The organism is Microbacterium sp. CCNWLW134, assembly GCF_037083565.1.
GTDB lineage: Bacteria > Actinomycetota > Actinomycetes > Actinomycetales > Microbacteriaceae > Microbacterium.
This window is the reverse complement of the sequence record NZ_JBAOJU010000002.1, coordinates 1015220-1129035: the sequence shown is the minus strand read 5'-3', so window position 1 is coordinate 1129035 and position 113816 is coordinate 1015220. Positions and strand designations below refer to the sequence as shown.

The following is a 113816-nucleotide window of genomic DNA, read 5'->3' as shown; positions in this document are numbered from 1 at the left end:
CTCCTCGAAGACGTCGAGGATCGGATGCCACCGCGCCGCGAAGTCGGCATACCCGGCGTCGACCATCGCCTCCGACGCCGGCGGGAACATCGCCACGTACTTCCAGATCGACGAACCACTGAATCCGTTGACCGTGGTCACGCCGAGCTTCGCCGCCATCCGCGCGGTGTCCTTGAGGTCCTCCGCAGCCCGCTGCCGCACACCCTCGGGGTCACCGTCGCCCCACACCCGGTCGGAAAGGATGTCGCGGTGCCGCTGATCGATCGGGTCATCGCACACCGCCTGACCGGTCAAGTGATTCGAGATCGCCCACACCGTCAGCCCGTTGCGCTCGAGGATGTCCTTCCGCGACTGCACGTACTCCGCGTCATCCCACCGCGAGACATCCAGATGATCGCCCCAGCACGCGATCTCGAGACCGTCGTACCCCCACTCGCCCGCCAGGCGCGCCACCTCCTCGAAGGGGAGATCCGCCCACTGGCCGGTGAACAACGTGATCGGTCGCGCCATGCTGTCGTCCTCTCTAGAAGGTGCCGGAGACGTGCGTCACCCGGGCTCGGAATGGTCAGCGGGTCGTCTGCCAGGACCCGTCGGCCTCAGACGAGCGTTCGACGGCGTCGAGAACCCGCTGGATGTGGAGTCCGTCCGCGAAGGACGGCGCGGGGTCGGTGCCCTCGGCGATCGCGGTGACGAGGTCGACCACCTGGTGGCTGAAGCCGTGCTCGTACCCGAGCATGTGACCCGTGGGCCACCAGCGATCGGCATACGGGTGCGAGGGCTCGGTGACGAGGATGCGCCGGAAGCCCTGCTCGGAATCGGGGAGGGTGGCGTCGTAGAACTCGAGCTCGTTCATGCGCTCGAGGTCGAACGCGAGCGCACCGCGCGACCCCGAGATCTCGATGCGGAGCGCGTTCTTCCGACCGGTGCGGAAGCGGGTGGCCTCGAACGACGCGAGCGCGCCGCCGGAGAGCCGGCCGGTGAACAGCGCCAGGTCGTCGACGGTGACGGGGCCGCGCTCTGAGCCCGCGGTCCCTGACAGCCCGACTCCCTCGGCCATGACCGGGCGCTCGGCGACGAGCGTCTCGAGGATGCCCGAGACCCGGTCCACGGTCTGGCCGGTGATGTATTCGGCGAGGTCGACCGCGTGCGCCCCGATGTCACCGAGCGACCCGGAGCCCGCGATGTCCTTGTTCAGGCGCCACGTCAGGGGTGCGTTCTCATCGGCGAGCCAGTCCTGCAGATACTCGGCACGCACCTGACGGATGTCACCGAGGCGGCCTTCGGTCACGAGCTGACGCGCGAAGGTCGTCGCCGGCACGCGGCGGTAGGTGAAACCGACCATCGACCGCACGCCCGACCGTGCCGCCTCTTCTGCGGCGGCCGTCATCGCCTCGGCCTCGACGACCGTGTTGGCGAGAGGTTTCTCGCAGAGCACATGCTTTCCCACCCGAAGAGCCGCGATCGCGATCTCGGCATGGGTGTCGCCGGGGGTGACGATGTCGACGAGGTCGATGTCATCGCGTCGGATGACCTCGCGCCAGTCCGTCGCCGCTTCGTGCCATCCCCATGTGGCCGCCGCCTCAGCGGTGCGCTCGGCATCCCGGCCGACGACGACCTGCATCACCGGGTCGCGGGGAAGATCGAAGAACCGCGGGGCCACCCGCCATCCCTGCGAGTGCGCGGCTCCCATGAAGCCGTGCCCGATCATGGCGACGCGCAGCGGTGCTCCCACGCGATTCTCCTTTCGAAGGACGGGGCGCCCGAGGGTTCTCGGGCGCCCCGCGATGGTTGTGTCAGGACTCGAACGACAGGTCGATGAACTCCTCGACGTTGTCCTTCGTGACCACGGGTGCGTCCAGCACGACCCGGTTCGGCACGCTGGGCGTGATGAGGTCGCCCACGGTCTTCTGCTGGGCGATCAAGCGGGCCAAAGCGATGCCGTCGGCCGCCTGCGTCGACGGGTAGATGACCGTGGCCTTCAGCACCGAGTCATCGGCCTGGATGGCCTCCATGGCGTTGCGCGACCCGGCGCCGCCCATCATGATGAACTCGTCGCGGCCTGCGGCCTCGACGGCGGCCAGAACGCCGATCCCCTGGTCGTCGTCATGGTTCCAGATGGCATCGATCTGCGGGTTCGCGGCGAGCAGCTGCGATGCTGCCGCCTCCCCTCCGGCGACGGTGAAGTCCGCCGCGACACGGGCTGAGACGTCGAGGCCGCAGTCCGACAGGGCGTCTTCGAAGCCCTGCGATCGATCCTGGGTGAGAGGCAGCGAGTCGATGCCCGCGATCTCGGCCACGACAGCGTCGGGGTTGTCCCCGATCTGCTCGCAGATGTAGGTGCCCGCGCTGACGCCCATACCGTAATTGTCGCCGAGGATCGTCGTGCGTGCGGCGAACGGGCTCGAGAACTCCCGGTCGACGTTGATGACGGGGATCCCCGCCTGCATGGCCTCGATCGCCACCTCGGTCAGTGCCGCACCGTCGGTGGGCAGCAGGACGATGGCGTCCACACCGTCGTTGATGAACGTCTCGACCGCGGCGATCTGGGCGTTGGCGTCGTTGGTGCCCTCTGCGACGCGAAGCTCGACGTCGTCGAAGCTGTCGGCGGCGGCCTGGGCCCCCGAGTTGATGGCTCCGAGCCAGCCGTGGTCGGCGGCGGGCCCGGAGAAGCCGATGACGACGGTGTCGCCGCTCTCGGCGTTCTCCTCGACACTGGTCCCCTGGTCGACGACATCGTCTTCCTCGGCGCCGGTGCCGGTACATCCGGCCAGCAGTCCGATGGAAGCCACGATCGCGGTTCCGGCGATCACGAACCGCCCCCGCCCCCTCGCGAGTGTGCGCATTCTTGTTCCTCCTAGAGATGTGATGCAGCGACGCCAGCGAGCACCTCGCGCCCCGAGCATCCCGAGGAGTCCACGCTGACGGTGGGACTGTACGTCAGTGTGACGACGTTTGTCCACCTTTTGTTCGTGCACCCGGCAAAAGTGGGGATGTTGCTTGCTTTCGTCGCGTGTTAGGTTCGCCCCGTGATCAAAGACGACCATGATCCGGCGTTACTCGATGTGCGCGGGGTGACGAAGAGCTTCGCCGGGGTCCGGGCGCTGCGCGGGGTGGATCTGCACGTCCGCGCCGGTGAGGTCCACTGCATCCTTGGGCAGAACGGCGCGGGGAAGTCCACGCTCATCAAGACCCTGGCGGGCGTCCACCGCCCCGACGACGGGACCATCGTCTGGCGTGGCGAGGCGGTCGACATCCCCACGCCGGAGGCCGCGATCGAACTGGGCATCGCCACGATGTATCAGGAACTCGACGTCGTCGACGGTCTCACCATCGCCGAGAACATCTTCCTCGGCCACGAGATCGCCCGCGGAGGCTTCACGAGGCGATCGGCGGCGGCGGAGAAGACCCGGGAGCTGCTCGCCCGGCTCGGCCACGCCCGCCTGTCGCCGCACACGGAGGTGGGTGAGCTCAGTGCGGCGAACAAGCAGATCGTGTCGATGGCCCGTGCCCTCTCGCACGACATCAAGCTCATCATCATGGACGAGCCCTCGGCGGTCCTCGACACCGAGGAGGTGCGCAACCTCTTCGGCGTCGTGCGCGAGCTCACCGCCGCCGGCATCGCCGTGGTCTACATCACCCACCGCCTGGAGGAGATCCGACAGATCGGCGATCGCCTGACCGTGCTGAAAGACGGGCGGACGATGGCGACGGGTCTCTCCGTCGCCGAGACCCCCACCGCCGAGCTCATCCGGCTGATGACCGGACGCGATGTCGAGAACGTCTTCCCACCCGCGTCGCCCGTCCCGGCCGATGCACCCGTGATGCTGGAGGTGCGCGACCTCGCCCTGGCCGGCGTCTTCGAAGGAGTGTCCTTCGACGTGCGAGCCGGCGAGATCGTCGGGCTCGCGGGCCTCGTCGGCTCGGGCCGCTCCGAGATCCTCGAGACGGTCTACGGCGCACGCAGGCCCTCATCGGGCACCGTGCGCGTCGGCGGCACGGCCCTTCGCCGCGGCTCGGTGACCGCCGCGGTGTCTGCGGGGGTGGGGCTCTCGCCCGAGGAGCGGAAGAGTCAGGGGCTGGTGCTCGACGAGTCGATCGCGATGAACGTGACGCTTTCGAGCATGCGGCGGTTCTCTCGCGGCGGATTCCTCGACTTCCGACGCGAGAAGACCGTGGCCCAGGAGCAGATCGCGGCGCTGGAACTGCGACCGGCCGACCCCGATCGCCCGGCGGCGACCCTCTCGGGCGGCAATCAGCAGAAGATCCTCCTCGCCCGGTGGTTGGTGCATGGAACACGGGTGCTGCTTCTGGATGAACCCACCCGCGGCGTCGACGTCGGCGCGCGATCGGAGATCTACGGCCTCATCCGGCGGCTGGCGGCGGCCGGAAACGCGATCGTCATCGTCTCCAGCGAGATCGAAGAGGTGCTCGGTCTCGCCGACACCGTCCTGGTCGTGGCCGACGGGCGCGTCCTGACCACCCTCCCCGCCTCCGAGATCGATGAGCACGGCGTGCTCGATCTCGTCATGAAAGGACAAGCCGCGTGAGCGACCAGCGAATCGTGACCGACCGGCCGGGCGCCGGCAGCGCTGCTCCGGCACCGGAAACGGGCACCACCCAGACCCCGCCACCTCCGTGGCGACGACTCCTGTCGGGCTCGGTCGGCCGCAATCTCGGGCTCGTCCTGGCCCTTCTGCTGCTGGTGGTCGTGGGTGCCGTCACGGCGCCCGACACCTTCACCAGCCTCGACAACATGCTCACGATCCTCCGGCAGGCCTCCATCATCGGGGTCGTCAGCATCGGGATGACTTTCGTCATCATCTCCGGGGGAATCGACCTCTCCGTCGGATCGGTGGTCGGACTCGCATCAGTCGTGGCAACACTCGCCGCCATCCAGGATCTTGCCGATCAACTCCACTGGGTCGTGATGATCGTCATGGCCCTCGCCGTCGGGGCGGGCGCGGGCCTTATCAATGGCATCGTCATCGCCTATGGCAAGGTAGCGGCGTTCATGGCGACGCTCGCGATGCTGGTTGCTGCTCGTGGCCTCGCGGAGATCCTCGCTGAGCGACGAACACTCGTTGTGGAAGAGCGTGGCTTCGTGACATTCATGAACACCGACATCCTCGGCGTCGACATGCTCATCTGGATCTTCGCCGTGGTGGCCGGCCTCGGATGGGTTCTCCTCAATCTCACGACCTTCGGGCGGCGGACGATCGCGATCGGCGGCAACCGCGAGGCGGCTCGTCTGGCGGGCATCAACGTCCGCCGCCATACCGTATGGCTCTATGTCATCTCCGGCTTCACCGCGGGTATCGGAGCCCTGATGTACCTCGGCCGCACGACAGCGGGGACGTCAACGCACGGCACACTGCTCGAGCTCGACGCGATCGCCGCAGTGGTCGTGGGCGGCACTCTGCTCATCGGTGGCCGGGGCACGATCACCGGAACGGTGTTCGGTGTGCTGATCTTCGCGACGCTCACCAACGTCTTCGTCCAGAACAACCTCAACTCCTCCGTGCAGGCGGTCGTCAAGGGGGTCATCATCGTGGTGGCCGTCCTGCTCCAGCAGCGGTTCGCCCGCCCCTCCGGCCGCGCGACGTGACCGACGTGCGCACCCGGATGCGCGACACTGGGAACGTGCCCAGAGAGACCCGCGACTCCCCCGTCTCATCAGGAGTGGGTGAGGTGTTCCAGCTGCTGCGCGACGGCGTGCCGCGCACCCGCGCCGATCTCGCCAAGACGACCGGGCTGGCCCGTTCCACCGTGGCAGCGCGCGTGGACGCGCTCGTGCGCCTGGGCCTGGTGTCGCCGGTCGGAGACGCGCTGTCCACCGGTGGCCGCCCGCCCTCGCAATTCGCGCTCAACCCGCAGGCCCGGGTGGTCCTGGCCGCCGACCTCGGCGCATCGCATGCCCGCGTCGCGCTGACCGATCTCAGCGGTCTGACCCTCGCCGAGCGCACCGAGGGCATCGCCATCTCGCTCGGCCCCGAAGAGGTTCTCACCTGGGTGGTCCAGGCAGCCGAGCTCCTTCTGCACGAGGCGGGCCGCGATCGCGGCGATCTCGCCGCGATCGGCATGGGAGTCCCCGGCCCTGTCGAGCACGAGAGCGGTCAGCCCGTGAACCCGCCGATCATGCCCGGGTGGGACCGCTTCGACATCCCCGCCTGGATCGGCCGCCACCTGCAGGTGCCCGTCCTCGTCGACAACGATGTGAACATCATGGCGCTCGGCGAGCGTTCCGCTGCGTGGCCGACCGTGGATCACCTCATCTTCGTGAAGGTCGCCACCGGCATCGGCGCTGGCCTCATCTCGGGCGGCGCGCTGCAGCGCGGCGCCCAGGGCGTCGCGGGTGACATCGGCCACGTCCGCGTGCCGGGCGGCGCCGACATCCCCTGCCATTGCGGCAATCGCGGATGCCTGGAGGCGCTGGCCTCGGGTCCGGCGATGGCACGGACGCTGCGGTCGCAGGGGATCGAGGCGCACGACGGCGGTGATGTCGTCGCCCTGGTGAAGCAGGGCAACGTCGAGGCCGTCCAGACGGTCCGCCAGGCCGGCCGCGACATCGGCGAGGTGCTCACGACCTGCGTGAGCCTGATCAACCCCTCCGTGATCGCGATCGGCGGATCGATGGCCCGTGTCGGCGAGCACCTCCTCGCCGGCGTCCGCGAGGTGGTCTACACCCGGTCGATGCCTCTGGCGACCGAGCACCTCACCATCGCCCAGTCCGTCACGGCCGAACGGGCCGCCGTCCTCGGCGCGAGCATGCTGGCCGTCGAGCACGCCCTCTCCCCCGAATCACTGAGCCGCCAGTTCGAGGCACGCTGAGACGAGGGACGCCGACGCCGTTCTTTAGCACCGGCGTAACACGGGCGAGACAAAGGCCGGGTGTACTGAGTCTCACCGACCCATCTGCCTGCGTCCCCGACGAGGGGCGGCGCGAGAAAGGAGCGACCGATGCGATTCCGGCCGCTGCGATCCCCCTCTCCCCCGCAGGCCCCGGCGGCGCAGCCCGACGCGCCGCCCGAGACGATGCGCGCCGTCACCCTCGCCGGCGCCGGCGGACCCGACGTGCTCCGATGGGGCGAGACACCGACACCGAGCCCCGTGCTCAGCGAACTCCTCGTGCGGGTTGTGGCGGCGGGAGTCAACCCGATCGACGCCAAGACCCGGGCCGGACGGGGCGTGTCGGCCGCGCTCGGCGACACCCCGGTCGTTCCGGGCTTCGACTTCAGCGGCGTCGTCGTCTCGTCTCCCTTCGAAGCGCATCCGCTGACGCCGGGGACCGAGGTGTTCGGCATGGTGCCCTTCCCGCGAACCGGCGGCACGTACGCCGAGTACGTGGTGGTCCCCTCCCAGTCGGTGACGCGCAAGCCCGCCTCCCTCTCGCACGTCGAGGCGGCCGGTGTGCCGCTCGCCGCTCTCACGGCCTGGGGTCTGGTCGTCGAGATCGCACACGCCCATGAGGGACAGCGGATGCTGATCCACGCCGGCAGCGGTGGCGTGGGGCATTTCGCCGTGCAGTTCGCCGCCTACTTCGGCGCCCATGTCACGGTCACCGCGTCCGGGCGCAACGTCGCCTGGCTGCGCGAACTCGGCGCCGCCGTGGTCGTGGACTACACCTCCACTCGTTTCGAGGAGGTCGTCGGCGAGATGGACGTCGTCATCGACCTCGTCGGCAACGTGTCGGACCGCACCGCCAGCAGATCCCTGCAGGTGCTCCGACCGGGAGGTCTGTACGTGCTGGTACCCACCGGCTCGTGGCCCGATTACGCACAGGCCGCCGAAGAGGCGGGGGTTCGCGCCACGTCGTACAAGGTGATCCCCGACGGTGGCACGCTGGCGACGATCGCCCGCCTGCTGGACTCGGGTGCCGTGCAGGTCTACATCGATCGGGTCTTCGACCTGCCCGACGCCGCGACCGCGCACACCGAGCTGGAGCAGGGCCACACCCGCGGGAAGATCGTGCTGCGCGTCAGCGACGACTGACCGATCCGGCGGTCGCGGGCGCGACCAGCACGCGCCTGCCCTCGGCGACGATCTCCTCGGCGACGGCGTCGAGGAGCGGCGATCGCAGGTTCCACTGCTGCCAGGAGAGGGGGACGTCCACCGACGGTCCCCCGAGCGCGACGAGCTCTCCCGACGCCAGCCCCTCGGCGGACTGCGAGGTGGGAAGGAGCGCCCATCCCAGACCCAGGCGGGTCGCGGTGGCGAAGTCGTGCGAGGCGGGGACGTAATGGCGGGGCGGCGCGGTCGCCTCCACGCCATGCACCCGCAGCCAGCGCCGCTGCAGGTCGTCGCGACGATCGAAGTCGATCACGGGGGCGGCCGTCAGCGCCTCGACGGTCACGCCGTCCGCGAACCACCGATCGTGGAACGCGGGGGTGGCGACGGCCTGATATCTCATGAGGCCGAGAGCGATCGCGCGGCACCCGGCCACGGGCTCCTCGCGCGAGGTGACCGCGCCCATCACCGTTCCGGACTCGAGCAGTCCCGCGGTGAAATCCTGATCGTCGCGGTGCAGATCGAAGACGATCGGATGCCGCGCGGCCAAGGTCGCGAGCGGCGTCAGGAACCACGTGGCGAGCGAATCGGCGTTCACCGCCAGCGGCACCGACACCCGGGTCCCCGCCGCGTCGTCGCCGGTGAGGCCCGCGATCGCATCGTGCTCGAGGAGGGCGAGCTGCCGGGCCAGACGGACGACGGCGATGCCGGCTGCGGTCGGGCGCACGGGTCGGGATCGGACGAGGAGCACCTGCCCGAGCAACGATTCGAGGGACTTCACCCGCTGGCTCACCGCGCTCGGCGTGATCCGCAGCCGCCGGGCCGCGGCATCCATCGTGCCCTCGTCCGCCACCGCGGCGAGGGTCTCGGCGAGATCGAAGGGGATGCGCATCTGAAGTGATGCTAATGCACCTGAAGAACTCTGAACTGGTGCTTGTTCTGACCCGGTCGTAACGTGCAAGGGTGACTCTCCCCCTTCTCGCCGGACTCGGCCTGGGCTTCTCCCTCATCATCGCCATCGGTGCCCAGAATCTCTTCGTCCTCCGCCAGGGACTTCGGCGTGAGCACGTGATCGTCGTCGCGGCGCTCTGCGCCGTGTCGGACGCCGTCCTCATCGGCATCGGCGTGTCGGGGATCGGTCTGCTGCTTCAGGCTGTGCCGTGGTTGGTGACCGCCGTCCGATGGACGGGAGCGGCCTTCCTCATCGGCTACGGTGTGATCGCCGCCCACCGCGCCTGGCGCCCGAGCGGGCAGGCGCTCACGGTGCGGGACCAGGACGCGTCGGCGGGGGATGCCACGGGCGGGGGCGCGGGCGCCGTGGGCGTGGCGACCACCACACGGACACGGCTTCTCCCCGTCATCCTCACGACGCTCGCCCTGACGTGGCTGAACCCCCATGTCTACCTCGACACCGTCTTCCTGCTGGGCTCAGTCGCCAACACCCACGGCGACGCCCGCTGGCTCTTCGCCTTCGGGGCCATGTCCGCCAGCGTCATCTGGTTCTTCGGCCTCGCCATCGGGGCTCGCTATCTCGGACGGTGGCTCTCGACACCGACCTCGTGGCGGATCCTCGACGGCGGCGTCGCGGTCGTCATGATCGCGCTCGGGGTGTCACTGGTCCTGCCTCACTGAGCCGAGGCCGTGCCGAGGCCGCAGCCCGGGGAACGACGAAGGGGCCCCGCCTGACGGCGGAGCCCCTTGTGCGCGACGGCGATCAGGCCAGCGAGTTGACGTCCAGCGGGATGCCGGGGCCGAACGTGGTCGACACGGCACCCTTCTGGATGTATCGGCCCTTCGAGCTCGACGGCTTCAGACGGATGATCTCCTCGAGGGCGACCTTGAGGTTCTCGTCCAGCTGCTCGGCGCTGAAAGACGCCTTGCCGACGACGAAGTGCACATTGGCGTGCTTGTCGACGCGGAACTCGATCTTTCCGCCCTTGATGTCCTCGACCGCCTTGGCCGGGTTCGGGGTCACCGTTCCGGTCTTGGGGTTGGGCATGAGGCCGCGGGGACCCAGCACCTTGCCGAGGCGCCCGACCTGGCCCATGAGCTCAGGGGTGGCGACGGCGGCGTCGAAGGCGGTGTAGCCGCCCGCGACCTTCTCGATGAGCTCGGCGCCGCCGACCTCGTCCGCACCGGCCGCGATGGCGGCCTCGGCCGCGGGGCCGGTGGCGAAGACGATGACGCGGGCGGTCTTACCGGTGCCGTGAGGCAGGATGACGGTGCCGCGCACCATCTGGTCTGCCTTGCGGGGGTCGACCGAGAGCTTCAGCGCGACCTCGACGGTCGAGTCGAACTTCGCAGAGCCCGTCTCCTTGGCGAGGGCGACGGCCTCGGTCGGCGAGTAGAACGTGTCGGCCGCGATCTTCGCGGCGGCGGCCTGATAGGCCTTGGACTTCTGTGCCATGGTTATTCTCCCCCTCAGTCCTCGACCGTGATGCCCATGGAACGGGCGGTGCCGGCGATGATCAGCGAGGCGGCCTCGATGTCGTTCGCGTTCAGGTCGGGCATCTTCGTCTCGGCGATCTGGCGCACCTGGTCCTTGGTGAGCTTGCCCACCTTGGCCGTGTGCGGCGTCTGCGAACCCTTCTGCACGCCCGCAGCCTTCTTGATCAGCTCGGCGGCCGGCGGGGTCTTCAGGACGAAGGTGAAGCTGCGGTCCTCGTAGACGGTGATCTCGACGGGGATGACGTTGCCGCGCTGCGACTCGGTCGCGGCGTTGTACGCCTTGCAGAACTCCATGATGTTCACACCGTGCTGACCGAGCGCGGGGCCGATCGGCGGTGCCGGGTTGGCGGCGCCGGCGTTGATCTGGAGCTTGATCAGGCCGGTCACCTTCTTCTTCGGTGCCATTGTCGTTTCCTTTCTTCGAACCGGATGCCGCGGCATCCGCTTCTCCCGCGGTTCCGGCCGTTCCGGAGCGCGGTGCCTATGGGGTCAGAGCTTCGTGACCTGGTCGAACGACAGCTCGACGGGGGTCTCGCGCTCGAACAGCGAGACGAGGACCGTGAGCTTGCCGCTCTCGGGCTTGATCTCGCTGATGGTGCCGGGAAGGCCCGCGAACGAACCCTCCTTGATCGTGATGGTCTCGCCGACCTCGAAGTCGACCTCGGCGGGGATGCTGCGCGCGGTCGTGGGAGAACCCTTGGCCGTGCCCTTGGCGGGGGCCACCTCCTTGACCTCGACGAGGCTCTTCAGCATGGTGAAGGCCTCCTCGAAACGGAGGGGAGTGGGGTTGTGCGCGTTGCCGACGAACCCGGTGACACCGGGCGTGTGACGCACGACCGACCAGGTGTCCTCGTTCAGGTCCATGCGCACCAGCACGTAGCCCGGGATACGGACGCGGGTGACCATCTTGCGCTGGCCGTTCTTGATCTCCACGACGTCTTCCATCGGGACCTCGACCTGGTAGATCTCGTCCTCGACCTCGAGCGTGGACTTGCGCTGCTCGATGTTCGCCTTCACCTTGCGCTCGAACCCGGCGTAGGAGTGGATGACGTACCACTTGCCCGGCAGCGATCGCAGCTCGGCGCGGAAGGCCTCGAACGGGTCGAGCTCCTCGTCGTCGGCGGCGTCTTCACGGTCGTCCTCGCCGTTGACGTCGGGCCCGTCGTAGGGGGTGACCTCGTCGGCGGCCTCGGCCTCGAGCTCCGCGATCTCCTCGGCCACGGAGTCGGTGAGGACCTCCGCCGCGGCCTCGGCCTCGGCGGTCTCGTCGATGTTCAGGGCATCGTTCACGATGGCGTCTGCCTCCGGATCCTGGATCTCGATGTCGTCGAGCTCTTCGGTGTCGTCCTCGACGTCGTCCTCGTCGTCGACGATGTGGATGGCGCTGTGCTCGGCGGGGGTGTTCGCGCGCTCCTCGTACTCGAGGATGTTGCCCTCCTGGGCCTCGTCCTCCTCGGAGGACTGCTCCGCCGCGGGCGCCCAGTCGGCGTCGTCGACATATCTTTCAGACACTTGTGTTCTCTTCCTCTGTCGTGGCCGGGGGTCCGGCTCGACGCGTCGCGCGCCGCCACCGGACGAACCCGTGGGCGCGTTGTCGGCTCAGGCGCCCGGGATCCCGAAGACGTACTGCGCGATCCAGACGAACAGCACGTCGAGTCCGTACACGATCGCCATCATCACCAGAACGAAACCGAGCACCACGGCGGTGAACTTCACCAGTTCCTGCCGCGTCGGCGTGACGACCTTGCGGAGCTCGGCGAAGACCTGTCGGATGAACAGGACGATGCGCGCGAAGAAGTTGGGCTTCTTCTCTCGGGGCGCGTCGCTGCGTGCGACCACCTCGTTCTTCGGCTCGTCCTGGAGCATGCCACCCACCTGATTGTTTCCTCGTGCCAGCAGACGCTGACGCGCAGGGCGGACAGGAATCGAACCTGCAACCTGCGGTTTTGGAGACCGCTGCTCTGCCAATTGAGCTACCGCCCTAAGGGTCTGCGACCCCGGGATGCCTGCAGACTTCTGCCCCTGCCTGGAAGGAAGGAGGTCCCGACCGGCGGGCACGGCGAAAGAATGCAGACTTCAACTGCATCTCCCAGTCTACGCCATGCCCGAGGACCCCGCGAATCACTCAGTCCGACGCGACGCCGTATCGGTCCGGTTCGGGGCCGCGCAGGAAGGCGCGGCCGGAGATGGCGTGCGGCACGATCCGCACGTACACGTACTTCAGCGTGGGGATCCAGGGGGTGAGCCCCAGACCATCCGCGCGTTCCACCTCGGCGGAGGTGTCCAGGCGCTGGGCGCGTCCGCGCACGACCACACTCCAGGCGTCGTCTGCGGTGACGTCGTCGACTTCGAAGAGGACCTCGTCGTTGACGGTGAGTTCGAACAGCTTGCTGCCCTCGGCCGTGCGGAACAGGACCGTCCGGTCATCCTCGACGAAGTTGACCGGGAAGATGTCCAGCACGTCGCCGACACGGGTGACCAGGCGCCCCAGCTGGTGGCCGCGCACCCGCTCCCAGCACTGGTCGTCGTCGAGGGCGGTCACGGCGTCGTGGTGGTCGGACATGTTCCCATCATGGCGCGCGGCCGTGCACGACGACACCTTTCTCGCCCGCGCGGGCGGTCACGCCGAGACGGGCGGTCCCGGGATCACCTGGTGGACGTAGCGGGCCTCGGTGATCACCTCGCGCCGCGTGAACAGCCACCGGTCCCCGATGCGGGCGTACTCGTCCTCGTACCGGATCAGGAAGGCGTGCGTGAGGTCGAACGGGAAGCGCCCGTGCTGATGGGTGTCGCGATACAGGTGGTGCGCGATGCAGTAGACCGTGCCCGTGGCCCGGTCGCCGTCGCGCGCGATGACCTGCGTCGTCACGGCGTGAAGTGTCCGCTCGTAGCGCGCCAGCTGGTCGCCGGGGATGGTGAGGACGTCGTCTCGTCCGCGGACGGTGTCGCCGCTTGCGAAGGCGATGTCGTCGGCGAAGAGCGCCGCCCACGCGTCGGCGTCGCCGCGGTCGAGCGCGACGGCGTAGCGGTGGGACAGATCCCGGATCTCCCGCTCGTCCTCATCCTCCTCGGCGGATGTCACGAGCCGACCGTCTGGCGCGCGGCGGTCTTGCGCCGATAGGCGGCCCAGGTGACCGCCCACGTGTCGGGGTCGTCGAGACCGGAACCGTCGATCTGGGCGACGACCTGGTTGTGCGGCGCGGTGCGCACGAGCTCCGGGTCACGCCGGCCCTCCTCGAGGACGTGGGCGAGCACGGCGATCCACTCGTCCAGATCCTCCTTGGACCACATCTCCCCCGCCTCGGGGGTGAAGGGCTCGGGGATGAAGGCCGGCTCGTGAGATGTCCAGAACGCGTCGATGCCGAAGTCCGTCATCCGGTTCTGCACGTCATGGCCGGTCACCCCGGTCTCGGCGGTGTACTCCTCCAGCGAGTAGCGCGTCATCTCCAGGCGCGGCAGAGCCTTTCCGGGGAAGGCCATCGTCACCCCCGGGATGGCCATCAGCTGCTTCTCCATGTAGTTGTTCGCCAGCACCGACAGGTCGGCGGCCTCGCGCAGCCCATCGGTGCCCATCGCGCGGGTCCAGGAGTAGGCCTTCACCAGCTGCTGGACGTTGCCGAGGAACTCGCGGACGCGGCCGACGCTGTTCTCGGGCTCGATGAGGTCGTAGGTCTCGCCGTTCTTGACCACGCGGGGTCCCGGGAGGAAGCGGGCGAGCTCCTCGGAGCAGCCGTACGCACCGACCGAGGGGCCGTTGCCGCCCTTGGGCACACCGAAGGTCTTGTGGAGCATGTACATGCAGGCGTCGAACCCGAGGTCGCGGGCGCGCAGCCGCGTCATCACCCCGTTGAAGTTCGCGCTGTCGTAGAACGCCAGCCCGCCGACCTCGTGCACGGCGTCGATGAACTCGGTGATGTGCGGGTTGTAGATCCCTATGTCATCCGGGTTGTTCAGCATCAGTGCGGCCGTGTGAGGTCCGACCACGGCCCGCAGCGCCTCGACGCTGGGGTATCCGTCCTCCTCGATCGGGAGGGTGATGACCTCGAAGCCCGCCGCCTTCGCCGTCGCCGGGTTGCAGGGGTGCGCTTGGGCGGTCGTGATGATCTGCCGCCGCTGGGCGAGCTCGCCCTTCGAGGCGAAGTAGGCCCGGGTGATCACGGTGTGGAGGTACGCCGCGTCGGCGCCGCCTCCGGGCTGGAAGCTGAAGGCCGACATCCCCGAGAGGTTTCGCAGCTCGTCCTCCAGCGAGTGCACGATCCCGAGCAGCCCCTGGTAGGTCGATGGATCCTGCCGCGGGTGCACGGCGGCGACCTCGGGACGGGCTGTGATCTGCTCGTTCACGGTCGGGTTGTGCTTCATCGTGCACGTGCCGAAGAGGCTGATGCCCATCATCCCCATCGTCTGCTGAGACAGGTGGGTGTAGTGACGGCGGACCTCGTACTCGGCCAGCTCGGGCAGGTCGGGGTCGGCCGCGCGGCGCAGGTCCGCCGGGATCAGGTCATCGGCTGCCGGCGCCCAGGACGACGGCGGGACGACGCCGCGGCGCCCGGGGGCGCCCAGCTCGTAGATGACGGGCTCATCCCACGACGCGGCGTGGTAGCGACGGATGGTGCTCATGAGGCGACGACCTCCTCCAGTGCGGTGATCAAGCGACGGACGTCCGATTCGGAGGTGACCTCCGTGACGCAGTACAGAGCGCAGCCCTCGAGGCCCTCACCCGTGCCGGACAGGTCGTGGCCCCCGAGGATTCCGCGGGCGAACAGCGCGGCGTTGATCCGGGCGACCGAGAGGCCGGTGTTCGAGAAGTCGACGATGAATTCCTTGAAGATGCCGTCGGCGTATCTCACCGACACCCCGGGCACCTCGGCGATCAGGGCGGCTGCCCGCCGAGCGTTGCCGACCACCGTGGTGGCCAGCTCCCGCATCCCCTGCGGTCCGAGGAGCGCGAGGTAGATCGCCGCGCGCACGGCCCACAGGTAGACCGAGTTGCCGGTCCAGTCGTTGCCGAGTTCGCGGGCGCCGTAGGAGCTCTGGCCGAACAGCGTCATCCCGAACGCCCGCTCGCCCTCGCGGATCGTCGGGGCGATGCTGACCTGCAGCGTGGGGAATTGCCGGGCGTAGCGCTCCTCGTCGCGGCTGGCGATGAAGCCGCCGACACCACCGCCGGCGTTCAGCGGAATCCCGAGGGGCTGCAGCGAACCCACGACGATGTCGGCCCCGAAGCTCGCCGGCGACGCCATGACCCCGAGCGAGATCGGGTCGACCCCGACGATGGCCTCCGCCCCGACCGCGTGGGCGGCGTCGATGATGCGCGCGATGTCGGCCTCGATGACCCCCCACGAGTTGGGCGTCTCGACGTAGACGGCGGCCACGGCGTCATCCAGCACGTCGGCCAGGGCGGCGAGCGAGACCGTGCCGGTGGCGGGGTCCAGCGCCACCTCGCGGATGCTGAGCGAGCCGTCCAACTCGCGGTAGCCGCAGTAGGTCTCGATCACGAGGCGGCGCTCACGGTCGAGCCCCGCGGGGATGACCACGACCGAGCGCCCGGTGAGGCGGGCCGCCATGCGCAGCGCGTGACCGGCGGCGCACCCCCAGCTGTAGACCGGCAGGCCGACGAACTCGAGGTCGACGAGCGCGCCCACCTGGGAGGTGAACTCGAACCACGCCTGGTTGCGCCCGTGATCGGAGCTCGGCGTGCCCCACACCGACGTCGAGATCTCGGGCCGAGCCGCGATCTCGTCGCACAGTGCCGGGATGTGGTGTTTCCAGTACCCGCCGCCGAGGAACGACACGTGCGAGTCGGTCGAGGCGACACCGCGGAGCCGGTCTTCGAGCATGCGGCGCAGCTCGAACTCCGAGCGGATGCCGGCGGACGGCACGATCGCGTCATCCGAGCGGTGGTCCGCCGGGATCTGCCGGAACAGTTCGTCCGGGTCGCTCACGCCGACCGCCTCGAGGAGGGCGTTCCTGCTCCCCTCCGCCGAGTTGGCCATATAGGGATGGGACGGGCTCATCTGCAGTGCTCCTTCGCGGGCGATGACGGAAAGGGGTGGGGATTCTCAGGCTGCGGCGTCGACGACCCTGAGGACCCGGATGTCGCGGGCCCCGGTGCGCACGCGCCGATAACCGAGGAGGGGATGGGGGGACGAAGAGCCGGCGGCGAGGCCGGGCGAGGGGTCGGCGTCGACGAAGAGGACCGGCGGATGCAGGGCGCCGACCTTGTCCTCGGTCGCGACGATCTCGATGTTGTCGGCGCCGACGGCGGCGACGACGCGGGGGCTGATCTCCTGATTGCCACGTCCGAGGAGGAATCCCTGCCCTCCGACGACGCCGAGCACGAGTCGGGGGTGGCGGGCCTTGCCCACGAGGTCGAACAGGCGCGGTTCGGTGACGTCGTGCTCGAGCACGCCGCCCGGCAGGCGCACGTCCACGCCCCGCAGGGTGGCGGTGAACCCCAGCACCTCCGCCAGCGCGGCCGTGGTGGTCCCGGGGCCGAGGATCCACGTGGTGTCGGGGTGGGCTGCGGCCACGAGCGCCTCGGCGATCCGGCGGCGATCGCCCTCGCCCGTGCCGGGCGGCGCGACGGCCTTCGCCCCCTGCAGCGGGTCGGTGGAAACCGGTGCGATGACGGTGTGCAGCCGGCGCGGGCATCCGGACTCGCCCGGGACGACGTCGAGGATCTCGACCCGGCGGCGCGAGGCCCGCCCGGCGACGAGGTCGCGGAGCAGACGACCGGCGCTCTCGGGCGATCGGGCGAACACCTCCGAGTGCATCTTCACCCCCGCAGGGACGCCGATGACCGGTACCGCATCGCCGAGCACCTCGGCGATGTCGGTCGCGGTGCCGTCACCGCCGGCGAACACCAGGCAGTCCGCCCCCGCCGCCAGAAGCGCGCGGACGGCGGCCTGCGTGTCGGCCGACGACGTGCGGTGCGGCGTCGCGGCGGCCGAGACCACGTCGAACGCGACACCGGCCTCGGCGAGCGCGTCAGCGCCCAGCATGCCGTCGGCGGTGAGGAAGACCGCGGCCTCCCGCTCCGCTTCGGCGCGCCGCAGCATCCGCACGAGCCGGTCGCGGGCACGCCCGGCGCTCACCGCCGCGTCGAACTGCTCGGGCGACAGGTCGTCGGTGCCGTGCATCGCACGCGTGCCGCCGTACCCCGCAACGGGGTTCAGCACCACGCCCACGCGCACGGGAACCTCAGCTGCGGCGGAGGTCGGCGACGGCGCGATCGAGTCCGGTGCGCACACCGGCGACCATGCGCTCGAGCTCATCGGGGGTGGTGACGAACGGCGGCGAGAACGACACCGTGTCGGCAGCCGGGAGGGCGCGGGTGATGACGCCCGCGGCGAGGGAGGCCTTGGTGACCGCGGCGGCGAACGAGCCCTGCGCGGCGAAGGGGCGCAGCGGATCGCGAGACTCCACGAACTCCACCGCCGCCATGAGGCCCCGCCCGCGCACCTCGGCGACGTGGGGGTGATCGGCGAACGCGTCGCGCAGCATCTCGTGCAGCAGCTCGCCGTTGCGCGCCACGGTGGCGATCAGGTCCTCGCGTTCGATGATGTCGAGGTTCGCCATCGCCGCCGCCGCCGCCAGCGGGTGGGCGGAGTAGGTGTAGCCGTGGCCGAAGCTGCCGTACTTCGTCGATCCGTCCAGCAGCACCTTCCAGACCTTCTCGCTGACGAGGATGGCCGACAGGGGAACGTAGGCGGAGGTGATGCCCTTGGCGAGCGTCATCAGGTCGGGCTTCATCCCGACCGACTGGCTGCCGAAAGGAACCCCCAGGCGTCCGAAGCCGTTGACGACCTCGTCGGCGATGAGGAGCACGTCGTGCCGGTCCAGCACCTCCTGGATCTTCGGGAAGTAGGTGTCGGGGGGAACGATCACCCCACCGGCGGCCATGACCGGCTCGGCGATCATCGCGGCGACCGTCTCGGGGCCCTCCTCGATGATGAAGCGGTCGAGTTCAGCCGCGAGCGCGGTGGCGAATTCGTCGTCGGTCTGCCCGGGTGCCCGCTCCCAGAGGCGGTGAGGCGGGCGGACGTGACGGATCATCGGCAGGGGCAGGTCGAACCCGTCATGGAGGTTCTGCAGGCCCGTCAGTCCGCCGGACAGCACCGTCACGCCGTGGTACCCGCGACGGCGGGCGATGATCTTCTTCTTCTCGGGACGGCCGAGGACGTTGTTGTAGTACCAGACGAGCTTGGCCTGGGTGTCATTGGCGTCCGAGCCCGAGTTGCCGTAGAAGACCGTGCTCATCGGCACCGGGGCCATCCGGATGAGGCGCTCGGACAGGCGCGCGGGGAGGTCGGTGCCCATCGACGAGAAGGCGTGGAAGTAGGGCAGCTTCAACGCCTGGGCGCGCAGCGCCTCGGCCATGTCGGGGTGGGAGTAGCCCACGTTGACGCACCACAGCCCCGCCATGGCGTCGAGATATCGATTGCCGGCACGATCGATGATCGTCGCGCCGTGACCCTCGACCACGGTCATGTGAGGGCCGTTCTGCGCGTGGGCAGCAAGGTTGGTCATCGGGTGGAACAGGTAGTTCCGGTCCAACTCCTCGACGTTCGTCATGGGCTTCATCCGTTCGCATTACGCACTTATGGTCGCTTCTCGCACACTACCTCTATGCTGGGTGAGGATCAAACACCACCTTCTGTTCGGTCCGGAAAGGACGAGGGCGCCCATGTCCACACCAGCGACGCTGATCGCCGACGATCTGCTACGTACCCAGCTTCACATCGCCGGCGGGTGGCGGGACGGTTCCGCCGGAGAGTCCTCCCCGGTCATCGATCCGGCCACCGGCGAGACCGTCGCCGAGGTGGCCGTCGCGACCCCCGATGACATGGTGGCGGCGATCGACGCGGCGCAGGAGGCCTTCGCCGGCTGGTCGCGCACGCCGGCTCCGCAGCGCTCGCGCATTCTGCGCCGCTGGTACGAGCTCATCGTCGAGCGCGCGGACGACCTCGCACAGCTGCTGACCGCCGAGCAGGGCAAGCCACTGGCCGAAGCGCGCGGCGAGATCCTCTACGGCGCCGGCTTCATCGAGTGGTTCGCCGAGGAGGCCAAGCGTCTCTACGGCGAGGTCATCCCGACCAACAACCCCGACCGCCGCATGATGACCATCCGCAGCGCCGTCGGCGTGACCGCGGCGATCACACCGTGGAACTTCCCGTGCGCGATGATCCTGCGCAAGGCCGCGCCCGCCCTCGCGGCCGGCTGCTCGATGATCATCAAGCCCGCCGAAGAGACGCCGCTGTCGGCCCTCGCCCTGGCCGCCCTCGCCCAGGAGGCGGGGATCCCCGCCGGCGTGCTGAGCGTCGTCACCGGGTCCGGCCCCCGCCTGGGCGAGGTGCTGACCCGTGACGAGCGCGTGCGCACCATCAGCTTCACCGGCTCCACCGAGGTCGGGCGGATCCTCATGGCCCAGTCGGCGGGCACCCTCAAGCGCCTGGCTCTCGAGCTCGGCGGGAACGCCCCCCTCATCGTCTTCGACGACGCCGACCTCGACAACGCCGTCAAGGGCGCGATGGACTCGAAGTTCCGCAACGCCGGGCAGACCTGTGTGTGCGCCAACCGCATCTTCGTCCAGGACGGCATCCACGACGCGTTCGTCGAGGCGCTCGGCCGCGAGATGGCGAAGCTTCGGGTCGGCGACGGCCGCGAGCCCGGGACGACCCAGGGGCCCCTCATCTCCCCCGCCGCCGTCGACAAGGTCCGCCGCCACATCGACGACGCCCGAGACAAGGGCGCCCGCGTGGTGCAGGGCGGCGATCTCACCGAGCGAGGACGCACGTTCTTCACCCCCACCCTCATCGTCGACGCGAGCCCCGACATGCTGCTCGCGCGCGAGGAGACCTTCGGACCGCTCGCCCCCGTCATCCGCTTCTCCACCGAGGAGGAGGCCATCCGGATGGCCAACGACACCGAGTTCGGCCTCGCCGGCTATTTCTTCAGCCGCGACATCGGACGCATCACGCGGGTGTCCGAAGCCCTCGAGGTCGGAGTGGTCGGTGTCAACACGGGCCTCATCTCCTATGAGGGCGCGCCCTTCGGCGGGGTGAAGCAGTCGGGCATCGGCCGCGAGGGCTCGCGGCACGGGATCGAGGAGTACACCGACCTGAAATACATCTGCATCGAGGGCGTCGCGTGACCCGGATGCCGCGGGGCGGCCGGTCCGCGGCGGAGGCGGATTGATATGGTGATCCCACTTTCCGCCGACGTCACAGAGGAACGTAGCGCGATGACCGACACCGAGACCGACCGCAAGTCGGGCGAGTTCATCCAGTCCCTGGATCGCGGGCTCGCCGTCATCCGCGCCTTCTCCAACGAACGCGACCTGCTGTCCCTGGCCGACGTCGCCAAGATCACCCACCTCAGCCGCGCATCGGTGCGTCGGGCGCTGTTGACCCTCGAGACCCTGGGGTACGTCGGCAGCCGTCAGAACCGGTTCTACCTGCGCCCTCGGGTGCTCGACCTCGGCTACGCGTTCCTGTCGTCCTCGAGCCGGATCGACATCATCCAGGACCACCTGCGGCGACTGTCGGCGCAGATCGGCGAGTCGGTGTCGGCGTGCGAGTACGACGACGGCGATGTGGTCTATGTCGCCCGCGCCGCGACCGAGACGATCATGCCCATCCGCCTGGGAATCGGCCGGCGGCTGCCCGCCTTCTGCACCTCGACCGGACGGGTGCTGCTCTCGGAGTTCGATGACGCCGCGCTCGATGAGTACTTCCGCACCTATCCGCGCGAGAAGCTCTCCCCCGCGACGATCGTCGACGAGCAGGAGTTGCGCGAACGCATCGCCGAGGTCCGCCAGCAGGGCTGGGCGCTGAACAACCAGGAGGTCGACCTCGGCGCGCGTTCCGTCGCGGCCCCCGTCATCGGCGCCGACGGTCGTTACGTCAGCGCGGTGAACCTCTCGGTGTCGACCTCTCGGGTCTCGGTCGAGCAGCTCGTCACCGACTACCTCCCGCAGCTGCTCGACGCCACCCGCGCCATGAGCGCGGACCTCGCGCTGCTGGACCGGCGCAAGACCTACGAGTGATCCCCTCGTAGATCGCATCACTTTCTCGCTCTTTCTCGCTCTTTCTCGAAGGACCCCTGTGCCTCGTCTGTCTCCGCGCCTGTTCGACCCCATCACCGTCGGCGGCCTGACCGTTCCCCATCGTCTCTGGGTCGCTCCCATGTGCCAGTACTCCTCGGTCGACGGCATGCCCGGCGAATGGCATCTGGTCCACCTCGGCTCGTTCGCCATCGGGCGCGCCGGCCTCATCATGACCGAGGCCGCGGCGGTCTCGCCCATCGGACGCATCACGCCCGACGACGCGGGCATCTGGAACGACGACCACACCGCCGGATGGCGGCGTGTGGTCGATTTCGTCCACGGCATGGACGGCCTGATCGGCATCCAGCTGTCCCACGCCGGGCGGAAGGCCTCGACCTATCCCCCGACGCGAGGGCGCGGATCGGTGCCGGCGTCCGAGGGCGGGTGGACCACGGTCGGGCCGTCAGCGGTCGCGTGGGGACCGTTCACGCCGCCGGTCGAACTCGACCGCGAGGGGATCGCGCGCATCGTCGCGGAGTTCGGCGATGCCGCTGCGCGATCGGTGGAGGCCGGCTTCGACCTCGTCGAGATCCATGCGGCGCACGGATACCTGCTGGGCCAGTTCCTGTCCCCCACCTCCAACCTCCGCACCGATGAGTACGGCGGCGACGTCGCGGGGCGCTCGCGCATCGTGCGCGAGGTCGTCGAGGCCGTGCGTGCGCGCGTTCCGTCCGAGATGCCCGTGGTGCTGCGCGTGTCGGCGTCGGAGTGGGTGCCGGGCGGGGTCACCGTCGACGACACCATCGCTGCGCTCCACCTGATCGAGGGTGTCGACCTCGTGAGCGTGTCCTCCGGGGGGAACAATCCCGACCAGGCCATCCCCTCCGGGCCCGGTTACCAGCAGCCGCTCTCGCGCGCCGTACGCGCCGCGATCGACGCTCCGGTCGGTGTGGCGGGACTGATCACCACACCCGAGCAGGCCGAGGCGGCGCTCGGGGCGGAAGACACCGACGTCGTCTACGTCGCCCGGCAGTTCCTGCGCGAGCCGACGTTCGCCCTGCGCGCGGCGGCGGCGCTCGGCGGTGAGCTGGCGTGGCCGTGGCAGTACAACCGCGCGAAGTACGTCGAGAGCATCCCCTGAGCCGCGACCCTTCGCGCCTCGCGCCGACCGCGGAGGGTCAGTGGGCGATGTCGGGCTCCGGCTCGCCGGCACCGGCTCCCACCTGGTGCTCGACGGTCATCCCCTCGCGCACCCACGTCATGCAGGTGCGGGTCTGCGGCACTCCGTCGACCACCATCGTGCAGTCGAAGCACACCCCCATGCCGCAGAAGTATCCGCGCGGGGCGCCGCCCTCGGTCAGGCGCAGGGCCAGCGTCTCGGCGGCCATGACGGCGGCGGCGACGCTCTCACCCTCGTAAGCGGTCACCGCGACGCCGTCCACGACGATGTCGACCGGGCGGCCGCGCTCCAGCCCGTGGCCGGGCAGCCGGCGGCCGCTCACGCGGTCACCCGATCCGGTGCGAGCAGCCCCTCCTCCTGGAGGATCGATCGCATCGTGCGAAGGTCGTCGGCGTCGGTGATGGGCAGCCGCGGTCGGCGCACGTGGCCCGCCGGCTGATCCAGCATGTGCATCAGGGCCTTCAGCTGCGCCTGGTACGAGCCGAACTGCCCCGCCCAGCCCCCGGGAAGCCACAGCTTCGGGAACAGACGGTCCGATCGTTCGGCGTGCGCGCGCATTCGATCGACGTCGCCCGCCCAGTGGTCTTCCCAGAACTGCGGATCCGGTCGGCCGTAGAGCGAACCGCCCCCGACGGTGCCGTCGCCGCCCTCGCTGCGGAGCACGTCGACCCCTCGCGCCGACATGTACGGACCGAAGACCCGTACCCGATCGCGCACGCGCCGCGACGTCTCGAAGAACTGATCGGCGTCCGGCGTGGAGTCCTTGATCGCCACGACGGCATCGACGTCGGCCAGGCGGTCGGCCAGCTCCGTGCCGATGTCAATGCCGGTCCCGTGCGGCCAGTTGTAGACCACCACGGGCGCTCGGAGCGACGCGCCGATCTCCTCGTACCAGGCGACGACCTCGTTCGGGAAGAGCTTGATGTACGGCGGCGGCGAGACGAGCACGCCGTCGACGCCGGCATCGATCGCATGACGGCCGAGGGCCTGGACATTGGCGGCGGTGTTCGACGTGCATCCCACCAGAACGCGGAGCCGGCCACGCGCGGCGGCGACCGCGGTCTCGGCAACCTGCCGTCGCTCGTCCTCGCTCTGCGAGAACCACTCGCCGCAGGTGCCGTTCACGACCACACCGTGCATGCCGCGGTCGGCGTACTGATCGATCAGCGCGTGGAGGGTGGGCAGGTCGAGTTCGCCGGTCTCGGTGAAGGGGGTGACGACGGCGGGGTAATAGCCGGCCCAGTCGACATCGTCGCGGTTCATCAGGCAGTGCTCCTCAGGGTTGTTGTCATCGCGTCGGTGCCGAGGCGATGGTGCGGTCCAGCGAGAACCGGGTCGGGAATCGGGAGGCGGTGCGCGCGGGATCGACGATGGACTCGGCGACCTGGCGGGCGTAGATCGGGGAGAAGGTGAAGCCGGTCGAGGCGACACAGGCGTGATAGCCGGGAACCCGCTCGGACTCTCCGACGATCGGCGAGTAGTCGTCGGTGAAGGCGATGACCCCCGACCACGTGCGCACGACACGGACGTCCTCGAGCTGCGGGACGACGTCGAGGGCCACTCGCAGATTGCCTGCGGCGCTGCGCCAGGTGGTCGGATAGCGGCGCGGGTAGCCCGTCGCCGGGCTCGGCCACCCGCCGCCGATGATGAACGATCCGTGATGGGTCTGCTTGAGGGTGAGCCGGCGACCGATGTGCTGGATCATCGAGGGCAGGAGAGGCCTGCGCGCCTCGGTGACGTTGACGTGCAGACCCTCGCGCCTGATGGGGAAGTCCAGTCCCACCATCGCGCCGATCTCGCCCGCCCAGCCGCCTGCGCAGTTGACGATGTGGCGCGCACGGATGACACCGGCACTCGTCGTCACTCGGAAGCGGAACGAGGAGTCGGACTCGTCGACCTCGATGGCGAACACCTCGGTGTCCACGCGGAACCGCGCGCCGTGCTCTCGCGCCCTCCGGGCGTACAGCGGCGCGACGATGAGCGGATTGGCATGACCTTCGAGGTCGCAGTAGGTCGCCCCGAGCACGCGGTCGGAGAAGTACGGGGCACGGGCGCGCAGCGCCGCACCTTCGAGCACCTCGGTGTGGATGCCCGCTTCCTCCTCGAGAAGGTGCTTCTCGTGAAGGAGGGCGAGCTGCTCCGGCGTCTCGGCGACCATCCAGCCGCCGGTCTGATGGAGCCCGACATCGGCGCCGAGCTCCTGGGAGAGAGACGTCCACAGCGCATAGGCCTCGACGCTCGCCCGCGCGTCGCTGAGAAGCCGCGACCGATCGGCCTCGGTGCCCTTCCCGGAGAGCTGATGGATGGCGAGTTGGAAGTGGAAGCTGCCGGCGTTGGTCCCGGATGCTTCGCGGTTGAGCTGGCCGCGATCGAGCAGTTCCACCTCGACACCTTCGCGGGCGAGGTAGTAGGCGACGGCCGCACCGGCGATGCCGCCGCCGATGACGAGGACGTCGGTGTCGGTCAGCGGGTCGCGTGGCCGGCTCGCGAGGTCGCCCGGGGCGAGGTCGGTGCGCTCGGGTTCGACGGGATCGTCTTCCCCCGCCTGGAACAGGCCCGGATCGGCCACGTCGGCATCGGCGATCGCGCCGATCGGCACGGGCCGCGCAGGCATTCGCGGGGTGGCCGGCATCACCGTCGCCGGGGCCACGCCCTTCTCCCCCGCAATCAGGGCGGCGATGTGCCGGCCGCACATCCGGCCCTGGCACGGACCCATGCCCGCACGGGTGAGCGCCTTGACGGCGCTGACGTCGGGTGCTTCGGCGACCGCGGCACGGATCTCGCCTTCGCGGACGCCCTCGCAACGGCAGACGACGGTGTCGTCCTCGGCGAGGTCGAAGATCCCCTCGCCCACGTGGTACATCCGGGTGGTCGCGCGGGTGAGCGCCCGGCGCCGGCTGATCCGGCGACGCAGGCCCTCGATCGCCGGGCTGTCGACGGATGTGCCGATGTCCTGCGTCACGGCGAGCGCCGCGAGGCGCCCCTCGTCGGCGGCCACGGCGGATCCTTCGACGCCCGCGCCGTCACCGGCGACATAGATGCCGGCGACATCGGTGCGGCCGAGGGCGTCGCGGTGCACGACGGGGCCGCCGAGATCCTCGTTGATGTCGAAACGGCAGCCGACGAGCCGCAAGAGCTCGGCACTGGGGGTGAACCCGTAGCCGATGCAGAGGATGTCGGCCTCGATGCTCTCCTCGGTACCGGGAAGCACGCGCCACCGCTCGTCCACGCGCGCGTGGACGACGCGTTCGACGCGCCCTTCACCCTCGGCGCGCACGACGATGCGCCGATACTTCAGTGGGATCCCGCGACGCAGCAGGGTCGCCTGGTACCGCGCGGCGTCGCCGAGCAGGCCGACGTTGCCCGGGGCGGCGGCGGCGATCCGGGCGAGGTCGGTGACGGATGGTGCGGGCCCGGCCTCGAGCGCGGTGACGATGTTGGCGCCGTATCCGGCCAGCTGCGCGGGGAAGGCGAGGGCGACCGGACCGGAGCCTGCGAACACCACCCGGTCTCCCGGGACGAAGGACTGCGTCTTGGCCAGGGTCTGCAGACCGCCGGCGGTGATGACACCGGGGAGATCCCAGCCGGGGAAGACGACCGGACGGTCGTGCGCTCCCGTCGCGAGGATGACCGCTCGCGCACGGAGCGGAACGACGGCGCCGTCTTCGGGGTGGACCATGGCCGTCCACCCCGTCTCGGACGGCTCGAGATCCACCACGCTGGAGCGAAGCCGCACCGTCGCCCCCGAGGCCTCGACCTCGTCGATGAGACTCCGACCCTGGCGGTACTGCTTCCCCATCTCGCGGGCGTTCACCACCTGCATCCCGGGACCCGGCTGCTTGTACACCTGCCCACCGAGGGTCGGACGCTCGTCGATGAGCACCGCATCCAGTCCGCGCGTCGCCGCGGTCGCGGCGGCGGCCATGCCGGCCGGACCGCCCCCGATGATCAGGACGTCGTGCACGTGCTCATCGACGGTCATCGATCAGCAGCCTCCGGGCATCTCGGGCATGGTCGGGGCCATCCACTTCGTGTACAGCTCCTCGAGAGTGCCGTCCTCCTGAGCCTGGCACAGGAATGCATCGAGCTGGTCGACCAGAGCGCCGTTGTCCTTCTGCACGCCCCACGCGCCGTAGTAGAGGCTGAGGGGCTCGTCCAGGTCGAGCGCGGTGAGCTGGTCGGGGTTGGACCGATCGAACTCGGCGAGGATGTAGTCCTCCACGACCACCGCGTCCGCGCGGCCGGTGGCGACTTCGAGAAGCGCCGCGTTCTGGTCGGGGAAGCCGGCAACGGTCGCATTGGGGAAGGTGTCGCGCACGAGCTGCTCGCCGGTCGAGCCCTGGAGCGCGGTGATGACGACACCTTCCTGGTTGTAGTCCTCGAGCGTCGACCCGAGCTCCTCGCCGGGCTGAACGCCCAGGATGGTGGCGTAGGGGACATAGCCGCGGCTGAAGTCGATGACCTCTTTGCGCTCGTCGGTGGCGCCGAGGCCCACCGACACCATGTCGAACTGCCGGGACTGCAGACCCGGGATCAGACCGTTGAAGTCGAGGTTCTGGATGTCCAGTTCCACACCGAGCTCGTCGGCGAGCGCGTTGAGGAGATCGACGTCGTAGCCCGAGGGGGTATCGCCCTCGAGGAACATCTGCGGCTTGTACTGGAGGTTCATTCCGACCACCAGGGTTCCCGGGGTCATGAGGCCGATGTCGTCCGCCGGAGCCTCACCGCCGGAATCCGCGTCGGCGCCCGCGTTGCCTCCGCCGCAGGCGGAGAGCACCAGTGCTGCCGCCGCCAGAGCGGTGATGACGGGAAGGCGCAGCGCCTTCCGGCTGAATCGTGTGTTCACAACGGTTTCCAATCGTTCGGATGGGTGGGAGTGCTCGAAGGGTCGAGAGGGATCATTTGGGGGTGGCGATGACCCCGGTGCCGGGCGTGACGGCCTTCACCCGTGCCGCCAGCGCCTCGATACGTCGCCGCTGGCGGGCTCGCAGGGCACGGCCGAGGACCCCGAGGGGCGGGCGGACGTACGTGCTCTCGATGAGGCGGAACACCAGATCGATGGCGAAAGCGGCGAGGACGTAGATCACGGCAGCGGCGGTGTACAGCACGAACGGCTGGAAACTCGTCGCGACGAGGTTCTGGGTCACCCGCACGACCTCGAGCAACCCGATGACGGTGAAGGTCGAGGTGTCCTTGACCATGCCGATGAACATGCTGCCGATGTTCGGCAGGGCGATCTTCACCGCCTGCGGGAGCGTGACGGAGAAGAAGATCTGGATCGACCGCATTCCCAGCGCCCAACCGGCCTCGGTGTGGCCGCTCGGCACCGCCTGGAGAGCGGAACGGAAGATCTCGGCGAAGAAGGCGCTGTAGAGCAGCGAGAGGGCGATCACTCCGGCCTCGAAGACCGAGAATCGCACTCCGAGCAGCAGGGCCAGTCCGAAGTACACCCAGATCACGCTCACGAGCGCCGGTACGCCGCGGAAGATGTTGATGTAGGCCAGGGCGATCCAGGAGAACGGCTTCGGCGCGGAGCGGAGCACCGCGAGCAGGAGACCGAAGACGAGCGAGATGGCCAGGCCCACGATCGCCACGGCGAATGCGGTCCACAGGCCGGCGAGGAGCGCCTCGCGGTTCTCCCAGATGAGGCTCCAGTCGTAGTCGGTGATCGACATCACATCACCGCCCGAAGGAACTCGCGGGCGCGCTCGCTGCGGCAGTTGTCGTAGAACCCGCGCGGTCCGGTCTCCACGATCCGCCCATCCTCCATGAAGACGTTGAGATCCCCGATCTCGCGGGCGAATCCGAGCTCGTGGGTGACGACGACCATCGTCATCCCGGTCTCGGCGACTTCTCTCATCGTCTTCAGCACCTCACCCACCAGTTCCGGGTCGAGGGCCGACGTGGGTTCGTCGAACAGCATGACCTCCGGGTCCAGGGCGAGCGCGCGAGCGATGGCGACGCGCTGCTGCTGTCCGCCGCTGAGCTCAGCCGGGTAGTTCGCCGCGCGGTCGATCAGGCCCACCCGGCGCAGCGTCACGGCCGCCTTCTCGCGCGCCGCCGACCGACTCATCCCCCGCACCTTCCGCAGTGGCAGGGCCACGTTGTCGAGGGCGCACAGGTGAGGGAACAGATTGAACTGCTGGAAGACCATTCCCACCCGGCGGCGCAGCGCCAAGCGGCCGCCGCGCGGTGCCCGGTCACCGGCGAGCCCAGGGCCGAACTCGACCCCGTCGACCTTGAGAGAACCCGAATCGGGGTCGGCGAGCAGGTTGATGCTGCGCAGGACCGTCGACTTGCCCGACCCGGACGGGCCGAACAGCACGACGTGCTGACCCCGCTCGATCGTGAGGTCGATGTCGAACAGCACCTGCGTCTTGCCGAAGGATTTGTTGATCTTCTGGAGTTGGATGATCGGGACAGCGTGCGACGTGACCTCGTCCACCGTGGCTGTGCGCGTGCTCACGCCCGCACCTCCGTGACCGACACGTAGAGGTCGTCGGGGTCGCGGAAGTAGGCGTAGCGCCACGAGCGACGGTCATCGAGGGCGATCTCCGCGGGTTCGCCGACGAGCTCGACGCCGATCGATCCGAGATGGTCGACGGCGAGGTCGAGGTTGCGCGCACCGATCGCGAATTCGAAGGTGCCGAGGTGCCCCCACTCGCCCCGCATGTCCGGACCGGCGGGGGTCTGCTCGACGGGCTCGAGCGAGCCGCCGTGCGGGCTCATCAGCATCATCATCCGCTGGCTGGGCGGCTGGCGGCCGACGTCGAGGAACCACTGATTCATCGGCTCGTTGATGCCGGCCATGTCGAAGAGCTTCGCGGTGAAGCCGAGCTTGCGGTAGAACTCCTCGGTCCGATCGGCGCTGCCGACGCCGAAGGCGACGTGATTGACCCCCTGGGGGCCGTCGGGGTAGGGCCAGCCCGCTTCGAGGGATCGCCACTCGATGAACTCGAGTTTGGCCCCGTCGGGGTCTTCGACGTACGACAGGCCGCAGTGGGTGTCGTAGGGCTCGAGGACCTGGTCGTTCGGCTCCATCAGGACGCGGTGCCCCGCGGCCACGAGCTTGTCGTGGAACTCCTCGTAGGACTGCACGTGGATGCAGACCTCGCAGATGCCCGGCTCGCCATACGCGAATCCATCCGGAAGCGGGGGCTGGGGGCGGTCGAGGATCTGGACCAGCTTGATCCCCGACCGACCCAGCACGGTCGGCTGGCTCGAGCGCAGATAGACCACGCGCGCGCGTGTGCTCGCGTGCCCGGTGAGAGGAGACATCCCGGGGAGTTCGCCGGTGTAGTCGAAGGCCACGTCGATGAAGCCGAGCTGGGCGTAGAAGGCCAGCGACGCCGCCATGTCGGAGACTCCGACCCCGATGTGGTCGACCCCCAGCAGCGTTCCGAATCGGAAATCTGTCCCGTGCATCTCTTCTTCCCCGGACTGTCGTTGTGGAGTGATGTTTGCACAACGAACACTTGTCCGCAATACGCACAGAACTGTTCGGATTGCGATACTTCGTTCGCATAACGTACGTTACTGACAACGAAACAAAGGCAGACAGGTGGCACAGGACGATCTCTCCTCCGGCGCATCGCCCGCAGCGGCGATGGCGCCGACCTTGCTTTCCGGCCGCCGATTCCTCGTGACGGGCGGAGCGCGTGGCCTGGGCGCCGCCGTGGTCGAGGCGTTGGCGGCGGCAGGCGCCACCGGTGCGGTGGTCGATCTGCTCCCCCCTGAACCCGGCGTCGCCTCCACATGGCCCTCGGCGCAGGCCGACCTGACCGACGAGCGCGGGGCGCGCGAGGCGATCCGGGCCCTCGCCGAGGAAAGCGGACCCTTCGACGGTCTCGTCGCCGCCGCGGGGATCGTTCCGTCCTGGCACGCTCCCGACCAGGTGGATCTGGAGGACTTCGACCGCGTGATGGCCGTCAACGTCACAGGCGTCGTCACCACGATCGCCGCGGTCTCGCCCGCCATGCCGCCGGGATCGACGATCGTCGCGATCGGATCCCTCAACTCCTGGCGCGGTGATCCCCACCTGCTGTCCTATGTCGCCAGCAAGCACGCGGTGCTGGGCGTCGTGCGGTCGGCGGCGATGGCGCTCGGCCCGCGCGGCATCCGCGTGAATGCGATCGCGCCCGGTCCCGTCGCCACCGCTGCCCTCCTCTCCCGCGTCGACGGCCGTACCGCAACCACGGGCCTCTCCCGCACCGAGGCGTTGGCCAAGGCGGCGGAACTCACCGCGCTCGGCCGGCTGGCAGAGGAGCAGGATGTCGCGGATGCGGCCGTGTTCCTCTCTTCCCCGCTCTCGCGGGCCATCACGGGGCACCTCCTCCCCGTCGACGGCGGGATGCTCTGAGAACGCCATGACGACGCTTGCGGAACGCACCGCCCTCATCACCGGAGTATCCGGGGCTCTCGGAGCCGCCGCCGCCGCAACGTTCGGCCGGGAGGGCGCCCGGGTCATCGGCACCTTCCGCAGCCGACCCGCCGAAGCCGAAGGCGCCCTCGCCGGCATCCCCGAGTCGCGACGCGCTCTGATCCACGCCGATCTCGACACCGCCGAGGCTGCCCGCACCCTCTGGCACCGCGCATGCGAGATGTCGACCATCGACACCGTCGTCGTCAATGCCGCCGCCCTCACGCCCACGCCTCTGGACGGCGCGGACGAGATCTGGGACCCAGGCTGGCAGCTGTCGCTCCAGGTCAACGTCGTGGCCGCGGCCACGCTCATGCGGGAAGCGGCGGCGACGATGTCGGCCCGCGGTTCGGGAACCATCATCGCGATCTCCAGCTGGGCGGCACTGCAGGGCAGCCGCATCCCCGATCTCGGCGCCTACGCCGCCTCGAAGGCGGCCCTGCGCAACTTCGCCCAGACACTCGCTCGCGCCCATGCACGGTCGGGTGTGCGGGTCTACACGATCGCGCCCGGCGTCGTGGGTGCCGGGATGGGCACCGCCGACCTGGATCCCGCGCAGATCGACGCCGTCGCCGACGGCCTGGCGATGGGTGACCACGTCCACCCCTCGGAGGTCGCCGAACTGGCCGCTTTCCTCGCCTCGGATCGATGCCCGAGCCTCACCGGTTCGACGATCGACCTCAACGGAGCCTCGTACATCCGGTGACCGTCTTCGATCACCGCCTAGAACGCCACCTCGGATCGGATGCCGATATGACCTCACCCCCGCCCGCTCGACCCGACGCCGCGGCGTCCGTCGCCGATACCGTGGCGGTCATCGGCGCCGGCAGCATCGGCATCGCCTGGACGATCGTCTTCGCCTCCGCAGGGATCCGCGTGCGCATCTTCGAGGCCGCGCCGGGGGTGCGCAGAGCCGCGATGGACGAGGTGGCCCACATGCTCGGCGAGCTGTCCGGAGCGGGGCTCCTGGATGAGCCGGTCGCCACGGTGCTGAAGCGGGTGCAGGTGCTCGAGAGCCTCGAGGCGGCGGTGAGCGGGGCCGATTTCGTGCAGGAGTGCGTGATCGAAGACCTCGGCGTCAAGCAGGGTCTCTTCGCCCAGCTCGATGCACTGACCGATCCCCGAGTGGTGCTGGCCAGCTCCACCTCGACGATCACGGCCTCGGCCTTCGCCGAGGGTCTCGCCGGACGTGAGCGGTGTCTCGTCGTCCACCCCGCCAATCCCCCGTACTTCCTCCGCGTCGCCGAGGTCGTTCCCGCGCCGTTCACCGCCGCGAGCACCGTCGCCACCGCCCAGGCGCTCCTCCTGCGCGCGCGGCTGACCCCGATCGTGCTCGGCCGCGAGATCGAGGGATTCGCCTTCAACCGCCTGCAGGCCGCGATGCTCCGCGAGGCCTACTGCCTCGTCCGTGACGGCGTGGTGTCGGCCGAGGACATCGACACCCTCGTGCGGGAGGGCCTGGGCCTGCGCTGGTCGGTGATCGGCCCCTTCACCACGAGTGAGCTCAACACGCGGGGTGGGCTGCGCCGCCACGCCGAGGTCCTCGGGCCGGTGTACGCCCGCATCGCGCTCGAGCGCGGCGGCGACAACCCCTGGAACCCCGACACCATCGAACACGTGGCCACGACCATCGAGCAGCGCCTGCCGCATCCGGCATGGGAGGACAACGTGCGCGAGCGCGACCGCGCGATGATGCGTCTGGCCTCTCTGCTGCAGCACTTCGACAACCCCCTCGCCGACGTCCGCCCCCGCCGGGAGGATCTGGCCGGTGTGACGCCGATGGCGGCGCCTCAGTAGAGTCGGCCCGTGACCTCCTCCCCCTCCCCGGTGCGCCTCGCCGCCTGGTCGATGCTCGGCGTCCCCGCCGCGGCATCCCTCCTCGCCGGGATCGGCGCCGATCTGCTCGTGCTCGACGGGCAGCACGGCCTCTACGACGACGCCGCCCTGATCGCGGCCATCCCCGGCGCCGCACGAGTCCCGGTGCACGTGCGCGTGCCGCACAACTCCCCCGCGCTCATCGGACGTGCCCTCGACGCCGGGGCGCGCGGGGTGATCGTGCCGATGGTCCAGAGCGGCGACGAGGCGATCGCGGCGGCACGCGCCAGCCGGTACCCCCCGCTCGGAGAGCGCTCCTGGGGTCCTCTCGCGGCCTACCGGGGCGAACCGACGATCGACCCGGTGACGGCGAACGAAGCCGTCTGGTGTGCCGTCATGGTCGAGACCGCGCGCGCCGTGGCCGACGTCGAGGCGATCGCCGCGGCCCCCGGGGTGGATGAGGTGTTCGTCGGTCCCTTCGACCTCGCCCTTGCCCTGGGCACCACGGTCGGCGATCTCCTGGCCGACCGGTCGCCCGGCAACCCGCTCGACACCGTCGTGGCGGCGTGCCGCCGGGCGGGCACGGTGGCGGGCGCTTTCGCGGGAGGTCTGGCAGCGGCCGAGAACCTCATCGGCCGCGGGTACACCAGCGTCGCCGTGGCCGTGGACACCCAAGTGATCGCCGCCGCCGGCGCCGACCTCATCAGCGCCGCGCGCTCGCTTCCCGCTCCCACAAGTCCGCCGCCCGCGGCGTGAGGTGAGCGGCGGCTCCGTCATCCGCGACGGTCGCGACCACTCCCTCGACGATCACACCGACCCGATCACCGGGACCGAGGTCGGCGGGCGTCACGGCCTCGATCTCGCCCCCGCCCGGAAGGGCGATCCGCACCAGTCGGTCGGCACCGCGGAAGGAGGCGCGGACGACCGTTGCGCCGAGACCGGCGGCCGGATCGGTGAGCGACACCGACTCGGGCCGGAGCACCGCCAGACGCGCGCCCGGCGGTGTTTCGGGGTCGACGGCGACCTGACCGAGCGGGGTGACGGCGACGCCGGGCCGTGTCACCCGCGCCGGAAGAAGGGTGGATCGCCCGACGAACTCGGCGGTGAAACGGTCGGCCGGGCGCCGGTAGACCTCGGCCGGATGCCCTGCCTGGTGGACCCGGCCGGCCCCCATCACCACCACGCGATCGGCGACGGCGAGCGCCTCGCCCTGATCGTGGGTGACCAGCAGCGCCGAGGTCCCGGTGCGGCGCAGCGCCGCGACGGTCTCGTCACGAACGCGTTCGCGCAGACTCGCATCGAGGTGCGAGAAGGGCTCGTCCAGAAGCACCAGCGCGGGCCGCGCCGCCAGGGTCCTCGCCAGGGCCACCCGCTGCTGCTCGCCGCCGCTGATCTCCGACGGCATCCGCGCCGCCAGGTGCGCGATGCCCAGGAGGTCGAGGATGCGGCCCGCCTGCGCCATCCGATCGGCCCCGCGCAGTCCGAAGGCGGCGTTGCCGGCGACGTCGAGGTGAGGGAAGAGGACGCTGTCCTGGAAAACCAGCCCGACCCCGCGCGCCTCGGGCGGCACGAACCGCGCACCCCCGCTCATGCGCACCCCGGCGATGTCGACAGTCCCCGCGCCGCGGTCGAGGCCGGCGACCAGGCGCAGGATCGAGGTCTTTCCGCAGCCCGACGGTCCGAGAAGGGCGACCAGCTCGCCCTGCCGAACCGTGAGATCGACGTGATCGACGGCGACGACGTCGCCGAAGCGCCGGACCAGTGCGCGCGCGTCGAGCGCTGCGACGCTCACGACGCCACGCTCGCACGCACCTGCGACCGCGCGTGCAGCGCGAGGAGGGGGACACTGATGACGACCATGAGGAGTGCGGCGATGCTGGCAGTGGTGTACTGCCCCTCGATCATCGCACCCCACAGGCGCACCGCGAGCGTTTCCGACCCCGTCGGACGCAGCAGCAGCGTCACCGGCAGCTCGTGCAGCGTCGCGAAGAACACCAGCGCCGCCCCGGTCAGCATGGCAGGTCGGACCAGTGGCAGGACGACGCCGACGAGGGTGCGCATCTCACTTCGTCCGAGAGACCGGGAGACGTCGAGAAGCCGTTCGTCGATGCCGCGCAGCGCCTCGGAGAGCGGACCGATCGCCAAGGGGAGGAACAGGGCGGCGTACGCGAGGACGAGCGTGGTGCGGGACTGGTAGAGCGCCGCCGGGCCGGCGATGGAAAGGACCAGGATCGCCAGGCCCACCGCAAGGTGCGGCAGGGAATGGGTGATCCACGGCACGCCTTCCATCGCCCGCGTGAATCTGCTGCGTCTCCGCGCCGCCAGGGCGATGGGGAACGCCAGGAGCGTCGTGACCGCACCCGCCAGGAGGGCGAGACCGAAAGCGTTCACCGCCTCTTCCAGGACGGGGCCGGGCCGCGCCCCCGCTGCCCATCCCCGCAGAGCCCAGGTTGTCAGCGTCATCACGGGCAGCACGGTCGAGAAGAGCACGAGCACTCCGAGGAGCGTCGAGGCGATCGCCGCGGCGAGCGGTCGGAGCGGGGTGACGGCCGCCGGCCGGGTGTGGGCGGCCCCGGCGCCGTGCCGGCCGCGCAGCATGACCTGACCGGCGATGAGAACGCCCGAGACCAGGACCAGGGTGAGGCACAGCGCGAAAGCCGGGCCGACCTCGACGCGTCCGCGGAACTGTGCGTAGATCGCCCGGGTGAAGGTCTCGTAGCGCAGCATCGACACCGCGCCGAAGTCGGAGATGACGTACAGCGCGACCACGCACGCGGCGAGGGCGAGAGTGCCGCGCAGCTGCGGGAGGATCACGCGGAAGAACAGCCTCGAGCCGCTCTGGCCGAGGAGGCGAGCGGTCTCCTCGAGCGCCGGGTCCATCCTCGAGAGCGCGACGGCGGCCAGGGTGTGGACGATCGGCACCGCCACGATCGTGAGGCACAGTGTCGCCGCCCAGAGCCCCGCGGCGGGCGGCAGGCGGGAGATCCCCCAGGGGCGGAGAAGGTCGGTGAGAAGCCCGTCTCCGCCGAACATGCCCGACAGGGCGACCGCGACGACGTACGCGGGAAGCACGAGGGGGATCGTGATCGCCGTCGCCCACACCCGCCGGCCCGCGAAGGTCGTGCGCGCCGTCAGCCACGCCGTGGCCGTGCCGACGGGCAGCGAAAGGGCGACGACGAGGGCGGCGAGCAGGAGGGTGTTCCCCAGGAGCATCAGCAAGCGTGCCGGAGGGACGGTTTCAGCTCCCATCCCCGCCACCCCCTGGACCACGAGGACGACGAGCGGCGGCACGCTGAGTCCGAGCACCACGACCACGGCGATGATCGTCGCGACTCGGCCTCTGCTCGCCGCCGCGCCGCCGCGCACCACCGGGCTCACCGTCACGGTCGCCGATCTCACACGGGTCAGATCAGGCCTGCCCGTGCGATCAGGTCGGTGGCGACATCCAGGTTGCCGGCCACCTCGGCGAGGTTCATGGCATCGATGAGTTCCGGATCGAGCGGCCGCTCGCCCGCGGGCGTTCCGATGCCGAGCACGAGCGGGTACTCACCGACCTCGTCGAGGAAGTGGCGCTGCGCCTGGTCTGCGAGGAGGAACCGGATGAACTCCACCGCAGCTTCGGGGTGCGCACCGCCGGTCAGGCGGCCGATCGCGGTGGGCATCAGCACGTCGCCGGCGTCGCCCGCGGCGAAGGAGTGGTTGCGCACCGAGAAGGCGGGATCCTCGGCCCGCAGCCGGTGGACGTAGTAGTGGTTGACCAGCCCCACATCCAGATCTCCCGCCGCGATCGCTCGCAGCTGCTCCTCGTTGCCGTCGAAGATCTGGGGATCGTTGGCGGCGATGCCCTCGAGCCAGGCGAGCGCCTCGCCCTCGCCGCGGATCGCCACGAGAGCCGCCACGAACGAGACGAAGGAGCTGTGGGTGGGCGCGAGCCCCACCCGCCCGCGCCACGGCTCTTCCACGAGCTCCGAGATCGTGTCCGGAAGCTGATCGGCCGATGTCGTCGCGGGGTCGTAGGCCAGGACCCGCCGTCGAGCCGTCACGCCGACCCAGTCGCCGTCGCTTCCCGCGATCCCGGGGACGACGGCGTCGAGAACATCGTCGGGCAGGCGGCTCAGCAGCCCTGCCTCCGAGATCGCGCCGATGTAGGCGGGGTCCTGCGTGAAGAAGAGGTCGGCGGGAGACGACGCCCCCTCCTGCAGGATGGTCGTCGCGAGCTCACCGGTGCTGCCGTACCGCGCGTCGACGTCGAGCCCGGTGCGCCGCTCGAACTCCTCCACGAGCGGCCGTACGTGGTCTTCGTTGCGCCCGACATAGACGACGAGGTCGGCTCCCCCCATCGCCGACGCCCCATCCGTCGACGAGGAGCCCCCGGGGGCACCGGTACCCGTTGCGCAGCCGGTGAGGGCGAGCACGGCGGCGAGCGCCAGAACGACGGAACGGGGGGCACGCATGCGCACGACTCTCCTACAGACTCAGTCCGAGCAAGGGGACGGTGGTGTCCGCGCGCAGGGCTGCATCGAGCTGCGGCAGCCCGTCCGCGCGCAGGGCGGCCAGGCGCCGGAGTGCCTCGTCGGCCTCGGCCTCGAAGCGGTCGAGCACCTCGTACACCCCCGGCACGGGCCGGGTGTCGGAGAGCTCGACGACGATCTCGGGCAGGAGCACGATCTTCTGCTCGAGGCCCGCCGCCATCTTCAGCGCGTCGTTGTGATCCTTCATGTCGGGATTGGTGAGGATCCGACGCACCGCGTCGGCCTCCTCGGCGATCTCGGCGATGCGTGCCGTGAGCGGATGATCCCCGAGGCGGCGTGTGAGCCCCGACAGCACGTCGTGCACGGCCGTCGATGTGCCGATGCCGTCGGCGACCCGCTGCAGCAGGTCCCGGATGCGCAGAAGCAGGCGGTACTGCTCGCGCAGATCGTCGTCGTCGGCCACGCCGCGGGGGTCGCGGTGCACCACCACGACCTGCGCACGGCTGTCGCCGTCGGCCGTGATCGTGACGGTGTAGCGCCCTGGCGCCACACGGGGACCGGGGTAGACCACGCCGCGTCGCCCGTCCTCACCCGGCGCGGTGAGGGCCGGCTCCACGCGCAGATCCCACAGGAAGGCGTGCGCGCCGGCGTCGGTGGACGGCACTTCGGCGGGCGGGAGTTTCCGGTCTTCCGGCACGGAGGAGCGGAAGGTGCGCAGCGTCTGGCCCTCGGCGTCGGCGATGGCGATCGTGACCGAAGAGACGTCGGCGGGCAGGCGATAGATGAGCTGTGCGCCGTTCGGCGGGTTCTTCCCCCCGTCCAGCCACACCGTCTCGGCACTGCCGTCCGGGAGGTGGCGACGGGTGAAGGTCGCGCCGCCCAGGGGAACCCCCGGGAAGCCGCCCACCCAGGTGCCCTCGCCGGGCATGTCGAAGCCGTCCGGAGTGGGATAGCGGTAGACCGTCGGCGGGGTGAAGAGGTGAAGCCCGTCGGATGCGAGCGCGGCGATCTCGCGCAGCGGCGCCAGATCGTCGAGGATCCAGAACGCCCGCCCGTGCGTGCCCGCGATGAGTTCGTGGTCGCGCACCTTGATGTCGTAGACCGGCACCGAGGGCATGTTCCCGCGCAGGCTCGCCCAGGTGCTCCCCCGGTCGACCGAGAACCACACCCGCCGTTCGGTGGCCAGGAACAGCAGGTCGGGCTGCGTGGGATCCTCGCGGATGCTGCGCGCCCACTCCGACTCGGGGATGCCGGTGGCGATCGCCTCCCACGTCGCGCCGAAGTCATCCGTCCGATAGACCAGCGGCCGCAGGTCTTGCAGCCGGTAGGCATGCGCAGTGAGGTAGGCACGCCCGGCGCGGTGGTGGGAGGGCTCGATCCGGGTGACCGTCGCCCACTCCGGCAGACCCGTCGGGAACAGCTCCGTCCATTCGCCGCCGCCGTCGCGGGAGAGGTGGACGCGTCCGTCATCGGTCCCGACCCACAGTTCGCCCGGCGTGATCGGCGACTCGGCGAAGGCGTGGATCGTGCAGTAGACCTCGGCTCCGGTGGAATCCCCCGAGATCGGCCCGCCCGTCGGCTGCTGCTTGGCGGGGTCGTCACGGGTGAGGTCGCCGCTGATGCTCTGCCAGGTGATCCCGCCGTCGGGCGAGCGGAAGACCCGCTCACCGCCGACGTAGAGCACCTTCGGCTCGTGCGGCGAGAACTCGATCGGATACGTCCATCCGAAGCGGTGCTTCATCTCGCTCGCGCCGATGCCCATGAAGTACTCCGGCCACACGGCCACGTCGCGGGCCTGCTCGGTGACCTGATCGAAGCGCAGCAGCGGACCGGGGTGGCCGAAGCCGGCCCCGCCCAGCATGACGAAACGAGGGTCGGAGCGATCCAGAGCGACATCGCCGGCCTCGGCCTCGCCGAGCTCGAGGCAATCGGGCCAGCGCAAGGCCCCCTTCCACGACCGCGAGGGCGCGCGGATGCCGGAGTTGTCCTGCTGGGTGGCGTAGAGGTCGAACGGGAACCGGTGGTCGACGTCGAACCGGTAGAACTGCGCGGTGGGCTGATTGTAGATCGACGACCAGGTCATCCCGCCGTTGACGCTCACGCACGCGCCACCGTCGTTGCCGTTGATCATCCGCTGCGGGTCGCTCGGGTCGATCCACAGATCGTGGTTGTCGCCGTGCGGGGTCTGGACCTGCTGGAAGGTCCGGCCGCCGTCGCGCGAACGCCAGGCCCAGGTGTTCATGCACCACACGGTGTCGGCCTCGGTGGGGTGCGCGATGATGTGGCTGTAGTACCAGGGTCGGCCCTGCACCGACCGCTCGGTGGACACCTGCGACCAGGTCTGGCCCGCGTCATCCGATCGGTAGACGCCGCCCTGTTCCCCGATCGCCTCGACCAGCGCCCACACCCGACCGGGGCGCGCCGGGCTGGCCGCGATGCCGATCCGCCCGAGCAGGCCGGTGGCGAAGCCCGGGTGGTCCGAGATCAGCTCCCAGGTATCGCCGCCGTCGCGCGATCGCCACAGGCCCGAGTCCTCCCCGCCCGAGACGATGTCCCAGGGGTGGCGGACCATCTGCCAGATGGAGGCGTACACGACGCGGGGATTCGTCGGGTCCAGAACGAGGTCGGCGGCCCCGGCACGTTCGGAGACGTGCAGCACGAGGTCCCAGGTGTCGCCGCCGTCGCGGGTGCGGTACACGCCGCGCTCGGCGGAGGGGCCGAACACGTCTCCGAGCGCCGCGACGAACGCGACGTCGGCGTCGCGCGGATCGACGCGGACCTTGGCGATGTGCTTGGTGGCATCCAGCCCCCGGTGCTGCCAGGTCTGGCCGCCGTCGACGGTGCGGTACACCCCATCACCGGGCACGACGTTGTTGCGGGCGAAGGATTCGCCCGTTCCCACCCAGATCACCTGCGGATCGGCGTCGGCGACGGCGATCGCCCCCACCGAGGCGGACTCGAGGAAGCCGTCGGACATGGGCTTCCAGTACTGGCCGGCATCGTCGGTCATCCAGACCCCGCCGGAGCACGCGCCCATCCAGAAACGGGAGCGGTCGGAAGGATCCCCCGCGACGGCGACGACGCGGCCGCCACGGGAGGGTCCGACGCTGCGCCAGCGGATGACGTCGGGGCCGAGTTCGGCGGCCAGGTCCTCGCTCGAACGGGTCATGCCTTCTCCTTCGCGCTCACGCATGGGGCCGGATCTTGCAGATGACGCGTTCGCTCTCGATCTGCTCGGCGATGTAGGGGCGCCCGAAGTACCGTTCGGACAGCTCGTCGATGTGGGCGCGCGCCCGATCGCCGAGGATGAACTCGACCACCTCGCCGCGCACCTCGGCGTAGCTGTAGGGGTTCGCCTGATCGATGATCAGCACCGCGACCCGGGGGTCGCGTCTCATATGACGGTACTTCAGACGGTGCACCTCGGTGTTGATGAGGATGTGCTCGTCGTCGCAGTCGACCCACATCACCTGCGCGGTGGGCGATCCGTCTTTGCGCAGCGTCGTCAGAGAGGCGAAGTTCTTCCCCTTGGCGAGGGCGCGCGTGTGCTCATCGAGCATGATGACCTTTCTTCGATCTCACTTCACGCGGACGCGCGAATCGAGCAGCGCGTACACGATGTCGACCAGGATCGACGAGATCACCACGAACAGCGAGGCCAGCAGCATCGTTCCGATGATGACCGGCTGGTCGCCGCGGGTGACCGACTGGATCGCCAGACGACCGATGCCGTTGATCCCGAAGATCTGCTCGGTCACGACCAGGCCGCCCATGAGCACCGCGATGTCCAGGCTCACCTGGGTGACGACAGGCGTCAGGGCGCTGCGCATTCCGTGCCGGTAGACCACGGCGCCCTCGCTCAAGCCCTTGGCGCGGGCGGTGCGGATGTAGTCCTCGCCGAGCACCCCCGCCAGCTGGCTGCGCGTGAGACGGGCGTAGGTCGCCGCCGAGACGAAGCCCACCGTGATCCACGGGAGGATCAGGTGCCGCGCCCACTCCCAGGGGTTCTCGGTGAGGGGAACGTACCCCGCGGCGGGGAAGAGGGGCAGCCCCAGCACGGTGAGCTGGAAGAAGAAGACGTACAGCAGAAGCAGGCCGACGACGAAGGTGGGGACGCTCAGACCGCTGAGCACGAACACGGTGCTCACCCGGTCGCGGAAGGATCCGGGACGCCGGGCGGCGCCGATGCCGATGCTGATGCCGATCAGAAGCGCCATCGCAAGTCCGCCGATCGCGATGGAGGCGGTCTCGGGAAGGCGCGCGACGATCGAGTCGAGGACCGGCTGCTGGTTGAAGAACGAATACCCGAGGTCGCCCCTGAGCAGTCCGCCCATGTAGATCGCGTAGCGCTCGAGGATCGGCAGATCCAGCCCCAGGCGCTCGCGCACCTGGTCGACCTGGGCGTTCGTCGCCTGCACGCCCGCGATGGTGCGTGCCGGGTCGTTGGGCGCGACGTAGAACAGCAGGAACATGATCGCGCTGATCGCGAACAGGGTGAGGATGCCGGAGACCACCCGGCGGCTGAGGAAGCGGATCATGCGTGCGCGGCCTTCCGTGCGGCGCGCTTGGCGGCGCGGCGGCGGGCGAGACCTCGGCGGCCGGCGAAGAGCGTCTGCCGCGGGTCCAACGCGTCGCGGATCGAGTCGCCGAGGAGGTTGAAGGCGAGGGTCACCGACAGCAGCGCCGCCGAGGGGAAGATGACCAGCCACGGAGCGATCGTGTAGAGCGACCCCTGGGAGGCGATCGAGAGCATGTTCCCCCAGGTCGCCGTCGGAGGCAGCACACCGAGCCCGAGGAACGACAGGGTCGCTTCGAAGACGATCGCCTGCGGGATCAGCAGGGTGCCGTAGACGAGGATCGGCACGAGCAGGTTCGGCAGCACGTCCACGCGCATGATGCGCCAGTTCGACGCACCGAGGGAACGGGCGGCTTCGACGAACTCGCGTTCGCGAAGCGAGAGCACCTGCCCACGCACCACTCGGGCGATCGGTGCCCAGGAGAACAGCACGATGACCACCACGGTCGTCGTCAGCGACGGTCCGACGAGCGCCACGAGGGAGATGGCGAAGAGCAACTGCGGAAGGCTGAGGGTCGTGTCCATCAGCCACGTCAGGACGGTGTCGACCCAGCCGCGCAGGAACCCGGCGATGAGTCCGACCAGCGTGCCGATCCCCAGCGCCCCGATGGTGGCCGCGAAGGCGACGATGAGGCTGACCTGGGCACCGTAGACGAGTCGGACCAGGACGTCGCGACCGAGGTTGTCGGTGCCGAGGAGGAACTGCGGCCCCGGCGGGACGGGAGCACCGAACTCCGAGAGTCCTTCCTGACGGAACTGCTCGTTCGGACCGTGGCCCACCCACGCGGCGACCAGCGGCGCGGCGAAGGCCGCGACGATGACGAGGAGGATGACGACGGCGGAGATCATCGCCGTGCGGTCGCGCCGCAGGCGGCCCCAGACCAGCTGGAGCGGGCTGCGCGCGACGACAGCGGTCTGCCGGGTCTGGCCCGGGACCGCCTGCGCCTCGATGGCCTCGGCCTCCTCCTCACGTTCTGCCTCCACGCGCGCATCCGTGGGTCCGGGCCCGCTCATCGCTCTCCACCCTTCGCGAACATCCCGCCGCCGTCCAGAGCGGCATCCACGTGCGGCGCGGCTTCGAGAAGCGCACGGGTGTAGTCCTCCTTCGGCGAACGGTAGATCTCGTCCACCGTCCCCTTCTCGACCACCACGCCGCGATACATCACGGCCACCACATCGGCGATGTGCTCGACGACCGCGAGGTCATGGGCGATGAAGACGTAGGTGAGTCCGAGCTCGTCCTGCAGCGAGCTGAGGAGGTTGAGGATCTGCGCCTGGATCGACACGTCGAGCGCCGAGACGGGCTCGTCGCAGACGATCAGCTTGGGATTGAGTGCGAGCGCCCGGGCGATGCCGATGCGCTGGCGCTGTCCACCCGAGAATTCGGCCGGGAAGCGGTTGTAGTGCTCGGGGTTCAACCCCACGAGCTCCATCAGCTCCTGCACACGAGGGCGCAGTCCCCTGCCCTCGGCCTGGTCGTGGATGACGAGCGGGTCGGCGATGATCGATCCGACCCGTCGCTGCTGGTTCAGAGAGCCGTACGGGTCCTGGAAGACCATCTGCACTTCTCGACGAAGCGCGCGCCGCTCCGCGCGTCGCATCGTGGAGATGTCGCGACCTTCGAACTCGACGCGGCCGCTGGTGAGCGGGATGAGCCCGGTCAGCGCGCGAGCGAGGGTCGATTTGCCGCTTCCTGACTCTCCGACGATGCCGAGGGTTCCGCCGCGCGGAATGTCGAGGCTGACGCCGTCGACGGCGACGACCGTGTCGGACTTCAGGCCCAGGACACCCTTCCGCGCACCGGGGAAGGTGATCCGGACGTCCTCGATCCTGGCGAGGATCTCCCGGTCGGCACTCGCGGCGGCGTGGACCTCTTCGATGACGGGGAGGACGACGGGGCCGGCGTTCTCGACCGGCAGGACGCAGGCCGATCCGTGCCCCGGCGCGATCCGCTTCTCCTCGGGGAATCTCGGGAGGCACTCGGCGTGCGCGAAGGCGCACCGCGAGGCGAAGGGGCAGCCGGGCTCATCGATCAGCAGGCTCGGGGGATTTCCGGGGATGGCCTGCAGCACCGTGCGCTGCGAGCCGACCCGGGGGACGGAGCCGAGCAGACCCCGCGTGTAGGGGTGGTGAGGCTGGGCGAGGACGTCGGTGCGCGAGCCCCGCTCGACGATCCGCCCGCCGTACATCGTGATGACGCGGTCGGCGATGCCGGCGACAACCCCGAGGTCGTGGGTGATCATCAGGATGGCCGTGCCATGCTCGCGCTGGAGACGGTTCATCAGCTCGAGCAGCTGCGCCTGCACCGTGACATCCAGCGCCGTGGTCGGCTCGTCCGCGATCAGCAGCGACGGGCGCAGCGCGAGAGCGAGACCGATCATGACGCGCTGGCGCATGCCGCCCGAGAACTGGTGCGGGTAGTCGTCCACGCGCTTGTCGGGATTCGGGATCCCGACCTCGTCGAGGACGTCGATCACCCGCGAGCGCAGCGCCTTCGGCGAGGTGCGCTCATGAACCCGGATCGCCTCGGCGATCTGGGCACCCACGCGGAACTGCGGATGCAGCGACGACAGCGGGTCCTGGAAGACCATGCCGATCTCGCGCCCTCGGATCGAGCGCAGGTCGGCGTCACCCATCGTCAGCAGGTCGCGTCCCTCGAACAGCGCGCGTCCGGAGACGATCGCGCCGCTGGAGAGCCCGACCATCGCCTGGGTGCTGACGGACTTGCCCGAACCGGACTCTCCGACCACACCGAGGGTCTCCCCCCGGTCGAGATCGAAGGAGATGCCACGCACCGCGTGTAGTCGACCGTCTCCCGTGTCGAACGACACATCAAGATCCTCGACGCTCAGCAACACGTGGCACCTCCTTCTCTCTCATTCAGCGGTATTCAGATTCCTCGACGATCACTCGTTGAGGAACACCTTCGTCATGTCACCGTTGTTGGTCCACGCGTTCCACTCGAACCCGCCGACCCGCTCCGAGTGGAAGACGGGAGTGCGAGCGAAGGCGATCGGCACCCAGGCCGCATCCTCGGTCGCGACCGCGTCGGCCTCGATCCACAGCTCGTTCGCCTGTTCCGGGGTCTCGGCCGCGAGGGCCTCGTCCACGAGGGCGTTGAACTCCTCGTTGTTCCAGCCACCGAAGTTCGGCGAGCCGTCGACGTAGCCGCGACCGTCGAGCATGGGGACGAGGTAGGGGCGCCCACCGAAGTAGTCCGCACTCCACGCCGCGATGGCGATGTCCCACTCGCCGGCCTCGGTGATGTCCTGGTTGAGCAGGAACTCGCCGTAGAAGGCGTTCTGAGTGGTGACCTTCATCTCGACCTGGAAGCCTGCGGCCTCGAGGTCCTGCTGCATCGCCGTGGCGAGCGAGGCGTAGGGCTCGGTCTCGCGGTAGAGCAGCTTGACGGGAAGACCGTCGGCGTAACCGGCTTCCTCCAGCAGCTCCTGCGCACGCTCGGTGTCACCCTCGGCGGGCACGTCGAGAACGTTGGCCTGCTCGGTGCCCAGAACCTCGGGCGGCAGGATCTGCGTGGCGACCTCGGCAAGGCCCGGGCCACCCAGGATCTGCTGCGACGCGGCGCGGTCGATGGCGAAGTTCAACGCCTGACGCACCGTGGTGTCGCCGTACGCGCCGTCAGCGTTCGGGCTGAGGGTGTTGATCACCACGTAGGGACGGATCGCGCCGTCGCTGCCGATGACCAGACGCTCGTCGTTCGCACCGATCAGCGCCGGGACCGAGGCGGTCGGGGTGACCGTGTCGGCCCACTGCATGTCGACGGTGCCGGCTTCCAGCTGCTGCTGCACGGCGGCGGCGTCCTGACCCATCGAGATCTCGATCGCGTCGACGTTGGCGTCGCGGATCGGGTCGAGCTCGGCGTTCCACACCGGGTTGCGCTCGAGGGTGAAGCTCTCCTCGGGGACGTACTCGGCGATGCGGTACGGGCCGGTGGAGATGATGTTCTGGCGCAGCTCCGGGGAGTCTGGCAGGTACTCCAGGTACTCGACCGGCTGCGGCGCGAGGAAGACGCCGAGGGCCATGATGTCGATGAAGTCGGCGGCCGGCTGCGTGATGGTGAACTCGACCGTGCGCTCGTCGACGGCGCGCACGCCCTCGACGTCGTTGCCCTCGATGTACTCGCGGATCGCCTCGACCGTCGGCTCCACCTCGGCGAACCCCTCGCAGTACGCGTCGAGGCCGACGATGGTGTCGGTGAAGTAGCCGAGGGCGTTGGACGGCGACACCGGGTTGCAGATGCGCTTCGCGGCGAGCACGACGTCTTCGGCGACGATCTCGCGCGCGCCGTCGGGCGCGTCGAACTCGACACCCTCCTGGAGTTCGACGGTGTAGACGGTCCCGTCCTCGGAGATGCCGCCGTTCTCCACGGTCGGGATCTCCAGGGCCAGGTCGGGCACGATCTCGGTGTTGCCGGTGTCGTTGCCGGCCGGGACGTGCGCGAAGAGCGTCCGGGTGAGGGTGCGGTGGATCTGGTAGTCCGGCGCGGAGTACGCCGCCGCAGGATCCAGGTAGAGCACGTCGGAGTTCCCCGCGAGGCGGAGGGTGCCGCCCGTCGCGGCGTCGTCGCCGCCGGATGCGTCCGTCTCGCCTCCCCCGGGGTTCGAGCACGCGCTCAGAACGAGCGCGGGCAACGCGAGGGCTGCGGCGATGACCGCCAGCCGTGATCTCTTATGCATGGTGTTTCCTCTCATGCGTTTCGTCGGCTTTCCCTCCGCACGGGCGCCGAAGGGGGTTGTGAACACCGTGCCGCGACTGTGTTTCGATGCACGGCCACATGTGTTTCAGTTTTGCAAACAATCACTCTTCATTGCGTGAAGTTTGGCTTTGACAAGCCTAACGTCAAACTCACCTTACATTCGATACCAATTCGGTTACGCCTGCGCAGGGGTCGCCTCGATCGCGTCGAGGTCGCTCCGATCCCCGAGGATCTCCCAGCGCTGCAGTGAGAAGGGCACGTTGCCGTTCTGCCACACCCGGTCGTGAAGGCGCTGCAGCGAGAAGCTCTCACCCTCGGCGACCATCGCGTCGGTGACGAGGCGCAGCAGCTGCTGCTTGCCCACGTGGTACGACATCGCGAGCCCCGGGGTCGCCAGATACATGGCGCACTCTTCTCGCGCGGTCTCGACGTCCATCGGGACGAGGCGGACGAAGAAGTCGATCGCCTCGTCGAGGGAGAAGGCGCCGGTGGCGAGGTTCACGTCGACCACGACGCGCAGGCTCCGCAGGCGGTTGAAGTTGTGGACGACCTCCTGCGAGTGGGGGGCGTCGTCGAACAGCCCGGCGAGCAGCATCAGCTCCTCGTTGTAGAAGGCGATGCCCTCGTTCGCGACGGAATCGACGTAGCGACGGCGTACCGGATCCGGGTTCGCCCACGACAGCGCCAGCTGCTTGTAATGGGCCCCCTCGTGGATGATCCCCAGGCGGGGGTCGCGGGCGTTGGCGGCGTAGAAGTAGGGCAGGTCCGGTCGGGGCGGCGGCATGTACGACACCCCGTCCTGGTCGAGCCGGTCCTGGTCGGTGAGGTCGTCGGTGACGCCGAGGAATCGGATCGGTTCGAGGTAGGCCGGCATCGGCGCCACGTGGTATCGCTGCAGGCCGTCGGGCTGCGACAGCAGGCCCTCGCGCTCGGAGAAGGCGCGCACCTCGGCTTCCTGGACGATCTGTCGCTGCACCTGATCGTCGATGGTCGCGGCGATCGGATCGGGCGCAACATCTCGGAAGCGGTTGCGGGTGACGGTCTCGGCGAGTACCGCGCGACGGTAGTCCTGCAAAGCGGCGCGGACCAGTTCTTCGGGCTCCTCGGCGATGAAGGCGATGTTGCGCAGGAACCAGACGAACTTCTCGCGCCCCACCGGCACCGACGGGACGAAGCCCGAGGCCTCGGCGTCCAGCCACTCGCCGAACCGCGCCAGCGCTTCGCCGGCAGCCGGCGCGAGGAGGCGCAGCTCACGGAGCACGTCGCCGGCGACGACACCGTCGAGGGCCTCGACCGAGGCGGGGAAGCGCTCGCGCATGCCGCGGAGCTCGAGAGCGGCCACGCGGGCCAGGTCGGCCACCCCCGCGGCCCGGAGGTTCTCCTCGGCGAGTGAGACCCGCTCGGGGATCGACCGGGCGACCTCGATGAGCCCCTCCTGGACCTCGGCGGCGAAGGGAGGCCGGGGAAGGAGCAGGTCGAACCAGGGGCCCAGGATCTGACCGACCAGGAAGACCGCATCCCGTTCCCAGTTGCGGAGCACATCGGTGTCCCACTCCATCCTGTTCAGCACCGAGCGCAGGAGCCGGAGATCGACCTGCCCGGCGACATCGCCGTCGGCGATCCGAAGAGCGTCCAGCCGCTCGCGGAACTCCGACACCGCCTGACGCCGATCCTCGATGGAGGCGGGAGTGAAGTCGGGCAGCCACCGGGGGTCGCGGCGCAGGCGTGGGATGTCGTCGGACGAGCGGAAGGCCGCGCGGCGCGCCCACTCCTCGATGTCGTTGGAGAGCGCGATCAGGGCGTCGTTCATGGGGTGCTCCTCAGGGCAGGAAGGACGCGGCGACCGAGCAGCTCGATCGCGGCGACGGGATCGGGGCCGAGCGGGGGTCCGAAGGAGAGATGGTCGACCCCGAGCGCCATCAGCTCCCGGCACCGCTCGATGACCGTGTCGGGGTCTCCGGAGATGCCGAGGGACAGCATCTGCGGGGTGATGGTGTCGATCGCCGCCTCCTCATCGCCCTCGCGCAGCGCGTCCGACGCCGCAGCGAAGTCCTCCGTGCGTAGGCCCGCCCGTTCCAGGAGGTAGGGCGAGAACGCCCCGCCGTAATAGGCGAGCTTGCGGGCGAGGGCGCGATCCGCCGATCGGCGGTCCTCGTCGATCGAGAGCCAGATGCAGGCGGGCATGTCGACCGAGGCCATCGTGCGGCCGGCGCGCTGTGCGCCGTCTGCGACCAGAGCCGACGCGGTGGTGAAGTGCTCCGGAGGGAACAGCAGCGCCAGAACGCCGTCGGCTTCTTCGCCCGCGAGCCCCAGCATCCGGGGGCTCATCGCCCCGATGTAGATGGGGACCGACGTCGGCGCGAGACGCAGATAGGCGTCACGGGTCCACCCCTCCCCCGCTCCGGCGACGTCCATCGGCCGCTGGCCGGACAGGAGCGCACGCACGGACCGGAGGGCTTCGCGGGTGGCGGTGAGGGGCCTCGGCTGCTCGATCCCGATCCACGACAGGAATTCGCCCGAGCCCGCCGCGAGGCCGAGCAGGAATCGTCCACCGGAGATCTCCTGCAGCGTCGCTGCCGTCATCGCCAGCTCAGCGGGATGGACGGAGTACGGATTCATGATGCCGATGCCGAGGTGGATGCGCGTCGTGCGCGTGAACAGCGCTCCCAGGAGTGCGGGCGCCGAACGCAACATCAGGTCATGGGAGACCCACAGCTGGTCGATCCCCGCCTCCTCGGCGGCGAGTGCCATGGCGCTCAGCGCCTCGAGGTCGAGGTCGTTGTTGACGCGAAGGCTGAAGCGAAGAGGCTTCTCGGTCGCTGAGCCCGTCGGCGATTCGGACATCGTCAGGCTCCTCGGACCGAGACACCAGAGCCGGTCGGCAGCGTCAGACGTGCGTCCCGCCACGTGAGGAAGCGGCCGAGTCCCTCGCGGATCGTCTCGTCGGCGGCCGCGAGCGACACCCGGAGATGGTGCGGGGTCTGCCGACCGAAGGCGGTGCCCGGAGCGAACGAGACACCGTGAGCGACGAGCTCGAGCGCTGCGCTGCGCGCATCGATGTCACCGGGGAGCGGAAGCATCAGATAGAAGGCACCGTGCGGGCGGACGATCTCGGTACCGGCACCGGCGAGGATGCCGACCGCCAGATCGCGACGCCGGCGGTAGGCGTCGCGCATCTCGCCGACGATCTCCTGCGGACCCGTGATCGCCGCCAGCGCGGCGGCCTGGGTGACGCTGGACACGCACGAGGACTGCAGCTCGAGGATGCGAACGACGGTGTCGGCGAGCCAGCTCGGCACGAGCGCGTATCCCACGCGCCATCCGGTCATGGCGTAGGTCTTGGAGAAGCTGAAGACCGACACGACGTGCTGCGGAGCCAGGGCCGCAGCCGTGGTGTGTCCCCCGTCGAAGACCATCTCGTCGTAGACCTCGTCGCTGATGACGAGGATGTCGCGCGACACGGCGAAATCGACGATCGCCGCCACCGTCTCGGCGGGCATCACCGCGCCGGTGGGATTGCTCGGAGAGTTGATCACGATCACCCGCGTCCGGGGCGTCACGAGCGCACGGATCTCGGCGAGGTCCGGCTGGAAGGCGTCTTCGGGACGCAGACCGTAGCGCACCGGAACGGCGCCGAGCAGGGTCGCCTGCATCTCGTAGTTCGGCCACGCGGGGTCGGGGATGAGGACCTCGTCCCCCGCCGCGACCACCGCCGCCATTACGGCGTCGACCGCCTGGACGGCGCCGTGGGAGATGAGAACGCGTTCGATCGGTGCCCGGAGGCCGTAATCACCCGCCAGACGCTCGGAGATCGCCTCACGCAGCACGGGGATGCCGGCGGTCTGCACGTAGGAGGTCTTCTTCCGCGCCGCTTCGAAGGCGGCGTCGATGATGTGTGCCGGTGTCGGGAAGTCCGGTTCGCCGATCTCGAGACGGATCATCGGCGATGACGAACCCAATGCCAGGTCCACGATCTCGCGGATGCCCGAGTGCGGCAGGTGCGACGCCGGAACGGCGGTGCGTGGCATCTCAGGTCCTTTCTGACAGGGGGGAGCCGAACGCACGACGGTGTGCGTCATCCGGAATCATTCGTAAACACCACAATGCTCTGGAATTTCCCATCGCCAAGAATCTTACGTGAAACTCCGAACATTTGAATTACCGTCCGCGCGCGCGGCAGCGCGCCGGCGTTCGCGGTCGAACCAGATCGGGAACCGTCAGGCGGCGTCGTCGCCGGAGTGGTCCTCGACGTCGTCCGCGGCGTCGTCGACAGAGCCCTCGAGCAGTTCGCGCACCGCGCGTTCGCGGATGACCTCGCCGAGGCTGAGGAACGTCTCGATGCGCTGGAGGCCGCGAATCGGCCAGATCCGATCCAGCAGCAGCGCCTGCAGGTGGGCATGATCGCGGATGCGGAACCGAGCGATCATGTCGAAGCTGCCGGTGACGACGACCAGCTCGGTGAGCTCGGAGATCGACCGGAGCTCGGTCAGGATCTCCCCGAGATCGGCGTCGGTCGCGAGCGTCATCGGGATGTAGACCAGCCCCGGGTAGCCGAGCGCCGACCAGTCCACGACGGTCGTGTACCCCCTGATGACCTGCTGCCGCTCCAGACGCGCGATGCGCTCGCCGACGGCCGGAGGCGACATCCCCACCGCACGAGCGAGCTGGCGCTGGGACACCCGCGGGTCGTCGCTGAGCAGGAAGAGGATCCTCCGGTCGATCTCGTCGAGTTCGACCACCGGGTGGGGCTTCTCCACCTCACGGGTCATGTTCGACATGGGCGAGCGCTTCGCGCGGACCTCCGGCGGTTCCTCCGGCGAGGATGATCGGGCCATGCCGTTCCTTGTCTGGTCGTGATGATGGTCTTCGTCGATCACTGTCGGATCGAGCATACGGTCGGCGTCCACCGGGGTGACAGCGGCACGCGAAGGGCTGCGGGGGTGCCACAAGAGGGAAGCACCCCCGCAGGTCAGTTGACGACGGGCGCGTTGGGGTGGTCGTTGATCGACGCGCAGCCGTCGTCGGAGAGCAGGAACACGTCCTCGACGCGGACCCCCACCCGGCCGGGCCAGAAGACCGACGGCTCGATGGTGAAGAGCATCCCTGCTTCCAGAGGCGTCTCATCCTCTTCGGAGATGTACGGCAGCTCGTGGACATCGAGTCCGATGCAGTGGCCGGTGCGGTGACGGAACCAATCTCCGTATCCCGCGTCCTCGATGACCGCGCGGGTCGCTCGGTGGACATCGCCTCCCGTCGCCCCGACGACCGCGGCTCGACGCCCGGCCTCCTGGGCGGCGATGACGATGTCGTAGACCTCGAGGTACTCCTCGTTCGGATCGCCGATGTGCACCGTGCGCCCGAAGTCGGAGCAGTAGCCCCGGGTGATGGCACCGAAGTCGAAGCTGACGCCCGACCCCGGGCCGAGCGTGTTCGTCGACACCCGCACCGAGGCATCGCGACCCAGCGCCGGCCCCATCGCCCAGACGCCGGTGTCGAACGAGGCACCGGGAGACCCCAGGCGCCGCATCTGCAGATCCACCTCGGCGGCGAGATCGAGCTCGGTCACCCCCGACACGACCAGAGGAGCCACCGCCTGCATCACGTGGTCCACAATGGCGGCCGATCGCCGCATGAGGGCGATCTCCTGGTCATCCTTGATCCGTCGGATCTCGTTGATGAGACCATCGGCGACGACGAACTCGGCCTCCGGCCGGTGGTTGCGCAGCTCGACGGCGGTCTCGGCCCAGGTGCGACCGGCCAGCGCGATCCGCTCCGAGCTCACGCCCTCGTGAGCGCAGTGCTCATCGGTCGGGCGCCCGCCGATCGCCACCACACCCGTACGCGCGCGGTAGCTGTCGAAGGCGCGGCGGAACACCTCGCGGCCGTCATCGCTTTCGGTGGCGGTGACCACCTCGCCCGAGACCCCCTCGGGGAGGTCGAACTCCTGGAAGTGGCGCGTCAGGACGAACAGCGGCTCCTCGCCGGGGCTGACGAAGGCCCCCGAGATCCAGTGGTTGGTGTAGCCGATGTTCCCGAACGACGGCGCACGTCGTGGGACCCCGGTGAAGTACTCCAGGTCGGACTGGGACGCGGGAAGGAACAGCACGTCGACGCCCGCGGCGTCCATCTTCTCCCAGAGCCGGCGTTGCCGCGCAGCGTGATCGAAGGGGGTCGAGAGGGTGTCGGTGCCCGACGCGGAATCGGTGGTGAGCATGGGAACAGTCTGCCTCATCTCACCGCCGTTTGGCTAGCGAATGTCACGTACATCCCGCCAATGCTTTGAACTTGAAAAGCCAGAGTGACCTTTCACATTACTTTCGTGACATCCTGTTCCACGGCTTCGGCGGCGACGAAGTGGCCGGGTGCGCATTCCACCAGTCGGGCGTCCTCGTCGCTCACCTCTCGCGGGACGCGCCGGTCGGGTTCGCTCGGCAGGGGCGCTCCCCGGCCCATCCGCGGAATGGCGCCGATGAGCGTGCGCGTATAGGGGTGACGCGGCTGTGCCCAGATCGCCTCGGTCGGCCCCGTCTCCACGATGCGTCCGAAGTACATCACCGCCAGGCGGTGGGCGATGGTGCGCAATCCCGACAGGTCGTGCGAGATCATCAGCAGTGCGACCCCCCGGGCGGTCGCGGTGTCCGAGAGGAGGCCCGCCACCTGCTGCCGGGTCGAGGCGTCCAGTGCCGACACCGGTTCGTCGGCGACGATCACGCTCGGATCGGATGCCAGGGCGCGGGCGATCGCGATGCGCTGGCGTTGTCCTCCCGAGAACTGGTGGGGGAAGCGCAGGAGGGCCGACGCCGGCAAGCCGACGGATTCGAGCAGCTCTCCGGCTCGCGCCGAGCCGCCGCGGGCGGAGATCGCATCCTGGATCTGGCGACCGATCCGGCGCCGCGGGTTGAGGGAGGAGTACGGATCCTGGAAGACCATCTGCACGGCACGGTCGGCCACCGGCCGGGCGCGCCGGCGGAGGGGCGCGAGTTCGCGCCCCTCGACCAGGATGTGTCCGGAGCTGAGCGGGTTCAGACCCACGATGGCCTTGCCGAGCGAGGACTTGCCGCAGCCGGATTCGCCGACCAGGCCCAGGACCTCGCCCGCCTCGACCCGGAGGGAGACCCCCGAGACCGCCCGAACGGTCTTCGCGCCGGGGACTCGGTATTCCACGACGGCGTCCTGCACCTCCAGTGCGCTCATGCGATGGCCTCCGTGTCGGGCAGGGCGTCCACGAGCGCCCGGGTGTAGTCGTCGGTGGGGGCGGCGAGCACCTCTCGCGTGGAGCCCGACTCGACCACGCGACCGGAGCGCATGACGTACAGGCGATCGGTCAGCACGTTCATCACCGCCAGGTCGTGTGTGATGAACAGCATGGCCATGCCCAGCTCCTGCCGGAGTCCCTCGAGAAGTCGGAGGATTCCGGCCTGCACGGTGACATCGAGGGCGGTGGTCACTTCGTCGGCGATCAGCAGCTCGGGCTCGCAGGCCAGCGCCGACGCGATCGCGATGCGCTGCCGCATCCCCCCGGAGAACCGGTGAGGATACGAGCGGATCGCGAGGTGCGGGTCGGGGATTCGGACGCGGTCCAGCAGCTCGATGCCGCGCTGGCGCGCCTGCTTGCGCGTCACCGATCGATGGACGAGCTGGTGCTCGGTCAGCTGTCGTTCGATGGTCAGCATCGGATGCAGGGACGTCATCGGGTCCTGGAACACCACGGAGACGCGGTCCCCCCGCAGCGCCCGGAGATCGCGCTTGCTGAGGGTCAGGACGTCGCGACCGTCGAACAGCACCTCCCCCTCCGTCGCCGAGCGATCGGGGATGAGCCCGAGGGCGGTCAGGGCGGTGAGGGTCTTGCCGCTTCCGCTCTCGCCGGCCAGCCCCACGATCTCGCCCGGGGCCACCGAGAGCGAGACCCCGTCGACCAGGGCACGACCGCCCAAGCGCAGGCGGAGGTCGCGGACATCGAGGAGAGGCGCGTTCACAGTTCCACCGCCTGCACGGCGCGCGAGGTGCGGGGGTCGAGCGCGTCGCGGAGCGAGTCGCCGATGAAGTTGAACGCCAGCACGATGCTGAGGATCGCCACGCCCGGGAAGAGGGCCACCCAGTAGTTGTAGAACACCCGCGACCCTTCGGAGACCATGGCCCCCCACTCGGGGGTGGGGGGCACCGCACCGAGACCGAGGTAACTGAGCCCCGCCAGCAGCAGGATGGCGTTGCCGAGTTCGAGCGTCGAGATCACGGCGATGGGGCCGAGGATGTTCGGCGCGATGTCGCGAAGCAGTGTGCGAAGCGACGATGCACCCAGCAGCCGGGAGGCGGCGATGAAGTTGCTGTCGCGCAGCCCCAGCACGAGCGATCGGGTCACGCGCGCATAAGCGGGCCACGACACCACCACGATCGCCAGCACCGCATTCACCAGCGACGGGCCGAGGGCCGCAGAGACGGCCATCGCCAGGATGATGGCGGGGAAGGAGAAGAACAGGTCGACGATGCGCATCAGGACGGCATCGACGGCGCCACCGAAGTACCCCGCGACGGCTCCCACCGTCGAGCCGACGATGAGCGAGAGCGCGACGAGCATGATGGCGATGGGGATGCTGATGCGGGCGCCGTAGATCACGCGCGAGAGGACATCGCGCCCCACTCCGTCGGTGCCGAAGGGATGCTCGAGCGAGGGCGGCAGGAAGCGGGCCGAGTCCTGGGCGAGCGGATCGTAGGGAGCCAGCAGCGGCGCGAAGATGATCACGACGATCCAGAACACCACGATGACGATGCCGACGATCGCGAGCGGACGCCGCCACGCCGCGGGGAGGCGCCAGCGCGGCATCCATCGACGACCGTCTGCCGCCTCGATGGGATCGACCGTGTCGAGGGCCTTCTCTGTGGTGCTCATGCGCGCCGGATCCTCGGGTCGATGATGCCGTACAGGATGTCGGTGATCAGGTTCACGAAGATGTAGATCAGCGCGACGAAGATCGTCACTCCCACGATCGCCGACAGGTCGAGCGTGGAGGCCGCCCGGTAGGCGTAGGAGCCGATGCCCGGCCAGGCGAAGATCTGCTCGACCAGCACCGTTCCCGCCAGAAGCGACGCGAAGGCCGTTCCCACGACGGTGATCACCGGCACGAGCGCGCCGCGGAGGACGTGACCGAAGACGACCGAGCGGGGACTGAGGCCCTTGGCTTCGGCGGCGCGGATGTACTCCTGTCCGAGGACGTCGAGCACGGAAGCCCGGGTGAAGCGCATCAGCAGCCCCACCATCGGTGCCGACAGCACGATGGCGGGGAGGATCAGGTGATCCACGGCCTGGAAGAACAGGGGCAGGTCGCCGGCCAGCAGCGAGTCGATCGTGTAGAAGCCGGTGACACGTGGCGGCGGGATCTCTCCCGCGTCCAATCGCCCGGAGGAGGGGAACCACTGCAGCCGGGTGGCGAAGATCGAGGTGGCGATCAACGCGAACCAGAAGATCGGGATGGACACGCCGCCGAGGCTGAATGCCCGCAGCACGTTGTCCACCGCGGTGTTGGCCCGCAGGGCCGCCACGATTCCCAGCCCGCCGCCGACCACGACGGCGATCAGCGTGGCCGAGAGCGCCAGCTCTGCAGAGGCGGGCCCGAACAGCATGAGATCGGTCAGGACGGGGCGCGTGGTCTGGACGGAGTCGCCGAGGTCACCACGGAAGAGCCCGCCGAGATAGATGAAGAACTGCTCGTACAGGGGGCGGTCGAGCCCCATCTGCCGGCGCATCGCCTCGACGATCTCGGGGTTCGCAGCGGCCTGTTCGCCCAGGCGCGCCGTCGCGGCGTCGCCGGGGAGGACGGCGGTGAGCACGAACGCCACCAGGATGGTGCCGACGACCAGGAGAAGGGCAGCGCCGAGACGTTTGGCGATGAACAATGCCACGCGACGACCTCGATCTGGATGGGGTGGGGGGAAGGGGAGGAGAGCACGCTCCCGGATGCGTTCCCGGGAGCGTGCTCCCCGTGCTCAGCGACCGATGGCCGCGATGTCGAGCGAGAATACCGGGTCGTACGCGACCTCGCCGACAGCGGACGTGGACACCACCGACGCCGCGGGCTGGAACAGCGGCACGATCACACCGGCTTCGTTGCTGAGCTCCTGGAACTCCTGGTAAAGAGGCTCGCGTGCCGCGGGGTCGATCTCGCTGCGCACTTCCTCCATGACCGCTTCGATCTCAGGCGCCATCCCGGCCGTCCAGCCGGCGCGTTCGCCGACGATCCCACCGGGGCCGAACGCGAGGTAGTCGGCCGAGTCCGGGTAGTCCGGGTTCCACAGCCACAGGCCCATCTCTTCGGTACCCGCGCGGTAGCTCTCGAGCGTCGTCGCGATCGGGCCGGGAGCGAGGTTGACGGTGATGCCGACCTCGGCGAGCTGTGCCGCGATGCGCTCGGCGAACGGGCCCATGCTCAGACCGTTGCTCGAGAAGTCGCTGGCGTATTCCAGCTCGACGGTGACATCGCCACCCAGTCGCTCGACGGCAGCCTGGGCGCGCTCGACGTCGCGCTCGACGGCGCTGTCTGCTCCGAGCGCCCCCAGATACGACGAGGGGATGATCCCGTAGGCGCGTTCTGCGCCCTCGCCGGCGAGCTCGAGCATCGCATCGAAGTCGATGCCGTACCGGACGGCCTCGCGGAAGTCGGGCGACGAGGTGATCTCGGAGACCTCGGGGTTGGCGTTGAGGAAGAAGAAGAACATCGTCGGCGCCTGTGCGGTGTCGATCACGACATCGCCGCCGAGACCGTTGATCTGGTCCGAACCGAGGTCGAGCGCGATGTCGGCCGTCCCGCTCTGGATGTCCATCAGCTGCGCCTCTGCGGTGGCGTTGCGCAGCACGACGCGGTCGTACACCGGCGCCTCGCCCCAGTACTCGGGGTTCGCCACGAGCACGGTCTCGGTGGTCGTGTCGAAGGTCTCGAGCATGTACGGTCCGCTGCCGGCGGAGGTGGTGTTCAAGAACTCCTCCGCCGTGTCGGTCTCGGCGGCATCCTCGGCGTCCGTGCCGCCGTTCTCGCTCACCAGAGCGCTGTTGACGATTCCGAGCGTGGGGCTGGTCACGATGGCCGGGACCGCGGTGTTCGCCGTCTCCGACGTGATGACCACGGTGGATTCGTCCGGCGAGGTGACGCTCAGGCCGCTCATCAGGAAGGATCCGTTGCCCTGGACGTTCTTCACGCGGTTGAGCGAGAAGACGACGTCTTCGGCCGTCAGCGGGGTGCCGTCGGAGAACGTGATGCCGTCGCGGATCGTGAAGGTGTACTCCGTCGCGTCGTCGTTGACGGACCATTCGGACGCCACACTCGGCAGCGGCTCGGTGGCATCCCCATCCGCGAAGGTGAGGAGGCTGTCATAGACCGCGTGCAGCACGATGTTTCCGGTGGTCTCGAACATCCGCGCGGGGTCGGCCGTGACGAGGTCGAAGGACTTGTCGATGACGAGCGATTCGCTCTGCTCGCCATCGGGCTGGTCGGTGTCGGTGTCGGCCGGAGCCGCGCACGCGGCGAGGGCGAGGGCCGTGGCGGCGACGAGGGTCGCCGCCGTGAGGAGCCTTCTGGGTGTTTTCACGGGACTCTTCTTTCTCGGGTGGGGGGTTACTGCTCGGGCAGGACGTCTTCGTGATTGTGGACGAGGAGCCACGTGCCCTCTCGCCGCCGCCAGACGCCGGTGTTCCGGACACGTTCAGGGCGGGCGGCGGGATCAGTGAAACGAACGGTGAAGGTGTGCCGGACGAGCGCGAAGTCGTCCCAGACGTCGATGACCGGTTCGGTGACGTCGATTCCGGCGACGGCCGCGACGCTTCCCGCGGGCCGGCTGTCGCGCAGCGCATTCAGGCCCGAGAGCCCGAAGACCAGGGGCTCGTGCTCGGTGTCCCAGAGCGTGACGTCTTCGGCGATGTAGCTGTCGGCTCGCGCACGGTCACTGGTCAGGTAGGCGTCGTACATGGCGTACACGGCGTCGTGCAGCCACTTCTCGTCGTCGGTCACGGGTGCTGACATGTCACTTCCTCGGTGTTGGGGGGAACCGCGGTTGCTCAGATGGAAACAGATTCTTCGTTTCAGCCGTATTTCGTAAAGAGAAGTCCGTCTCACGTCTTACGTTCAGAAGAAATCTGACGGATCAACCGGCCGTTTGTCTATAGGGAGTTGCAATGGGATCGTCACAGTCCGAGCTGGCGGGTCACGTCGTCCAGCTCGTCGATCACGGCGCCGATGCGCCCGAGACGCTCTTCGCCCTCCGCTCCCAGCTGCGCGAACGTCGTCAGCGGCGGGCGCACCGTGCCCATCGGGAAGCCGGCTCGCTCGGCAAGCCGCTTGGAGTAGCACTGGTGACCGTAGGTGGGGTGCCCCGCGGCGATGATCGCGTCGAACCGCTTGATCAGATCGTCGATCCGTCGAGCATCCTCGATGCGTCCTTCCTCCAGCAGACCCCAGATTCCCGCGGAAGCGCGGGGGATGTAGTTGCCGTACGGATTGACGTACCCCTTCGCGCCTAGGAGGTAGGAGTCCACCACCCGCTCACCCGCGTAGACGGTGATGGCGTCGCCGGCGAGGTCGATCACGTCGCGCACGCGCGCGATGTCCTGGGAGGACTCCTTGATGTACGAGATCGTGGCGAAGTCCTTCGCCAGACGCGCGACGAGCTCAGCGCTCATGTCCACGTTCGAGGTGACGGGATTGTTGTAGAGCATGATCGGCAGATCGACCGCTCCGACGATCGCTTCGTAGTGACGATAGATCTCGTCGTCGGTGGGCGTGTAGTAGTAGGGGGGCACGATCATCAGGCCGTCCGCCCCGAGGTCCTGCGCCTCGACGCTGAACTGCACCGCCCGTGTCGTGGAGGCGTCGGCTGTGCCGACGAGGACGGGAATCCGCCCGTCGATGTGCTCGACGGTCGCCCCCACCAGCTCGCGACGCTCTTCCGGCGTGACCGACAGGAACTCGCCCGTCGTTCCGAGCATGATGATTCCGGGAACGCCCTCCGCGAGCTGCCAATCGAGGAACGCATGCAGCCGGTCGAGGTCGATCCGGCTGAGGTCGTCGGTGAAGGGCGTGACCGCGACGGTGTAGGAACCCGAGAAAGTGGCGGGCATGAAGTGACCTCTCTGCGAACAACTGTACGTAAAGTGAACACCCAGGATACGGTGTAGGCATGGTGGATCGGAAGCATCCCGGGCATGTCTTCGATGTCGCGGTGGTCGGTGGCGGCGCGAGCGGGGCTTCGGCGACCTACCATCTGAGCCGGGCCGGACTCGATGTGGTGCTCCTGGACCGCAACGATCTCAATACCGAGGCGTCCGGGCGAAACGCCGGAAGCCTCCACGGTCAGATCCAGCACGAGCCGTTCCTGGAGGAAGGTGCCGAGTGGGCGGAGGCATGGCTGCCCGCACTGCGATTCCTGGCCGACTCCCTCACGCTCTGGGACGATCTGAGCGACGAACTGGGCACGGATCTGCAGGTGGCCAAGAAGGGCGGCATCCTCGTCGCAGACGACGTGAGCCAGCTCGCCGCGATCGAGCGGAAGGTCGCGCTCGAGAATCGGATCGGCATTCCCAGCCGGATGCTGTCCGCCGACGAACTCCGAAGCCTCGCGCCGTGGCTCAGCGATGCCGTCGTCGGCGGAGAGCTGTGCCCCATCGAGGGGAAGGCGAATCCCCTGCTCGTCGCGCCGGCCTTCGCGCGCCGCGCCGTCGAGGCGGGAGCCCTCGTACGCACCCAGACCCCGGCGGTGGGCTTCGATCGCGACGGCGACACGCGCGTCATCCGGACCCCCGGCGGTGATGTGCGGGCGCGGCGCGTCGTCCTCGCGGGAGGGGACGGGATGCCGGACCTGGCCCGCCACTTCGACCTCGACCTGCCGATCTCGAGCGGCGCGGTGCAGGTGAGTGTCACCGAGCGCGTCGATCCGATGGTGGCGCACCTGTTCTACTACGCCGGCGGAAAGCTGACCTTCAAGCAGGCGCAGTCCGGCACCCTGCTCATCGGCGGCGGATGGCCGGCTCGGCGCAATGCCGCCGGGGAATGGGTCGTCAACCCCGACTCGCTGCGTGCGAACCTGGCGATGGCGATCCGCATCGCCCCGATGATCGCCGACCTCGCGCTCCTTCGCACCTGGACCGGCATCGGCAACGGAACCCCCGACCACCGGCCGATCATCGGCCCCGTGACGGCCGAGGGCGACGTCGTCGTCGGGTTCTATCCGTACATGGGCTTCACGGCGGCCCCCCTCATGGGGCGGATCCTCGCCGATCTGGCCCAGGGCAAGGATCCGGGACTCGACCTCGCGCCGTTCGCCCCGACCCGGTTCTGAGCGGGCGGAGCGCTTCCGGGCCGACGGCTCTCACCCCTGGGCGACGTCCCCGAGCGGAACCGGCTTGACCGGGGCCTGCGGGGCGAACCCGGAGCGCTCCGCGACGGCGACACCGGTGCGCGCAGCCTGCATCGCCGTGAGGACCGGTCCGCAGTACCGCCCCTGGCATTTGCCCATGCCGGCGCGCGTGACGCGCTTGACCGCGCCGGCCGTCGTCACGCCGTCGGTCATCGACTCGGCGAGGTCGCCGTACGTCGTGCCTTCGCAACGGCAGACCACCGTGTCGGGCCGGGCGAGCTGGTCGGTGAGGACCGGGGCCGCGAACAGCGTGTTGACGGCCCGCTGGAACGCCGCCTGACGGAGTGCGTCCGCCGCCGCCTGCCGCGGGGCGCCCGACGGCTCGCCCCGGAGGTCTCTGCGGATGGCGGCCGCAGCCAGTTTCGCCTGCGCCTGGGCGAACTTCGCGCCGCGCACGCCGGCAGTGTCTCCGATCGCGAAGACCGACTCGATCGATGTGCGGCCGTCACCGTCGGTGACCGTGCGCAACGCTCCGCGGGCCGCATCCACCTCGTGCCGGCACCCGAGCGATCGTGCGAGATCGTTTCCCGGGAGGAAGCCGTAGCCGAGACACACCGCGTCGACGTCGAAGGACCGGAGCTCCCGCGTCATCCGCCCCTGTTCATCGATGCGCCCGATGTTCGCGCGGGAGACACCGTCTGCGGGATCCCCCTCGAGCCCCACCACGGCCGCGCCGGTGATGATCGGAACCCGGCGCGCGGTCAGCTCGGCGAGGTAACGGACGCCGTCGGCGGTGAGACCGGGGACGGCGAGGGCCATGCGCGCGACCGCGGCTGCTCGAAGCGGCGAGAAGATCCGCGCGGCCTCGACCAGCGCGACGACGTTCACTCCCCCGCGCGACAGCTCAGCGGCCAGCTGAACGTTCAAGGGGCCGTTCCCCGCCACGAGGACACGGTCGCCGGGAGAGACCTGGTAGGACCGGAGCAGGGTCTGGCCGGCACCGGTGGTCATGACACCCGGGAGGGTCCACCCCGGGATCGGCACGCCGCGCTCATAGGCGCCGGCGGCGATCACCACGCGTCGGGGGCGGATGATCCAGCGCTCCCGCTCCGACCGCGCGAGGAGGCGATCGGGCTCGAAGGCCGCCCACACCGTGGTGCCGAGGAGGGTACGCACCCCCGCGGTCTGAGCCGCGCGGATCAACCGGCGACCCGCGGTGTACTGCCCGTCCAGGCGGTCCTCCTCGACGTGGAACGCCGGGTCGGGCTGCTTGTAGTACTGCCCTCCGAGCTTGGGACGATCATCGACCAGCAGCACATCCAGACCCGCTGCGGCGAGATCTGTCGCAGCGACGAGACCTGCGGGCCCGGCCCCGATGACGAGGACGTCGGGCGCGATCTCGGTCTCGGGGCGCGCCGGGGCCGACGCGGCGGGAACCCGACGCCGGGGCGGTTGGGTCTCGACGATCTGGCCGTCCCGCGCGGGGGTCATGCAGGCGAGCCGGGCATCCTCGCCATCGATGCGCACCGCGCACTCATGACACACGCCCATGCCGCACCAGATCCCGCGCCGACCGCCCGCGTCATCGGCGCGATTGCCCCGCTCTCCCGCCGCGACCATCGCGCTGGCGACCGAGTCGGTGGCGGTGACGGGCACGGTGCGGCCGTCGAAGCACAGCGCGCCATCGCCCTCCGCGTCGCCGCTGATGCCGGGGGTGGTCACTCTCATCCGCGTCTCCTCTGTCTCGTTCGCAGGACGCACGTTCATTCGCCATACGAACCGGATCCATTATGCTGGTTTTCGACGTCCCGCGACCGTTCCCGGAGGCAATCATGACCCGTCCGCCTGCTGATCTCCCCACGTCCGACCGCGTCGGCGGTGGACGATGACCGAGCTGGCGGGACGGACGATCCTCGTCACGGGCGCGTCCGGCGGGATCGGCCGCGCAACGGTCGAGCGGCTCGCGTCGACCGGCGCCCGGGTCATCGGGCATTGCCGCTCGAATCCCGAGGGGGCCCTGGAGGCCATCGCCGCTTTCCCCGAGGGAAAAGCCACGATCGTCCAGGCCGACCTCGCCGACCCGCGGGGCGCATCCGAACTGTGGCAGGCCGCTCTGGACTGGGCGGGACGGATCGACGTGGTGGTTCTGAATGCGGCGATCATGCCCAAGGTCGAGCTCGATGACATCGACGACGCGTGGAACGACACCTTCGAACGGGCCCTGCAGGTCAACACGCTCAGCCAGCTCACCCTCATCCGACGGTCGTTGGCGCACTTCCTGACCGAGGGCGGCGGCACGATCGTCGGACTCAGCAGTTGGGTGACACAGCGGGGAGCAGGAAACCCCAACCTCGTCGCCTACGCCGCTTCGAAGGCGGCGACGGCTGCGGCTCTGAAGACGGTCGCCCGCGCGTACGCAGCCGACGGCGTCCTGACCTACCTGATCGCCCCCGGCGCCGTGGACACCGCGATGTCCGCCTCAGCGGGAGCCGACCGCGGCGGGCGCGACGCCGTGCTGCAGACGCTCGCCATGGGCGAGATGGTCCCGCCGGCCGAGATCGCCGAGCTCATCGCGCTGCTGGCCGGCGGTCGGGTTCGCCATCTGAGCGGCGCCACGCTCGACGTCAACGGCGCCACCTACGTGCGCTGACCTGCTGATCTCAGCGTGTGCCGACGCCCTCTTCGATGCGTTCGATGACGCTCCACCCCGACTCGATCACCACGAGGGCGCCGGTGACGTGTCGCGAGACATCGGAGGCGAGGAAGCGCAGCGCCGTCTCATCCTGATCGCCGGCGGGCGCCAGGGCATTCACCCGCACACCGTGGGGCTGGAGCTCCTGAGCGAACTCCCGCACCATCTGATTGATCGCCTCCGAGGTCATCGAGCGCGTGCCGCGTTCCCCGCCCGTCGCGGCACGAGTCCCCGAGTAGGCGATGATCGATCCGCGACCCCGGGCGGCCATCGCGGGAGCGAAATGGCGAAGCGCTGCCCAGCACGACGCGACCTCGGCGGTGAACGCATCGACGAGGTCCTGTTCCGCCGTCATCGGGACAGCCGCGGTCGATCCGGCATCGGCGCAGTGGATCAGCACCTCGGTGTCGTCGAACTCCGCGGCCAACCGCTGCACGTGGGTGCCGTCGGTGACGTCGGCTTCCCACACCTGGAAGCGGTCATCGGCGCCGAAGGCGGCCTCGAGCTGCGCGACATCCTCGTCGGCGACGATCACGCGCGCCCCGTGCCCCGCGAGCGTGCGCGCCGCCGAGCGCCCCATGGCGCCCGCGGCACCGAGGACCAGCACGGTGCGGCCGGTCAGGTCAGGGGCGGACATGCCGCATCCGTCGATCGCGGGGGGTCATCACGGAAGTATCCTCGCCTTTTGTTCGCTTACCGCACACACGTTCACTGTGCGTTCACCATGTCCATCTTGCCCCAGAACCACGGGGACCGCATCCCCGATCATGGGAAAGATTCGCCGGCATCCTCCGCGGAGCGCGTGTCGAGGATTCGGGAGAGGAAGCGTCGGGTGCGCTCCTCCACCGGGCGATCGAGCACCTCTGCCGCACTGCCGCTTTCCACGATCCGTCCGTCGTCCATGAACACCACCCGGTCGGCGACCTCCCGCGCGAACTCGATCTCATGCGTGACGACGATCATCGTCAATCCCTCGGACGCGAGGCGCCGCATGACGGAGAGCACCTCCCCGACGGTCTCGGGATCAAGGGCCGAGGTGGGCTCGTCGAAGAGCATGACGCGCGGGCGCATGGCCAGAGCCCGGGCGATCGCCGCGCGCTGCTGCTGACCGCCGGAGAGCTGCCGCGGGTAGGCCGACTCCTTGCCGCTCAGCTGTACCCACTCCAGCAGCTGTCGCGCATGGGTCTCCGCCTCGGCACGCGGGGTGCGCAGCACCTGGATCGGAGCTTCGATGATGTTCTGCAGCACCGTCATGTGACCGAAGAGATTGAAGTTCTGGAACACCATGCCGATCTCGGTGCGCTGACGTGCGAGCTCCGCCGGGGCGATCTCGATGAGATGGCCCCGGCTCTCACGCACCCCCACCGGCTCGTCACCGAGCCATACGATCCCCGCGGTCGGGGTCTCGAGGTGGTTGATGCAGCGCAGCAGCGTGGACTTCCCCGACCCGGATGGACCGATCACGCAGACGACCTCGCCGCGGAAGACCTCGAGATCGACGGCATGGAGGACCGCAAGCGATCCGAAGCTCTTGCTCACCGATTGCAGACGGATGACGGGATCGACGATCGTTGTCATACCGGCGCCTTCTCTTTCAGCCCCGAAGAGGGCGTGGTGCGGGGAAGGAGCTTGCGCAGCTTCTGGGCGTACGTGTCGGGAGCGCTGCGGGTGGCGCCGCGCGCGTAGTACTTCTCGATGTAGTGCTGGCCGATGGAGAGCACGGTCGTCAGCACGAGGTACCAGATGCACGCCACCACCAGAAGCGGGATGGTCTCGAACGTACGCGCGTAGATCACCTGGACGGTGTAGAGAAGCTCACTGATGGCGACGATGCTGACCAGGCTCGTTCCCTTGAGCATCGAGATCACCTGGTTGCCCGTCGGTGGGACGATGACCCGCATCGCCTGCGGCAGGACGATGCGCCGCATCGCGCGACGGCGCGACATGCCGAGCGCGGCCGCAGCCTCACTCTGGCCCTGATCGACCGATTGGATGCCGGCACGGATGATCTCGGACATGTACGCAGCCTCGTTCAACCCGAGCCCGAGCAGCGCGGCGATGAGGGAGCTGATCACCGTGTTGGTGTCCCATTCGAACCACTGCGGGCCGAACGGGATCCCGAGGGTGAGCTTGGGGAGGAAGCTGGCGAGGTTGTACCAGAACAGCAGCTGCACCAGCAGGGGCGTCCCCCGGAACAGCCAGATGTAGCCATCGGCCGCCACGTTGAACAGCAGGCTGTTCGAGATCTTCATCAGGGCGAGGATCAACCCGATGAGGCAGCCGAGCACCATCGCGACCGCGGTGAGGAACAGGGTCAGGCCGACCCCCTGAAGCACGCGGGCACTGAACAGGTACTCGCCGACGACATCCCACCGCATGGCATCGGCGGTGAGGAACTTCGAGATGATCTCGAGCACGAACAGCACCAGCAGGATGCGCAGCGCCCAGCCCGCGGCCTTCAGAGCGATCTGGCGCCCGGTGGTGGTCCGTACCCGCGGCCCCTCCGGACCTCGGCCGATCTGCAGCGTCGCCGTCAGCGGCCCCCGGCTCCGACGATCGTCGGGTGCCTCATCTGTGCCGGTCGAGGTCACTGCTCGACGCTCGGATTGACGACCGCCTCGTCGAGGAGGCCGAAATCGACATCCCAGCTGGTCATGATCGTCTCGTACGTCCCGTCCTCGATCAGCTGGTTCATGGCCGCCGCGATGGCCTCGGTCATGCCGGAGTCCTTCCCCACGGCCACGCCCTCGAGGTTCGGCTGGTAGTCCAGCGGCTGGATCTCGAGACCCTCGGCGCTGCTGTCCTCGCGCAGCAGCCACGAGAGCTGCCCCTTGGCGGTCATGAACGCGTCGATGCGGTCGGAGCTGACGGCCAGCAGCGCCGCGCCCTGCTGCGGGAAGGAGTCGATGGTCGGAGCAGGCTCCCCGGCGTCTTCGCAGATGGCGACGATCTCCTCGATCTGGATGAGGAACGCCGAGCCCGCCAAGGCCCCGACACGCAGGCCGCAGAGGTCCTCCGGGGTGCTGATGTCCAGGCCCGCGTCCTCACTCGTGATGACCCCGGTCGTGCTCTCGTGCACGGCGACGATGTCGACGACGTCGAGCCGCTCCTGCGTCACGATGATCGACGCCCAGGAGCTGTCGAATCGGCCGTTCTCGATCCCCGGGATGAATGTGTCGAACGCGCCCGACACCTCTGCGGTGTACTCCAATCCGAGGAGCGCTGCAGCCGCGCGACCGAGGTCAGGACCCCATCCGGCGATCTCGTCGTTCTCGTCGAGGAACGTGTCGGCGGGGGCGTTGTCGAACTGGATGGCCGTCAGGGTTCCCCGTTCGGCCACGTCGTCGGGCACAAGCGCGGCGAGCTCGTCGTTCGTCTCGATCGTGACTCCGGCGACCTCGATCGAGAGGTCCGAATCGCCGGCGTCCGCGGCGGAACCCGAGGTGCAGCCCGCGAGTGCGAGCCCGAGGGCGGAGAAGGCGGCAAGGCCGACGAGAACGCGGCGGGAGGCGGGGGTGTTCATCGGGAGCTGCTCCTTCGAGGCATGACAACGGGGCGGGAAGTGTGCGTTATACGCACGAGTGTTCACTATGCGTTCATCGAAGTCAACACATCCGTCGGCCATGCAGCCCGGGGATCAGCGGAACGAATCGACGACGGCGTTGCGGTGGTAGTCGAAGATGATGTTCGTCCGCGTCGAAGCCACGCGGTCATGACCCGAGATCTGCTCGACGACGAATCGTCGCAGCGCTGAGGAGTCGGTCACCGCGACGTGGACGATGAAGTCGTCGGCGCCGCCGAGGAAGAACACCTGCACCACCTCCGCCAGCGAGCGGGTGTGTTCAGCGAAATCGGTGATGCTGGCCTGCCGAGCACCGGGGCGGAGCGTCACCCCGACCAGGGCCTGCAGCGCTCTTCCAAGCCTGGCCTGGGCGACGCTCGCGGTGAACGACGAGATGACTCCGCGGTCGATGAGCCCCCGGAGGCGCGTGTGAGCGGTGGACGGGGCGACACCGACCTGCTCTGCCAGCGCCGCGTTGGTGATTCTGCCGTCCGCCGTGACCGCCTCGAGGATCCGGCGATCGAGCTCGTCCAGCGGAACAGGCTGTGGATCGTTCGGCTCACGCGTCATCCGACACCTCCTTCTTCGTTGCAGACCCGCCGATCAGCGGTATCCGCCGAATCTTCATCGGAAGGACTGCCATCCTGACGACTTTTCTCCAACACTATTCATCAACTGCGAAAGGAGCTGTGATGCGCGTCGGTATCCCAGCAGAAATCAAGAACAACGAAGATCGCGTGGCAGCGACGCCCGCGATCGTGGACCAGCTGCGGCGCCGCGGCCACGAGGTCGTCATCCAATCTGGCGCCGGGGAGGGATCGCGCATCTCCGACGCCGACTTCTCCGCCGCGGGAGCCCGGATCGCCGCGAGCGCGGACGAGGTGTGGGAGCAGGGCGACCTGATCCTCAAGGTCAAGGAGCCGATCGCCGCCGAATACGGCAGGATGCGACGAGGGCAGGTGCTCTTCACCTTCCTCCACCTCGCTGCCTCGCGCGCGTGCACCGACGCGCTGCTTTCGAGCGGGGTCACCTCGATCGCCTATGAGACAGTGCAGCTCCCCGATCGCTCGCTGCCTCTGCTCACCCCCATGAGCGAGGTCGCCGGACGCCTCTCGATCCAGGTCGGTGCCACGAACCTCATGCGTCCGGCCGGGGGACGCGGCACGCTCCTCGGCGGAATCGCCGGCACCCGCAAGGGCAAGGTCGTCGTCATCGGCGGCGGGGTGGCCGGCGAGAACGCTGCCCGCAACGCCGTGGGGTTCGGGGCCGACGTCACGGTGATCGACATCTCGCTCCCCCGCCTGCGCGCCCTGGAATCGGAGTTCGGCGGTCTCATCCAGACCCGCCACTCCTCACCCCTCGAGATCGCCGACCAGCTCGTCGACGCCGATCTCGTCATCGGATCGGTCCTGATCCCCGGGGCGGCCGCACCCAAGCTCGTCACCGACGACATGGTCGCGGCGATGAAGCCGGGGTCGGTGCTGGTGGACATCGCCATCGACCAGGGCGGCTGCTTCGAGGGCTCGCGCCCCACCACCCACGATGAGCCGACCTTCGCCGTGCACGAGAGCCTGTACTACTGCGTCGCGAACATGCCCGGTGCCGTTCCCGAGACCGCCACGCGGGCCCTCACGAACGCCACTGCGCCCTACGTGCTGCGCCTGGCCGACCGCGGATGGCAGGACGCGCTGCGCGCCGATGCGGCGCTGAAGGCCGGCCTCAGCACGCACGACGGGATGCTCACCAACGCCGACGTCGGCGCGGCGCTGCAGATCGAGGTGGCAAGCGCGGACGTGGTCCTCGCGGCCTGAACCACGCAGAGCGACGTCGGGGGCGGTGCGGCACGATGCCGCGCCGCCCCCGACGCACTCAGCCGGCGACCCGGATGAGCTTCTTGTTGACGAACTCGTCGGCGCCGATGAGTCCCAGTTCGCGTCCGGTACCCGAGCGCTTCACCCCACCGAACGGGAGCTCGGGCGAGTCGGCCAGCACCACGTTGACGTAGACCATGCCGGCATCGATCTTGTCGGCCACGCGCTGGGCCTGCTCAGGATCGGTGGTGAAGACATACGATCCCAGCCCGAAGCCGGTGTCGTTGGCGACGCGGATGGCCTCTGCCTCGTCCTTGACGCGGTAGACGACTCCCGCCGGGCCGAAGAGCTCCTCGCCGTAGACATCCATCTCCGGCGTGACATCGGTGAGCACCGTGCCCGGGAAGAAGGCGCCGTCCCGCGCCCCTCCCGTCACCAGCCGGGCCCCCTGGGAGACGGCGTCATCGATCTGCTTCTGCAGTCGCTCGGCCGCCGTCTCGGAGGAGAGCGGACCGAGGACGGTGTCTTCGGCCAGCGGATCGCCCACTTTCGCCGCGCCCATCGCCGCGGAGAACTTCTCGAGGAAGGGCTCGTACAGCTCGTCGATGACGATGAAGCGCTTGGCCGCGTTGCACGACTGTCCGTTGTTGTCCAGACGGGCGTCCACCGCCGCCTGCACGGTGGCGTCGAGATCATCCGTGGACAGGAGGATGAAGGGATCTGATCCGCCGAGCTCGAGAGCGACCTTCTTCAGGTGACGCCCGGCGACTTCGGCGACCGCCGCACCGGCCCGTTCCGAGCCCGTGACCGACACGCCCTGGACGCGCGGATCGGCGATGACCGCCGCGGCCTGATCGTTCGTGGCGTAGATGTTCGTGTACGCACCGACGGGAAGTCCCGCGTCGCGGTAGATCGCCTCCAGGGCGGCCGCGGACTCGGGGCACTGCGGCGCATGCTTGAGCAGGATGGTGTTGCCGAGGATCAGGTTCGGGGCCGCGAAGCGCGCGACCTGGTAGTACGGGAAATTCCACGGCATGATGCCCAGGAGAACTCCGAGCGGCGTCCGACGGATGACGGCGGTACCCTCCCCCTCGATCTCCAGCGGCTGGTCGGCGGTGACCCGCTCGGCGACGTTCGCGTAGTACTCGGTGATGTCGGCGGCGAAGTCGACCTCGCCGAGGGCCGCGACGAGCGGCTTGCCCATCTCGCGCACGATGATGGCCGCCAGTTCGTCGCGACGCTCTCGGTGCAGGTCGGCGACCCGGCGGAGCAGCGCAGCGCGCTCCGAGACCGGCAGGTGGCGCCAGGAGCGATAGGCGATGTCGGCCCGATCGATCGCTGCAGCCAGTTCGTCGTCGCTGATCGTCGGGTAGGTGGCGAGGGTCTCCCCCGTGGCGGGGTTGATGACGGCATAGTCACTCATCGGTTTCGTGCCTTTCTTGTCGTTCAGGTCGTATCGGCCACCGCCGTCTGATGGTCAGCGACGCCGGAGGCTCTCCGGCGCGTCGAGGCTGAGCGTCTCCCCCCGGAAGAACGCCGGACGCCTGATCGCCTGCCAGATCATGATGACGATACCGAGACCGATGATGACCACGCCGAGCACGAACACGCTTCCGACCCCGAACCACTCGGTGCCGCTGCCGTAGTCGGGGTCGAGGCTCTCCACCAGGGTGATGACGAACAGGGCAGCCAGGATCACACCGCCGACCAGCGGGAACAGCAGCGTGAAGACGAAGCTGCGCACCGAGTCGAACCATTGCCGGCGGAAGTACCACACGCACGCGAACGCCGTGATGCCGTAGTAGAAGCAGATCATCATGCCGAGTGTCGTGATGGTGTCCCACAGCACGTTCTCGTTGATGAAGCGCATCACCGCGTAGAACACCGACGCCACGACGGCCGAGACGACGGTGGCGTACCCGGGTGTGAAGAACCGCGGCGAGACGCGGGCGAACGCGGGCGGGAGCGCGCCATAGTGCCCCATCGCGAGGAGCGTGCGGGCCGGGCCCACGAACGTCGACTGCAGCGACGACGCCGAGCTCGTGAGCACGGCGAGCGAGACCAGGAACGCGAGCGGCCCCAGGATGGGCCCGGAGAGGTAGAAGAAGACATTCGCCTGGATGTCGGGGTTCCCCAGGCCCAACCCCTCCTCGCCCGTGCCCGCGAAGGCGAGCAGCGCGATCGAGATGAGGAGGTACAGCGTGACGATCGTCACCACGGTGACGGTCGCGGCGCGTCCGGGCGTCTTCTCGGGGTTGCGGGTCTCCTCGTTCATCGTGAGCGTGACATCCCACCCCCAGAAGATGAAGATCGACAGCGACAGACCGGCCACGATCGCGATCGCCGGCGTGACGGTCAGCGGATTGAACCAGGAGGCCTCGACCGGACTCGCGTCGAACGCCGTGCCGTTCGCCACGTGCACGAAGGCGGCGATGGAGAAGACGAGGAGGACCAGCACCTGGAAGCTCACCAGCACGTACTGCAGCTTCTGGGTCGTCTGCATGTCCCGATAGGAGATGAAGGTCGCACCCAGCATGAACAGCAGACACACCGCGACGTTGATGAAGGGGTTGAAGGCGAGTTCGGCGATCGTCCCGGGGCTTCCCGCGATCTGGTCGATCAGCAGGAAGAGGAACTCCACGGCGATGCCGGCGAGGTTCGACAGCACGAGGATCGTCGCCGCGACGAGGCCCCAGCCGGCCATCCACCCCACCCACGGACCGAACGCCCGCACGGCCCACGTGAACGAGGTGCCCGAGTCGGGCATGGTGCGGTTGAGCTCGCGGTATCCGAACGCGACCAGGAGCATCGGGATGAACCCGAGCAGGATGATGGCCGGAACCTGGAAACCGACCTCCGAGACCGTCGGGCCGAGCGCCGCGGTGAGCGTGTAGGCCGGCGCGATACAGGAGATGCCGATGACGACCGCGCCGATGAGGCCGACCGTGCCCGCGCTCAGGCCCTTCTTGGACAGCCCGCCGGTCAGTGCCTCGGGTGCGGGGGCCGTGGCGGTCGGTGTCGGGCCGCCGCTTCGCGACCCGCGGTGTGCAGCGCTCATCGCCGCTCTCCGTTCATGCTTTCGTGGACGCGCGTTCGGGGCACGACGACCATCGGGACGGGAAGCTCGTGCAGCATCTTCGCTGCCGTCGAGCCGAGGAACAGCCGCCGGGGTTGCGCGAGGCGACTCGATCCGACGATCGCAAGCTCACCGGGCTCCCAGCTGAGGTGCGAGACGGCGTCCTCGATGCTCTCGCCACGCGCGACGACGACGTCGGCCGTGATGCCTTCGGGAAGCGACGCGAGCGCTTTGGTGAGCACGTCGTCGGCGTGGGCGGCGCCGGCCAGACGGATGACGCCGGTGTCGACGCTCGACGGCAGGTCGACCGAGACGAGCGACAGCAGCCGAAGCTCCGCCCCGGTCGCCGCGGCGAGCGCCACGCTCTCCTCCATGAGCGCTTCGGCGCCCGGACGTGTGCCGATCGCGGCTGTGATGCGGGTGAGGCCGAGGGACGCGTCCTGGCGGCGCGACCCTTCAGGGGCGAGGACGACCGGCACGTCGGAGGAGTGCAGCAGCTCGGTCGCGACCGTGCCGAGGCGATGGCGGCCGCGCAGGCCTCCGTTGGCCGCGCCGACAACGATGTGCGACGCGCCGAACTCGTCGGCGGCGGCGATCAGGCCCTCGGCGAACGAGTCGCTGTAGCGGACGTGGCCGACGTGCGCGATGTCTGCGGGGATGCCGGCGGCCGCGCCCTCCAACCAGGTCGTCGCCTGCTCGCGCAGGTAGCGGTCGTAGCTGGCGTTCGGGGGTGTGATGACGCTGCGGTCGTCGCTGGGAAGCACCACGACGAGGTCGAGCTGCGCGCTCGTCGCTTTCGCGAGCCGCGCCCCCAGGGCGACCGCATCGGCTCCGGCATCCGTCGCGGTGTAGCCGACGACGATGCGGCCGCTCATGCGCGCGCCGCCTCGACGATGTTCGCGGCGACGAGCTGGCCCATGCGGATGGCGCCGTCGACGTGCTGGTAGCCGAGGCCCGCCATGTCGCTGCAGGCGAAGTGGATCGGGCCGACCGGCTCGCGCTGATCCGCGCCGTACCGCGCGAGCCCGCCGAGGTCGAAGCTCGCGGCGTACGCGCCGCGCGTCCACTCCTCGGTCCCCCAGTCGCTTTCGTAGTAGACCACCGGGTTCTTCGCCTCGGGCCCGTAGTAGTGCGAGAGCGACTCGAGGATCCGCTCCTTGCGCTCCTCGGCCGAAAGGCGGAAGACGTCGTCGGCATGCCGGTCGGAGACGAACCCGACCAGGGTGCCGCGCCCGTCGCCGTGGTTGGTGTTGTCGTAGGCCTCGTGCGAAAGCTCGTACGGGCTGAAGGCCGTGCCCGAGAGCCCCTGCTCCCGCCAGAACGGGCGGTCGTAGACCGCGTGGACCTTGATGACGAATCCCATCGAGATGTGCTGGTGCATCTGGTGCTGCAGTCTCGGCAGGGGCGGCGAGAACGAGATGCGCGGGTAGAGCACCGGCGCCAGGGCCAGGATGACGAAGCGGGCGCGCACCGTCATCCGGTCGGCCTCCACGGTCACGCCGCCGTCGCTCCACTCGATGCGACGCACCGGCTGATCGAGGAAGACGTCGCCCCCCAGACGCTCGGCAAGGAGGAGCGGCACCTGCTGCAGACCCCCGACGACGCGCTTGTCGAGGATGAAATCGGCATCGACCAGGTGCGAGAAGCTCCCGGCCGAGGCCGCCATGAGCAGTGCCTGAAGGGTGGAGAACGCGTGGGGCGGCTTGGTGAGCATCGCCCCCGCGATGAAGAGCGCGATGTTGTCGCGGGCCTCGACATCGTCGGTCTGCGCCGCCAACCACGCCTCGAAGGACGTGCGGTCGAGCTCCTCGGCGTCGGGATGCTCCCACGGACGGTCCGGGTCGATCTCTGCGACCATCCGGTCGAGCCGCTCGATGAGGTCGACCATCACCTTCTCGGTCGCCTCGGGCACGGGGAAGATCTCGCCGGTGAACCGCGTGAGCGCACCCTCGGCGTTGATGTACACCGAGTCGCCCTCGCGGTAACGGGAGTAGGTCTCCAGCCCGAGGTCCTCGAGCGTCTCGATCAGGGCCTCCTGGTCGGGCGAGACCCACTGTCCGCCCACTTCGAGCATGGCGCCGTCGATCACATCGGTGTGCAGGCGCCCGCCGACCCGGTCGCGCGCTTCGAGAACGGCGACCGAGAGGCCGGCCTTGCGCAGCTCATTCGCCGCGGTGAGGCCCGCCGCTCCCGCGCCGACGACGACGACGTCGCGCGTCAGCACGCCGGTGGTGGGATCTGTCATGGTGCTCCTTTGCATCGGGTTCGAGCAGGCCACCCGGTGCCGCGGCACCGGGTCATCCCGGGTCAGTCTGCCGTGGGGGCGGGGGCGTCGTCACCGACGAGCACGGGCTCGCTGTCGGTGCGGGACTCGTCGAGCACGTTCGCGAGGACATCGAGCCCCTCGTTCAGCAGCGCGTCGCCGATCGCCAGCGGAGGGAGGAATCGGATGACGTTGCCGAACGTCCCGCAGGTGAGGACGATCACTCCCTCGGCGATGCACGCCTTCGCAACCGCAGCGGTCAGGGCGGCGTCGGGTGCACCGGTAGCCGGATCGACGAATTCGACCGCCACCATCGCGCCGCGGCCGCGGACGTCGCCCAGCCGCGGGTCCGTCGCCTGAATCGCCCGGAGGCGCTCGGTGAGGATGCCGCCGATCTCGCGGGCCCTGTCGATGAGGCGCTCCGTCTCGAAGGCCTCGATCGCCGCCAGGGCCGCCGCGCAGGCGATGGGGTTGCCGCCGTACGTGCCGCCCAGCCCGCCGAGGTGGGAGGCGTCCATGATCTCCGCGCGCCCGGTGACGGCGGCCAGGGGCAGGCCCCCCGCCATTCCCTTGGCCGCGGTGATGAGGTCGGGCACGATGCCGAACACGTCGCTGGCGAACATCGCGCCGGTGCGGGCGAACCCCGTCTGCACCTCGTCGGCGATGAAGACCACATCGTTCGCGCGGCACCACTCCACGAGCGCCGACAGGAAGCCGTCGGCGGGAACGATGAATCCGCCCTCGCCCTGGATGGGCTCAATGATGACGGCAGCGAGGTTGTCGGCCCCGACCTGCTTCTCGATGACCGAGATGGCTCGCGCCGCAGCATCCGCTCCACTCAGTCCGTCCCGGAACGGGTAGGACAGCGGCGCCCGGTAGATCTCCGAGGCGAACGGCCCGAACCCGCTCTTGTAGGGCATCGCCTTGGCGGTGAGCGCCATCGTCAGATTCGTGCGCCCGTGGTAGCCGTGGTCGAAGGCGACGACGGCCGGCTTGCCGGTGTACTTGCGGGCGATCTTGACGGCGTTCTCCACCGCTTCGGCGCCGGAGTTGAACAGCGCGCTCTTCTTGGCGTGGTCGCCAGGGGTGACGCGGTTCAGCGCTTCGGCGACGGCGACGTACGACTCGTACGGCGAGATCATGAAGCAGGTGTGGGTGAACTGCGCGACCTGGGCCTGCACGGCCTCGACGATGCGGGGGTGGGCGTTGCCGACCGTGGTGACGGCGATGCCCGACCCGAGATCGATGAAGGAGTTGCCGTCCGCGTCGACGACCACCCCGCCGCCGGCGGCGACGGCCTCGACCGGCACGGTGTGTCCGACACCGGCGCTGACGGCCGCGGCCTTCCGGGCCAGCAGCTCCTGCGACCGGGGGCCCGGGATGGAGGTGACGAGTCGGCGCTCCTGCGGAAGGGTCGGTCCGCCGAGCGGGGGCGCGATGAGGGTGGCAGCGGTCATGCCGGGAGCGTAGGGTTCCGGATGCCGCCGGCGCACCGGCCCCGGCGTACATTCTGCATCCGGGGCTGTACCATCCGTACAGTGGAGCGGCGCGGACCGTTCCCCGCGAGGAGACACGATGACGACGTCGGCCCATGCCGCTGCGCCCCCCACCCTGCGCTCCCTTCTCGCCCGCACCGACCTCCACCTCCGCGCCGAGGACACCGCCCCCGACGACGCCCTGTCTCGCCCCGTGCGGTGGGTCCACAGCACCGATCTGCTCGATCCGACGCCGTTCCTCTCCGAAGGCCTCGTGCTGCTGACCACCGGCACCCAGTTCCTCGAGTCCGCCGACGAGGCGTCCGTCGTCGACGCCTACGTGCGGCGCCTGTCGGAGCGGGGCGTGGTGGGGGTCGGGTTCGGCACCGAAGTCGTGCGCGACGGCATTCCGCCCACGCTCATCGACGCGTGCCGGCGCCACCGCATGCCGCTGTTCGAAGTGCCCTACCGCACGCCCTTCATCGCCGTCGCCCGCGCCAACGCCGAAGCCATCGCCGCCGTCGGCTACGCCCGCCGATCGTGGGCGCTCGCGGCGCAGCGCGCCATCTCGATGGCGGCCCTGCGCCCCGACGGACTCGGAGCCACGGTGGCCGAGCTCGCCAAGCAGCTGGGCACCTGGGTCGGACTGTACGACGCCGCGGGCGAGCTCTCGCGCGAGCACCCCACCGGGGGCCTGGCCGAGGCGACCGCCGTGGCGCTGCACGGTGAGATCGACGCAGTGCTGCGTCGCGGTGCCCGTGCCGGGTCGTCGATGCGCCTGGGAGGTCTGCCGTTCACCCTGCAGACCCTCGGGCGCGGCGGGCACCTGCGCGGCGTCATCGCCATCGCCGCCGGCGACCTCGATCAGGAGGGCCGCGGGGTCGTGACCGCGGTGATCGCGATGGCCGGCCTCGCCCTCGAACAGCAGCAGGGTCTCGCCCGCGCCCGAGGCACCCTTCGGGCCGGTCTCGTGCAGTCGCTGCTGTCGGGCGATCCCGCTCTCGCGCGGCGGATCTCCCGCGATCTCTGGGGTTCGCTGCCGGCCCCGCCGGTGGTGGTGGCGATGACGGATGCCACGACCGCGCGCGTCGACAGTGTCGCCGAATTCCTCGAGCTGCGCGCTGAGGAACGGCGCGGGGCGGTGTTCTTCGGACGAAGCGGAGACGGACTCGCGGTGGTCGTCCCGGCCGCAGCGCCCGACGTGCTCGACGAGCTCGTCGAGCGGTTCGACGCGCGACTCGGCGTGTCCGACGCCGCCGGCTACGACGGCTTCGCGGCGGCGGTCGAACAGGCGCGCATCGCACGCGACCGCGCGGCGGAGCGCGGCGGCGGACCCGTGACGCACTTCGCCGAGGTGGCACGATCGGGCGTGATCGCCGCGCTGACCGCGCTCTCGGGCGAGGCGCGCGCCGTCGCCGACGCCGAGCTCGCACCGCTCGCGACCCACGATGCCGACCACGCCACGGCGCTCGTCGCGACGCTGCGCACCTGGCTCGAGCAGGACTGCTCGCACGAGGCGTGCGCACGCGCCCTCGGGGTGCACCGCCACACGGTGCGCACGCGCCTGGCCCTGGCCGAACGGGTGCTCGGCCGCGACCTGTCGTCGTTCGCGGTGCGTGCGGAGCTGTGGGCGGCCTTCGCGGCATCCTCCTGACCCAGCTCCTCCCACCCCCTCCCCCGCCCAGCATCGCGAGCCGTCAGAAATGGCTGCTTCCGCCGCATCCGGGCCGCAAAAATCGACGGGTCACGGGTCACGGGTCACGGGTCACGGGTCACCGGTCACGGGTCACGGATCAGGAGCCGGATGCCGGGGCGTGCGCCTGAAGGAACTCGTAGACCTCCGTCGTGTCCACCCCGGGGAAAGAACCGGTCGGGAGCGTCGCGAGCAGGGTCCGGGGCGTCCGGACATTCGGCCAGGAGTGCTCGCGCCACGCCGACTCCAGCTCCGCCGGCGCCCGACGACAGCAGACCTCGACCGAGTGCCGCGACACGCCGCGGTTCGCGGTGTCGCGCCCGTGGAACCACTTGGTGTCGTCGAAGCGGACCCCCACCGACACCGAGTGCGCGCCCTCGCTCGAGGGCTCCACCCGCGCGGTGCACCAGTAGGTGCCGTTGCCGGTGTCGGTGTACTGGTAGTACGGGTTGAACTTGTCGGCGATGTCGAACACGACCCGCGAGGTCCACCGCCGGCAGCACATCTGTCCCTCGATGGAGCCGAGTCGATCGGTGGGGAAGTTCACGTCGTCGTTCTCGTACGCCTTGGTGATCGTTCCCGACTCGTGCACCTTGAGGAAGTGCACCGGGATGCCCAGGTGCACCGTCGCGAGATTCGTGAAGCGGTGTGCGGCGGTCTCGTACGTCACCGAGTACGCGTCTCGCAGATCTTCGATCGAGATCGCGCGGTCCTTCTTCGCCTCCTGCAGATAGGGCACCACGTGCGCCTCGGGAACGAGCAGCGCACCGGTGAGGTAGTTCGTCTCCACCCGCTGGCGGAGGAACTCGGCGTAACTCCTCGGCTCCTGATGACCCAGGATGCGGCTGGACAGCGCCTGCAGCACCGCGGTGCGCGGGTCGCCCTTGGCGGGCACGCGACTGGAGAGGTAGAGGCGGCCGTTCTTCATGTCGGCGACGCTCCGCGTGGTCTGCGGCAGGTCGGCGACGTAGTGCAGCGTGAAGCCGAGGTGCGCGGCGATGTCGGAGGCCGCGCGCTGGGTCAGCGGTCCGCCGGGGTGATCCACGGCGTCGAGGACCCGCCGGGCCTCGGTCTCGAGTTCGGGAAAGTAGTTGTCCTGCGTACGCATGAGGCGCCGAAGCGCCACGTTGGCGCGTCGTGCTTCCTCGGGCGTGGCCGAGCGCTCGTCGCGGAGGCGCTCGATCTCGCCCTGCAGGGTCATCAGGGCCGAGAGCACCTCGGTCGGGATCGTCTTGCCGACGCGGAACGGAGGGATGCCGAGCGCCTGGAACGTCTGCCCCCGCATCGCGCGCTCGAGCGAGATCTCGAGCGTCGCCCGTTCGTCGAGCGGATCGCCGGCGAGCAGGGCGTCGAGCGTCGTTCCGAGCGCCTTCGCGATGGACTGCAGCAGTGACAGACGCGCCTCGCGGCGGCCGTTCTCGATCATGGAGAGCTGGCTCGGCGCCCGGCCGACCGCGTCGGCGAGGGATTCCAGTGTCATCCCGCGCTGGGTGCGCGCGGCTCGGATGCGACGGCCGATCATCAGCGGATCGAGCGCGTCGTCCTCGATGCCCGAGTCGGGGTCGACGGTTTCTTCGCGGTCGGAGGCGAGCGTCATGACCGGCATTCTGTCACAGAAGCAGAATTTTGGTGAAACTTCACACGCGAATCGGTGGGTGGAGGCCGTGAACTTCACGGAGAGTGAGTTCACGACCTTCTCGTTTCGACCCGGTCGGCACGAGACATCCGATGAAGGAGAGCACCATGACCGCCACCGCCGCCAGCCGCCCGCCGCTCCGCGCCGGAGACCAGACGCAGACCGCCGCGGAGCTGCAGGAGGCCTGGGAGACCGATCCTCGCTGGGACGGTGTCCAGCGCACCTACACCGCCGACGATGTCGTCGCCCTCCGTGGTTCGGTGCGCGAGGAGAGCACCCTCGCCCGCCGAGGAGCGGAGAGCCTGTGGAACCTGCTCCACACCGAGGACTACATCCGGGCCCTCGGCGCCTACACCGGAGGTCAGGCCGTGCAGCAGGTGCGTGCGGGACTGAAGGCCATCTACCTCTCGGGCTGGCAGGTCGCCGCCGACGGAAACCTCGCCGGGCAGACCTACCCCGACCAGAGCCTGTACCCCGCCAACTCGGTTCCCGCCGTGGTGCGCCGGATCAACAATGCGCTCATCCGCCAGGACCAGATCGAGCACGCCGAGGGCACGCCCACCCGGGATTGGCTGGCTCCGATCGTGGCCGATGCCGAGGCCGGCTTCGGCGGCCCGCTGAACGCCTACGAACTGGCGCAGTCGCTGATCCAGTCGGGTGCGGCCGGCATCCACTGGGAAGACCAGCTGGCCAGCGAGAAGAAGTGCGGCCACCTCGGCGGCAAGGTCCTCGTGCCGATCCAGCAGCACATCCGGACCCTGAATGCGGCGAGACTGGCGGCGGATGTCGCGGGCGTGCCCACCGTCATGATCGCGCGCACCGACGCCCTGGCGGCCGACCTCCTCACCAGCGACGTCGACGAGCGCGACCGCCCGTTCCTCACCGGCGAGCGCACCGCCGAGGGGTTCTACCGGGTGCGTCCGGGCCTGGACTCGGTGATCGCCCGTGGCCTCGCCTTCGCGCCCTATGCCGACCTGCTGTGGGTCGAGACCGGCGAACCCGACATCGAACTCGCCCGCGAATTCGCCGCGGCCGTGCACGCGCAGTTCCCCGGAAAGCTCCTGGCGTACAACTGCTCGCCGAGCTTCAACTGGAAGCGGCACCTCGATGACCGGCAGATCGCGACGTTCCAGCAGGAGCTGGCAGAGCTGGGCTACAAGTTCCAGTTCATCACCCTCGCCGGTTTCCACGCCCTGAACTACTCGATGTTCGACCTCGCTCGCGGCTACGCCGACCGGGCGATGACCGCCTACGTCGAGCTCCAAGAGGCGGAGTTCGCCGCCGAGGCGGCGGGCTACACCGCCACCCGGCATCAGCGGGAGGCCGGAACCGGCTACTTCGACCGCGTGTCCACGGCGCTCAACCCCGACAGCGCCACCCTCGCCCTGGTGGGATCCACCGAGGCTCAGCAGTTCCACTGACCCGTGCTTCGTCGAACCAGAAGGACCCGATCATGACCCTCACGACAGCCCCACCCCTCCCGACCACTCCGCCGCCGATGCTGCGGCCGACCACCGGGCCCATCCGCACGCACCAGCCGACGATCCGGGTGACCGGTGAGCTGGGCCCGCGGTACGACGAGATCCTCACCCCCGAAGCCCTCGCCTTCGTCACCTCCCTCCATGACCGCTTCGGTGGTCGCCGCCACGACCGCCTCGCCGAGCGCATGCGTCACCGCTTCGAGATCGGCAATGGTCGCGACCCGCACTTCCGCCACGACACCGCGCACATCCGCGACGATCCGCAGTGGCGGGTGGCCGGTGCCGGCCCGGGCCTGGAGGACCGCCGGGTCGAGATCACCGGCCCGACCGATCCGAAGATGACGATCAACGCGTTGAACTCCGGCGCGAAGGTGTGGCTCGCCGACCAGGAGGACGCCACCTCGCCGACGTGGCGGAACGTCATCGAGGGCCAACTGTCGCTGTTCGACGCCATCCGTGGACAGCTGTCGTACACGAGCCCCGAGGGCAAGAGCTACCGCGTGACGGCGGAGCAGACCCCGACGATCGTGATGCGTCCGCGGGGCTGGCACCTGCCCGAGGCGCACATCGAGTTCACCGATCGCACCGGTCGCACTCTGTCGGCATCGGGATCACTCGTCGACTACGGCCTGTACGTCTTCCACAACGCGCAGGCGCTGATCGACGCCGGTCGCGGCCCCTACTTCTATCTCGCGAAGCTCGAGAGCGCGGAGGAGGCGCGGCTGTGGGATGACGTCTTCACCTTCACCGAGCGCGCCCTGGGCATACCGCACGGCACGATCCGCGCCACGGTGCTGATCGAGACGCTTCCCGCGGCGTTCGAGATGGAGGAGATCCTGTTCGAGCTGCGCGACCACTGCGCGGGGCTGAACGCCGGGCGCTGGGACTACATCTTCTCGATCATCAAGAACTATCGCGGGCGCGGTGCGCGATTCGTCCTTCCCGATCGCAGCGACGTGACGATGACGGTGCCGTTCATGCGGGCGTACACCGAGTTGCTGGTGCAGACGTGCCACAAGCGCGGGGCGTTCGCGATCGGCGGGATGAGCGCCTTCATCCCGAACCGGCGCGACCCCGAGGTGACCACGAGGGCATTCGAGAAGGTCGCCGCCGACAAGAAGCGCGAGGCCGCGGACGGCTTCGACGGCACCTGGGTCGCCCACCCCGACCTCATCCCGATCGCCCGGGCGGAGTTCGATGCGGTGCTCGGCGACCGGCCGAATCAGGTCGACCGCCGGCGCGACGACGTGACGGTGACCGCGGCGCAGCTGATCGACGTGCACATCGGACTCCCCGTCACCGCCGCGGGTGTGCACGCCAACGTGTCGGTGGCGATCCGCTATCTCGAGGCATGGCTGCGGGGAGTGGGCGCGGTCGCCATCGACAATCTGATGGAAGACGCGGCAACCGCCGAGATCAGCCGCTCGCAGATCTGGCAGTGGATCCACCAGGACCGCTCTCTTTCGGACGGCACGCCCATCACGGCCGACTACGTCGAGGGGCTCATCGGAGAGGTGTTGGGCGAGGTGGCTCGCAGCGACGGCGACCGGTTCGACGACGCCGCCGAGCTGTTCCGCGAGGTCGCGCTGCAGCCGGAGTTCCCCGCGTTCCTCACCGTCCCGGCCTACACCCGCTACCTCGCCTGAGCCGGCCTGCCGAGACCGCACTCGCCCGTCGAGACGCACGCCCACGCGTGCGGTCCCGGCGGGCGGTGTCGGTTTCGGCGTCGGCGGGGACCGGCAGAGGCCTTTCGACCCGGTGCGCACGGCGGTGCGCCGCTACTCTCATATCGTGACCTCCCGCGCTCCTCTCTCCCGCAAACTGTCCGCGATCGCCGAATCGGCCACGCTCAAGGTCGACGCGAAGGCCAAGGCGCTGCAGGCCGCCGGCCGCCCGGTGATCTCGTACGCCGCGGGAGAACCCGACTTCGCCACGCCCTCGTTCATCGTCGACGCCGCTGCCGAAGCCCTGAGCGACCCGGCGAACTACCGCTACACCCCCGCTGCAGGACTGCCGGTGCTGCGCGAGGCGATCGCCGCCAAGACCCTTCGCGACTCGGGGTGGGACGTCGAGTCGTCGCAGATCATCGTCACCAACGGCGGCAAGCAGGCGGTGTATCAGGCGTTCCAGGCCGTGGTGAACCCCGGCGACGAGGTGCTGCTGCCCGCACCGTACTGGACGACCTATCCCGAGGCGATCCGCCTTGCAGACGGCGTGCCCGTGGAGGTCTTCGCCGGGGCCGACCAGGAGTACAAGGTCACCGTCGAACAGTTGGAAGCGGCTCGCACCGAGCGGACGACGGTGCTCGTCTTCGTCTCGCCCTCCAATCCCACCGGCGCGGTCTACTCCGCCGATGAGACGCGCGCGATCGGAGAATGGGCGCTCGAGCACGGCATCTGGGTGATCTCCGACGAGATCTACCAGAACCTCGTCTACGACGGCGCCCGCGCCACATCGATCGTCGAGGCGGTGCCGGATGTCGCCGGCCAGACCATCCTCGTCAACGGCGTCGCCAAGACCTACGCGATGACCGGATGGCGCGTGGGCTGGATGGTCGGGCCGGCCGACGCCATCAAGCTCGCCGCGAACCTGCAGTCGCACCTGTCGAGCAACGTCAACAACATCGCGCAGCGTGCCGCCCTGGCTGCCCTCACCGGCCCGCAGGTCGAGGCCGAGAAGATGCGGAGCGCGTTCAACCGCCGTCGCCGCGTGATCGTGACGGAGCTGGCGAAGATCCCCGGCGTCACGGTGCCGAACCCGCTCGGCGCCTTCTACGTCTACCCCGACGTGCAGGGGCTCCTCGGCCGTGAGTGGGCCGGCGTGACGCCGACCACCACCCTCGAGCTCGCCGACCTCATCCTCGAGAAGGCCGAGGTGGCGGTGGTTCCGGGCGAGGCGTTCGGACCCAGCGGGTACCTCCGCCTGTCGTACGCGCTCGGCGACGACGCCCTCCTCGAGGGTGTGCAGCGCCTGCAGCGCCTGTTCGGCGCCTGATCACCCCACCTCGTCGCGGTTTGACCGCCGGCGGATCCTGCCGTGGTGATCGGATGCCACACTGACTGCGTGACCCCTCCTACCGCCTCATACGATCTCGCCGTCATCGGAGCAGGCCCCGCCGGGACGGCGGCAGCCCTTCGCGCCACAGAGCTCGGTGCGAAGGTGGTCGTGCTCGAGGCATCCGACCGCCTCGGCGGCACCTGCGTGAACACCGGCTGCGTGCCCACCCGTGTGCTCGCCAAGGCCGCCCGGCTGATGCGCGAGGTGGGTGCGGCCCGAGACTACGGCGTGGTGACCCACCCCGAGGCACTGGACTGGCCCGCCACCGTCGCCCGTGTCCATGAGCGGGTCGACCGGGTGCGGGCGGTGAAGAACGAGGCCGAGAGGTTCGGCGCGGCGGGGATCGACCTCGTGCAGGAGGGGCGGGCGCGCTTCGCCGATGCGCACACCCTGCGTCTGGACTCCGGTCGGCGCATCCGTGCCTCCTCGGTCATCGTGGCGGTCGGCGGGCACTCCCGGCGGCTCCCCCTTCCGGGCGCGGAGCTCGCGACCGTGCCCGAACACGTGCTGGAGCTGCCGGGCCTTCCGCCTCGCGTCGCGATCATCGGTGCGGGCAACACCGGCGCGCAGCTGGCGACCGTTTTCGAGTCGTTCGGCTCGAAGGTGAGTCTCCTCGACGTGGCACCGCGCGTGCTCATGGCCTCCGACCCCGAGGTCTCCGCCGCGATCGCCGCCTCGTTCGAGGGCCACGGGATGACGGTGCGCACCGGAATCGCCGGCGTCGACGCCCTGGAGAAGGACGGCAGCGGGATCGTGCTCCGCTGGCGCGAGCAGGACGGACCGGCCGAGGATCGCTTCGACGCGGTGGTGATGGCCACCGGATGGCCCGCCGACGTCGAAGATCTCGGGCTCGAGCACGCGGGCGTCCGGATCGAGCGTTCGTCGATCCCGGTCGACGCGTATTTCCGTTCGGAGGTGTCGCACATCCTGGCCGTGGGCGACGCGATCGGGCGTGACATGCTCGTGCAGGCCGCGCAGTTCGAAGGCGAGGCGGCGGCGGAGAACGCGGTCCTCGGCGTCAATCGCCGCACCCCGCATCACCTCCTCCCGGCGGGCGGATTCACCGATCCCGATTACGCCGGAGTCGGACTCACCGAGGAGCAGGCCCGGCAGCGCGACGCGCGCTGCATCGTGGCTGTGGCCGACTACGCCGATCTCGAGCGGGCCGTCATCGACGACCGCGCCGTGGGCTTCCTCAAGCTCATCACCGACAACCGACGCGAGCTGATCCTCGGCGCTCACGCCGTCGGCGAGAACGCCGTCGAGGTGATCCAGTCGGTGACGACCGCGATGGCGGCCGGCATCGATGTCGCAACCCTTGCGGGCGTGAAGTTCGCCTACCCCACCTACAGCGCGATCATCGGGCTGGCCGCCCGGCAGCTCCTTCGCGCGTGATCTTCGCGGCGCGCCGCGCCGCAGCATCCGCTCGCTCCCGCTCCGCACCCCGCGCCCCGCACTCATCCCGGTTCGTTCGTCGCATACGTACGTCCGGGGCGTCCCATCGCGTACATCTGCGACGAACGAACGGGAGTAGGACCGCGAGGCGGGTCAGCCGGGGCGATGGGCGAGGGGTGACGGATCAATGACCGCGCTCCCTCGCCCCACCCCACCCACCCACCCCTACCTCGATCACCGTTCGTTCGTCGCATACGTACGTCCGGGGCGTCCCATCGCGTACATCTGCGACGAACGAACCGCGGAAAGAGCGCGAAGCGGGTGAGCTGGGGAGAATGGATGACCGCGAGGACGCGTCGTCGCAGGCTAGAGGTCGACGCCGATCAAGACCGGCTCGGGCTGGAGCAGCAGGCCGAACTCGGCGTGCACCCGGCCCTGGATGAAGCGCGCCAGCTCCGCGATCTCGGCGGCGGTCGCGCCGCCCCGGTTGGTCAGCGCGAGAGCGTGCTTGGTCGACACCGCGGCGCGCGAACGCGGAAGCTTGAAGCCCTTGCGGATGCCCGACTGCTCGATGAGCCAGCCGGCACTGACCTTCACATCGGACTCCGCTGTCGATAGGGGCGGCACGCTGCCGTCGAAGTTCGACAACGCCACCACCACCACCGGATCGAAGTCGGGCGCGACCGGCCAGCGCGGGCACTCCGGCGGGAGGGTCCGGGCGAAGGATGCCGAGACGACGGCGTTCTGGAAGAAGGATCCGGCGCTCCACGTGTCGGGGTCGGCGTCATCGAGCACCATGCCCTTCCGCGCGCGGATCTGCAGCACCTGTTCGCGGACGAAGGCGAGCGTCACTGCGGCGCCGGGCTGGAGGCCGAGCGCCGTCCGCAGCTGATCGCCGTGGATCTCACGGGGCGCGTCTCCGATGACCGCGAGCTCCACCGTGACCGACAGGATCACCGCGCGTCGTTCGGGCACCGAGCCGTAGTGGTGTTTGAGCACCGAGGTGCGGAAGCCGAGCCCGAGCTCGGCGGCCGGAACGGTGGACACCTCGCCGGTGGTCTCGTCGATGAGCTCGACCTCGATGAGGGACTGGACGATCTCCTGACCGTACGCGCCGATGTTCTGCACGGGCGCGGCCCCGACGGTCCCGGGAATGCCCGACATCGCCTCGACGCCCGCGAACCCGTGCTCGACGGTGTACCCCACGAATGCGTCCCAGTCGTGCCCGGCCTGTACCCGGAGGCGGATGAATCCCTCGCGTGCGGCGGGGAGCGTCTCGATCCCGTGGGTCAGGATCCGCACGACCGTGCCCGGGAACGGCTCGTCGCCCACGAGCAGGTTCGATCCGCCGCCGAGCACGAACCAGGGGTCACCCGTCGCCCACACGTCGCGGAGCGCGTCGACGAGTTCACCGGTCGTCCGCGCCTCGATCATCCGCTCGGGGATTCCGCCTGCGCGAAGCGTCGTGAGGCTCGAGAGCGCGACGGGGGAAACCTCGGTCATCGAGTCCCGTCGCCGACAGGCGCACCGGCGGCGTCCGCCGGCCGCACGCGCACCTGCGCCTTTCCGAGCACCGTGGTGTCGGCGGCGGTCACGGTGAGGTCGATGCGGACCGCCTCGTCGGTCACCTGACCGATCCGGGCGACGATGTGAAGATCGGCGCCGTCGACCGCGTCGACGACGACCGGTCGAGTGAACCGCACACCGTAGTCGAGGATGCGACCGCCGTCGCCGAGCCACGGCATGATCGTGCCGACGGCGACACCCATCGTGAGCATGCCGTGCGCGAGGACTCCGGGAAGCCCGACCTCGGCGGCGATGTCGTCGCGGTAGTGGATGGGGTTGAAATCGCCCGACGCTCCGGCGTATCGCACCAGCGATTCGCGTGTGAGGTGGATCGTGCGTTCGGCGGCGACATCGCCCACGGTGACGGCGTTCATGCGTCGCCCTCGCCCACGAGCAGAACGGATGTCGCGGTCACGACGTGGGCGCCGGCGGCGTCGACCATCTCGGCTTCGCTGGTGACCATGGCGTTGCCGCCGAGGGTGCGGATGCCGGTGACGCTGAGCTGGGCGGTCAGCTCGTCGCCCGCGACGATCGGACGCGAGTACCGGAAGCGCTGCTCGGCGTGGAGCACGCGCGACAGCTCGATGCCGCTGTCGGGTTCGGCGAGCAGCTGCTGCAGCGTGACGTCCTGCAGCACGATCGGGAACGTCGGGGGCGCGACGACGTCGGCGTAGCCGAGGGCACGCGCGGCCTCGGGGTCGAGGTGCTGGGGGTCGTCGGCGAAGACCGCTCGCGCGAACTCGCGCACTTTCTCGCGGCCCACGAGATACGGCGGCGTCGGAGGGAACACGCGACCGACGAGTTCGGGGTTCACTGGCACCGGATCATCCTACCGAGCGGTCTTGCGCCCCCGAATGGCGCGCACGGCCATCTGCACGGCGATGATCGTCAGGAAGGCCGCGAAGAGGATGTTGCCCAGCTGCGGGTCGACGAGGGTGGCCAGCCACGTGCCGACGGGGGCGGTCGCACACGCGGCGATCCCGACGATCGCGGCGGCAGGGAGGTCGACGTTCTTGCGGATCAGGTTGCCGACGGTGCCCGAGATCGCCGTCGGGATCATCATCAGCAGCGAGGTCCCCTTGGCGAGGAGGTCACTCGTGCCGAAGAGGAGCAGCAGCACCGGGACCACGATCACCCCGCCGCCGACGCCGAGAAGACCCGCGAGGATGCCGGTGACGACACCCAGCGCGACGAGGCCGAGCACTGTCACGACGGTGAGCGGAAGGCCGGCATCCCGCGAGGGGATCACCAGGAACAGGGACACGATCACGATCACGAGGAATCCGACGAAACCCCACCGAAGGACCGTCACGGGTGTCCGCGGAAGCAGCCAGGTGCCGATCTGCGCTCCCACCACCGCGCCCGCGGCGAGGATGAGAGCGGGGATCCAGGCGACGGAGTCGTTCACCGCATAGGCGATCACGCCGACCGCGGCCGTCGGAACGATGGCCGCCAGCGACGTTCCCGCCGCAAGCCGCTGACCGTACCCGAGCACGAGCACGAGGAGCGGGACGACGACGGTGCCGCCCCCGACCCCGAACAGGCCGGACATCAGTCCGGCGACGAAACCGACGCCGAGGCACGTGAAGACGAAGCGCGCATCGCGCGCCGTGGGGGCGTCGGTCATTCGCCGACGAAAGCGTTGTCGATGACCCAGGCGCCGTCGATCTCGATCACCGTGTACTGCCAGCTCTCCTCGATCGGCTCCGGAGTGTCCAGGGGCTCGCCGTCGGCGTTGAAGAAGCTGTCGTACGTCTCGGTGGTGTCGACGTAGATCGAACCATCGGACGCGCTGATCCCCACCACCTCGATCTGGTAGTTCTCCACCGATGAGGCGAATCCGGCGGAGGCCTCTTCGAACGCCGTGCAGTCGGTGAGCTGATTGCCGGTGCGGAAGGCCTCCGACGTCGCCTCGAGGTACTTGTCGCAGTCACCCTCGCGCCATGCCTCGTCGTAGAGCTCGACCGCCCGGACGGCCTCCTGCTGGTCGGCTTCGTCGACGCCGCCACCCGACGCGAAGACCCCGATCAGGATCGGGATGAGCACGGCGGCGGCGATGACGATGCCGAGGAGCACGACACCCAGAACCACCCACAGGATCCAGAGCTTGGACTTCTTCGGCGCGGTCGCCGCGGTGAAGGCTCCCCCGGCGGGTGCATTCCCGGGCGCACCGGTGAAACCCGGAGCCGAGGGAGGGGCATCGGGTCCGGCCGGCGGCGCATCCGTTCCGTCCTCGGTCGACTGCACGTGCTCGGTCCACTTCGCACCGTCCCACCACCGACGGGTGCCGGGGCCGTAGTCGTACCAGCCGGGAGGGTTCGTGCTCATGCTCGCTCGTTTCGTCGTCTTCCGGCCGTGCGAGGAACCGGTGGCCGCCGCACTAAGACTACTGCCGCCTCTCGGCGCAGCGAACGCAGCGGGTCGCGGTGGGACGCACCTCCAGCCGCCCTTCCGGGATGGGGTCCGCGCACACCTCGCAGATGCCGTAGGAACCCGCCGACACCCGGTCGAAGGCGGCGTCGATGCCCGCGAGCTCGGCCATCACGTCGACACGCACCCCCTCGATGCGCGACCACTCCGCAGAAAGGGTTCCTCCCTCGGGATCGTGTTCGTCGTCGGCGGACTCGGCGCCGCGCGCATCGCGCAGCTGCGCGAGCTGCACCTCGACCTCGGCGAGGCGCCGCTGCGCGGATTCGCGCGCCGCACGGAGGGCGTCGACCGGGACCTTCATGACGCGCACGCTACCGGCCGCGTCCGACATCGGCACCCTAGGCTCGAGGGGTGCGCCGGCGCCTCGCCCGCACGGAGAGGCAGACAGCGTGCGCGTCGTCGTCATCGGCGGAACCGGCCACATCGGCACCTTCCTCGTTCCACGGCTCATCCGCGCCGGCCACGAGGTCGTCTCGATCAGCAGAGGTGCGAGGCCGCCGTACGTCGCCTCCTCGGAGTGGAACGCGGTGCAGCAGGTCGTCGCCGACAGAGAGGCCGCCGACCGCGACGGCACGTTCGGCGAGATCGTGCTCGCCCACGACCCCGACGCCGTCGTCGACCTCCTCGCGTTCACCCCGGAGTCCTCGCGCTCCCTCGTCGAGGCCCTGCGCGGTCGCGTCGGGCACCTCGTTCACTGCGGAACCCTCTGGCGCTACGGCCCGAGCGACCGGGTGCCGATCCGTGAGGGCGAGGGCACGCCGCCGTTCGACGAGTACGGCATCCTCAAGGCCGAGATCGCCGCGCTGCTGGCCGCGGAGACCGCCGCCGGGGGGCTCGTCACCACCACCGTCGACCCCGGTCACATCGTCGGCCCGGGCTGGACGCCGGTCGGGCCGCTCGGCAACGGCGATCCGCGCGTCTGGTCCGATCTGTCGGCGGGCCGCACCCTGCGGGTGCCGGGAGGGGACGGCGCCCTCATGCACCACGTCCACGCCGACGACGTCGCGCAGGTCTTCGAGCTCGCCCTCACGCACCGCGACGCCGCCGCCGGCGAAGACTTCCACGCCGTCGCGCCGTCCGCGCTGACCGTCCGGGGATACGCGGCGGCCGCGGCATCCTGGTTCGGACAGCCTCTGTCTCTGGAGTGCATCACCTGGGAGCAGTTCCGCACCGAGACGAGCGAACGGTACGCCAACGCGAGCTGGGGGCATCTGCACCGCAACCACTACCTCAGCATCGACAAGGCTCGTTCGCTGCTCGGCTATCGCCCGCGGTACGAACCCGAAGACGCGATCCTCGAGTCGGTCAGGTGGCTCATCGACAACGACAGGATGGATGTCGCGGGGCCGCTCCTGGTCTGATCGGCGTCGTCCCGGCATGCGGCACACGGCGGTTTCGAAGCGTGGACCGCTACCGTGGCTCGCATGCCGAAAACTGCGGACGGATCCGACTGTCATAGTCCCGGCGCCCGGGTGACCCCGGGCGCGTCCCCGCGAGGGGAGGTGAACCGATGAACGGCGACCTCCTCCTCAACATCGCCCTCGTGGTGGTCTTCGTCCTCATCGGCGGGGTGTTCGCCGCCACCGAGATGGCGCTGGTGACCCTCCGCGACAGCCAGGTGAACGCCCTCGCCGCGCGCGGCAAGCGCGGCCAGAAGGTCGCCGACCTGGCCCGCAACCCCAACACGTTCCTCTCGGCCGTGCAGATCGGCGTGACGGTGGCGGGCTTCGCGTCAGCCGCCTACGGCGCATCGTCGATCGCCCCGAGTGTCGCGCCGCTCTTCGTCTCCCTCGGACTCGACGAGGGCCTCTCCCTCACGATCGCCACCGTGGTCCTGACGCTGATGATCGCGTACCTCTCGCTCGTGCTGGGCGAGCTCGTGCCCAAGCGCCTGGCGATCCAGCGGAACGTGCAGTTCGCCTATGGTGTCGCACCGGTGCTGAACGGTTTCGCCGTGCTCATGCGCCCGGTGATCTGGCTGCTGTCGGTGTCGACGAACGCGGTGGTGCGCCTCCTCGGCGGCGACCCGCACAAGACCGGCGACGAGCTCACCGAGGAAGAGCTGCGCGACATCGTCTCGAGCCACCAGGGTCTGCCCGAGGACGAGCGGCGCATCCTCGACGACGTGCTCTCGCTCCGGGGACGTCAGATCAGCGAGGTCATGCGCCCCCGCCCCGAGGTGGTCGCTCTGGATCACGCCGACGAGGTGGGCGATGCCGCCGCGCGGGTGCGCGAGCTGCCGTACTCGCGCTATCCCGTCGTCGATCAGTCGATCGACGACATCACGGGGTTCGTCCATGTCCGCGACCTGTTCGAGGCCGCGGCGGTCGACCCGCGTCAGCCCATCGGGCCGCTCGTTCGCGCCATCCCCTATCTGCCCTCGACCGCGCGGGTGCTCCCGACCCTCACGGGCATGCGGGCGGCCGGCGACCAGATCGCCGTCGTCGTCGACGAGTACGGCGGCACCGACGGGATCGTCACCCTCGAGGACCTGGTCGAGGAGGTCGTGGGTGAGATCTTCGATGAGTACGACACGGATGCCGCGACCGCCGACCTGTCGGAGAACGGCGGCACCGTCGACGGCCGGCTGAATCTGCAGGACTTCGAGGAGGCCACCGGGCTCACCCTCCCCCGCGGGTCGTCCGACACGATCGCCGGTTTCATGCTGGAGCGGCTCGGGCGCCTGGCCGTCGTCGGCGACACCGTCGAGGTGGATGGGGCGACGCTCAAGGTCACCGGGCTCGATCGTCGTCGGATCTCGGAGCTGCTGGTGATTCCGAAGGAGCCGGCGCCGTCGACGGCGGAATGACGTCGATCCGCTCAGTGCGCATCTCGTGCTTTCGCCGCGCCCTGGCGACGACGAAGAGCACCGAGCCGACCGCGAGATAGACCAGCGTTCCGAGCCACACGGGGCCGGTCTGCTGGGTGAGGAGCACGATGCTGGCGATGATCGCCAGGATCGGGACGGCCCGGGGGACGGAGAAGTGGGGGTGCTCCACCCGGTCCTTCTTCAAGACCAGGACGCTGACGTTGGCGGAGAGGAAGACCAGCAGCAGCAGCAGGACGGTCGTCTCTGCGAGCGTCGCGACGTCACCGAGCAGCGTCAGGAGGATCGTGACGGCCGCCACCACGACGATCGACACCCACGGCGTGCGACGTTTCGGGAGAACCCGCCGGAACGCCCGCGGAAGCAATCCCGCCTCTCCGAGGCCGTAGCCGACCCGGCTTGCCATGACCATGAACAGCAGCGCGCCGTTGGCGATGGCGATCAGGGCGATGATGCTGAACAGCCAGCCCGGAACGGGGAGTCCGCTCGCCGTCACCACCTCGAGGAGCGGTCCGGTCGATTCGGCGAGGTCGGCCGGCGGCACAACGATCACGGCCCCGATGGCGATCAGCAGGTAGACGACGGCGGCGGTGAGGATGGCGCCGAACAACGCCCGGGGGTAGGCGTGGGAGGGGTTCTTCACCTCCTCGGCCATGTTCGCCGCCGCCTCGAACCCCAGGAAGGAGAAGAACGCGATGATCGTCGCTGCGAACGCCCCCTGCAGGGGCGGCACGTCGGGCGCGAACTCGATCAGGCGACTCGGGTCGCCGCCGCCGCCTCCGAAGACGATGGCCGCGATGACGATGATCAGCACGAGTCCCGAGACCTCGATCATCGCTGCGACCATGTTCGCGCCGAGCGACTCGCGCACGCCGCGGAGGTTGATCAGCGTCAGCACGAGGATGAACGCGACGGCCATCGGCGCCGCGGGGAGGTCGACGAGGGTGGCGAGATAGTCACCGGCGAAGGCGTTGGCGAGTGCCGCCGCGGTCGTGATCCCCGACGCCATCATCAAGAACCCGACGAGGAACGACACGAAGGGGATTCCGAATGCCCGCTCGACGTAGCGCGCGGCCCCGCCGGCATGCGGGTACTTCGTGATGAGCTCGGCGTACGTGCCGGCGGTCAGCAGGGCCACCGCCAGCGCGATGAGTAGCGGCAGCCAGATGACGCCGCCGACATCCAGGGCCATCGTGCCCACCAGGGTGTAGATCCCGGCGCCGAGCGTGTCGCCCACGATGAACGCGAAGAGGAGCCACACCCCCACCACGCGCCTCAGTCCGTGTTTCTCCTCGACGGGTGCCGCGCTGACGTCTTGAGCCATCTGGCCACTTCATCGGTGCGCGGCGCGACCATGCAACCTCTCCCGGTGCGACATGCACTGCCGTACAATCGCGCGACCTCCGGCTATTCGGCGTCGCTGACGAGTTTCAGTCCGACGATGCAGCCGACGAGTCCGATGATCAGCAGCATCCGGACCCAGGAGAAGCCCTCGTCGCCTGTGATCATGGCGTAGAGCACGGTGAGGGATGCGCCGATGCCGACCCAGACGGCGTATGCGGTGCCGGTCGGGATCTCGCGCATCGCCCAGGCCAGCCCGCCCATGCTCGCTACGAGGGCGATGCCGAACACGACGCTCGGCCAGAGCTTGGTGAAGCCCTCGCTCTTTCCGAGGGCCGTGGCCCAGACGGCCTCGAGGACTCCGGAGATGATGAGGATGACCCACGACATGATGCTCGCCTCCATGGCCAGTCTTGTCGCTCACCGGGTACTGAACCCTCGTCCGGGGATCCGGTCGGGATCCGTCGACCAGGCTACCGCCACCCCCTGATCACCGCCTGGGCAGCGATCACGGGGCGGCGGGCTGGGCGCGACGGCGCCGGAGAACACGACAAGCCCCCGAAGTGCCGGGGGCTTGTCTCTGTAGCAGGAGCGGGGCTTGAACCCGCGACCTCACGATTATGAGTCGTGCGCTCTCACCAACTGAGCTACCCTGCCGCGATACACCGGCAGCAAGATGCCGGATGCTGCGAGCCCCGAGTCAGGATTGAACTGACGACCCCTTCCTTACCATGGAAGTGCTCTGCCACTGAGCTATCGGGGCGTGCTGCCCTGCGCGGGCAACTCAACGAGAATACCAGAGCCGAGGCTTCCCGTTGAATCGGCGGTCACCCTCCCGCGTGCTGCCGAAGCCACGGCAGCGGGTCGATCGGCGTGGTGCCGTTCATGAGCAACTCGAAGTGCGTGTGGGCGCCGAACGAGCGGCCGGTGTTGCCGGTGCGTCCGAGGACGGTGCCGACCGTGACCTGCTGGCCAGGCACGACCTGCATCGAGTCGTACTCCATGTGCGCATAGTGGCTCGAGATCAGCTGACCGTCCACGACGTGGTCGATGATCACGTGCACCCCGTACGCGCCGCCCGACTCGCTGGCCACACGCACGGTACCGTCCGCGATCGCCTGGATCGGTGCTCCGGCGCCGGGGACGAAGTCGAGGCCTTCGTGCATCTTCCCCGAGCGCATGCCGAACCCGTAGCTGATCGGCACGCCGACCGCGAACGGCCACTGGATGGCGGCGGTGGGGTCGTTGACGTAGAAGTTCGAGAAGTTCGTGATCCCCGACGCGGCAGCCAGGTCGGCCATCGTCACCGTCTCGTAGCTCTCGCCGCGGGCGATCTGGGCGTTCTCGGTGGTGGCCGGGGCGACGTATGCCTGGATCTCGTCGGGGTCGACCGAGAGGTCTGTCGACGCCGGTGCCATCGTGGAGAGCGTGGCCGATTCGCTGCCGGTGGCAGCGGCCACGGCCTCGGCAGGAGTCGTGGTGGCGACGGCGAGAAGACCGACGATCCCCATGACGCTCACCGAGAAGGATGCCGCTGCGGCGCGACGGAAGGCGGCTCCGCGTGCCGGGCGACGGCGACGGGCGGCAGCGACGTGCGCGGCGATGTCGGGGGTTGCGGGCGCGGGATCGCTGTCCGCCGCGGTGTCATCGGCGGGGGCGAGCTTCTGCACCGGCGTCTCGCCGGTGAAGCAGAACAGTCGCGCGGCGGCCTCGAACTCATCGTCCGCCTGCGGCGCAGCGTCACGGGTGTCCTCCGGATCTGCCGCCGGAACCTCGTCGGCGACCGAGTGACCCATGGGCGGCTCGAGGAGACGGAAGGGTCCGGTCGTCGTGGAGGCGTCGAAGAGAAGCGCCCCGGTCCCCCCGGTGAAGGTTGCCGGGGAGTCGGGATGCTCGGGATCCGCCCCCTCGGCGTCGCCGTTATCGGCGTCGGTCGACGATCCTTCCGCCGATGCCTCGGGCACCTCGGTCACGCTCGCCTGGGCCACGGGGGCCGACTCGGCGGGGGTCGCCGTCACCGACGAAGCGGGCGAGTGCGCGACATCCCCGGCGTCACCGGTCATCGAGGCGGAGCCGGCCACCGGCACGGGCCCGGTCGAGAAGACGGGATTGATCAGGAACGGCTGCGCAGCAGCCCGGGCGCGCAGTGCTCGGCGGCTCATCGCCGGCGGAGCGGTAGAGGGCTCACCGGCGGGGGGAACGGTCGTCGTCTCCGCCGGGGTCTGAACGTCCGCGGGGGAGACTCGACTCGACCGGCGGGTGCGCGGGCGAAGAGCCGAGGATGAATCGTGGGGCAAAACGGGGGCGTGCTTCCGAGTCGTTGCCGCACATGGGGGGTGCACGGCAGGCGGTCGTTGGGGGATACTTCCGGTTCGGACACCAAAAGTAACGAACGGATAAACACTACCCGGCGACGTCTGGGAATGCCATGTACGACACCGGCGCGCAACCGGTCACGCGGCGGCTCAATCTGTGGTAAGCGACACCAGGCGCTCGAAGATCCCGGGACCGGCGGCGACCGTGAGGGGCCGCGCCGCGGCATCCGGCATCTCCACTCGCGCGAACCGCCCGCCCGCCTCGGTCACGAGCAGCGCCCCTGCCGCGAAGTCCCAGGGCTGCAGCCCGCGTTCGAAGTAGCCGTCGAGCCGCCCCGCGGCCACGAACGCGAGATCGAGCGACGCGGCACCGATGCGGCGGATATCGCGGGCGATCGTCATCGCACGGCCCACCCGTGCGAGGTCGGAGGCGTGGGTCGCGGGGTCGTAACCGAATCCGGTGGCCAGGAGCGCTCCGGCGGCGGCCGGTTCGGCGTTGACCGTCAGGCGCGCCCCGTTCAGCCACGCACCCTCGCCGCGGGTGGCATGGAAGAGCTCCCCGCTCGCGGGGTTGAAGACGGCGCCGGCGAGGGCGTCCCAGTGCTCCGGGTCGCTCCCGCCCGCGACGGCGGCGACGCTGACGGCGTACGAGGGGATGCCGTAGGCGTAGTTGACGGTGCCGTCGATCGGATCGATGACCCAGGTGACGTCGGAGTCACCGCCGTGCGACACCGGCGCTGCACCCGACTCCTCGCCGAGGAAACCGTCACCCGGGCGCTCGCGGCGGAGCCGATCGCGGATCAGCTCCTCGACCTCGCGGTCGGCCTCGGTGACGATGTCGGCGAGGGCCGACTTCGTCGCCGCGATCGCGACGCCCTCGGTGCGGCGGCGACGGGCGAGCTCCCCCGCCTCCCGGGCGAGGTCGACGGCCAGATCGTGCAGCTGCGCGGCAAGCGTCATGCCCCTCACGCTACCGCGGCGGTTTCGTCGCCAGGATCCATGCGTAGGTCGGCGAGCGCCTCTACGGTGGAGCCATGCCTCTCCCCCGGGATGCCGCTACGCACGATGTCGTGATCGTCGGCGGCGGTCACAACGCCCTCGTCGCCGCCGCGTACCTCGCCGGCTCAGGTCACCGCGTCGTCGTCCTCGAGCGACTCGACCACGTCGGCGGAGCCGCCGTGTCGGAGGAACCCTGGCCGGGGGTGGCTGCCCGCCTGTCGCGGTACTCGTACCTCGTGAGCCTGCTCCCCCGCGCGATCATCGACGACCTCGGACTTCGGATCGACCTTCGGCGCCGGCGCTACTCCTCCTACACGCCCTCTCCCGCCGATCCCTCTCGCGGCATCCTCATCGATCGGGGCGACGCGGCGGCCACGACGCGCAGCTTCGTCCGGACGACCGGCGACCCCGCCGAGGCCGATCGCTTCGCCGCTTTCGGCGACAGGCTCCTCCCGCTCGCCCGCCGGGTCTTCCCCACGATGACCGAGCCCCTCCGCCCCCGCACCCAGGTGCGCTCGCTCGTCGACGACGACGAGCTCTGGACGGATGTCGTCGACCGACCCCTGGGCGAGATGCTGCGTCGTTCGCTGGAGACCGACCTCGCCCGCGGGATCGCCCTGACGGATGGGCTCATCGGCACGTTCGCCACAGCCGACGACGCGAGCCTCGCTCAGAACCGCTGCTTCCTCTATCACGTCATCGGCGGGGGCACCGGGGACTGGGACGTGCCCGTCGGCGGAATGGGACGGGTCAGCGCCGAGCTCGCCCGAGCCGCCCGCGACGCCGGCGCAGAGGTCCGCACGGGCGCCGAGGTCACCGCCATCGATCCCGACGGCGAGGTGAGCGTAGCGGGTCCCGACGGGCGAAGCGAGACCCTGCGGGGCCGGCTGGTGCTGATGGGCGCAGGACCCGCGGTGCTGACCGACCTGCTGCGAGCGGGGGGCGCCGCGGCCGAGAACGCCGGCATCGCGCCCGAGGGCGCGCAGGTGAAGGTCAACATGCTGCTCCGGCGGCTTCCCCGCCTGCGCGACAGCGAGGTGTCAGCTGAGGCGGCCTTCTCGGGCACCTTCCACATCAACGAGACCCTGAGCCAGCTCGACGCTGCGCACGCCGCCGCCTCAGCGGGCGAATTCCCCGATCCGCTGCCGGCGGAGATCTACTGCCACTCCTTGACCGATCCCTCGATCCTCGGACCGCAGCTGCGGTCCGAGGGGGCGCAGACCCTGACCCTCTTCGGGCTTCAGGTGCCCCACCGTCTGGTCGCCGGCCGCGACGCCGACGCTGCCCGGGCGGACGCACTCGCCGCGGCGTCATCGTCACTGAATGCCGTGCTCGCAGAACCGATCGAGGACTGTCTGTACACCGCGCCTGACGGATCGCCGTGCGTGGAGGTGCGAACGACCGCCGACCTGGAGGAGGCGCTGCGGATGGCCGGGGGCGACATCTTCCACGGCGGACTCGCCTGGCCGTGGGCGGACGATGACGCCGACCTGTCGACCCCCGCATCGCGGTGGGGTGTGGCCACCGCGCACGAACGCATCCTGCTGTGCGGCTCGGGCGCCCAGCGCGGCGGCGCGGTCAGCGGGATCGGCGGGCACAACGCCGCGATGGCCGCGCGGGAGATGCTCGGCTGACTAGTTGCGCGGCGGAAGCGGCGGCGGGGGCGGGAAGCCCTCGTAGCCCTGCGTACCGTGAGAGGCCTGTGCTCCTCCCGGGCCCTGGGCGCCCGGCACCGGCGGCGGGAACGTCGGCTGCGACGCCTGCTCGGGTGCGATCGGCACGAACGACTGGGCTCCCGGCGAGGGTCGGCCGGTCTGGTAGGCCTGCCAGTCGGGGCTGCCGTCGGGAAGCATCGGCAACGGCGTGCGGCCGTCGGCGTACATCGGCCACGGGAGAAGCTCCCCGTCGGTGGGTGCCGGGGCGCCGGGAGAGGATGCCGCGGACACCGGCGCAGCGGACGCCGGAGCAGGTGCCCCCTCTGTGACATCGGCTGCGGCGGCGTCGTCCTCAGAGGCGGTGGCACGGGGAGCGGACGGCGCGGAAGCGGCGGCGACGGGAACTGCGGGCGCGGGGGCCGCAGGGGTCGGGGCGGCGGAGGTCGGCGCGAAAGGCTGCGGAGCGTTCTGCCCCTGCCATCCGGCCTGCGGCTGCCAGGCGGCCTGGGCCTGTCCCGGCCAGGTCTGGCCCTGGGGGGCGTGGGGGGCCCAGGCGGGGATGACGCCGGTCTGCTGCGCATCCGCGCCGGGGTATCCCGCGTAACCCGGGTACGTCGGGGCGACAGGCCGCGGCCGACGCGGCGCGAAGAGCACATTGATCAGCGGGAGAAGCGCGGTACCCACGGCGGCGAGGATCGTGATGGAGACGACGAAGCGCCAGTAGAGGTCGCCCAGCTGCGCGTACTCCGACAGCATCAGCGGGATCACCAGCATGATCGCAAGGGCGATCACGAGCACGATCGTCACGATCGCGATCACGGAGGTGAAGGTGGTGCGGTTGCGGGCGAGGGCCTTCAGGAGCAGGCGGATGTGCAGCAGTGCCAGCTGCAGGATCAGCACGATGAGGAGGAACGACACGAAGCGGCCGAATCCCGAGTAGGGGAAGCGCTCCGGCATCCAGATCATCACCGCCCCGATCAGCAGCGTCACGACCCACACACCCATGCTCGCCAGTGCCAGCCATGCCGGCCGGTTGGGAGCGAGATTCGCGTCGAGGATCGCCGCGCCGGCGAAGCCGGCGAGCAGCAGCACGGTCAGGAACGCGCGCGCGACGATGCCGTTCTCCGGCCCGATCAGCACCCAGACGACGCAGACGATCGCCGCTGCGATGAGAGCGCCGATCGCCACCCAGATGGCGGCACGGATGAGGGGTGACCGACCCGGGTCATCCGTGGCCTGCGATCCGGCGGACGCGGGCGTCTCGTGCGGCTGGGGCTGTGTCATCTCGGTCCTCTCGTTGACGCATGCCCATCCTGGCACGCGCGGGCGGACGTGTCAGGCGGCCCGGCAGGAGCGAGAACGACAAGAGCCCGGCCGAAGCCGGGCTCTCTGGGTGGCGAGTGAGGGATTCGAACCCCCGAAGGCTACGCCGGCTGATTTACAGTCAGATCCCTTTGGCCGCTTGGGTAACTCGCCAAGTGCGCACCCGCCCGGCTTGTGCAGTCGACCGGAGGCGCGAGAAACAAGTCTAGACCCCCGACGGGCGTCGAAAAAATCCACCCCGGATGCCTGCGCTGCGCCCCTCAGGTTCCGAGGCGATCGAGGTCGGGGGCGGTCAGCGCCGAGGGAAGGCGCAGGAGCGCGCCCTCGAAGCGGCAGGTTGCGGCAGCGACATCCATGGCCCTCTGCAGCGCCTCACCCCACGCCTCGGAATCGGCGGGAACACCGTCGATCATGGCGGCGATGATGGTCGCGAAGGCCGCGTCGCCCGCGCCCATGGTGTCGACGATGCGACCCGGCAGATCGGAGATCGGGCGGGTGACGACATCCGCCCCCGCCTCGATGGTGGCACCCGCGCGTCCCTGTGTGGCCAGGACCGCGGCCGCGCCGGCGTCGACGAGTCGCGCGCGCAGGGCGTCGAGGGGTTCCCCGTAGAGCAGCTCGGCGTCGTCTTCGCCGATCTTGACCAGCGCCGCGCCCGCGGCGAGCTGCTCGAAGCCGCGGACGAACTCCGCGCGGTCGTGCATCATCCCCTCGCGGGGGTTGACGTCGATCGCGAGTGGGGCGCCTGACGCGCGGACGGCCTGCGACAGCGCGAGGGTCTGGGCGACGTCGTCGAACGGGAAGCAGCTGATCGCGATGACGGATGCCGCATCGAGGGCGGCCCGCTCGGCGGCACCGAGGTGCACCGCGCGATGCTGGGCGGCGTCGTTGAAGACGTAGGTCGGCTCGCCTCCGCCGCTGCGCGTGCTCACCGCGCGCGACGAGCCGCGCAGCGACGGTGTCGAGAGCAGCTCGACCCCGAAGTCGTCGAGGTACGACCGGATGCGGCCACCTGCTTCGTCGTCGCCGACCATCGCGATGAGGGTCGCGGGCACGCCGAGGCGTGCGAGACCGACGGCCACATTCAGCGCGGCGCCGCCGACGAATTCGCGGACGCCGTGGTCGTCGCGCAGTTCGTCGATGAGGGCGTCGCCGATGACGACGGCGCGGCTCACGACCGGCTCCGCGCGTGCTGGGCGACGCTCTCGACGAAGGCCTCGGTGCGCCGACGCGTGCCGTCGATGCGCCGGTCGACGCTCGCGCGGATCTCACTCGGTGCAAGGGGGGCGGCCAGCCGGACGTTCTCGTGGCACGACAGGTCGGCGCACATGTAGGTGCCGACGCTGTCGCCGTTGCGGCCCGCCTCGCCGGCCTTGCGCGCGGTGAAGAGCGCGACCTGATCGGCGGGCTGCATCGTGTGGCACAGGTTGCACATCGCCGAACGCGCCGACGAGGTGCCCTCGGCGGCACGCAGCAGCACACCGACGGCCTCGCCGTCGACCTCGGCGATCACATAGGCGCGCCCACGCGTGCGCGGGTCGCGCCAGGCCAGGAAGTCGAGATGATCCCAGTCGGTCAGCACGAAGTCGTTCGGCAGGGCCATCACCTGCAGCTCTTCGGGACGGGCGTTCACGAACGACGTGTGGATGTCGCTCTCGGTCAGCGGGCTCATGCACTCTCCTCGCCTGGTCTCGGGACAGTCTACGAACCTCTCGCCGCCCGCGGGCGGGTTGTGCGGCGCGGGAGCGTCGCCCGCCTCTCACGCCGGACGACCTCGCCCACTCCTCACGCCGCGCGACCTCGCCCACTCCTCACGCGGGACGACCCCGTCCACTCCTCACGCCGACCCGTCAAGAATTGCGGCCCACGGAGCCGGGAAGCGACAGAATTCGACGGGTCGCGAAGGATGAGCGACATTGATCGACGGGCCACGGAGGATAGGGTGGCGCCCGTGACGGAGGACGGTGGGTGGTCCGCCCTCGCGGACGGATGGGCCGCACGGTGGGGCGGAGTGTCGGCGCCCGCGCGACAGGCGCTCATCACCGCGTGCGCCATCGGCCCGGGCACGCGGGTGCTGGACGTCGGCTGCGGCTCGGGCGAGTTCCTCGCCGAGCTGGCCGCGGCCGGAGCGCGGGCGATCGGGGTCGACTCCGCGCGGGGGATGGTTGCGATCGCCGCCCGACACGGCGACGCGCGGGAGGCGGATGCCGCCGCCCTCCCCTTCGAGGATGACTCGTTCGATGTCGTGACCGCGGTCACGGTCCTGCACCTCACCGACGAGCTCGATCACGCGGTCCTCGAGTGCGCACGCGTGCTGCGGCCGGGGGGTCTGCTCGGCATCGCGGAATGGGACGACACCGGGCGGAGCGACCTGGCGGTCATCGAGCAGGCCCTCGAGGCTGCGCCGGCTCCCTCGGGGCCCCCGCACCCGTCCCCTCTCGATCTCGCGCTGGACGCGGCGGACTTCCGTCTGGTCTCGCAGGGCGAGGTCGAGGTGCGGGTGCGGGCCGCCGACGCCGGCGACCTCGCGACGACCGTGCTGCTCGGTGAGGACGAGGCGACGATCGGCGAGCTCTGCGGAATCATCGGGACGGCGGCGGAACCGTTTCGGAGGGTGGACGGGAGCTACGAGCTGACGAACACCTTCCGCTGGCGCGTGGTCTCGCGCGGCTGAGCCTCAGAAGCCGAGTCGGCGGGCCACCGCGTCCGCCGCGCGCACCGGGAACGCGTCCCAGCCGGGCTCGAGGATCTCGCGGGCCAGCGCGTACAGCTCGCGTGCGGCGTCTTCGACCGGCGCCGACGTCGCCTCGGCGATGCGGGCGCCCCACTCGGGGAAGTCGCGCTCGAACCGGCGAAGCGGATCGATGATGTCGCGACGCGCCGTCGACCGCTCGCCGAAGCGACCGCGGATCGCGCGGACCAGATGGATGACCGCCGCACCGCGCACGAACTGCCCCGCGTTGAGCACCTCACCACGACGTGCCCGGCCGGTGCCGAGCAGGAGCTTGACGAAGACGAGCGCGGCGTCGTTGACGGGATCGAACCGATCGCGTGCGGCTGCGTTCGCGCGGGCGCGCGCGATAAGGTCGGCCGTCGTGCCCCGGTCGTCGTCGACGACGACGGTGGCCTCCCCCGCGACCGCGCCCTCCAGTTCCACGGCCTCCGAGAAGGCGAACTCGAACACATGCCCGTCGTCGTACACGGCGACGAACCCGATCTCGCCCTCGCGCGCGGTCACGGCGAGTCGGTCCTGATCGGGCAGCCACGTCAGGTCGGGCCGGACCTCCTGTCCGCGACCGTCGGCGATCAGGGCGAAGAAATCGTGATCAGACCATTCGTCGCGGCGATGCGCCGCGTCGTCCGATGCCGAGCCGAGAAGGACGAGGCCGATCAATCCGTCGCGCTCCTCCACCCCGGCTGCAAGGCCGCGGCTGAGCGCGGTGAATCGCGTGGGATCGGTGTGCACCGTCATCCGGTCACTTCACACTGCCGGCGGTGAGGCCGCCGACGATGAAGCGCTGCAGGGCGAGGAACAGCGCGACGGGGATGATGGCGGCCAGGACCGCACCCGCGGCGAAGACGCTCCAGTTGCGCGCGGTCTCCTGCGAGACGAACTGGTAGAGACCGACGGCGAGCGTCTGCTTGTCGGGGTCGGAGAGCACGACCGACGCGATGACGAAGTCGTTCGTCGTCGCCAGGAACGACAGCAGCCCGACGACGGCGAGGATCGGCGCGACCAGGCGCAGGATGATCGTGAAGAAGATGCGGGCATGGCCGGCGCCGTCGATCTTCGCCGCCTCGTCGATGGACGCCGGCACGGTGTTGAAGAACCCGTACATGAGGTACGTGTTCACCCCGAGCGCACCACCGAGGTAGACCATGATCAGCCCGAGCTGGGAGTTCAGGCCCAGCGCCGGGAAGATGTCGGCGATCGCCGACATGAGCAGGAAGATCGCCACGAAGGCCAGCAGCTGCGGGAACATCTGCACCAGCAGCAGGGTGAGGAGGCCGAACCGGCGGCCCGTGAAGCGCATGCGCGAGAACGCATACGCCGCGAGGGCGCCGAGCAGCACCGTGCCGAATGCCGTGGCGAGTCCGATCACGAGCGTGTTGACGAACCACGCGCCGTACGGCTGCGACGGGTTCTCGAAGAGCCGGAAGTAGGCGCCCAGGTCGAAGGTGGAGAACAGGCTGTTCGCCGTCAGCAGCGTGCCGCCGGGGTTGAGTGACGCCGACAGCACGTAGGCGAGCGGGAACGCGCAGAACAGCAGCATGACGATGCCGATGATGTGGCGCCATCCGGTCTCGCGGAACCAGCGACCGAACGGTCGCCGCGGGGTGGGCGCGGCCTTCTCCGCCGCGGCAGCGCCGCGGCGATCGTCGGCGAGGGCCTCCGCGAGAGCCGGGGCGGGCTGCGAGGTCAGCGGATTGGAGTTCAGTGCCATCTCAGTTCAGCTCCTCGAGGACCTTGGTCTGTCGGAAGCTCACGTAGGAGATGACGGCGACCAGGATGAAGATGATGATCGAGAACGCGCTCGCGAGCCCGTAATCGCGGTTGGCACCGACGAAGGCCACCTTGTAGACCATGGAGATCAGGATGTCGGTGGCGCCGACGTTGATCGACGCGTCGGCGAACCTCGGCCCGCCGTTGGTGAGCATGTAGACGATGTTGAAGTTGTTGAAGTTGAACGCGAACGACGAAATCAGCAGCGGGGCGACCGAGACCAGGAGGAGCGGGAACTTGATGTGGCGGAAGACCTGCCACACGCCCGCACCATCGACGCGACCCGCCTCCTGGATGTCATCGGGGATCGACTGCAGCGCACCCGTGCACACCAGGAACATGTAGGGGAAGCCGAGCCAGAGGTTGACGATGAGGATCGCGACCTTCGCGAGTATGGGGTCGAGCAACCACGGTATGGAGGCGCCGCCGAGGAGCACCTGGTTGATGAACCCGAAGTCCTGGTTGAACATGCCCGCCCAGATCAGGGCCGACAGGAACGCCGGGAACGCGTACGGGAGGATGAGGATGACCCGGTAGTACTTGCGGCTCTTCATCTTCGGGTCGTTGAAGACGACGGCGAGGAAGAGCCCGAGGACGAAGGTGGTCGCCACCGAGAGGAAGGCGAAGACGAAGGTCCAGACCAGGACCGCGATGAACGGGCCACGGATGGATTCCTCGGTCACGGCGCGGACGAAGTTCTCCCCGCCGACCCAGACCTGCCATCCCGGAAGGATCTCGGTTCCGTCGTCGGCGGTGAAGGCACCGGTGCCGATGTCGCGGTAGACCACACCCGTTTCGGTGTCGGTCATGGTGTCGGCGACGGGATCCCACTCCAGACTCGACTGGAACAGGTAGGCGTTCGAACCGTCGGTGGTGCGCAGGTAGCCGTCGTTGAGATCGTCGTCGAGCGGGACGGTCAACGCGCCGATCTCGGCCTGATTGGCGAGGATCTGCGAGAAGTCGAGCACGTCGTAGCCCGCAGCCTCGGGCGAGGAGATCGATTCCAGCGGCATCTCGTTGCCGCCGACGCTGAGGTCTCCGGTCTCGGGGTCCTCCACGACGAGGAAGAACTCCCCGTCGCGGGTGGCGATCTGCACCGGGTACGTGGCGGAGTCCTCCACGCGCGTCTGCGACTGCTGGAGGAGGGAGGTGATCGCGTCTTCCTTGTCGGAGTTGTGCCCCGACCCGTAGTTGGTGAACGCGATGTAGACGGTGTAGAGCACGACGAAGATCTGGAAGATGAAGAGGAACACCAGACCGGGCGCGAGGTACTTGGCCGGGAGGAGTCCCGGGATGAGGTAGATCGCGTTGAGGACGACCACGCCGACCGCGATGGCCACGGCGATGACCCACTGCTCCTGGACGACGAGCACGAGGATCGCGTAGATCGCCATCGCGTCGACGATGCCCAGGGCGACGATCTTGAACAGCCAGACCTTCCAGCCGGCCGACGCGGCGTCGGCGAAGGCCGCGGCGCGCCGGCGGCGCTTCTCCGTGGCCGGATCGGCGCGACGATCGGACGCGCGGTCGTCGGTGTCGAGTGTCGGAATCGTCATCGAGGCTCCTTGGCGGACGATCGACGGCGCGGTCGATCTGTCAGGGGAAAGGGGTTCGGCGGGGATGCCGCGTGAGCGACACCCCCGCCGAAGGCGATCAGCCGATCTTGCCCTGGATGTTCTCGGCCATGGTCGTCCAGCTGGAGACCGGGTCGGAACCCTGGATGATGGCGACCTCGGTGGTGCCCCAGTCATCCCACACGGCACCCATCTGAGGGATGCTCGGCATCGGCACAGCCTCGGCACCCACCGATGCGAAGCCGGCGACGATCGGGTCGGCCTGCGCCGCCTCGAAGGACTCGGTGAGCGCGGGGGCACGACCGCCGGCCTCGAACAGCGCAGTCTGAACCTCGGGGGTGGCGATGTAGTTCACGAGGAACTCGTTCGCTGCGAGGGCGTTCTCCGACTGCGAGCTGAGGAAGAAGGTCTGCACACCCGCGAACGGACGGGCGGTCTGGCCACCGGCCGACGGGATCGGGTCGACGGCGACGTTGACCCCCGCGTCCACCGCGTCGGCGATGTTCCAGGGACCGGTGAGGAAGAACGGCGCCTGGCCGGCGTTGAAGGCCTCCTTGGCGAGGTCGCCGTCGAGGTTGAGGTTGAACACGCCCGCGGCACCCTGCTGGCCGAGCCACGTCGCGAACTGCTGACCGGCCTCGTCACCGATGGTGAGGTTGGCGGCGTCGTACGAGCCGTCCGCGTTCTGGGCGAAGACCGAGTTCCCGAAGGAGGTCTGGAACGGGTACAGGTGGTACGGGTCGGAGTTCTGCGGGTTCAGGCCCACCACGAACGGGTACTGCGTACCGGCCGCGGTGCCCTTGGCGATCATGTCGTCGAAGTTCGTGGGCGCCTCGGGAACGAGGTCGGCGTTGCGGACCAGCGCGATGTTCTCGATCGCGTAGGGCAGGCCGTAGGTGTTGCCGTCGTAGGTGACCGCCGCGATGGCGACCTCTTCGAACTCAGCGGCCTTGTCGCCGAGCTCGACGGGCGCGACGACGCCGTCCTGCACGAAGGCGCCGGTCCAGTCGTGACCACCGATGGTGATGTCGGGGCCCTCACCGCTCGGGACCTGGGTGATGAAGTCCTGCTGGATGTCCTCGTACTCCTTCACGACGAGGTCGACGGCGATGCCCTTCTCCTCTTCGAAGGCGGTTGCGACATCCTGGAGGGCGCGCTCGCGGTCAGCGTCGACCCAGACCGTCAGGGTGTTCTCGGCGGCACCGGAGTCGCCACCGTTGTCGGCGCCACCGGAGCTCTCGCCACCGCCGCCGCCCGCGCAGCCGGCGAGCACAACGGCTCCGCCGACCAGGAATGCGCTGAGACCCAGCGCACGCTTGTTCATCACCTTCATCGGTGTTCGCCTCTTTCTTTGGGGAGGGCGACAGGTCCGCGGGAGGCGGCTCCCTTGTCGCCAGCTCGTGTTGCAAGCGCTTACAGTTTGCGTCAGTCGCACGTCGTTCGCAATCCCACGAGTCGGTCGATACCATCCTGTGACCGTTCCGCCGCCGGAATTGTGCCGCAGCCACAACGACAGACCCGTGCTTCAGGTTTGGAAGCGCTTACACCTACAGGCGGGAATTGTTGTTGTTTCCGAGATTCTCCCCGTGCGGCTTCGCGATCGCCGAGGGCTTCCCGAATCGGCGGCAAAAGGGCTCGCTAGACTCCCGGCATGGCCGACTCAAGTTTTGACATCGTCTCGAAGATCGATCGGCAGGAAGCCGACAACGCCCTGAACCAGGCGCGTAAAGAGGTCGAGCAGCGCTACGACTTCAAGGGCACCGACGCCTCCATCGAGTGGAGCGGCGAGGCGATCCTCATCAAGGCGAATTCCGAGGAGCGCGCCAAGGCGGTGCTCGACGTCTTCCAGACGAAGCTCATCAAGCGCGGCATCTCGCTGAAGAGCCTCGACTCGGGAGAGCCGACGGCCAGCGGCAAGGAGTACCGCATCGTCTCGACCCTCAAGGAAGGCATCTCGCAGGAGAACGCCAAGAAGATCGGCAAGATCATCCGTGATGAGGGCCCGAAGTCGGTGAAGTCGCAGATCCAGGGCGACGAGCTGCGCGTGCAGTCGAAGTCTCGCGATGATCTGCAGGAGGTCCAGCGCCTTCTGAAGGCCGCCGACCTCGACGTCGACCTGCAGTTCGTCAACTACCGATAACCGGCAGATCCCGTTCCGTGGAACTCTTGCGCACCGGCGCACGATGGCTCCTCGCCGCGCTCCTGGCGGCCGCCGGGATCTCCCACCTCACCTGGGGCCGGCGCGGGTACCGGATCGTGGTGCCCGACTGGTCGACCCGGATGACCGGACTGAGCAAAGACGCCATCGTGGTGGGCTCGGGCGTCGCCGAACTCCTGCTCGCCGGCGCGGTCGCCACGATCCCCCGGGAACGCAGCGTCGGATGGCTCGTCGCCGCGTTCTTCGTGGCCGTCCTCCCCGGCAACGTCCACCAGTGGCGCACCGGCCGTCCCGCCCCGATGCTGCGGACCGACCGCGCACGATTCATCCGCCTGCTCCTCCAACCCGCCCTCGTCGCGTGGGCCCTGTGGGCGAATCGCTGAGGGGGAATGGGCGAGGCCCGTACGCGCGTTGAAGGTCGCATGCGATCGATCGTGTACTCCCGCGCCGGCGACTCCTCCGTTCTCCACGTCGTGGAGCGAAGCATTCCGCAGCCTGGACCGGGCGAGGTGCGCGTCCGCGTCGCCGTCTCCGGCGTGAATCCGACCGATTGGAAGGCTCGTCGAACGGGGACGGCCGCCACGGCCTTCGGCGAGGTGACCCCCAACCAGGACGGCGCCGGCGTCGTCGACGCCGTCGGCGACGGCGTCGACGCGCCCTCCGTGGGTGAACGCGTCTGGATCTATCTCGCGCAGCACGAGCGACCGACGGGAACCGCCCAGGAGTACACGGTCGTTCCCGCCGCACGCGCCGTTCCTCTTCCTGAAGACATCGGTTTCGATGTCGCCGCCGGCCTCGGTGTTCCCGCGATGACCGCGCACCGCGCCCTCACCATTCACGAAGACGGTCCCGAGCGCCTCTCCGCCGGCGCACTGGCCGGGCGCACCGTTCTCGTCGCCGGCGGCGCGGGCGCCGTCGGCCACGCGGCCATCCAACTGGCGCGCTGGGCCGGGGCCACCGTCATCGCCACGGTCTCCAGCGACCAGAAGGCCACGCTCGCCCGCGACGCGGGCGCGCACCAGACGGTGAATTACCGCCGCGAAGACACGGCCCGTCGCATCCTCGAGATCGCTCCTGGCGGGGTCGAGCAGATCGTCGAGGTATCACCGGCCCACAACTTCGCACTCGACACCGACGTCATCGCCAATCACGGAAGCATCGCGTACTACGCCGACAACGGCGGTGACGAGGCGATCATCCCCGTCGTGCCGACCTTCGCGAAGAACATCCGGTTCCAGGGCCTGCTCATGTACACCGTGGGCGAGCGCGCGCTGACGGCGGCGGTCGAGGACATCACTGCGGCGCTTCGCGACGGCGCCCTTCCCGTCGGCGAGGACGCCGGGCTCCCCCTCACGTGGTTCGGCCTCGACGACACCGCGGCAGCCCACGACGCTGTCGAGAACGGGGCGATCGGCAAAGTCCTGATCGACGTCTCGGGCGACAACCACTGACCGGCGGCCGCCCTGAACGTCAGCCCGACGTCGTCGACGCCGTCCGCGGCAGCAGGTCGGCGGTGTGGTAGGCGAAGACGAGTCGTGCCGGCACCCGCCCGGTGAGGACTTCCTCCACCGCCTCGTTGACGTCCTCGAGATCCCGCTCCTCGGCGATCACCCGTGTCCTTCCTGCGGCATGCAGATCGAAGACTTCCGCAAGATCCTGCCGCGTCCCCACGATCGAGCCGATGACGCTGATCCCGCGAAGGACGGTTTCGAACACCGGCAGGGTGTACTCCCCGCCCGCGGGCAACGCCACCAGCACCAGGCGTCCCCCGCGATTGAGGGCGTCGAATGCCTGGCGAGTCACCTTCGGTGCAACGGCGAGCACGATCGCGACGTCCGCGCCGCCGAGTTCCGCGATCATCGCCACCGGATCGTCCGTCGATGCGTTCACGACATGATCGGCACCCAGATCTTCAGCGAGCGCGAGTTTGTCGCCGGTGACGTCGACAGCGATCACCTTGGCCCCGACCAACCGGGCGTACTGCACAGCCAGATGCCCGAGTCCCCCGACGCCGAAGATCGCCACGGTCTCGTCCGGTCGAACACGGGCGTTCTTCACGGCCGCATACGTCGTCACCCCCGCGCAGGTGAGCGGCGCGGCATCCACGGGATGAACGCCGTCGGGGACGGAAACGACGAAGCGCGCGTCGGCGACCAGGTATTCGGCGTATCCGCCCGACACCGAGAATCCCGTGTTCGCCTGGCTGACGCAGAGATTCTCGCGCCCATCGATGCAGTAGCGGCAGCGACCGCATGCCCGTCCGAGCCACGGCAAGGCAACGCGCTGGCCCACTCGAGGCTCGGTCACGCCGGCACCGTGCCCCTCGACGATCCCCACCGCCTCGTGTCCGGGGATCAGCGGGAAGGTCGCGGCCACCGGCCAATCGCCGTTCATCGCATGGATGTCGGTGTGGCACAGCCCGCACGTCTCGACGCGCAGGAGCACCTGACCGGGCCCCGGTTCGGGAACCGGAAGCTCCTCCACCTGCGCCGACGCACCGGCACGACTGACGACTGCTGCTTTCACGACTGGTCCTCCTCAGGCTGATGGAGGGAGTCTGCTCGTTCCCTCACGCGCGCCGGTGGGACCTTCGACCCCCGAGGAGAACGGATCGCGCACGACGATGGCCGCATGCGCGCCTCCCAGACCGACACCGCGGTACCACCCGCCGAGGGTGAAGAGTCCCTCCCCTGGTCGCAACCGGGGATCCTCGTGGGGGTCGACGGCTCGGAATCCGCCGCCGCTGCGCTGGAATATGCGGTCGAGATCGCCCCGAAACTGGGGCTGCCCGTGCATGCCATGGCCGTCTGGGACGATCCGGGTCTGATCTGGGGAGACGCCCCCACGCCCGACGACGGCACGGACTACGAGGCGCTGGCACGCGATCTCGCGTCCCGCGCTGCCCTGGAGATCTTCCCGGCGGGGCCGCCACCGTGGCTGACCACCGGGACGCGCCGCGGCACGGCCGAGCACACGCTCGTCGACGCGTCGGAGCACGCGGCGATGCTGGTGCTGGGCTCACACGGCCGCAGTCGGATCGGCAGCCTCTTCCTCGGGTCTGTGAGCGCGGTGTGCGCCTCGCACGCGGCCTGTCCGGTGATGATCGTCCGCCACCGCCCGCGCCGCGGCACATCGTCGACGCCGGAGACGACGACAGCGGGTGGCGACCGTGTCTGACGATGTGCGCGTCGTCCGGCACGACGCTGAGCTCACGGCGGGTGTTCGCCGACGCGTGGCGATGTCGGAACTGACCGACTTCTTCGCCGCGGCCTACACCGAGACAGCCAGAGCTTTGGAGGAGCAGGGGACGGCCCCGATCGGACCGCCGTTCGGAAAGTACTACGGGGCACCCGACACGACCGTCGACGTCGAGGCGGGCTTTCCCGTTGCGGGGACGGTGCGCCCGCAGGGGAACGTCCACCCCGGGGAGCTCCCGGCGGGCCTGGTCGCAGAGGTGATCCATGAGGGGTCCTACGACACCATGCATCAGACCTACGCGGCGGTGCAGCGACACTGCGACGCGGTCGGGTTGACACCGGGGCCGGTCTGTTGGGAGCAGTATCTGAGCGACCCCGAGGTCGAGCCTGATCCCGCGCGGTGGCGCACCCTGATCCGCTGGCCCGTCACCGATCCCCTCGGGGGGTGAGCAACGCGTCCTGGTAGAACGCGATCACTCGCTCACGCCACTGGTGACGGTCGGTGGTCAGGGCGCCGGTATGGTCGGCACCCGACGCCACCCACACCGATATCTGCGAAGGAGCGGCGGCCGCCAGGCGTTCGGCGACGAGTTGTTCGTCGGCTACCGTTCCCGCAGCGATCATCAGCACCTCGGTGTGCTGCGGGAGCATGCGAGCGGCGTCGTCGAGAGAACCCGGCATCTCGGCGGGGCTGAGTAGATCGGTGAGAGTGAACGTGCCGGCATCCAGCAGATTCTGCAGGCTCCCGCGCAGCCCGTAGGTCTCCGAAAGCCACCATTTGTCCGCCGCAACCCTCCCGGTCGCCCCCTCCGCCACGACAGCGCGGATGCGGGGGTCGGACGAGGCCGCACCGATCGCTTCCTCACCCCCCATCGACAGTCCGAGCACGCCGACGGCGGCGATGGGCGGGTGCGCGCGGCCGAGCACCTCGTCCACGGCCGCGGTGATGTCCTCGTCGCCGTACCAGCCCAGCTCCATGCCGTGTCCTTCGCTGAGACCGTGACCCCGTGCGTCGGTGGCGAGAACGCTGAAACCCGCCTCGTTCAAGACCCGAGCATGCGCCTCGACGTCATTGGCCGTCGACCCGGCGCCGTGTCTCACGATCACCGCCGCTCCGTTGTCTCCGGCGAGGAACCATCCCGCGAACATCACTCCCGCCTCCGAGAAGAAGCGCACCTCCTGTGCACCGTCGGGTGTGCCCGGCCGGACGGGGTGGGGCGGGTGAGCCGCGGCGAGCGCGATGGACGAGCTGTAAACCCCCGACGCGAGCAGGACGACAAGGGCAGGGATGACGGCGAGCGACCACCAGCGAAGCGAGCGCGTCAGGGCCACCGCCGACCAGACGAGAAGCGTCAGGCCGAAGAGGACGAGGATGACCGTGAGGACGGTGGAGCCGACCTGCCCGGCGCGAGGCAACGCCACCCCGAGGCCGATGGAGAGAGCCAGCCACGCGCCGATCAGGCCGAGCGAGCCCCAGAGGAGCGGGTGTCCGCCGCGGTGATCATCAGCCACCAACGCCGGCACCCCGATCAGGCCGACGGGACGATGAGCCGATTGTCGACATCGGTGACGTGCGGCGTAGCCCACGCGGCACGTGCCGCTTCCTCGCGCTCGGTCCAGGTGGAAACGGTGCCGGTGAGGGTGACCGTCGTGCCCATCACCGCGACATCGATCTGTCGCGCCTGGAGCAGTGCTTTTCGCGATATCGCTCGCCGAATGCGATCCTCGGTGTCCGCGCTGGCCGGACGCTCCCGCAGAGTGATCATGTTGTCGACGGTGGAGACGCCCCGGAGGAGCTGCACGGCCCGCGTCGCGGCGTAGCGCTCGGAGTTTCCCCGCACCTCCCCGATCAGGGTGACGTCATGGCCGTGGACGATCGCCTGCACCGAGTCGGGCACGGTGGTCGCCGCACGCAGGGCGCGCTCGACCTCTTTGGCGACGTCCGCTTGCGTCACCGGCCACTTGGTCCGCGGATGCACCGTCAGCGCATCGACGAGCGTGCGAACGCCGCGGACCCGAAGCGCCGCCTTCGTCGCTGCCCGTCGCTCGGCGTTCGTCGCCACCTCGCCGGAGAGCGTGACCGCGCCGCCACGCACGGAGACGCCGATCTCGGCGGCATCCAGGTCGGGATTCCCTTCCAGCTCCGCTTCGAAGTCCGTCTTGACGATGAGATCGTGCTCCGTCTTCGTGGCCATGGTGAGCTTCTCTTTCCTCGGGGGGCGAGGTCATCGTGCACCTCCGCCCCTCGGCCGCCCGGGTCGTTGGTCCTGCGATGGGCGGTGATCGCCGCGGGTGCAGCCCGCGCCTTGTCGCCGCACCTGCGGCGGAGTAGCCTGAGGTCTCCAGCGGACGCAGGGGCGGGAGCGGTCCATGAGTGACTCCCCGGGTTTTCTCGACGGCTCGCGATCGCATCTCGAGAAAACCCTCGACGATCTGATCGCCGACGCGCAGCGCGTGCTCACCGCGGAGACGCGCGTGAGAAGCCTGCTCGCCGCCAACCGGGCAGTGACAGAAGAACTCGACCTCGACCACACGCTGCATCGGATCGTCGAGGTCGCTGCCGCCCTCGTCAAGGCGGAGTACGCGGCCCTGGGCGTTCTCGGCGGCGACGGCAGGCTGGAGCGGTTCATCCATACCGGAATAGACCCTGCCCAGGTCGAGGCCATCGGCCGCCTGCCCGAAGGACGTGGTCTGCTGGGCGCCGTCATCGAGGAGGCGCACACGATCCGTCTCCGCGACCTCGCCGAAGATCCGCGATCTGTCGGTTTCCC

104 protein-coding genes, 4 tRNA genes and 1 riboswitch (2 of these 109 running past the window's edge) are annotated in these 113816 nt (G+C 69.5%); of the genes, 30 read left to right on the top strand and 78 right to left on the bottom strand.

The annotated features are described in order from the left end of the window. The 3 genes from V6S02_RS15980 to V6S02_RS15970 form a co-directional block, all read right to left on the bottom strand. A protein-coding gene (locus tag V6S02_RS15980) for a sugar phosphate isomerase/epimerase family protein (RefSeq protein ID WP_336401616.1) crosses the window boundary here: on the bottom strand, positions 1 to 510 show its 5' portion. It extends 492 nt beyond the left edge of the window; the window shows 510 of its 1002 coding nt (coding positions 1-510); the start codon lies at positions 508 to 510; the stop codon falls past the left edge of the window. Positions 511 to 565: 55 nt separating this feature from the next. Then, on the bottom strand, positions 566 to 1708 hold the full coding sequence (locus V6S02_RS15975; RefSeq protein ID WP_336401681.1) for a Gfo/Idh/MocA family protein: 1143 nt from the start codon (positions 1706 to 1708) through the stop codon (positions 566 to 568). 85 nt (positions 1709 to 1793) lie between these two features. Further along, positions 1794 to 2843 (bottom strand): substrate-binding domain-containing protein, encoded by a 1050-nt coding sequence (locus tag V6S02_RS15970; protein ID WP_336401615.1) that lies wholly within the window; start codon positions 2841 to 2843, stop codon positions 1794 to 1796. Between the two features lie 228 nt (positions 2844 to 3071). Here V6S02_RS15970 and V6S02_RS15965 point away from each other — a divergent pair, with 228 nt between their 5' ends. The 4 genes from V6S02_RS15965 (at position 3072) to V6S02_RS15950 (ending at position 7989) form a co-directional block, all read left to right on the top strand. Beyond that, positions 3072 to 4547: a sugar ABC transporter ATP-binding protein gene (locus tag V6S02_RS15965; protein WP_336401680.1), complete on the top strand. Its 1476-nt coding sequence runs from the start codon at positions 3072 to 3074 to the stop codon at positions 4545 to 4547. Beyond that, on the top strand, positions 4544 to 5605 hold the full coding sequence (locus V6S02_RS15960; RefSeq protein ID WP_442927940.1) for an ABC transporter permease: 1062 nt from the start codon (positions 4544 to 4546) through the stop codon (positions 5603 to 5605). The genes V6S02_RS15965 and V6S02_RS15960 overlap by 4 nt, the downstream gene beginning before the upstream one ends. Before the next feature lie 35 nt (positions 5606 to 5640). Continuing rightward, complete coding sequence (locus tag V6S02_RS15955; RefSeq protein ID WP_442927939.1) at positions 5641 to 6828, top strand: ROK family protein; 1188 nt, start codon at positions 5641 to 5643, stop codon at positions 6826 to 6828. A 129-nt stretch (positions 6829 to 6957) separates the two neighbouring features. Beyond that, positions 6958 to 7989 carry an NADP-dependent oxidoreductase gene (locus V6S02_RS15950; RefSeq protein WP_336401613.1) on the top strand — a complete coding sequence of 344 codons (1032 nt, stop codon included), beginning with the start codon at positions 6958 to 6960 and terminating at the stop codon, positions 7987 to 7989. Here the strand turns inward: V6S02_RS15950 and V6S02_RS15945 are convergent. Beyond that, entirely contained in the window at positions 7976 to 8896 is a 921-nt protein-coding gene (locus tag V6S02_RS15945) for a LysR family transcriptional regulator ArgP (RefSeq protein WP_124293950.1), read from the bottom strand. The genes V6S02_RS15950 and V6S02_RS15945 overlap by 14 nt on opposite strands. Before the next feature lie 71 nt (positions 8897 to 8967). Here V6S02_RS15945 and V6S02_RS15940 point away from each other — a divergent pair, with 71 nt between their 5' ends. Then, complete coding sequence (locus V6S02_RS15940) at positions 8968 to 9636, top strand: LysE/ArgO family amino acid transporter (RefSeq protein ID WP_336401612.1); 669 nt, start codon at positions 8968 to 8970, stop codon at positions 9634 to 9636. A gap of 82 nt (positions 9637 to 9718) precedes the next feature. On the opposite strand, the gene rplA is transcribed toward V6S02_RS15940, so the two are convergent. From rplA to V6S02_RS15885, 11 genes are all read right to left on the bottom strand, one after another. Then, entirely contained in the window at positions 9719 to 10411 is a 693-nt protein-coding gene (gene rplA, locus V6S02_RS15935) for a 50S ribosomal protein L1 (protein WP_124293952.1), read from the bottom strand. A gap of 14 nt (positions 10412 to 10425) precedes the next feature. After that, positions 10426 to 10857, bottom strand: coding sequence for a 50S ribosomal protein L11 (gene rplK / locus V6S02_RS15930; protein ID WP_124293953.1), 432 nt, complete (start codon positions 10855 to 10857; stop codon positions 10426 to 10428). An 84-nt stretch (positions 10858 to 10941) separates the two neighbouring features. Continuing rightward, entirely contained in the window at positions 10942 to 11964 is a 1023-nt protein-coding gene (nusG, locus tag V6S02_RS15925) for a transcription termination/antitermination protein NusG (RefSeq protein ID WP_336401611.1), read from the bottom strand. An 87-nt stretch (positions 11965 to 12051) separates the two neighbouring features. After that, positions 12052 to 12318: a preprotein translocase subunit SecE gene (secE, locus tag V6S02_RS15920; RefSeq protein ID WP_124293955.1), complete on the bottom strand. Its 267-nt coding sequence runs from the start codon at positions 12316 to 12318 to the stop codon at positions 12052 to 12054. A 44-nt stretch (positions 12319 to 12362) separates the two neighbouring features. Continuing rightward, positions 12363 to 12435: transfer RNA gene (locus tag V6S02_RS15915), tRNA-Trp, on the bottom strand. Positions 12436 to 12577: 142 nt separating this feature from the next. Then, complete coding sequence (locus V6S02_RS15910) at positions 12578 to 13015, bottom strand: pyridoxamine 5'-phosphate oxidase family protein (protein ID WP_336401610.1); 438 nt, start codon at positions 13013 to 13015, stop codon at positions 12578 to 12580. Between the two features lie 57 nt (positions 13016 to 13072). Further along, positions 13073 to 13534 carry a nuclear transport factor 2 family protein gene (locus V6S02_RS15905; RefSeq protein ID WP_336401609.1) on the bottom strand — a complete coding sequence of 154 codons (462 nt, stop codon included), beginning with the start codon at positions 13532 to 13534 and terminating at the stop codon, positions 13073 to 13075. Beyond that, positions 13531 to 15069, bottom strand: coding sequence for an aminomethyl-transferring glycine dehydrogenase subunit GcvPB (gene gcvPB, locus V6S02_RS15900; protein WP_336401608.1), 1539 nt, complete (start codon positions 15067 to 15069; stop codon positions 13531 to 13533). The genes V6S02_RS15905 and gcvPB overlap by 4 nt, the downstream gene beginning before the upstream one ends. Further along, positions 15066 to 16466: an aminomethyl-transferring glycine dehydrogenase subunit GcvPA gene (gene gcvPA, locus V6S02_RS15895; RefSeq protein WP_336401607.1), complete on the bottom strand. Its 1401-nt coding sequence runs from the start codon at positions 16464 to 16466 to the stop codon at positions 15066 to 15068. The genes gcvPB and gcvPA overlap by 4 nt, the downstream gene beginning before the upstream one ends. Before the next feature lie 45 nt (positions 16467 to 16511). Continuing rightward, a complete protein-coding gene (locus tag V6S02_RS15890) occupies positions 16512 to 17726 on the bottom strand; it encodes an ATP-NAD kinase family protein (RefSeq protein WP_336401606.1) in 1215 nt (404 codons plus the stop codon). Further along, the gene (locus V6S02_RS15885; RefSeq protein ID WP_124293960.1) at positions 17653 to 19026 is read right to left on the bottom strand and encodes an aminotransferase; all 1374 of its coding nucleotides are present in this window, start codon (positions 19024 to 19026) and stop codon (positions 17653 to 17655) included. Before V6S02_RS15885 ends, V6S02_RS15890 begins: the two co-directional genes overlap by 74 nt. A 112-nt stretch (positions 19027 to 19138) precedes the next feature. Between V6S02_RS15885 and V6S02_RS15880 the strand changes: the two genes are divergently transcribed. The 3 genes from V6S02_RS15880 (at position 19139) to V6S02_RS15870 (ending at position 22640) form a co-directional block, all read left to right on the top strand. Continuing rightward, positions 19139 to 20605 (top strand): NAD-dependent succinate-semialdehyde dehydrogenase, encoded by a 1467-nt coding sequence (locus tag V6S02_RS15880; protein ID WP_336401604.1) that lies wholly within the window; start codon positions 19139 to 19141, stop codon positions 20603 to 20605. 90 nt (positions 20606 to 20695) lie between these two features. Next, positions 20696 to 21499, top strand: a complete 804-nt coding sequence (locus V6S02_RS15875) for an IclR family transcriptional regulator domain-containing protein (RefSeq protein ID WP_124293962.1) — start codon at positions 20696 to 20698, stop codon at positions 21497 to 21499. 58 nt (positions 21500 to 21557) lie between these two features. Continuing rightward, the gene (locus V6S02_RS15870; protein WP_240638625.1) at positions 21558 to 22640 is read left to right on the top strand and encodes an NADH:flavin oxidoreductase/NADH oxidase; all 1083 of its coding nucleotides are present in this window, start codon (positions 21558 to 21560) and stop codon (positions 22638 to 22640) included. 37 nt (positions 22641 to 22677) lie between these two features. Here V6S02_RS15870 and V6S02_RS15865 read toward each other — a convergent pair whose 3' ends face one another. From V6S02_RS15865 to V6S02_RS15835, 7 genes are read right to left on the bottom strand one after another with little or no spacing between them, the layout of a single operon-like run. Continuing rightward, positions 22678 to 23001 carry a (2Fe-2S)-binding protein gene (locus V6S02_RS15865; RefSeq protein WP_124293964.1) on the bottom strand — a complete coding sequence of 108 codons (324 nt, stop codon included), beginning with the start codon at positions 22999 to 23001 and terminating at the stop codon, positions 22678 to 22680. Next, positions 22998 to 23942: a dihydrodipicolinate synthase family protein gene (locus V6S02_RS15860; RefSeq protein WP_336401603.1), complete on the bottom strand. Its 945-nt coding sequence runs from the start codon at positions 23940 to 23942 to the stop codon at positions 22998 to 23000. The genes V6S02_RS15865 and V6S02_RS15860 overlap by 4 nt, the downstream gene beginning before the upstream one ends. A 25-nt stretch (positions 23943 to 23967) precedes the next feature. After that, positions 23968 to 26661 (bottom strand): FAD-dependent oxidoreductase, encoded by a 2694-nt coding sequence (locus tag V6S02_RS15855; protein ID WP_336401602.1) that lies wholly within the window; start codon positions 26659 to 26661, stop codon positions 23968 to 23970. Positions 26662 to 26664: 3 nt separating this feature from the next. Next, entirely contained in the window at positions 26665 to 27525 is an 861-nt protein-coding gene (locus V6S02_RS15850) for a transporter substrate-binding domain-containing protein (RefSeq protein WP_124293967.1), read from the bottom strand. Positions 27526 to 27577: 52 nt separating this feature from the next. Further along, complete coding sequence (locus tag V6S02_RS15845) at positions 27578 to 28354, bottom strand: amino acid ABC transporter permease (protein WP_124293968.1); 777 nt, start codon at positions 28352 to 28354, stop codon at positions 27578 to 27580. Next, positions 28354 to 29145, bottom strand: coding sequence for an amino acid ABC transporter ATP-binding protein (locus V6S02_RS15840; protein ID WP_124293969.1), 792 nt, complete (start codon positions 29143 to 29145; stop codon positions 28354 to 28356). The genes V6S02_RS15845 and V6S02_RS15840 overlap by 1 nt, the downstream gene beginning before the upstream one ends. Further along, positions 29142 to 30104 (bottom strand): VOC family protein, encoded by a 963-nt coding sequence (locus V6S02_RS15835; RefSeq protein ID WP_124293970.1) that lies wholly within the window; start codon positions 30102 to 30104, stop codon positions 29142 to 29144. The genes V6S02_RS15840 and V6S02_RS15835 overlap by 4 nt, the downstream gene beginning before the upstream one ends. A gap of 136 nt (positions 30105 to 30240) precedes the next feature. On the opposite strand from V6S02_RS15835, the gene V6S02_RS15830 reads away from it, so the two are divergent. Genes V6S02_RS15830 through V6S02_RS15815 form a run of 4 tightly spaced genes read left to right on the top strand, consistent with a single transcriptional unit; the run spans position 30241 to position 33669 of the window. Further along, entirely contained in the window at positions 30241 to 31038 is a 798-nt protein-coding gene (locus V6S02_RS15830) for an SDR family NAD(P)-dependent oxidoreductase (protein ID WP_336401600.1), read from the top strand. A gap of 7 nt (positions 31039 to 31045) precedes the next feature. Beyond that, on the top strand, positions 31046 to 31804 hold the full coding sequence (locus tag V6S02_RS15825) for an SDR family NAD(P)-dependent oxidoreductase (protein ID WP_336401599.1): 759 nt from the start codon (positions 31046 to 31048) through the stop codon (positions 31802 to 31804). A 47-nt stretch (positions 31805 to 31851) separates the two neighbouring features. Further along, positions 31852 to 32895 carry a 3-hydroxyacyl-CoA dehydrogenase gene (locus V6S02_RS15820; RefSeq protein ID WP_124293973.1) on the top strand — a complete coding sequence of 348 codons (1044 nt, stop codon included), beginning with the start codon at positions 31852 to 31854 and terminating at the stop codon, positions 32893 to 32895. A 9-nt stretch (positions 32896 to 32904) separates the two neighbouring features. Further along, positions 32905 to 33669, top strand: a complete 765-nt coding sequence (locus V6S02_RS15815) for an HpcH/HpaI aldolase family protein (protein WP_336401598.1) — start codon at positions 32905 to 32907, stop codon at positions 33667 to 33669. On the opposite strand, the gene V6S02_RS15810 is transcribed toward V6S02_RS15815, so the two are convergent. The 21 genes from V6S02_RS15810 to V6S02_RS15710 all read right to left on the bottom strand — a co-directional run bounded on the left by V6S02_RS15810 (position 33617) and on the right by V6S02_RS15710 (position 59780). Continuing rightward, the gene (locus tag V6S02_RS15810; protein ID WP_336401596.1) at positions 33617 to 34705 is read right to left on the bottom strand and encodes an ABC transporter ATP-binding protein; all 1089 of its coding nucleotides are present in this window, start codon (positions 34703 to 34705) and stop codon (positions 33617 to 33619) included. The two genes, V6S02_RS15815 and V6S02_RS15810, sit on opposite strands and share 53 nt — an antisense overlap. Continuing rightward, entirely contained in the window at positions 34702 to 36297 is a 1596-nt protein-coding gene (locus V6S02_RS15805; protein ID WP_336401595.1) for an ABC transporter permease, read from the bottom strand. Before V6S02_RS15805 ends, V6S02_RS15810 begins: the two co-directional genes overlap by 4 nt. A gap of 20 nt (positions 36298 to 36317) precedes the next feature. Continuing rightward, a complete protein-coding gene (locus tag V6S02_RS15800) occupies positions 36318 to 37367 on the bottom strand; it encodes an extracellular solute-binding protein (RefSeq protein WP_336401594.1) in 1050 nt (349 codons plus the stop codon). A 13-nt stretch (positions 37368 to 37380) separates the two neighbouring features. Further along, entirely contained in the window at positions 37381 to 40554 is a 3174-nt protein-coding gene (locus V6S02_RS15795; RefSeq protein ID WP_336401593.1) for a hypothetical protein, read from the bottom strand. 16 nt (positions 40555 to 40570) lie between these two features. Beyond that, positions 40571 to 40945: a PPOX class F420-dependent oxidoreductase gene (locus tag V6S02_RS15790; RefSeq protein WP_124293979.1), complete on the bottom strand. Its 375-nt coding sequence runs from the start codon at positions 40943 to 40945 to the stop codon at positions 40571 to 40573. Positions 40946 to 40963: 18 nt separating this feature from the next. Next, positions 40964 to 41923 carry an ABC transporter permease gene (locus tag V6S02_RS15785; RefSeq protein WP_124293980.1) on the bottom strand — a complete coding sequence of 320 codons (960 nt, stop codon included), beginning with the start codon at positions 41921 to 41923 and terminating at the stop codon, positions 40964 to 40966. Continuing rightward, complete coding sequence (locus tag V6S02_RS15780; protein ID WP_124293981.1) at positions 41920 to 42975, bottom strand: ABC transporter permease; 1056 nt, start codon at positions 42973 to 42975, stop codon at positions 41920 to 41922. Before V6S02_RS15780 ends, V6S02_RS15785 begins: the two co-directional genes overlap by 4 nt. Further along, complete coding sequence (locus V6S02_RS15775) at positions 42972 to 44819, bottom strand: ABC transporter ATP-binding protein (RefSeq protein WP_124293982.1); 1848 nt, start codon at positions 44817 to 44819, stop codon at positions 42972 to 42974. The genes V6S02_RS15780 and V6S02_RS15775 overlap by 4 nt, the downstream gene beginning before the upstream one ends. Positions 44820 to 44867: 48 nt before the next feature. Next, positions 44868 to 46658 (bottom strand): ABC transporter substrate-binding protein, encoded by a 1791-nt coding sequence (locus V6S02_RS15770; RefSeq protein ID WP_336401592.1) that lies wholly within the window; start codon positions 46656 to 46658, stop codon positions 44868 to 44870. Between the two features lie 195 nt (positions 46659 to 46853). Beyond that, on the bottom strand, positions 46854 to 48488 hold the full coding sequence (locus V6S02_RS15765; RefSeq protein WP_336401591.1) for a DUF885 family protein: 1635 nt from the start codon (positions 48486 to 48488) through the stop codon (positions 46854 to 46856). Beyond that, on the bottom strand, positions 48485 to 49522 hold the full coding sequence (locus V6S02_RS15760) for an LLM class flavin-dependent oxidoreductase (RefSeq protein WP_336401590.1): 1038 nt from the start codon (positions 49520 to 49522) through the stop codon (positions 48485 to 48487). The genes V6S02_RS15765 and V6S02_RS15760 overlap by 4 nt, the downstream gene beginning before the upstream one ends. 2 nt (positions 49523 to 49524) lie before the next feature. After that, positions 49525 to 50706, bottom strand: coding sequence for a pyridoxal phosphate-dependent aminotransferase (locus tag V6S02_RS15755; protein ID WP_336401589.1), 1182 nt, complete (start codon positions 50704 to 50706; stop codon positions 49525 to 49527). 189 nt (positions 50707 to 50895) lie between these two features. Next, positions 50896 to 51456: an Lrp/AsnC family transcriptional regulator gene (locus V6S02_RS15750; protein WP_336401588.1), complete on the bottom strand. Its 561-nt coding sequence runs from the start codon at positions 51454 to 51456 to the stop codon at positions 50896 to 50898. A 191-nt stretch (positions 51457 to 51647) separates the two neighbouring features. Then, the gene (locus V6S02_RS15745; protein WP_164478207.1) at positions 51648 to 52892 is read right to left on the bottom strand and encodes a M24 family metallopeptidase; all 1245 of its coding nucleotides are present in this window, start codon (positions 52890 to 52892) and stop codon (positions 51648 to 51650) included. 92 nt (positions 52893 to 52984) lie between these two features. Continuing rightward, entirely contained in the window at positions 52985 to 53872 is an 888-nt protein-coding gene (locus V6S02_RS15740; RefSeq protein WP_336401587.1) for an ABC transporter ATP-binding protein, read from the bottom strand. Continuing rightward, positions 53869 to 54654 carry an ABC transporter ATP-binding protein gene (locus V6S02_RS15735; RefSeq protein WP_336401586.1) on the bottom strand — a complete coding sequence of 262 codons (786 nt, stop codon included), beginning with the start codon at positions 54652 to 54654 and terminating at the stop codon, positions 53869 to 53871. The genes V6S02_RS15740 and V6S02_RS15735 overlap by 4 nt, the downstream gene beginning before the upstream one ends. Beyond that, positions 54651 to 55565 (bottom strand): ABC transporter permease, encoded by a 915-nt coding sequence (locus V6S02_RS15730; protein ID WP_205782945.1) that lies wholly within the window; start codon positions 55563 to 55565, stop codon positions 54651 to 54653. Before V6S02_RS15730 ends, V6S02_RS15735 begins: the two co-directional genes overlap by 4 nt. Next, a complete protein-coding gene (locus V6S02_RS15725; RefSeq protein WP_124293991.1) occupies positions 55562 to 56575 on the bottom strand; it encodes an ABC transporter permease in 1014 nt (337 codons plus the stop codon). Before V6S02_RS15725 ends, V6S02_RS15730 begins: the two co-directional genes overlap by 4 nt. A gap of 84 nt (positions 56576 to 56659) precedes the next feature. Next, the gene (locus tag V6S02_RS15720; RefSeq protein WP_124293992.1) at positions 56660 to 58255 is read right to left on the bottom strand and encodes an ABC transporter substrate-binding protein; all 1596 of its coding nucleotides are present in this window, start codon (positions 58253 to 58255) and stop codon (positions 56660 to 56662) included. Between the two features lie 26 nt (positions 58256 to 58281). Further along, entirely contained in the window at positions 58282 to 58686 is a 405-nt protein-coding gene (locus tag V6S02_RS15715; RefSeq protein WP_124293993.1) for a YybH family protein, read from the bottom strand. Positions 58687 to 58847: 161 nt separating this feature from the next. Beyond that, positions 58848 to 59780 carry a dihydrodipicolinate synthase family protein gene (locus V6S02_RS15710; RefSeq protein WP_336401585.1) on the bottom strand — a complete coding sequence of 311 codons (933 nt, stop codon included), beginning with the start codon at positions 59778 to 59780 and terminating at the stop codon, positions 58848 to 58850. 59 nt (positions 59781 to 59839) lie between these two features. On the opposite strand from V6S02_RS15710, the gene V6S02_RS15705 reads away from it, so the two are divergent. After that, positions 59840 to 60997: an NAD(P)/FAD-dependent oxidoreductase gene (locus tag V6S02_RS15705; RefSeq protein ID WP_336401584.1), complete on the top strand. Its 1158-nt coding sequence runs from the start codon at positions 59840 to 59842 to the stop codon at positions 60995 to 60997. A 30-nt stretch (positions 60998 to 61027) separates the two neighbouring features. On the opposite strand, the gene V6S02_RS15700 is transcribed toward V6S02_RS15705, so the two are convergent. Then, complete coding sequence (locus V6S02_RS15700) at positions 61028 to 62743, bottom strand: FAD-dependent oxidoreductase (RefSeq protein WP_336401583.1); 1716 nt, start codon at positions 62741 to 62743, stop codon at positions 61028 to 61030. 157 nt (positions 62744 to 62900) lie between these two features. Between V6S02_RS15700 and V6S02_RS15695 the strand changes: the two genes are divergently transcribed. Further along, positions 62901 to 63665 carry an SDR family NAD(P)-dependent oxidoreductase gene (locus V6S02_RS15695; protein ID WP_336401582.1) on the top strand — a complete coding sequence of 255 codons (765 nt, stop codon included), beginning with the start codon at positions 62901 to 62903 and terminating at the stop codon, positions 63663 to 63665. A gap of 10 nt (positions 63666 to 63675) precedes the next feature. Here the strand turns inward: V6S02_RS15695 and V6S02_RS15690 are convergent, their stop codons facing one another. From V6S02_RS15690 to V6S02_RS15670, 5 genes are all read right to left on the bottom strand, one after another. Continuing rightward, a complete protein-coding gene (locus V6S02_RS15690) occupies positions 63676 to 64344 on the bottom strand; it encodes an SDR family NAD(P)-dependent oxidoreductase (protein ID WP_336401581.1) in 669 nt (222 codons plus the stop codon). Between the two features lie 128 nt (positions 64345 to 64472). Beyond that, a complete protein-coding gene (locus V6S02_RS15685) occupies positions 64473 to 65285 on the bottom strand; it encodes an amino acid ABC transporter ATP-binding protein (RefSeq protein ID WP_124293999.1) in 813 nt (270 codons plus the stop codon). Further along, the gene (locus V6S02_RS15680; protein WP_336401580.1) at positions 65282 to 66298 is read right to left on the bottom strand and encodes an amino acid ABC transporter permease; all 1017 of its coding nucleotides are present in this window, start codon (positions 66296 to 66298) and stop codon (positions 65282 to 65284) included. Before V6S02_RS15680 ends, V6S02_RS15685 begins: the two co-directional genes overlap by 4 nt. After that, complete coding sequence (locus V6S02_RS15675) at positions 66295 to 67230, bottom strand: transporter substrate-binding domain-containing protein (protein WP_336401579.1); 936 nt, start codon at positions 67228 to 67230, stop codon at positions 66295 to 66297. The genes V6S02_RS15680 and V6S02_RS15675 overlap by 4 nt, the downstream gene beginning before the upstream one ends. A 114-nt stretch (positions 67231 to 67344) precedes the next feature. After that, positions 67345 to 67839, bottom strand: coding sequence for an Lrp/AsnC family transcriptional regulator (locus V6S02_RS15670; protein ID WP_124294002.1), 495 nt, complete (start codon positions 67837 to 67839; stop codon positions 67345 to 67347). Positions 67840 to 67961: 122 nt separating this feature from the next. Between V6S02_RS15670 and ald the strand changes: the two genes are divergently transcribed. Further along, a complete protein-coding gene (gene ald / locus V6S02_RS15665) occupies positions 67962 to 69080 on the top strand; it encodes an alanine dehydrogenase (RefSeq protein ID WP_336401578.1) in 1119 nt (372 codons plus the stop codon). A gap of 58 nt (positions 69081 to 69138) precedes the next feature. Here ald and V6S02_RS15660 read toward each other — a convergent pair whose 3' ends face one another. The 5 genes from V6S02_RS15660 to gabT form a co-directional block, all read right to left on the bottom strand. Beyond that, on the bottom strand, positions 69139 to 70503 hold the full coding sequence (locus V6S02_RS15660; RefSeq protein ID WP_336401577.1) for an NAD-dependent succinate-semialdehyde dehydrogenase: 1365 nt from the start codon (positions 70501 to 70503) through the stop codon (positions 69139 to 69141). 54 nt (positions 70504 to 70557) lie between these two features. Next, a complete protein-coding gene (locus V6S02_RS15655; RefSeq protein ID WP_124294005.1) occupies positions 70558 to 72138 on the bottom strand; it encodes an APC family permease in 1581 nt (526 codons plus the stop codon). Further along, on the bottom strand, positions 72135 to 73031 hold the full coding sequence (locus V6S02_RS15650; RefSeq protein ID WP_124294006.1) for a universal stress protein: 897 nt from the start codon (positions 73029 to 73031) through the stop codon (positions 72135 to 72137). Before V6S02_RS15650 ends, V6S02_RS15655 begins: the two co-directional genes overlap by 4 nt. Then, on the bottom strand, positions 73028 to 74401 hold the full coding sequence (locus tag V6S02_RS15645; protein WP_336401576.1) for a flavin monoamine oxidase family protein: 1374 nt from the start codon (positions 74399 to 74401) through the stop codon (positions 73028 to 73030). The genes V6S02_RS15650 and V6S02_RS15645 overlap by 4 nt, the downstream gene beginning before the upstream one ends. 62 nt (positions 74402 to 74463) lie before the next feature. After that, the gene (gene gabT, locus V6S02_RS15640) at positions 74464 to 75876 is read right to left on the bottom strand and encodes a 4-aminobutyrate--2-oxoglutarate transaminase (protein ID WP_336401575.1); all 1413 of its coding nucleotides are present in this window, start codon (positions 75874 to 75876) and stop codon (positions 74464 to 74466) included. Between the two features lie 118 nt (positions 75877 to 75994). Here gabT and V6S02_RS15635 point away from each other — a divergent pair, with 118 nt between their 5' ends. After that, on the top strand, positions 75995 to 77548 hold the full coding sequence (locus V6S02_RS15635) for a PucR family transcriptional regulator (RefSeq protein ID WP_336401574.1): 1554 nt from the start codon (positions 75995 to 75997) through the stop codon (positions 77546 to 77548). A 139-nt stretch (positions 77549 to 77687) separates the two neighbouring features. Here the strand turns inward: V6S02_RS15635 and V6S02_RS15630 are convergent, their stop codons facing one another. After that, positions 77688 to 79184 carry a helix-turn-helix domain-containing protein gene (locus V6S02_RS15630; RefSeq protein ID WP_442927938.1) on the bottom strand — a complete coding sequence of 499 codons (1497 nt, stop codon included), beginning with the start codon at positions 79182 to 79184 and terminating at the stop codon, positions 77688 to 77690. A 146-nt stretch (positions 79185 to 79330) separates the two neighbouring features. On the opposite strand from V6S02_RS15630, the gene aceA reads away from it, so the two are divergent. From aceA to V6S02_RS15610, 4 genes are all read left to right on the top strand, one after another. Continuing rightward, positions 79331 to 80644, top strand: a complete 1314-nt coding sequence (aceA, locus tag V6S02_RS15625; protein WP_336401573.1) for an isocitrate lyase — start codon at positions 79331 to 79333, stop codon at positions 80642 to 80644. A gap of 32 nt (positions 80645 to 80676) precedes the next feature. After that, a complete protein-coding gene (aceB, locus tag V6S02_RS15620; RefSeq protein ID WP_442927937.1) occupies positions 80677 to 82350 on the top strand; it encodes a malate synthase A in 1674 nt (557 codons plus the stop codon). 145 nt (positions 82351 to 82495) lie between these two features. After that, complete coding sequence (locus V6S02_RS15615; RefSeq protein WP_124294012.1) at positions 82496 to 83698, top strand: pyridoxal phosphate-dependent aminotransferase; 1203 nt, start codon at positions 82496 to 82498, stop codon at positions 83696 to 83698. 69 nt (positions 83699 to 83767) lie between these two features. After that, entirely contained in the window at positions 83768 to 85156 is a 1389-nt protein-coding gene (locus V6S02_RS15610) for a dihydrolipoyl dehydrogenase family protein (protein ID WP_336401572.1), read from the top strand. 366 nt (positions 85157 to 85522) lie between these two features. On the opposite strand, the gene V6S02_RS15605 is transcribed toward V6S02_RS15610, so the two are convergent. Genes V6S02_RS15605 through V6S02_RS15580 form a run of 6 tightly spaced genes read right to left on the bottom strand, consistent with a single transcriptional unit; the run spans position 85523 to position 89453 of the window. Continuing rightward, the gene (locus V6S02_RS15605) at positions 85523 to 86659 is read right to left on the bottom strand and encodes a UDP-N-acetylmuramate dehydrogenase (protein WP_336401571.1); all 1137 of its coding nucleotides are present in this window, start codon (positions 86657 to 86659) and stop codon (positions 85523 to 85525) included. Next, entirely contained in the window at positions 86656 to 87096 is a 441-nt protein-coding gene (locus V6S02_RS15600) for a MaoC/PaaZ C-terminal domain-containing protein (RefSeq protein ID WP_336401570.1), read from the bottom strand. The genes V6S02_RS15605 and V6S02_RS15600 overlap by 4 nt, the downstream gene beginning before the upstream one ends. Next, positions 87093 to 87542 carry a MaoC family dehydratase N-terminal domain-containing protein gene (locus V6S02_RS15595; RefSeq protein WP_124294016.1) on the bottom strand — a complete coding sequence of 150 codons (450 nt, stop codon included), beginning with the start codon at positions 87540 to 87542 and terminating at the stop codon, positions 87093 to 87095. Before V6S02_RS15595 ends, V6S02_RS15600 begins: the two co-directional genes overlap by 4 nt. A gap of 9 nt (positions 87543 to 87551) precedes the next feature. Then, positions 87552 to 88349 (bottom strand): sulfite exporter TauE/SafE family protein, encoded by a 798-nt coding sequence (locus V6S02_RS15590; RefSeq protein ID WP_336401569.1) that lies wholly within the window; start codon positions 88347 to 88349, stop codon positions 87552 to 87554. Next, the gene (locus V6S02_RS15585; RefSeq protein WP_336401568.1) at positions 88346 to 89050 is read right to left on the bottom strand and encodes a DUF2510 domain-containing protein; all 705 of its coding nucleotides are present in this window, start codon (positions 89048 to 89050) and stop codon (positions 88346 to 88348) included. The genes V6S02_RS15590 and V6S02_RS15585 overlap by 4 nt, the downstream gene beginning before the upstream one ends. A gap of 58 nt (positions 89051 to 89108) precedes the next feature. Continuing rightward, positions 89109 to 89453, bottom strand: a complete 345-nt coding sequence (locus V6S02_RS15580) for a TraR/DksA family transcriptional regulator (RefSeq protein ID WP_336401567.1) — start codon at positions 89451 to 89453, stop codon at positions 89109 to 89111. Between the two features lie 88 nt (positions 89454 to 89541). Between V6S02_RS15580 and V6S02_RS15575 the strand changes: the two genes are divergently transcribed. After that, positions 89542 to 90513: an NAD-dependent epimerase/dehydratase family protein gene (locus V6S02_RS15575; protein WP_336401566.1), complete on the top strand. Its 972-nt coding sequence runs from the start codon at positions 89542 to 89544 to the stop codon at positions 90511 to 90513. A gap of 149 nt (positions 90514 to 90662) precedes the next feature. Next, positions 90663 to 91961 (top strand): hemolysin family protein, encoded by a 1299-nt coding sequence (locus V6S02_RS15570; RefSeq protein ID WP_124294021.1) that lies wholly within the window; start codon positions 90663 to 90665, stop codon positions 91959 to 91961. On the opposite strand, the gene V6S02_RS15565 is transcribed toward V6S02_RS15570, so the two are convergent. The 6 genes from V6S02_RS15565 to V6S02_RS15540 all read right to left on the bottom strand — a co-directional run bounded on the left by V6S02_RS15565 (position 91885) and on the right by V6S02_RS15540 (position 96595). After that, positions 91885 to 93303, bottom strand: coding sequence for an APC family permease (locus tag V6S02_RS15565; RefSeq protein ID WP_336401565.1), 1419 nt, complete (start codon positions 93301 to 93303; stop codon positions 91885 to 91887). The genes V6S02_RS15570 and V6S02_RS15565 overlap by 77 nt on opposite strands. 83 nt (positions 93304 to 93386) lie before the next feature. Beyond that, entirely contained in the window at positions 93387 to 93710 is a 324-nt protein-coding gene (locus tag V6S02_RS15560) for a DMT family transporter (RefSeq protein ID WP_124294543.1), read from the bottom strand. A gap of 13 nt (positions 93711 to 93723) precedes the next feature. After that, positions 93724 to 93786, bottom strand: a riboswitch (guanidine-III (ykkC-III) riboswitch). A gap of 117 nt (positions 93787 to 93903) precedes the next feature. Further along, a tRNA-Met gene (locus V6S02_RS15555) sits at positions 93904 to 93977 on the bottom strand. Between the two features lie 34 nt (positions 93978 to 94011). Then, a tRNA-Thr gene (locus V6S02_RS15550) sits at positions 94012 to 94083 on the bottom strand. A 64-nt stretch (positions 94084 to 94147) separates the two neighbouring features. Then, on the bottom strand, positions 94148 to 95482 hold the full coding sequence (locus V6S02_RS15545) for a M23 family metallopeptidase (protein ID WP_336401564.1): 1335 nt from the start codon (positions 95480 to 95482) through the stop codon (positions 94148 to 94150). A 303-nt stretch (positions 95483 to 95785) separates the two neighbouring features. Continuing rightward, positions 95786 to 96595 carry an inositol monophosphatase family protein gene (locus V6S02_RS15540; RefSeq protein WP_124294023.1) on the bottom strand — a complete coding sequence of 270 codons (810 nt, stop codon included), beginning with the start codon at positions 96593 to 96595 and terminating at the stop codon, positions 95786 to 95788. Between the two features lie 74 nt (positions 96596 to 96669). Here V6S02_RS15540 and V6S02_RS15535 point away from each other — a divergent pair, with 74 nt between their 5' ends. Continuing rightward, complete coding sequence (locus V6S02_RS15535; RefSeq protein WP_336401563.1) at positions 96670 to 98268, top strand: phytoene desaturase family protein; 1599 nt, start codon at positions 96670 to 96672, stop codon at positions 98266 to 98268. On the opposite strand, the gene V6S02_RS15530 is transcribed toward V6S02_RS15535, so the two are convergent. The 4 genes from V6S02_RS15530 to V6S02_RS15515 form a co-directional block, all read right to left on the bottom strand. Beyond that, the gene (locus V6S02_RS15530; protein ID WP_336401562.1) at positions 98269 to 99573 is read right to left on the bottom strand and encodes a hypothetical protein; all 1305 of its coding nucleotides are present in this window, start codon (positions 99571 to 99573) and stop codon (positions 98269 to 98271) included. 110 nt (positions 99574 to 99683) lie between these two features. Beyond that, a tRNA-Tyr gene (locus V6S02_RS15525) sits at positions 99684 to 99765 on the bottom strand. Between the two features lie 107 nt (positions 99766 to 99872). Then, on the bottom strand, positions 99873 to 100787 hold the full coding sequence (locus V6S02_RS15520; protein WP_336401561.1) for a PfkB family carbohydrate kinase: 915 nt from the start codon (positions 100785 to 100787) through the stop codon (positions 99873 to 99875). Then, a complete protein-coding gene (locus V6S02_RS15515) occupies positions 100784 to 101284 on the bottom strand; it encodes an FBP domain-containing protein (protein ID WP_124294027.1) in 501 nt (166 codons plus the stop codon). Before V6S02_RS15515 ends, V6S02_RS15520 begins: the two co-directional genes overlap by 4 nt. A 279-nt stretch (positions 101285 to 101563) precedes the next feature. On the opposite strand from V6S02_RS15515, the gene V6S02_RS15510 reads away from it, so the two are divergent. Beyond that, positions 101564 to 102286, top strand: coding sequence for a class I SAM-dependent methyltransferase (locus V6S02_RS15510; protein ID WP_336401560.1), 723 nt, complete (start codon positions 101564 to 101566; stop codon positions 102284 to 102286). A 3-nt stretch (positions 102287 to 102289) separates the two neighbouring features. Here V6S02_RS15510 and V6S02_RS15505 read toward each other — a convergent pair whose 3' ends face one another. The 4 genes from V6S02_RS15505 to V6S02_RS15490 all read right to left on the bottom strand — a co-directional run bounded on the left by V6S02_RS15505 (position 102290) and on the right by V6S02_RS15490 (position 107023). Further along, entirely contained in the window at positions 102290 to 103084 is a 795-nt protein-coding gene (locus V6S02_RS15505; RefSeq protein WP_124294029.1) for a hypothetical protein, read from the bottom strand. A gap of 4 nt (positions 103085 to 103088) precedes the next feature. Next, on the bottom strand, positions 103089 to 104057 hold the full coding sequence (locus tag V6S02_RS15500) for a sugar ABC transporter permease (protein WP_124294030.1): 969 nt from the start codon (positions 104055 to 104057) through the stop codon (positions 103089 to 103091). A gap of 1 nt (position 104058) precedes the next feature. After that, positions 104059 to 105672, bottom strand: a complete 1614-nt coding sequence (locus tag V6S02_RS15495) for an ABC transporter permease subunit (protein ID WP_124294031.1) — start codon at positions 105670 to 105672, stop codon at positions 104059 to 104061. A 97-nt stretch (positions 105673 to 105769) separates the two neighbouring features. Beyond that, complete coding sequence (locus V6S02_RS15490) at positions 105770 to 107023, bottom strand: sugar ABC transporter substrate-binding protein (protein WP_124294032.1); 1254 nt, start codon at positions 107021 to 107023, stop codon at positions 105770 to 105772. A 318-nt stretch (positions 107024 to 107341) separates the two neighbouring features. On the opposite strand from V6S02_RS15490, the gene V6S02_RS15485 reads away from it, so the two are divergent. Genes V6S02_RS15485 through V6S02_RS15475 form a run of 3 tightly spaced genes read left to right on the top strand, consistent with a single transcriptional unit; the run spans position 107342 to position 109299 of the window. Then, a complete protein-coding gene (locus V6S02_RS15485; protein WP_124294033.1) occupies positions 107342 to 107830 on the top strand; it encodes a YajQ family cyclic di-GMP-binding protein in 489 nt (162 codons plus the stop codon). Positions 107831 to 107856: 26 nt separating this feature from the next. Continuing rightward, a complete protein-coding gene (locus V6S02_RS15480; RefSeq protein ID WP_336401676.1) occupies positions 107857 to 108231 on the top strand; it encodes a DoxX family protein in 375 nt (124 codons plus the stop codon). A 39-nt stretch (positions 108232 to 108270) separates the two neighbouring features. Then, on the top strand, positions 108271 to 109299 hold the full coding sequence (locus V6S02_RS15475; RefSeq protein ID WP_336401559.1) for an NADPH:quinone reductase: 1029 nt from the start codon (positions 108271 to 108273) through the stop codon (positions 109297 to 109299). A gap of 19 nt (positions 109300 to 109318) precedes the next feature. Here V6S02_RS15475 and V6S02_RS15470 read toward each other — a convergent pair whose 3' ends face one another. Continuing rightward, the gene (locus V6S02_RS15470; protein ID WP_336401558.1) at positions 109319 to 110374 is read right to left on the bottom strand and encodes an alcohol dehydrogenase catalytic domain-containing protein; all 1056 of its coding nucleotides are present in this window, start codon (positions 110372 to 110374) and stop codon (positions 109319 to 109321) included. A 105-nt stretch (positions 110375 to 110479) separates the two neighbouring features. Here V6S02_RS15470 and V6S02_RS15465 point away from each other — a divergent pair, with 105 nt between their 5' ends. Continuing rightward, entirely contained in the window at positions 110480 to 111025 is a 546-nt protein-coding gene (locus V6S02_RS15465) for a universal stress protein (protein ID WP_336401557.1), read from the top strand. Next, complete coding sequence (locus V6S02_RS15460; RefSeq protein ID WP_336401556.1) at positions 111018 to 111494, top strand: GyrI-like domain-containing protein; 477 nt, start codon at positions 111018 to 111020, stop codon at positions 111492 to 111494. The genes V6S02_RS15465 and V6S02_RS15460 overlap by 8 nt, the downstream gene beginning before the upstream one ends. Here the strand turns inward: V6S02_RS15460 and V6S02_RS15455 are convergent. Further along, on the bottom strand, positions 111472 to 112557 hold the full coding sequence (locus V6S02_RS15455; RefSeq protein WP_336401555.1) for an alpha/beta hydrolase: 1086 nt from the start codon (positions 112555 to 112557) through the stop codon (positions 111472 to 111474). The two genes, V6S02_RS15460 and V6S02_RS15455, sit on opposite strands and share 23 nt — an antisense overlap. A 17-nt stretch (positions 112558 to 112574) precedes the next feature. Continuing rightward, positions 112575 to 113240: a BON domain-containing protein gene (locus V6S02_RS15450; protein WP_336401553.1), complete on the bottom strand. Its 666-nt coding sequence runs from the start codon at positions 113238 to 113240 to the stop codon at positions 112575 to 112577. 175 nt (positions 113241 to 113415) lie between these two features. Between V6S02_RS15450 and V6S02_RS15445 the strand changes: the two genes are divergently transcribed. Further along, positions 113416 to 113816: the beginning of a sensor histidine kinase gene (locus V6S02_RS15445; protein ID WP_336401552.1), read on the top strand. Its footprint extends 1288 nt past the window's final position; the window shows 401 of its 1689 coding nt (coding positions 1-401); the start codon lies at positions 113416 to 113418; the stop codon falls past the right edge of the window.

What these genes read in the sequence shown, in the direction of transcription:
- V6S02_RS15755 (WP_336401589.1), bottom strand. Translation starts at nt 50,706, where the DNA reads ATGCCACGCACCGCCGTTCCGGCGTCGCACCTGCCGCACTCGGGCATC.
- V6S02_RS15800 (WP_336401594.1), bottom strand. Translation starts at nt 37,367, where the DNA reads ATGCGTGCCCCCCGTTCCGTCGTTCTGGCGCTCGCCGCCGTGCTCGCC.
- V6S02_RS15465 (WP_336401557.1), top strand. Translation starts at nt 110,480, where the DNA reads ATGCGCGCCTCCCAGACCGACACCGCGGTACCACCCGCCGAGGGTGAA.
- V6S02_RS15565 (WP_336401565.1), bottom strand. Translation starts at nt 93,303, where the DNA reads ATGGCTCAAGACGTCAGCGCGGCACCCGTCGAGGAGAAACACGGACTG.
- V6S02_RS15515 (WP_124294027.1), bottom strand. Translation starts at nt 101,284, where the DNA reads ATGAGCCCGCTGACCGAGAGCGACATCCACACGTCGTTCGTGAACGCC.
- V6S02_RS15505 (WP_124294029.1), bottom strand. Translation starts at nt 103,084, where the DNA reads ATGACGGTGCACACCGATCCCACGCGATTCACCGCGCTCAGCCGCGGC.
- ald (WP_336401578.1), top strand. Translation starts at nt 67,962, where the DNA reads ATGCGCGTCGGTATCCCAGCAGAAATCAAGAACAACGAAGATCGCGTG.
- V6S02_RS15530 (WP_336401562.1), bottom strand. Translation starts at nt 99,573, where the DNA reads ATGACACAGCCCCAGCCGCACGAGACGCCCGCGTCCGCCGGATCGCAG.
- V6S02_RS15730 (WP_205782945.1), bottom strand. Translation starts at nt 55,565, where the DNA reads ATGAGCACCACAGAGAAGGCCCTCGACACGGTCGATCCCATCGAGGCG.
- V6S02_RS15600 (WP_336401570.1), bottom strand. Translation starts at nt 87,096, where the DNA reads ATGAACGCCGTCACCGTGGGCGATGTCGCCGCCGAACGCACGATCCAC.
- V6S02_RS15790 (WP_124293979.1), bottom strand. Translation starts at nt 40,945, where the DNA reads ATGCTCGATGAGCACACGCGCGCCCTCGCCAAGGGGAAGAACTTCGCC.
- V6S02_RS15855 (WP_336401602.1), bottom strand. Translation starts at nt 26,661, where the DNA reads ATGACCGTCGATGAGCACGTGCACGACGTCCTGATCATCGGGGGCGGT.
- V6S02_RS15785 (WP_124293980.1), bottom strand. Translation starts at nt 41,923, where the DNA reads ATGATCCGCTTCCTCAGCCGCCGGGTGGTCTCCGGCATCCTCACCCTG.
- V6S02_RS15630 (WP_442927938.1), bottom strand. Translation starts at nt 79,184, where the DNA reads ATGACGCTCGCCTCCGACCGCGAAGAAACCGTCGACCCCGACTCGGGC.
- V6S02_RS15475 (WP_336401559.1), top strand. Translation starts at nt 108,271, where the DNA reads ATGCGATCGATCGTGTACTCCCGCGCCGGCGACTCCTCCGTTCTCCAC.
- V6S02_RS15670 (WP_124294002.1), bottom strand. Translation starts at nt 67,839, where the DNA reads ATGACGCGTGAGCCGAACGATCCACAGCCTGTTCCGCTGGACGAGCTC.
- V6S02_RS15635 (WP_336401574.1), top strand. Translation starts at nt 75,995, where the DNA reads ATGACGACGTCGGCCCATGCCGCTGCGCCCCCCACCCTGCGCTCCCTT.
- V6S02_RS15780 (WP_124293981.1), bottom strand. Translation starts at nt 42,975, where the DNA reads ATGAGCGGGCCCGGACCCACGGATGCGCGCGTGGAGGCAGAACGTGAG.
- rplK (WP_124293953.1), bottom strand. Translation starts at nt 10,857, where the DNA reads ATGGCACCGAAGAAGAAGGTGACCGGCCTGATCAAGCTCCAGATCAAC.
- gcvPB (WP_336401608.1), bottom strand. Translation starts at nt 15,069, where the DNA reads ATGAGCACCATCCGTCGCTACCACGCCGCGTCGTGGGATGAGCCCGTC.
- gabT (WP_336401575.1), bottom strand. Translation starts at nt 75,876, where the DNA reads ATGACCGCTGCCACCCTCATCGCGCCCCCGCTCGGCGGACCGACCCTT.
- V6S02_RS15825 (WP_336401599.1), top strand. Translation starts at nt 31,046, where the DNA reads ATGACGACGCTTGCGGAACGCACCGCCCTCATCACCGGAGTATCCGGG.
- V6S02_RS15685 (WP_124293999.1), bottom strand. Translation starts at nt 65,285, where the DNA reads ATGACAACGATCGTCGATCCCGTCATCCGTCTGCAATCGGTGAGCAAG.
- V6S02_RS15740 (WP_336401587.1), bottom strand. Translation starts at nt 53,872, where the DNA reads ATGAGCGCACTGGAGGTGCAGGACGCCGTCGTGGAATACCGAGTCCCC.
- gcvPA (WP_336401607.1), bottom strand. Translation starts at nt 16,466, where the DNA reads ATGAGCCCGTCCCATCCCTATATGGCCAACTCGGCGGAGGGGAGCAGG.
- V6S02_RS15585 (WP_336401568.1), bottom strand. Translation starts at nt 89,050, where the DNA reads ATGAGCACGAACCCTCCCGGCTGGTACGACTACGGCCCCGGCACCCGT.
- V6S02_RS15655 (WP_124294005.1), bottom strand. Translation starts at nt 72,138, where the DNA reads ATGAGCGCTGCACACCGCGGGTCGCGAAGCGGCGGCCCGACACCGACC.
- V6S02_RS15605 (WP_336401571.1), bottom strand. Translation starts at nt 86,659, where the DNA reads ATGACCGAGGTTTCCCCCGTCGCGCTCTCGAGCCTCACGACGCTTCGC.
- V6S02_RS15885 (WP_124293960.1), bottom strand. Translation starts at nt 19,026, where the DNA reads ATGACGAACGTCGAGGAGTTGGACCGGAACTACCTGTTCCACCCGATG.
- V6S02_RS15835 (WP_124293970.1), bottom strand. Translation starts at nt 30,104, where the DNA reads ATGCACGGGACAGATTTCCGATTCGGAACGCTGCTGGGGGTCGACCAC.
- V6S02_RS15745 (WP_164478207.1), bottom strand. Translation starts at nt 52,892, where the DNA reads ATGCTCACCACCGATTCCGCGTCGGGCACCGACACCCTCTCGACCCCC.
- V6S02_RS15500 (WP_124294030.1), bottom strand. Translation starts at nt 104,057, where the DNA reads ATGGCACTGAACTCCAATCCGCTGACCTCGCAGCCCGCCCCGGCTCTC.
- V6S02_RS15710 (WP_336401585.1), bottom strand. Translation starts at nt 59,780, where the DNA reads ATGCCCGCCACTTTCTCGGGTTCCTACACCGTCGCGGTCACGCCCTTC.
- V6S02_RS15705 (WP_336401584.1), top strand. Translation starts at nt 59,840, where the DNA reads ATGGTGGATCGGAAGCATCCCGGGCATGTCTTCGATGTCGCGGTGGTC.
- V6S02_RS15860 (WP_336401603.1), bottom strand. Translation starts at nt 23,942, where the DNA reads ATGAACCGCGACGATGTCGACTGGGCCGGCTATTACCCCGCCGTCGTC.
- V6S02_RS15650 (WP_124294006.1), bottom strand. Translation starts at nt 73,031, where the DNA reads ATGAGCGGCCGCATCGTCGTCGGCTACACCGCGACGGATGCCGGAGCC.
- V6S02_RS15950 (WP_336401613.1), top strand. Translation starts at nt 6,958, where the DNA reads ATGCGATTCCGGCCGCTGCGATCCCCCTCTCCCCCGCAGGCCCCGGCG.
- V6S02_RS15695 (WP_336401582.1), top strand. Translation starts at nt 62,901, where the DNA reads ATGACCGAGCTGGCGGGACGGACGATCCTCGTCACGGGCGCGTCCGGC.
- V6S02_RS15945 (WP_124293950.1), bottom strand. Translation starts at nt 8,896, where the DNA reads ATGCGCATCCCCTTCGATCTCGCCGAGACCCTCGCCGCGGTGGCGGAC.
- V6S02_RS15570 (WP_124294021.1), top strand. Translation starts at nt 90,663, where the DNA reads ATGAACGGCGACCTCCTCCTCAACATCGCCCTCGTGGTGGTCTTCGTC.
- V6S02_RS15795 (WP_336401593.1), bottom strand. Translation starts at nt 40,554, where the DNA reads ATGACCCGTTCGAGCGAGGACCTGGCCGCCGAACTCGGCCCCGACGTC.
- V6S02_RS15645 (WP_336401576.1), bottom strand. Translation starts at nt 74,401, where the DNA reads ATGACAGATCCCACCACCGGCGTGCTGACGCGCGACGTCGTCGTCGTC.
- V6S02_RS15975 (WP_336401681.1), bottom strand. Translation starts at nt 1,708, where the DNA reads ATGATCGGGCACGGCTTCATGGGAGCCGCGCACTCGCAGGGATGGCGG.
- V6S02_RS15660 (WP_336401577.1), bottom strand. Translation starts at nt 70,503, where the DNA reads ATGAGTGACTATGCCGTCATCAACCCCGCCACGGGGGAGACCCTCGCC.
- V6S02_RS15540 (WP_124294023.1), bottom strand. Translation starts at nt 96,595, where the DNA reads ATGACGCTTGCCGCGCAGCTGCACGATCTGGCCGTCGACCTCGCCCGG.
- V6S02_RS15690 (WP_336401581.1), bottom strand. Translation starts at nt 64,344, where the DNA reads ATGTCCGCCCCTGACCTGACCGGCCGCACCGTGCTGGTCCTCGGTGCC.
- V6S02_RS15485 (WP_124294033.1), top strand. Translation starts at nt 107,342, where the DNA reads ATGGCCGACTCAAGTTTTGACATCGTCTCGAAGATCGATCGGCAGGAA.
- V6S02_RS15590 (WP_336401569.1), bottom strand. Translation starts at nt 88,349, where the DNA reads ATGACCGACGCCCCCACGGCGCGCGATGCGCGCTTCGTCTTCACGTGC.
- V6S02_RS15580 (WP_336401567.1), bottom strand. Translation starts at nt 89,453, where the DNA reads ATGAAGGTCCCGGTCGACGCCCTCCGTGCGGCGCGCGAATCCGCGCAG.
- V6S02_RS15760 (WP_336401590.1), bottom strand. Translation starts at nt 49,522, where the DNA reads ATGTCCGAATCGCCGACGGGCTCAGCGACCGAGAAGCCTCTTCGCTTC.
- V6S02_RS15770 (WP_336401592.1), bottom strand. Translation starts at nt 46,658, where the DNA reads ATGCATAAGAGATCACGGCTGGCGGTCATCGCCGCAGCCCTCGCGTTG.
- V6S02_RS15545 (WP_336401564.1), bottom strand. Translation starts at nt 95,482, where the DNA reads ATGAGCCGCCGAGCACTGCGCGCCCGGGCTGCTGCGCAGCCGTTCCTG.
- V6S02_RS15875 (WP_124293962.1), top strand. Translation starts at nt 20,696, where the DNA reads ATGACCGACACCGAGACCGACCGCAAGTCGGGCGAGTTCATCCAGTCC.
- V6S02_RS15490 (WP_124294032.1), bottom strand. Translation starts at nt 107,023, where the DNA reads ATGAAGGTGATGAACAAGCGTGCGCTGGGTCTCAGCGCATTCCTGGTC.
- aceA (WP_336401573.1), top strand. Translation starts at nt 79,331, where the DNA reads ATGACCGCCACCGCCGCCAGCCGCCCGCCGCTCCGCGCCGGAGACCAG.
- V6S02_RS15535 (WP_336401563.1), top strand. Translation starts at nt 96,670, where the DNA reads ATGCCTCTCCCCCGGGATGCCGCTACGCACGATGTCGTGATCGTCGGC.
- V6S02_RS15700 (WP_336401583.1), bottom strand. Translation starts at nt 62,743, where the DNA reads ATGAGAGTGACCACCCCCGGCATCAGCGGCGACGCGGAGGGCGATGGC.
- V6S02_RS15450 (WP_336401553.1), bottom strand. Translation starts at nt 113,240, where the DNA reads ATGGCCACGAAGACGGAGCACGATCTCATCGTCAAGACGGACTTCGAA.
- V6S02_RS15750 (WP_336401588.1), bottom strand. Translation starts at nt 51,456, where the DNA reads ATGTCGAACATGACCCGTGAGGTGGAGAAGCCCCACCCGGTGGTCGAA.
- V6S02_RS15890 (WP_336401606.1), bottom strand. Translation starts at nt 17,726, where the DNA reads ATGAGCTCGAGCGCATGGTCGCCGGTGTGCGCACCGGACTCGATCGCG.
- V6S02_RS15845 (WP_124293968.1), bottom strand. Translation starts at nt 28,354, where the DNA reads ATGTCGATCACCGACTACGACTGGAGCCTCATCTGGGAGAACCGCGAG.
- V6S02_RS15820 (WP_124293973.1), top strand. Translation starts at nt 31,852, where the DNA reads ATGACCTCACCCCCGCCCGCTCGACCCGACGCCGCGGCGTCCGTCGCC.
- V6S02_RS15910 (WP_336401610.1), bottom strand. Translation starts at nt 13,015, where the DNA reads ATGTCCGACCACCACGACGCCGTGACCGCCCTCGACGACGACCAGTGC.
- V6S02_RS15765 (WP_336401591.1), bottom strand. Translation starts at nt 48,488, where the DNA reads ATGAACGACGCCCTGATCGCGCTCTCCAACGACATCGAGGAGTGGGCG.
- V6S02_RS15495 (WP_124294031.1), bottom strand. Translation starts at nt 105,672, where the DNA reads ATGACGATTCCGACACTCGACACCGACGACCGCGCGTCCGATCGTCGC.
- V6S02_RS15675 (WP_336401579.1), bottom strand. Translation starts at nt 67,230, where the DNA reads ATGAACACCCCCGCCTCCCGCCGCGTTCTCGTCGGCCTTGCCGCCTTC.
- V6S02_RS15880 (WP_336401604.1), top strand. Translation starts at nt 19,139, where the DNA reads ATGTCCACACCAGCGACGCTGATCGCCGACGATCTGCTACGTACCCAG.
- secE (WP_124293955.1), bottom strand. Translation starts at nt 12,318, where the DNA reads ATGCTCCAGGACGAGCCGAAGAACGAGGTGGTCGCACGCAGCGACGCG.
- aceB (WP_442927937.1), top strand. Translation starts at nt 80,677, where the DNA reads ATGACCCTCACGACAGCCCCACCCCTCCCGACCACTCCGCCGCCGATG.
- V6S02_RS15715 (WP_124293993.1), bottom strand. Translation starts at nt 58,686, where the DNA reads ATGTCAGCACCCGTGACCGACGACGAGAAGTGGCTGCACGACGCCGTG.
- rplA (WP_124293952.1), bottom strand. Translation starts at nt 10,411, where the DNA reads ATGGCACAGAAGTCCAAGGCCTATCAGGCCGCCGCCGCGAAGATCGCG.
- V6S02_RS15970 (WP_336401615.1), bottom strand. Translation starts at nt 2,843, where the DNA reads ATGCGCACACTCGCGAGGGGGCGGGGGCGGTTCGTGATCGCCGGAACC.
- V6S02_RS15560 (WP_124294543.1), bottom strand. Translation starts at nt 93,710, where the DNA reads ATGTCGTGGGTCATCCTCATCATCTCCGGAGTCCTCGAGGCCGTCTGG.